97 protein-coding genes, 1 rRNA gene and 1 riboswitch (1 of these 99 only partly in view) are annotated in these 113,964 nt (G+C 67.7%); of the genes, 31 read left to right on the top strand and 67 right to left on the bottom strand.

Annotation, left to right across the window (positions count from 1 at the left end; all coding sequences use genetic code 11):
• Positions 1–356, bottom strand: partial view of an NAD(P)/FAD-dependent oxidoreductase gene (locus AC5P8Y_RS17875; protein ID WP_012481581.1) — the 5' end (the start) only. It extends 550 nt beyond the left edge of the window; 356 of the gene's 906 nt are visible here — the first part of the coding sequence; the start codon lies at positions 354–356; the stop codon falls past the left edge of the window.
• Entirely contained in the window at positions 346–801 is a 456-nt protein-coding gene (locus AC5P8Y_RS17870; protein ID WP_111188135.1) for an Rrf2 family transcriptional regulator, read from the bottom strand. Before AC5P8Y_RS17870 ends, AC5P8Y_RS17875 begins: the two co-directional genes overlap by 11 nt.
• Before the next feature lie 182 nt (positions 802–983).
• Here AC5P8Y_RS17870 and AC5P8Y_RS17865 point away from each other — a divergent pair, with 182 nt between their 5' ends.
• The gene (locus tag AC5P8Y_RS17865) at positions 984–3,104 is read left to right on the top strand and encodes a methyl-accepting chemotaxis protein (protein ID WP_024958519.1); all 2,121 of its coding nucleotides are present in this window, start codon (positions 984–986) and stop codon (positions 3,102–3,104) included.
• 83 nt (positions 3,105–3,187) lie between these two features.
• Here the strand turns inward: AC5P8Y_RS17865 and AC5P8Y_RS17860 are convergent, their stop codons facing one another.
• Positions 3,188–4,090: a LysR family transcriptional regulator gene (locus AC5P8Y_RS17860; RefSeq protein ID WP_111188136.1), complete on the bottom strand. Its 903-nt coding sequence runs from the start codon at positions 4,088–4,090 to the stop codon at positions 3,188–3,190.
• A 105-nt stretch (positions 4,091–4,195) separates the two neighbouring features.
• Between AC5P8Y_RS17860 and AC5P8Y_RS17855 the strand changes: the two genes are divergently transcribed.
• Entirely contained in the window at positions 4,196–5,410 is a 1,215-nt protein-coding gene (locus tag AC5P8Y_RS17855) for an MFS transporter (RefSeq protein WP_005411585.1), read from the top strand.
• A gap of 114 nt (positions 5,411–5,524) precedes the next feature.
• Complete coding sequence (gene dkgB, locus AC5P8Y_RS17850; RefSeq protein ID WP_012481584.1) at positions 5,525–6,334, top strand: 2,5-didehydrogluconate reductase DkgB; 810 nt, start codon at positions 5,525–5,527, stop codon at positions 6,332–6,334.
• Positions 6,335–6,453: 119 nt separating this feature from the next.
• Here dkgB and AC5P8Y_RS17845 read toward each other — a convergent pair whose 3' ends face one another.
• Positions 6,454–7,155 (bottom strand): alpha/beta fold hydrolase, encoded by a 702-nt coding sequence (locus AC5P8Y_RS17845; protein ID WP_033833843.1) that lies wholly within the window; start codon positions 7,153–7,155, stop codon positions 6,454–6,456.
• A 131-nt stretch (positions 7,156–7,286) separates the two neighbouring features.
• On the opposite strand from AC5P8Y_RS17845, the gene AC5P8Y_RS17840 reads away from it, so the two are divergent.
• A complete protein-coding gene (locus tag AC5P8Y_RS17840; RefSeq protein WP_033833807.1) occupies positions 7,287–7,667 on the top strand; it encodes a YbjQ family protein in 381 nt (126 codons plus the stop codon).
• Between the two features lie 62 nt (positions 7,668–7,729).
• Here the strand turns inward: AC5P8Y_RS17840 and AC5P8Y_RS17835 are convergent, their stop codons facing one another.
• Both AC5P8Y_RS17835 and mgtE read right to left on the bottom strand, forming a co-directional pair.
• The gene (locus AC5P8Y_RS17835; protein WP_033833808.1) at positions 7,730–10,450 is read right to left on the bottom strand and encodes a bifunctional acetate--CoA ligase family protein/GNAT family N-acetyltransferase; all 2,721 of its coding nucleotides are present in this window, start codon (positions 10,448–10,450) and stop codon (positions 7,730–7,732) included.
• A gap of 85 nt (positions 10,451–10,535) precedes the next feature.
• A complete protein-coding gene (gene mgtE / locus AC5P8Y_RS17830; protein WP_005411590.1) occupies positions 10,536–11,906 on the bottom strand; it encodes a magnesium transporter in 1,371 nt (456 codons plus the stop codon).
• Between the two features lie 343 nt (positions 11,907–12,249).
• On the opposite strand from mgtE, the gene AC5P8Y_RS17825 reads away from it, so the two are divergent.
• On the top strand, positions 12,250–14,028 hold the full coding sequence (locus tag AC5P8Y_RS17825; RefSeq protein ID WP_005411591.1) for a monovalent cation:proton antiporter-2 (CPA2) family protein: 1,779 nt from the start codon (positions 12,250–12,252) through the stop codon (positions 14,026–14,028).
• 217 nt (positions 14,029–14,245) lie between these two features.
• Here AC5P8Y_RS17825 and AC5P8Y_RS17820 read toward each other — a convergent pair whose 3' ends face one another.
• From AC5P8Y_RS17820 to AC5P8Y_RS17695, 26 genes are all read right to left on the bottom strand, one after another.
• Positions 14,246–17,584, bottom strand: coding sequence for an ankyrin repeat domain-containing protein (locus tag AC5P8Y_RS17820; RefSeq protein WP_495202111.1), 3,339 nt, complete (start codon positions 17,582–17,584; stop codon positions 14,246–14,248).
• Entirely contained in the window at positions 17,577–17,837 is a 261-nt protein-coding gene (locus AC5P8Y_RS17815; protein WP_005411593.1) for a YcgL domain-containing protein, read from the bottom strand. Before AC5P8Y_RS17815 ends, AC5P8Y_RS17820 begins: the two co-directional genes overlap by 8 nt.
• Before the next feature lie 160 nt (positions 17,838–17,997).
• Positions 17,998–18,438: a hypothetical protein gene (locus AC5P8Y_RS17810; protein ID WP_005411594.1), complete on the bottom strand. Its 441-nt coding sequence runs from the start codon at positions 18,436–18,438 to the stop codon at positions 17,998–18,000.
• Positions 18,439–18,500: 62 nt separating this feature from the next.
• Positions 18,501–19,739, bottom strand: a complete 1,239-nt coding sequence (locus AC5P8Y_RS17805) for a beta-ketoacyl-ACP synthase (protein WP_005411595.1) — start codon at positions 19,737–19,739, stop codon at positions 18,501–18,503.
• Positions 19,739–20,470: a 3-ketoacyl-ACP reductase FabG2 gene (locus tag AC5P8Y_RS17800; RefSeq protein WP_005414863.1), complete on the bottom strand. Its 732-nt coding sequence runs from the start codon at positions 20,468–20,470 to the stop codon at positions 19,739–19,741. The genes AC5P8Y_RS17805 and AC5P8Y_RS17800 overlap by 1 nt, the downstream gene beginning before the upstream one ends.
• Positions 20,467–20,922 carry a hotdog family protein gene (locus AC5P8Y_RS17795; protein ID WP_005411597.1) on the bottom strand — a complete coding sequence of 152 codons (456 nt, stop codon included), beginning with the start codon at positions 20,920–20,922 and terminating at the stop codon, positions 20,467–20,469. The genes AC5P8Y_RS17800 and AC5P8Y_RS17795 overlap by 4 nt, the downstream gene beginning before the upstream one ends.
• The gene (locus AC5P8Y_RS17790) at positions 20,919–22,103 is read right to left on the bottom strand and encodes a beta-ketoacyl-ACP synthase (RefSeq protein WP_164133260.1); all 1,185 of its coding nucleotides are present in this window, start codon (positions 22,101–22,103) and stop codon (positions 20,919–20,921) included. The genes AC5P8Y_RS17795 and AC5P8Y_RS17790 overlap by 4 nt, the downstream gene beginning before the upstream one ends.
• Positions 22,100–22,657 carry a DUF3261 domain-containing protein gene (locus AC5P8Y_RS17785; protein ID WP_164133259.1) on the bottom strand — a complete coding sequence of 186 codons (558 nt, stop codon included), beginning with the start codon at positions 22,655–22,657 and terminating at the stop codon, positions 22,100–22,102. The genes AC5P8Y_RS17790 and AC5P8Y_RS17785 overlap by 4 nt, the downstream gene beginning before the upstream one ends.
• Positions 22,645–23,895 (bottom strand): NAD(P)/FAD-dependent oxidoreductase, encoded by a 1,251-nt coding sequence (locus AC5P8Y_RS17780; protein WP_043034447.1) that lies wholly within the window; start codon positions 23,893–23,895, stop codon positions 22,645–22,647. Before AC5P8Y_RS17780 ends, AC5P8Y_RS17785 begins: the two co-directional genes overlap by 13 nt.
• A 52-nt stretch (positions 23,896–23,947) precedes the next feature.
• Positions 23,948–26,323: an MMPL family transporter gene (locus AC5P8Y_RS17775; protein WP_495202110.1), complete on the bottom strand. Its 2,376-nt coding sequence runs from the start codon at positions 26,321–26,323 to the stop codon at positions 23,948–23,950.
• Entirely contained in the window at positions 26,295–26,918 is a 624-nt protein-coding gene (locus AC5P8Y_RS17770) for a LolA family protein (protein ID WP_495202121.1), read from the bottom strand. The genes AC5P8Y_RS17775 and AC5P8Y_RS17770 overlap by 29 nt, the downstream gene beginning before the upstream one ends.
• Positions 26,919–26,920: 2 nt before the next feature.
• Positions 26,921–27,352 (bottom strand): acyl-CoA thioesterase, encoded by a 432-nt coding sequence (locus tag AC5P8Y_RS17765; RefSeq protein WP_495202109.1) that lies wholly within the window; start codon positions 27,350–27,352, stop codon positions 26,921–26,923.
• Positions 27,339–28,889, bottom strand: a complete 1,551-nt coding sequence (locus tag AC5P8Y_RS17760; RefSeq protein ID WP_495202108.1) for an HAL/PAL/TAL family ammonia-lyase — start codon at positions 28,887–28,889, stop codon at positions 27,339–27,341. Before AC5P8Y_RS17760 ends, AC5P8Y_RS17765 begins: the two co-directional genes overlap by 14 nt.
• A complete protein-coding gene (locus AC5P8Y_RS17755; protein ID WP_049403647.1) occupies positions 28,879–29,820 on the bottom strand; it encodes a lysophospholipid acyltransferase family protein in 942 nt (313 codons plus the stop codon). The genes AC5P8Y_RS17760 and AC5P8Y_RS17755 overlap by 11 nt, the downstream gene beginning before the upstream one ends.
• 1 nt (position 29,821) lies before the next feature.
• Positions 29,822–30,592: a glycosyltransferase family 2 protein gene (locus AC5P8Y_RS17750; protein ID WP_049403646.1), complete on the bottom strand. Its 771-nt coding sequence runs from the start codon at positions 30,590–30,592 to the stop codon at positions 29,822–29,824.
• Entirely contained in the window at positions 30,582–32,267 is a 1,686-nt protein-coding gene (locus AC5P8Y_RS17745) for an ApeI family dehydratase (RefSeq protein WP_495202107.1), read from the bottom strand. The genes AC5P8Y_RS17750 and AC5P8Y_RS17745 overlap by 11 nt, the downstream gene beginning before the upstream one ends.
• The gene (locus tag AC5P8Y_RS17740) at positions 32,260–32,811 is read right to left on the bottom strand and encodes a COG4648 family protein (RefSeq protein WP_005414874.1); all 552 of its coding nucleotides are present in this window, start codon (positions 32,809–32,811) and stop codon (positions 32,260–32,262) included. Before AC5P8Y_RS17740 ends, AC5P8Y_RS17745 begins: the two co-directional genes overlap by 8 nt.
• 22 nt (positions 32,812–32,833) lie before the next feature.
• Positions 32,834–33,091, bottom strand: coding sequence for an acyl carrier protein (locus AC5P8Y_RS17735; RefSeq protein ID WP_005411609.1), 258 nt, complete (start codon positions 33,089–33,091; stop codon positions 32,834–32,836).
• 17 nt (positions 33,092–33,108) lie between these two features.
• Positions 33,109–33,366, bottom strand: a complete 258-nt coding sequence (locus AC5P8Y_RS17730; protein WP_005411610.1) for a phosphopantetheine-binding protein — start codon at positions 33,364–33,366, stop codon at positions 33,109–33,111.
• Positions 33,353–34,150, bottom strand: coding sequence for a lysophospholipid acyltransferase family protein (locus AC5P8Y_RS17725; protein ID WP_005414875.1), 798 nt, complete (start codon positions 34,148–34,150; stop codon positions 33,353–33,355). The genes AC5P8Y_RS17730 and AC5P8Y_RS17725 overlap by 14 nt, the downstream gene beginning before the upstream one ends.
• Positions 34,143–34,886: a beta-ketoacyl synthase chain length factor gene (locus AC5P8Y_RS17720; RefSeq protein WP_049403644.1), complete on the bottom strand. Its 744-nt coding sequence runs from the start codon at positions 34,884–34,886 to the stop codon at positions 34,143–34,145. The genes AC5P8Y_RS17725 and AC5P8Y_RS17720 overlap by 8 nt, the downstream gene beginning before the upstream one ends.
• A 217-nt stretch (positions 34,887–35,103) precedes the next feature.
• Positions 35,104–36,117 carry a cytochrome d ubiquinol oxidase subunit II gene (gene cydB, locus AC5P8Y_RS17715; protein WP_005414876.1) on the bottom strand — a complete coding sequence of 338 codons (1,014 nt, stop codon included), beginning with the start codon at positions 36,115–36,117 and terminating at the stop codon, positions 35,104–35,106.
• Position 36,118: 1 nt separating this feature from the next.
• On the bottom strand, positions 36,119–37,516 hold the full coding sequence (locus AC5P8Y_RS17710) for a cytochrome ubiquinol oxidase subunit I (protein WP_288418896.1): 1,398 nt from the start codon (positions 37,514–37,516) through the stop codon (positions 36,119–36,121).
• Positions 37,517–37,729: 213 nt separating this feature from the next.
• The gene (locus tag AC5P8Y_RS17705; RefSeq protein ID WP_049433077.1) at positions 37,730–37,945 is read right to left on the bottom strand and encodes a hypothetical protein; all 216 of its coding nucleotides are present in this window, start codon (positions 37,943–37,945) and stop codon (positions 37,730–37,732) included.
• A complete protein-coding gene (locus tag AC5P8Y_RS17700) occupies positions 37,942–38,595 on the bottom strand; it encodes an RNA polymerase sigma factor (RefSeq protein WP_049403641.1) in 654 nt (217 codons plus the stop codon). The genes AC5P8Y_RS17705 and AC5P8Y_RS17700 overlap by 4 nt, the downstream gene beginning before the upstream one ends.
• Before the next feature lie 36 nt (positions 38,596–38,631).
• Positions 38,632–38,961 carry a hypothetical protein gene (locus AC5P8Y_RS17695; protein ID WP_010482336.1) on the bottom strand — a complete coding sequence of 110 codons (330 nt, stop codon included), beginning with the start codon at positions 38,959–38,961 and terminating at the stop codon, positions 38,632–38,634.
• A gap of 168 nt (positions 38,962–39,129) precedes the next feature.
• On the opposite strand from AC5P8Y_RS17695, the gene AC5P8Y_RS17690 reads away from it, so the two are divergent.
• From AC5P8Y_RS17690 to AC5P8Y_RS17660, 7 genes are all read left to right on the top strand, one after another.
• Entirely contained in the window at positions 39,130–41,502 is a 2,373-nt protein-coding gene (locus AC5P8Y_RS17690) for a S9 family peptidase (protein ID WP_033833827.1), read from the top strand.
• A complete protein-coding gene (locus AC5P8Y_RS17685; RefSeq protein WP_005411620.1) occupies positions 41,499–41,918 on the top strand; it encodes an NUDIX hydrolase in 420 nt (139 codons plus the stop codon). The genes AC5P8Y_RS17690 and AC5P8Y_RS17685 overlap by 4 nt, the downstream gene beginning before the upstream one ends.
• Before the next feature lie 30 nt (positions 41,919–41,948).
• On the top strand, positions 41,949–42,509 hold the full coding sequence (locus AC5P8Y_RS17680; protein WP_049448203.1) for a hypothetical protein: 561 nt from the start codon (positions 41,949–41,951) through the stop codon (positions 42,507–42,509).
• A 35-nt stretch (positions 42,510–42,544) separates the two neighbouring features.
• A complete protein-coding gene (locus tag AC5P8Y_RS17675; protein WP_111109178.1) occupies positions 42,545–43,666 on the top strand; it encodes a hypothetical protein in 1,122 nt (373 codons plus the stop codon).
• Between the two features lie 37 nt (positions 43,667–43,703).
• The gene (locus AC5P8Y_RS17670) at positions 43,704–45,317 is read left to right on the top strand and encodes a hypothetical protein (protein ID WP_111109177.1); all 1,614 of its coding nucleotides are present in this window, start codon (positions 43,704–43,706) and stop codon (positions 45,315–45,317) included.
• A 54-nt stretch (positions 45,318–45,371) separates the two neighbouring features.
• Complete coding sequence (gene hemF / locus AC5P8Y_RS17665) at positions 45,372–46,268, top strand: oxygen-dependent coproporphyrinogen oxidase (RefSeq protein ID WP_049454926.1); 897 nt, start codon at positions 45,372–45,374, stop codon at positions 46,266–46,268.
• Between the two features lie 95 nt (positions 46,269–46,363).
• Positions 46,364–47,527 carry a hypothetical protein gene (locus AC5P8Y_RS17660; protein ID WP_111109176.1) on the top strand — a complete coding sequence of 388 codons (1,164 nt, stop codon included), beginning with the start codon at positions 46,364–46,366 and terminating at the stop codon, positions 47,525–47,527.
• 42 nt (positions 47,528–47,569) lie between these two features.
• On the opposite strand, the gene AC5P8Y_RS17655 is transcribed toward AC5P8Y_RS17660, so the two are convergent.
• Together AC5P8Y_RS17655 and polA are read right to left on the bottom strand one after the other, a co-directional pair.
• Complete coding sequence (locus AC5P8Y_RS17655) at positions 47,570–48,049, bottom strand: DUF421 domain-containing protein (protein ID WP_024957711.1); 480 nt, start codon at positions 48,047–48,049, stop codon at positions 47,570–47,572.
• A 339-nt stretch (positions 48,050–48,388) separates the two neighbouring features.
• Complete coding sequence (gene polA / locus AC5P8Y_RS17650) at positions 48,389–51,163, bottom strand: DNA polymerase I (RefSeq protein ID WP_111109175.1); 2,775 nt, start codon at positions 51,161–51,163, stop codon at positions 48,389–48,391.
• Between the two features lie 98 nt (positions 51,164–51,261).
• On the opposite strand from polA, the gene AC5P8Y_RS17645 reads away from it, so the two are divergent.
• A complete protein-coding gene (locus tag AC5P8Y_RS17645; RefSeq protein WP_049433085.1) occupies positions 51,262–51,546 on the top strand; it encodes a DUF2782 domain-containing protein in 285 nt (94 codons plus the stop codon).
• 121 nt (positions 51,547–51,667) lie between these two features.
• Here the strand turns inward: AC5P8Y_RS17645 and AC5P8Y_RS17640 are convergent, their stop codons facing one another.
• A complete protein-coding gene (locus AC5P8Y_RS17640; protein ID WP_049433086.1) occupies positions 51,668–52,114 on the bottom strand; it encodes a universal stress protein in 447 nt (148 codons plus the stop codon).
• 148 nt (positions 52,115–52,262) lie between these two features.
• On the opposite strand from AC5P8Y_RS17640, the gene AC5P8Y_RS17635 reads away from it, so the two are divergent.
• The gene (locus AC5P8Y_RS17635; RefSeq protein WP_181454341.1) at positions 52,263–52,409 is read left to right on the top strand and encodes a hypothetical protein; all 147 of its coding nucleotides are present in this window, start codon (positions 52,263–52,265) and stop codon (positions 52,407–52,409) included.
• Between the two features lie 46 nt (positions 52,410–52,455).
• Here AC5P8Y_RS17635 and AC5P8Y_RS17630 read toward each other — a convergent pair whose 3' ends face one another.
• From AC5P8Y_RS17630 to rpmB, 6 genes are all read right to left on the bottom strand, one after another.
• Positions 52,456–53,010, bottom strand: a complete 555-nt coding sequence (locus AC5P8Y_RS17630) for a hypothetical protein (RefSeq protein WP_049433087.1) — start codon at positions 53,008–53,010, stop codon at positions 52,456–52,458.
• 116 nt (positions 53,011–53,126) lie between these two features.
• Positions 53,127–55,319: a DNA helicase II gene (gene uvrD, locus AC5P8Y_RS17625; RefSeq protein ID WP_049403634.1), complete on the bottom strand. Its 2,193-nt coding sequence runs from the start codon at positions 55,317–55,319 to the stop codon at positions 53,127–53,129.
• Positions 55,320–55,328: 9 nt separating this feature from the next.
• The gene (locus AC5P8Y_RS17620; protein WP_495202106.1) at positions 55,329–56,750 is read right to left on the bottom strand and encodes an FAD/NAD(P)-binding protein; all 1,422 of its coding nucleotides are present in this window, start codon (positions 56,748–56,750) and stop codon (positions 55,329–55,331) included.
• 45 nt (positions 56,751–56,795) lie between these two features.
• Positions 56,796–58,214, bottom strand: a complete 1,419-nt coding sequence (cls, locus tag AC5P8Y_RS17615) for a cardiolipin synthase (RefSeq protein ID WP_049403632.1) — start codon at positions 58,212–58,214, stop codon at positions 56,796–56,798.
• Between the two features lie 246 nt (positions 58,215–58,460).
• A complete protein-coding gene (rpmG, locus tag AC5P8Y_RS17610) occupies positions 58,461–58,628 on the bottom strand; it encodes a 50S ribosomal protein L33 (RefSeq protein WP_169411268.1) in 168 nt (55 codons plus the stop codon).
• A 10-nt stretch (positions 58,629–58,638) separates the two neighbouring features.
• Complete coding sequence (gene rpmB, locus AC5P8Y_RS17605; protein ID WP_005411638.1) at positions 58,639–58,875, bottom strand: 50S ribosomal protein L28; 237 nt, start codon at positions 58,873–58,875, stop codon at positions 58,639–58,641.
• Between the two features lie 278 nt (positions 58,876–59,153).
• On the opposite strand from rpmB, the gene AC5P8Y_RS17600 reads away from it, so the two are divergent.
• Positions 59,154–60,368 (top strand): glycosyltransferase, encoded by a 1,215-nt coding sequence (locus AC5P8Y_RS17600; RefSeq protein ID WP_111109173.1) that lies wholly within the window; start codon positions 59,154–59,156, stop codon positions 60,366–60,368.
• A gap of 13 nt (positions 60,369–60,381) precedes the next feature.
• Here the strand turns inward: AC5P8Y_RS17600 and dnaQ are convergent, their stop codons facing one another.
• Both dnaQ and AC5P8Y_RS17590 read right to left on the bottom strand, forming a co-directional pair.
• Positions 60,382–60,891 carry a DNA polymerase III subunit epsilon gene (gene dnaQ, locus AC5P8Y_RS17595; protein WP_005411640.1) on the bottom strand — a complete coding sequence of 170 codons (510 nt, stop codon included), beginning with the start codon at positions 60,889–60,891 and terminating at the stop codon, positions 60,382–60,384.
• Positions 60,892–60,946: 55 nt separating this feature from the next.
• The gene (locus AC5P8Y_RS17590) at positions 60,947–61,840 is read right to left on the bottom strand and encodes a LysR family transcriptional regulator (RefSeq protein ID WP_111109172.1); all 894 of its coding nucleotides are present in this window, start codon (positions 61,838–61,840) and stop codon (positions 60,947–60,949) included.
• Positions 61,841–61,948: 108 nt separating this feature from the next.
• On the opposite strand from AC5P8Y_RS17590, the gene AC5P8Y_RS17585 reads away from it, so the two are divergent.
• The 5 genes from AC5P8Y_RS17585 (at position 61,949) to AC5P8Y_RS17565 (ending at position 68,606) form a co-directional block, all read left to right on the top strand.
• Positions 61,949–62,338, top strand: coding sequence for a RidA family protein (locus AC5P8Y_RS17585; protein ID WP_014648873.1), 390 nt, complete (start codon positions 61,949–61,951; stop codon positions 62,336–62,338).
• 203 nt (positions 62,339–62,541) lie between these two features.
• The gene (locus AC5P8Y_RS17580; RefSeq protein ID WP_049403628.1) at positions 62,542–62,874 is read left to right on the top strand and encodes a hypothetical protein; all 333 of its coding nucleotides are present in this window, start codon (positions 62,542–62,544) and stop codon (positions 62,872–62,874) included.
• A gap of 56 nt (positions 62,875–62,930) precedes the next feature.
• Positions 62,931–64,184, top strand: coding sequence for a TolC family protein (locus tag AC5P8Y_RS17575; RefSeq protein WP_049403627.1), 1,254 nt, complete (start codon positions 62,931–62,933; stop codon positions 64,182–64,184).
• Complete coding sequence (locus AC5P8Y_RS17570) at positions 64,181–65,386, top strand: efflux RND transporter periplasmic adaptor subunit (RefSeq protein ID WP_049403626.1); 1,206 nt, start codon at positions 64,181–64,183, stop codon at positions 65,384–65,386. Before AC5P8Y_RS17575 ends, AC5P8Y_RS17570 begins: the two co-directional genes overlap by 4 nt.
• Before the next feature lie 10 nt (positions 65,387–65,396).
• Positions 65,397–68,606, top strand: a complete 3,210-nt coding sequence (locus AC5P8Y_RS17565) for an efflux RND transporter permease subunit (protein ID WP_495202105.1) — start codon at positions 65,397–65,399, stop codon at positions 68,604–68,606.
• A 95-nt stretch (positions 68,607–68,701) separates the two neighbouring features.
• Here AC5P8Y_RS17565 and AC5P8Y_RS17560 read toward each other — a convergent pair whose 3' ends face one another.
• The 9 genes from AC5P8Y_RS17560 to AC5P8Y_RS17520 all read right to left on the bottom strand — a co-directional run bounded on the left by AC5P8Y_RS17560 (position 68,702) and on the right by AC5P8Y_RS17520 (position 76,928).
• Positions 68,702–70,474 (bottom strand): DUF885 domain-containing protein, encoded by a 1,773-nt coding sequence (locus AC5P8Y_RS17560; RefSeq protein WP_495202104.1) that lies wholly within the window; start codon positions 70,472–70,474, stop codon positions 68,702–68,704.
• A gap of 312 nt (positions 70,475–70,786) precedes the next feature.
• The gene (locus AC5P8Y_RS17555; protein WP_005414908.1) at positions 70,787–71,134 is read right to left on the bottom strand and encodes a lipid-A-disaccharide synthase N-terminal domain-containing protein; all 348 of its coding nucleotides are present in this window, start codon (positions 71,132–71,134) and stop codon (positions 70,787–70,789) included.
• Positions 71,134–71,856, bottom strand: coding sequence for a glycosyltransferase family 2 protein (locus AC5P8Y_RS17550; RefSeq protein WP_033835348.1), 723 nt, complete (start codon positions 71,854–71,856; stop codon positions 71,134–71,136). Before AC5P8Y_RS17550 ends, AC5P8Y_RS17555 begins: the two co-directional genes overlap by 1 nt.
• An 89-nt stretch (positions 71,857–71,945) precedes the next feature.
• Entirely contained in the window at positions 71,946–72,911 is a 966-nt protein-coding gene (locus AC5P8Y_RS17545; RefSeq protein ID WP_495202103.1) for an NAD-dependent epimerase/dehydratase family protein, read from the bottom strand.
• A gap of 45 nt (positions 72,912–72,956) precedes the next feature.
• Complete coding sequence (locus AC5P8Y_RS17540; protein WP_024957791.1) at positions 72,957–73,691, bottom strand: suppressor of fused domain protein; 735 nt, start codon at positions 73,689–73,691, stop codon at positions 72,957–72,959.
• 125 nt (positions 73,692–73,816) lie between these two features.
• Entirely contained in the window at positions 73,817–74,740 is a 924-nt protein-coding gene (locus AC5P8Y_RS17535; protein WP_033835350.1) for a ParB/RepB/Spo0J family partition protein, read from the bottom strand.
• Positions 74,740–75,537 carry a ParA family protein gene (locus AC5P8Y_RS17530; RefSeq protein WP_005411653.1) on the bottom strand — a complete coding sequence of 266 codons (798 nt, stop codon included), beginning with the start codon at positions 75,535–75,537 and terminating at the stop codon, positions 74,740–74,742. Before AC5P8Y_RS17530 ends, AC5P8Y_RS17535 begins: the two co-directional genes overlap by 1 nt.
• A 113-nt stretch (positions 75,538–75,650) precedes the next feature.
• Complete coding sequence (rsmG, locus tag AC5P8Y_RS17525) at positions 75,651–76,289, bottom strand: 16S rRNA (guanine(527)-N(7))-methyltransferase RsmG (RefSeq protein ID WP_012481632.1); 639 nt, start codon at positions 76,287–76,289, stop codon at positions 75,651–75,653.
• A 39-nt stretch (positions 76,290–76,328) separates the two neighbouring features.
• Positions 76,329–76,928: a 4'-phosphopantetheinyl transferase family protein gene (locus tag AC5P8Y_RS17520; RefSeq protein ID WP_049403623.1), complete on the bottom strand. Its 600-nt coding sequence runs from the start codon at positions 76,926–76,928 to the stop codon at positions 76,329–76,331.
• An 84-nt stretch (positions 76,929–77,012) separates the two neighbouring features.
• On the opposite strand from AC5P8Y_RS17520, the gene AC5P8Y_RS17515 reads away from it, so the two are divergent.
• Positions 77,013–77,264 (top strand): GlsB/YeaQ/YmgE family stress response membrane protein, encoded by a 252-nt coding sequence (locus AC5P8Y_RS17515; RefSeq protein WP_005411656.1) that lies wholly within the window; start codon positions 77,013–77,015, stop codon positions 77,262–77,264.
• 72 nt (positions 77,265–77,336) lie between these two features.
• Here the strand turns inward: AC5P8Y_RS17515 and xth are convergent, their stop codons facing one another.
• From xth to AC5P8Y_RS17495, 4 genes are all read right to left on the bottom strand, one after another.
• Positions 77,337–78,104: an exodeoxyribonuclease III gene (xth, locus tag AC5P8Y_RS17510; RefSeq protein ID WP_495202102.1), complete on the bottom strand. Its 768-nt coding sequence runs from the start codon at positions 78,102–78,104 to the stop codon at positions 77,337–77,339.
• A gap of 131 nt (positions 78,105–78,235) precedes the next feature.
• Positions 78,236–79,645, bottom strand: a complete 1,410-nt coding sequence (locus tag AC5P8Y_RS17505) for a coniferyl aldehyde dehydrogenase (RefSeq protein WP_495202101.1) — start codon at positions 79,643–79,645, stop codon at positions 78,236–78,238.
• 213 nt (positions 79,646–79,858) lie between these two features.
• Entirely contained in the window at positions 79,859–81,523 is a 1,665-nt protein-coding gene (locus tag AC5P8Y_RS17500; RefSeq protein WP_033835354.1) for an MFS transporter, read from the bottom strand.
• 78 nt (positions 81,524–81,601) lie between these two features.
• Positions 81,602–83,029, bottom strand: a complete 1,428-nt coding sequence (locus tag AC5P8Y_RS17495; protein ID WP_005411660.1) for a DcaP family trimeric outer membrane transporter — start codon at positions 83,027–83,029, stop codon at positions 81,602–81,604.
• A 245-nt stretch (positions 83,030–83,274) separates the two neighbouring features.
• Between AC5P8Y_RS17495 and acs the strand changes: the two genes are divergently transcribed.
• The 3 genes from acs to AC5P8Y_RS17480 all read left to right on the top strand — a co-directional run bounded on the left by acs (position 83,275) and on the right by AC5P8Y_RS17480 (position 86,950).
• Positions 83,275–85,218 carry an acetate--CoA ligase gene (gene acs / locus AC5P8Y_RS17490; protein WP_005411661.1) on the top strand — a complete coding sequence of 648 codons (1,944 nt, stop codon included), beginning with the start codon at positions 83,275–83,277 and terminating at the stop codon, positions 85,216–85,218.
• A 79-nt stretch (positions 85,219–85,297) separates the two neighbouring features.
• Positions 85,298–85,963, top strand: coding sequence for a response regulator transcription factor (locus AC5P8Y_RS17485; protein WP_005411662.1), 666 nt, complete (start codon positions 85,298–85,300; stop codon positions 85,961–85,963).
• Positions 85,964–86,196: 233 nt separating this feature from the next.
• Positions 86,197–86,286: riboswitch (yybP-ykoY riboswitch) on the top strand.
• An 88-nt stretch (positions 86,287–86,374) separates the two neighbouring features.
• Positions 86,375–86,950 carry a manganese efflux pump MntP gene (locus AC5P8Y_RS17480; protein ID WP_033835355.1) on the top strand — a complete coding sequence of 192 codons (576 nt, stop codon included), beginning with the start codon at positions 86,375–86,377 and terminating at the stop codon, positions 86,948–86,950.
• A 156-nt stretch (positions 86,951–87,106) separates the two neighbouring features.
• On the opposite strand, the gene AC5P8Y_RS17475 is transcribed toward AC5P8Y_RS17480, so the two are convergent.
• Both AC5P8Y_RS17475 and AC5P8Y_RS17470 read right to left on the bottom strand, forming a co-directional pair.
• Positions 87,107–90,553, bottom strand: coding sequence for a hybrid sensor histidine kinase/response regulator (locus tag AC5P8Y_RS17475; RefSeq protein WP_043034414.1), 3,447 nt, complete (start codon positions 90,551–90,553; stop codon positions 87,107–87,109).
• Between the two features lie 135 nt (positions 90,554–90,688).
• Positions 90,689–92,836: a S46 family peptidase gene (locus AC5P8Y_RS17470; protein ID WP_033835357.1), complete on the bottom strand. Its 2,148-nt coding sequence runs from the start codon at positions 92,834–92,836 to the stop codon at positions 90,689–90,691.
• A 144-nt stretch (positions 92,837–92,980) separates the two neighbouring features.
• On the opposite strand from AC5P8Y_RS17470, the gene AC5P8Y_RS17465 reads away from it, so the two are divergent.
• Positions 92,981–93,847, top strand: a complete 867-nt coding sequence (locus AC5P8Y_RS17465; RefSeq protein WP_104920860.1) for a GIY-YIG nuclease family protein — start codon at positions 92,981–92,983, stop codon at positions 93,845–93,847.
• A gap of 67 nt (positions 93,848–93,914) precedes the next feature.
• Here AC5P8Y_RS17465 and AC5P8Y_RS17460 read toward each other — a convergent pair whose 3' ends face one another.
• From AC5P8Y_RS17460 to glyQ, 4 genes are all read right to left on the bottom strand, one after another.
• Positions 93,915–97,772 (bottom strand): translocation/assembly module TamB domain-containing protein, encoded by a 3,858-nt coding sequence (locus AC5P8Y_RS17460; RefSeq protein ID WP_111188156.1) that lies wholly within the window; start codon positions 97,770–97,772, stop codon positions 93,915–93,917.
• Positions 97,769–99,565: an autotransporter assembly complex protein TamA gene (locus tag AC5P8Y_RS17455; RefSeq protein ID WP_005414924.1), complete on the bottom strand. Its 1,797-nt coding sequence runs from the start codon at positions 99,563–99,565 to the stop codon at positions 97,769–97,771. Before AC5P8Y_RS17455 ends, AC5P8Y_RS17460 begins: the two co-directional genes overlap by 4 nt.
• A 256-nt stretch (positions 99,566–99,821) precedes the next feature.
• Entirely contained in the window at positions 99,822–101,897 is a 2,076-nt protein-coding gene (gene glyS, locus AC5P8Y_RS17450) for a glycine--tRNA ligase subunit beta (protein WP_111188157.1), read from the bottom strand.
• An 87-nt stretch (positions 101,898–101,984) separates the two neighbouring features.
• Positions 101,985–102,896, bottom strand: a complete 912-nt coding sequence (gene glyQ / locus AC5P8Y_RS17445) for a glycine--tRNA ligase subunit alpha (protein ID WP_033835361.1) — start codon at positions 102,894–102,896, stop codon at positions 101,985–101,987.
• Positions 102,897–102,979: 83 nt separating this feature from the next.
• Here glyQ and AC5P8Y_RS17440 point away from each other — a divergent pair, with 83 nt between their 5' ends.
• The 3 genes from AC5P8Y_RS17440 to AC5P8Y_RS17430 are packed head-to-tail and all read left to right on the top strand — an operon-like array spanning position 102,980 to position 106,495.
• Positions 102,980–104,815, top strand: a complete 1,836-nt coding sequence (locus AC5P8Y_RS17440; protein WP_049433018.1) for a GspE/PulE family protein — start codon at positions 102,980–102,982, stop codon at positions 104,813–104,815.
• Positions 104,787–105,533, top strand: coding sequence for a glutamine amidotransferase (locus AC5P8Y_RS17435; protein ID WP_033835362.1), 747 nt, complete (start codon positions 104,787–104,789; stop codon positions 105,531–105,533). Before AC5P8Y_RS17440 ends, AC5P8Y_RS17435 begins: the two co-directional genes overlap by 29 nt.
• A gap of 50 nt (positions 105,534–105,583) precedes the next feature.
• Positions 105,584–106,495 carry a BPSS1780 family membrane protein gene (locus AC5P8Y_RS17430; protein ID WP_005411674.1) on the top strand — a complete coding sequence of 304 codons (912 nt, stop codon included), beginning with the start codon at positions 105,584–105,586 and terminating at the stop codon, positions 106,493–106,495.
• A 107-nt stretch (positions 106,496–106,602) separates the two neighbouring features.
• Here the strand turns inward: AC5P8Y_RS17430 and tatC are convergent, their stop codons facing one another.
• The 4 genes from tatC to AC5P8Y_RS17410 form a co-directional block, all read right to left on the bottom strand.
• Positions 106,603–107,352, bottom strand: a complete 750-nt coding sequence (gene tatC / locus AC5P8Y_RS17425; RefSeq protein ID WP_049403616.1) for a twin-arginine translocase subunit TatC — start codon at positions 107,350–107,352, stop codon at positions 106,603–106,605.
• Entirely contained in the window at positions 107,349–107,810 is a 462-nt protein-coding gene (gene tatB, locus AC5P8Y_RS17420) for a Sec-independent protein translocase protein TatB (protein ID WP_049403615.1), read from the bottom strand. The genes tatC and tatB overlap by 4 nt, the downstream gene beginning before the upstream one ends.
• 15 nt (positions 107,811–107,825) lie before the next feature.
• Positions 107,826–108,053 carry a Sec-independent protein translocase subunit TatA gene (gene tatA, locus AC5P8Y_RS17415; protein ID WP_005420453.1) on the bottom strand — a complete coding sequence of 76 codons (228 nt, stop codon included), beginning with the start codon at positions 108,051–108,053 and terminating at the stop codon, positions 107,826–107,828.
• A 75-nt stretch (positions 108,054–108,128) separates the two neighbouring features.
• Positions 108,129–109,022, bottom strand: coding sequence for a lipid-binding SYLF domain-containing protein (locus AC5P8Y_RS17410; RefSeq protein ID WP_005411678.1), 894 nt, complete (start codon positions 109,020–109,022; stop codon positions 108,129–108,131).
• 165 nt (positions 109,023–109,187) lie between these two features.
• On the opposite strand from AC5P8Y_RS17410, the gene hemH reads away from it, so the two are divergent.
• From hemH to AC5P8Y_RS17395, 3 genes are all read left to right on the top strand, one after another.
• The gene (gene hemH, locus AC5P8Y_RS17405) at positions 109,188–110,150 is read left to right on the top strand and encodes a ferrochelatase (protein ID WP_111188159.1); all 963 of its coding nucleotides are present in this window, start codon (positions 109,188–109,190) and stop codon (positions 110,148–110,150) included.
• Positions 110,147–111,001 carry an alpha/beta fold hydrolase gene (locus AC5P8Y_RS17400; protein WP_033835365.1) on the top strand — a complete coding sequence of 285 codons (855 nt, stop codon included), beginning with the start codon at positions 110,147–110,149 and terminating at the stop codon, positions 110,999–111,001. The genes hemH and AC5P8Y_RS17400 overlap by 4 nt, the downstream gene beginning before the upstream one ends.
• Before the next feature lie 290 nt (positions 111,002–111,291).
• Positions 111,292–113,397 carry a methyl-accepting chemotaxis protein gene (locus tag AC5P8Y_RS17395; RefSeq protein ID WP_049454206.1) on the top strand — a complete coding sequence of 702 codons (2,106 nt, stop codon included), beginning with the start codon at positions 111,292–111,294 and terminating at the stop codon, positions 113,395–113,397.
• 476 nt (positions 113,398–113,873) lie between these two features.
• Here AC5P8Y_RS17395 and rrf read toward each other — a convergent pair.
• Positions 113,874–113,964 (bottom strand): 5S ribosomal RNA (gene rrf / locus AC5P8Y_RS17390); the annotation flags it as partial.

Raw genomic sequence — 113,964 nt, 5'->3', positions numbered from 1 at the left:
CCCGGCAACGCCGGCAACTGGTCGGCAATACCGCTGGCGAGCAGCAGCTTGCGCGCGGCCAGCACCTGGCCATCGGCGGTACGCACTTCCACGCCTTCGGCGCTGGCGGTGGCCTGCACGGCTTCGGCATGCACCCAACGCACCGTGGGGTAGTCCAGCAGCTGCTGGCGCGCCGTCTTCAGCAGCTCGGCGCCACTGATGCCATCGAGCCCGAGCACCCCGTGCGAATGACTGGCAAAACGGTTGCGCGGCGAACCGGCGTCGATGACGGTGACCGGGCGACGGGCACGGGCAAGGATCAGTCCGGCGGCAATGCCGGCATAGCTGCCGCCGACGATGAGCACATCAGGATTCATGGTGACCTTCCAGGGAACGGTGATGGGCAAGATGGCGGGCGAAGTCGGCGCCGAGCTGGTCCAGCGTGGTCGCCTGCAGCCGCGCTTCGAGCAGGCGCTGCGCTTCGCGCGCCCCTTCGAGCAGGGCGCTGTTGACCAGCCGCTGGATCGGGCAGCCACCGCCGGAGTCGCGTGCGCCGACCTGGACCAGCGGTGGTGCGCCCACCGCCAGGTAGATGTCATGCAGGGTGATCGCCGCGGCATCGCATGCCAGCAGGCTGCCGCCGCCGTGGCCGCGGGTGCTGCGCACCAGACCGGCCTTGTGCAGCTGCGCCAGCAGGCGACGGATCACCACTGGATGCGTCGGCAGGCAGGACGCCAGCTGCTCGGACGTGCGCGGGGCGGCATGGCCGACCAGGTGCGCCATCACATGCAGGGCGTCGGACAGTGGATTCGCGGATTTCATGTAACAACGATAGTTACATTTAAATTCTCTGTCGAGGGTCTTCTTTCGTTCCATATGGACACATTTGTCCTATGAAACATCCCCTTCACATCACTAAACGAAACGGTAATGTGATAAGCGTCGCACTTCAGACGTGTGGGGCCAGGTCGATACCGCATTGCCCCTTCCCGAGAGTCCCTTCCATGAAAGCGTCTGTCCGTGCTCCGCGCCTGCAGTCCAAGCTGCTCGGCGCGGTTTCCGTTGGTCTGGCCGTGGTCCTGCTGTGCGCATTGGCGGGCCTGGCCTCCGCCTGGTTGAAGTTGTCCACCGAGGTTCCACCCGAAGTCGCGCACAGCCGCGACGCCGAACGCCTGCAGCGCGAGTTCCGCGGCCAGGTGCAGGAATGGAAGAACGTGCTGCTGCGCGGCCACGACGACGCGCTGCGCCAGCGCCATCTGGACGCCTTTGACAGCGAGGGCCGCCTGGTCGAGCAGCTGGCCAGGGGCCTCGTAGCCAGCCCGGACATACGCACGCGCGAACTGGCACAGTCCTTCATCGGCCTGCACACGCAGCTGCAGAAGGACTACCACGCCGCCCTGCAGGCGTTTGCGGAAGCCGGCTACGATCCCGCCGCCGGCGACAATCTGGTGCGTGGCAAGGACCGCCCGGTGGCGACCGCACTGGATGCGCTGAGCACGCATGCCACACAGGTGGCCGAAGCAACCGTAGCGGCGCGGTCGCAGCAGGCGCGGCAGACCCTGCTGCTGTGCGCGGCGCTGACCGTGCTGGCCGCCGTGTTGCTGCTGATGGGCCTGGCCTGGTGGCTGCGGCGCGCGGTGGTGCAGCCGGTGCTGGCGGTGGAAGCCGCTGCGCGTGCCGTGGCCGCCGGTGATCTGCAGCACGTGGTGCAGGTGCGCAGCCGCGACGAGATCGGTCGCCTCGCGCAGGCGATGCAGGCGGTGCAGTCCACGCTGCGCGGCGTACTGGACGCACAGGCGACGATGGCGCAGGCGCATGACGCCGGCACCATCAGCCATCGCATGGATGCCAGTGCGTTCCCGGGCGCGTTCGGCACCATGGTGGCCGATTGCAACACGCTGGTTGACGCGCACATCCAGGTGAAGATGCGCGCGATCTCGATCATGGGCCGCTATGCCGTCGGTGACCTCAGCCAGGACATGGAACGCCTGCCCGGCGAAAAGGCCGTGATCACCAACGCGTTGGATACGGCCAAGGCCAATCTCGGCATGATCAACGGCGAGATCCGCCGCCTGGCCGAAGCCGCCGCCGCCGGTGACTTCAGCCAGCGCGGCGACAGCGCACGCTTCGAGCATGATTTCCGCGCAATGGTCGACGGCTTGAACCGATTGATGCAGACCACCGAACTGAACCTCGGCGAGGTCTCCAGCATGCTGCGCGCGATTGCCGATGGCCGCCTCGGCGCGCGCATGCACGGTGATTTCCAGGGCGTGTTCGCGCGTATCGCCGGCGACGCGAACACCACCGCTACGCAGCTGGCAACCATCGTCACCGACATCAAGCACGCCTCCGGCAACATCCACACGGCGGCGGCGGAGATCGCCGCCGGCAACAACGATCTGTCGCGCCGTACCGAACAGCAGGCCGCCAACCTGGAAGAGACGGCGGCATCGATGGAGGAACTGACCTCCACCGTGCGCCAGAACGCCGAGCATGCGCGCCAGGCCAACCAGCTGGCGATCGGCGCGCACACCGTTGCCTCTCACGGCGGCAGCGTGGTCGGCCAGGTGGTGACGACGATGGGCGCGATCGAAACCTCGTCGCGGCAGATCGCCGAGATCATCAGCGTGATCGACGGGATCGCCTTCCAGACCAACATCCTGGCGCTGAACGCCGCGGTGGAAGCGGCACGCGCCGGCGAGCAGGGCCGCGGCTTCGCGGTGGTTGCCAGCGAAGTGCGCACCCTGGCACAGCGTTCGGCGGCAGCCGCGAAGGAGATCAAGGCGTTGATCGAAGCGTCGGTGGAACAGGTCGGCCACGGTGCACGGCGCGTGCGCGAGGCCGGTGACACCATGGCCGAGATCGTGGCGTCGGTGCAGCGCGTCACCGACATCATGGCCGAGATCTCCGCCGCATCGCAGGAGCAGAGCGCGGGCATCGAACAGGTCAGCCAGACCGTGATCCAGATGGACGGCACCACCCAGCAGAATGCCGCGTTGGTGGAGGAAGCCAGCGCCGCCGCGCGCAGCCTGGAGCAGCAGGCGAACCGGTTGATCGACGCGGTGGATGTGTTCGATCTGTCGACCACCGCCGCAGCGAAGGACGCGCTGGCGCGCGCGGCCTGATTGATCCGGTTGCCGGCCAGCGGCCGGCACTACCCCGCGATGAACGGTAGTGCCGGCCGCTGGCCGGCAACCCCACCACGACCTCAGCGCAGGTAATCGCTCCGCGCCATCGCTTCAGCCAGGTAATCCAGGAACGAGCTGATCCGCGCCGACACCGCCGTGTTGCGGTAATACACCGCGTGGATCGGCTGGTACACATCCAGCGTCTGCGTCGCCAGCACCGGCACCAAAGTGCCGGTGGCGCGGTCGCGGTCGGTCACGAGGTCGGACAGGCAGGTGATGCCCACGCCTTCCACCGCCAGTCGGCGTAGTGTTTCGCCGCTGGACACCGCGATATCCGGACGCACCCGCAGCAGGCCATCGGCATCGCCCGGCAGCGGCCAGTGATTCAACGATTCCGGTTCGTTGAAGCTGAGCAGGGTGTGCTGGCCCAGCGCGGCGACGCTGGCCGGTTCGCCGTGTGCCGCCAGGTAGGCCGGACTGGCCACCAGCCGCAGCTGGCAGCGACCCAACGGCCGCGCATGCAGGGTGGAGTCGGCCAGCGGCCCGATCCGGATCGCCAGGTCGGTGCGCCGTTCCAGCAGGTCGATGTAGCGCTCGGAGCTGTTCAACTCCAGCTGCACCTCCGGGTAGCGCGCGCGGTACCCGGCCACCAGCGGCGCGATCACGTGCAGCACGAACGGCATCGCCGCATCCACGCGCAGGCGCCCGGCCGGGCGCTCGCGGCGGGCGGCCATCTGTTCCTCGGCGGACTCCACCGCATCGATGATCGCCCGTGCATGGCGCAGATAGGCCTCGCCCTCTGCGGTCAGGTGCAGGCGGCGGGTGGTACGGGTCAACAGGGTGGTGCCGAGCTTGTCTTCCAGCCGCCCCAGCGCCCGGCTCACGCCCGACGGCGTCTGCCCCAGCTGTTCGGCGGCAGCACTGATCGACCCGCTGTCGATCACCGCGAGGAAGGCCTGCATTTCATCGAGAGTGGTCTTCATGCCGCCATTATTGACTGGACGGCAATAGTGATTGGAGTGAAGGCCGGTTTTTCGGCAAAGGTGCGCCGCGCACACTGCGCGCCTTCCTTCCCTCCGGAGCCGGCCATGATCCGTGGCATTCCCCTCGCCCTGCTGGCGCTGACCCTCGGTGCCTTCGCCATCGGCACCACCGAGTTCGTCATCGTCGGCCTGATTCCCACCATTGCCGCCGACCTTCAGGTCAGCCTGCCCTCGGCCGGCCTGCTGGTCTCGCTGTATGCCCTCGGCGTGGCCATCGGTGCGCCGGTGCTGACCGCGCTCACCGGCCGCGTGCCGCGCAAGTCGCTGCTGGTGGCGCTGATGGTGCTGTTCACCCTCGGCAACGTCATCGCCTTCCTGGCGCCGGGCTACACCTCGCTGATCGTCGCACGAATCCTCACCGGCCTCGCCCACGGTGTGTTCTTCTCGATCGGTTCGATCATCGCCACCGCGGTGGTGCCGAAGGAGAAGGCCGCCAGCGCGATCGCCATCATGTTCACCGGCCTCACCGTGGCGCTGGTGACCGGTGTGCCGCTGGGCACCTTCATCGGCCAGCACCTGGGCTGGCGCGCCACCTTCCTGGCGGTGGCCGCGCTGGGCGTGATCGCCCTGCTCGGCGCGCTGCTGTTCGTGCCGCGCAGCGTGCCGCAGAGTGCGCCGGCCAGCTTCCGCCAGCAGCTGGCCGTACTCGCCCAACCCCGCCTGCTGCTGGTCTATGCGATGACCGCGCTGGGCTACGGCGGCACCTTCCTGGCCTTCACCTATCTGGCGCCGATCCTGCAGGACGTCACTGGTTTCTCGGCAAACGCAGTCAGCCTGGTGCTGCTGGTGTACGGCGTGTCGGTGGCGATCGGCAACCTGTGGGGCGGGCGCATGGCCGACCGCATGGGCCCGGTGCCCGCACTGAAGCGCATCTTCGCCCTGTTGGCCGTCGTGCTGTTCGTGCTCACCTTCACCGCCTACAACACCTGGCTGATGCTGCTGACGGTACTGGCACTGGGTGCGGTGGCGTTCGGCAACGTGCCCGGCCTGCAGGTGTATGTGGTCAAGCAGGCTCAGCGCTATGCGCCGCAGGCCACCGACGTCGCATCGGGGCTGAACATCGCCGCCTTCAACATCGGCATCGCGCTGGGCGCCTCGCTCGGCGGCCTGGTGGTGGAGAACATCGGCCTGATGCACACGCCGTGGCTGGGCGCGCTGGTGGTGGTGGGTGCGTATGCATTGACCGTGCTCAGCGGCCGCCTGGACCGCCGCGACGGCATCGATGACCGCGCCGATGGCATCGCCGTGGCCACGCATTGAGATAGGTCATGCCCTGCCGGTACGGTGGTGCAATGCACCGTTGCCGGCACGCATGCGGCCACTGGCCTACCCTTTGCTGGATATTCGCATCCCTCCCCTCTGCTGGAGCTCCCCATGACTGTCCCCGCCTTCGGTCTCGGCACCTTCCGCCTGAAAGACCAGACCGTGATCGACTCGGTGCGCAATGCGCTGGATGTCGGCTACCGCGCCATCGATACCGCGCAGATCTACGGCAATGAAGCCGAGGTCGGCCAGGCCATCGCCGATTCCGGCGTGCCGCGCGAAGAGATCTACCTGACCACCAAGGTCTGGATCACCGCGTTCAAGCGCGAAGCGCTGCTGGCCAGCCTGCGTACCAGTCTGGAAAAGCTGCGCACCGATCATGTGGACCTGACGCTGATCCACTGGCCGTCGCCGAACGACAAGGTCGACGTGCCGATGGAGGAGTACCTGCCGGCGCTGGCCGAGGCCAAGGCACAGGGCCTGACGAAGGCGATCGGCATCTCCAACTTCACCATCGCCCAGACCCGCAAGGCCATCGAGATCCTTGGCGCCGATGCCATCGCCACCAACCAGATCGAGATCCATCCCTACCTGCAGAACCGCCTGCTGGTGAAGTTCCTGCAGGACAACGGCATCCACGTCACCGCCTACATGAGCCTGGCCTATGGCGAGGTGATCAAGGACCCGGTGATCCAGGCCATTGCCGGCCGCCACCAGGCCACTCCGGCGCAGATCGCGCTGGCCTGGGCGCTGCAGCAGGGCTTCTCGGTGATCCCGTCGTCGACCAAGCGCGAGAACCTGTCGAGCAACCTGGAAGCGGCAGCGATCCGCCTGACCGACGAAGACATGGCGCAGATCGCCAAGCTGGACCGTGGCCATCGCCTGGCGAATCCGGAAGGGATTGCACCCGCCTGGGATTGATCCCGACCGCGGTTGCGGATCGGAATCGGTAGGTGCCGCCCTTGGTCGGCACTGACCTCTGATGGATCATTGAAACACCGTGCGGACCAAGGTCCGCACCCACCAGAAGCGGCTTTGGCCTAGCCCTGCAGCAACCACCCGCGCATCGCCACACTGACCTCGTCCGGCTTCTCCATCGGGGCCAGGTGCCCGCAGTCCGGCACCACCACCAGCTGCGAGTGCGGCACCAGGGCGTGCATTTCCTCGCTGACCGCGAGTGGCGTAATGCGGTCGTTGGCCCCGCAGATGATCAACAGCGGATCGCGGTAGCCAGCCAGCACGTCATGGCCGTCACGGCGTTCCAGCGCACTCTGGCGCAGGAACACGTCCGCGCCCAGGCGGGCGGTCATGTCACGCACACGTTGCACCAGCACGTAATCATCCAGCCGCGAGGCATCGATGTAGCTGCGCATCAGCACATCGCCGAAGCCATGGAACTTGCCGGGCAGGCGCACGCTGGCGCGCTGGCTGCGGCGCTGTTCGGCACGTTCCGGTGAATCGGCGTGGATCGAGGTATCGACCAGCGCCAGCTGCAGCACGCGTTCCGGCGCGATGCGCAGGATCTGCTGGGCGACGAAGCCACCCAGCGAGAAACCGGCGAGGGCGAAGCGTTCCGGCGCCTGCGCCAGCACGTCCTCGGCCACCGCCTGCAGGGTCTCGCCGCGAGTCTGGTCGCCTACCGTGCAATCGGCGATGTCGGCCAGATCGGCCAACTGCGCGCGCCACAGTTCGGCATCGTTGAGCAGGCCAGGCAGCAGCAGCAGGGGGATACGGTCGGTCATGCGGGTATTGTCGCGCCGGTGCGGTGGCAAGGACATGCCGTGGCTGGCCCTGTGCGTTGCAGAACCGGCCCAGCAGCGCGACGACACGCTAGGATGCAGCCCTCGACCCTACCCGTTCCAAGGATGCGGCCATGGCAGACCCCTACAACAGCGGCAACCCGACGACCTCGCTGACACGTTTCGACGATTCACTGGTCACCACCGCCTTCGAGTTGCCCGGCCATCGCGTGGTGCGCAACCTGGGCGTGGTGCGCGGCATCACCGTGCGCTCGCGCTCGATCGTCGGCAATTTCCTCGGCGGCATCCAGACCCTGTTCGGTGGCAACATCACCATCTACACCGAGCTGTGTGAACAGGCCCGCGAGGAAACCTACCGCGACATGGTCAAGCACGCGCGGCAGCTGGGCGCCAACGCGATCATCGGCATGCGCTACGACGCCACCGATGTGATGACCGGGCTGACCGAAGTGCTGTGCTACGGCACGGCAGTGGTGGTGGAACCGATGCGGTAGCCTGGTCGTAGAGTCGAGCTTGCTCGACTGCTTTCGATGGCAACAGTCGAGCGAGCTCGACTCTACAGCGGTGCCGCCGGCACCTCGACCTGCTGCACCGGCAGGGTCACCATCATCACCGTCGGGTCATCCGGGTCCAGCTTCGTCTTGAAGCCCAGGCTCTGGCACATCGCCAGCATGGTGCTGTTCTCGCGCAGTACCTGGCCCTCGACCACGTCCAGGCCCAGCCACTTGGCGTACTCGATCATGATCGCCATCAGCCGCCAGCCGATGCCGTGCCCCTTCAGGTCCGAGCGGATCAGGATGCCGTACTCGCCACGGTGGTAATCGGCATCGGCGTGCAGGCGCACCGCGCCGAGCATTTCGCCACTGCGCGGTTCGATCGCCACCAGTGCGATCGAGCGTGCGTAATCGAGCTGGGTCAGGCGCGCGATGAACTCGTGGCTGAAGTGCTTCACCGACTGGAAGAAGCGCAGGCGCAGATCCTCGTCGCTGACGCGGGCGAAGAACGCACGGAACAACGCGTCATCCTCCGGCCGCACCGGACGCACGAAGGCGCGGCCGCCATCGGACAGTTCGATGGTGCGCTCCCACTCCTTCGGGTACGGGAACACCGAAAAACGCGGATGGCCACGGCCCTTGTGCAGGATGCGCGACGGCGCCACCGCCACGCGTGCGTCGAGGGCGAGGATGCCCTTGCCGTCGACCAGCAACGGATTGATGTCCAGCGTACGCACTTCGGGAATGTCGGCGGCCAGCTGCGCCAGCTTGACCAGCGCCAAGGCCAGTGCGCGCTCGTCGGCGGCAGGCACATCGCCATAGGCCTTGAGGATGCGCGAGGCGCGGGTCTGGCCGATCAGCTCGTGGGCCAGGCGCAGGTCCAGCGGCGGCAGCGCCAACGCCTTGTCATTGATCACTTCAACCGCGGTACCGCCACGGCCGACCACGATCACCGGGCCGAACGTCGCGTCATCGGCAATGCCGACGATCAACTCGCGCGCCTTCGGGCGAACGATGGTCGGCTGCACCAGCAGGCCATCGATGCGCGCATCCGGCCGCAGCTGGCGTGCGCGCGACAGGATCGCGTTGGCCGCGCTCTGCACCGCCGGCAGCGTGGACAGGTTCAGGCGCACGCCGTCCACTTCCGACTTGTGCGGAATGTCCGGGGACAGGATCTTCAGCGCCACGCTGGCGCCACGCTCCAGCAACGGCTGCGCCAGGTCCATTGCCTCGTGCGCATCGCGCGCGTGCATCACCGGCGCGGAGGGAATGCCGTAGGCCTTGAGCAGTTCGTGGGTGGCCAACGGGTCCAGCCATTGCTGGCCGTTGGCCAATGCCGCATCGACCAGCGCGCGTGCGGCCGCAGCGTCGACACTGAAGTCCTGCGGCAGGCTGGGTGGTGTTTCCATCAGGGCGTTCTGTGCTTCGCGGTAACGCACCAGATGCTGGAAGCCGCGCACCGCTTCGGCCTCGGTCGGATAGGTCGGCACCCGTGCCGCGTTGAGCGTGGCGGTGGCCTGGTCATCGTTGCCCAGCCACACCGCGAATACCGGCTTGTCGCGGTGATGGCGCGGGCGCAGTCCGAGCGTGCGGGTAAGCGCCTGTGCGGCGTCTGCGGATGAAGTGAATGCGGTCGGCACGTTGACCACCATCACCGCATCATTCTCGTTGTCAGCCAGCAGCGCCTCGATGGCGGCGGCATAGCGGTCACCATCGGCGTCGACCACGATGTCGACCGGGTTGCTGCGCGACCAGCCCTGCGGCAGCACCGCGTCGAGCTTTTCGACCGTGCTGTCGGACAGGTTGGCCAGCGTGCCACGCAGTGCAATGAGCTGGTCCACGGCCAGGCGGCCGACACCGCCACCATTGCTGAGAATGGCCAGGCGACGACCGGGGAAGGTCCCCAACCGGCCCAGCGATTCGGCGGCCGTGAACAGTTCGTCCAGCGCGCCCACGCGCAGCAGGCCGGCGCGGTTGAACGCGGCGCCATACACGTCGTCGGCGCGGGCCAGGGCCTGCACATGGGTATCGCGGCTGCCCGGCTGCACGCGCTCGGCGCGGCCGGACTTCACCACCACCACCGGCTTGGCGCGGGCGGCGGCACGCGCGGCCGACATGAACTTGCGCGCATCCTTGATCTGCTCGACGTAGAGCAGGATGGCGCGGGTGCGGTAGTCGGTGGCGAAGTAGTCGAGCAGGTCACCGAAGTCGACGTCCATCGTGTCGCCCAGCGAGACCACCGCGGAAAACCCGACCGAGCGGGCCACGCCCCACTCCACCAGCGCGGCGGCAATGGCCGAGGATTCGGAGATCAACGCAAGATCACCGGCCTGCGGGAAGTGCGCGGCGATGCTGGCATTGAGCCGTGCGTGCGGTGCAATCACACCCAGGCAGTGTGGGCCGAGGATGCGCAGGCCATGCTTGCGCGCCACCGCCTCCACCTGCGCCGACAGCGAGCCCGGGCCTTCACCCAGGTGCGCGGTGAGGATGATTGCCGCCTGCACGCCGCGTTCGGCAGCGGTGCGCACCACCTGCGGCACGATCGACGCCGGCGCAGTGATCACCACCAGATCCGGCACCCAGTCCAGGTCCTTCAGCCGCTTCACGGTGCGGATGCCATCGATTTCGGCATGCCGCGGGTTGATCCACGCCACCTTGCCGGGGAAGCCGGTGCCGCGCAGGTTGCGCATCACCGCACGTCCGGCCGAGCGCTGACGTGGGCTGCCGCCGATCACCGCGACCGACTGCGGACGGAACACGGACTGCAGGTGGTAGGTACTCATGCGCCTACGGTACCCAAAAAAGGGGACGGAGGGGATTAAGTCGTTTGTGCCACAAACGACTTAATCCCCTCCGTCCCCTTTTTTGTTACAGCAGCGTTCCGTGCAGGATCATCGCGGCGATGCTGAAATAGATCACCAGTCCGGTCACATCCACCAGGGTGGCCACGAACGGGGCCGAGGCACTGGCCGGGTCGAAGCCGAGCCGCTTCAGGATGAACGGCAGCATCGATCCGGACAGCGAGCCGAACGTGACGATGCCGACCAGCGCCGCACCGATGGTGATCGCCAGCAGGATCCAGTGCTCGCCGTAGTCATGCAGGCCACCCAGCTGCCAGATCACGATTCGCACGATGGCCAGGCAGCCGAGGATCGCGCCCAGCACCATGCCGGTGGGCACTTCGCGCAGGGCCACCTTCCACCAGTCGCGCAGGCGCAGTTCGCGCAGCGCCAGGCTGCGGATCAGCAGCGAGGTGGCCTGCGAACCGGAGTTGCCGCCCGAACTCATGATGAGCGGAATGAACAGGGTCAGCACCACCGCGCGCGCCAGTTCGTCCTCATAGTGCTGCATCGCGCTGGCGGTCAGCATCTCGCCCAGGAACAGCACGCTCAGCCAGCCGGCGCGCTTGCGCAGCATCTCGAAGAAACCGATCTGCATGTACGGCTTGTCCAGCGCTTCCATGCCGCCGAACTTGTGCGCGTCCTCGGTGGATTCCTCGATCAGCGCATCCAGTACGTCATCGACGGTGACGATGCCGAGCATCTGCTGCTGCGCATCGACCACCGGGATCGCCAGCAGGTCGTGGCGACGGATCAGCCGTGCCACTTCTTCCTGGTCCATCAGTGCGTCCACCGTCACCGGTGGATTGACCTGGGCCACGTCCAGGATCGACTCCTCCGGCAGGCCGGTGATCAGCCGGCGCATGGTCACCACCTGCTGCAGCTGCTGGCTGGCCGGGTCCAGCACGTAGATCGCGTACACCGTTTCACGGGTGCGCTCGACCTGGCGGATGTGCTGCAGGGTCTGCGCCACGGTCCAGCTGGCGGGTACCGCCACGTACTCGGTGGTCATCAGCGCGCCGGCGGTGTTCGGCGGGTAGCTGAGCAGCTTCTGGATGGCCTGGCGGGCGTCGGTGCCCAGCAGCGGGATCAACCGGGCGCGTTCTTCCTCATCCAGCTCATGGACGATGTCGGTGGCGCGGTCGTCGGCCATCAAGCCGAGCAGGGCGGCAGCGCGCGCCGGCGGCAGCGCAGCCACCAGTTCGCCGCTGCGGTGCAGTTCCGGCGCTTCCAGCATTTTCACTGCACGCGGCAACGGCAGCGCAGCCAGCGTTTCCGCGGCGCGGGTCAGTTCCAGCGTGTTGAGGAATTCCACCGCATCGGCGGTGTTGAAGTTCGCCAGCGGCGCGGCCAGTGCGGCGGCATCGGCCACCGGGCGCAGCAATTGCTTCTGGTTCATCGGGTTTGCCTTGTGGGGGTGCGACCTCGCGCAACGCCAACGCAGGCAAACCGTCCCGATGTCAGGCGGTGGCCATCGCTGGCGTCGAACGAGGTCGACTTCTACTGTCGCTGGACATGGGTTGGGGACTCCGGGATGCGTGTGCCGACGGACGCGCCGCCAGCGGCGGGCAGTCTGGACCCGTGGACCATGCAGGTCAACCCGGTCCCGCCGCGGCAGCACCCTGCCCGCAGGTTGTTCTCGTGCGTACACAGGCCGGCGCGCATAATGGCGCGGTGGTGTTCGCCACGCTTTTCCCAACCCGAACGGACGCACAGCGGCTCCCCGATGACCAGGTATTCCCATGCATAGCGGTGGTCTGGAACTGGCGCTGGTGCTGCTGCTGGCGGCGGTCATCGCCGTGCCGGTGTTCAAGAAGTTCGGCTTCGGCGCGGTGCTGGGCTACCTGGCGGCGGGCGTGGTGCTCGGCCCGGACGGGCTGGGCTTCGTGCAGGACGCCGACCGCATCCTCGGCGCCGCCGAGATCGGCGTGGTGATGCTGCTGTTCGTGATCGGCCTGGAGCTGTCGCCGGCACGCCTGAAGGTGATGCGGCGCTCGGTGTTCGGTGCCGGTGCGGCGCAGGTGGCGCTGTCCGGGCTGGTGCTGGGCGGCCTGCTGCTGCTCGACCACTTCCAGTGGAAGAGCGCGCTGGTGGTAGGCGTGGCGCTGGCGCTGTCATCCACGGCGGTGGGCCTGCAGCTGCTGTCCGAGCACAAGGCGATCAACAGCGACCACGGCCGGTTGGGCTTTGCCATCCTGCTGTTCCAGGACCTGATCGCGATCCCGCTGCTGGCGGCCATCCCGCTGCTGGGCGGGGTCAAGAACGAGACCCTGCGCTGGGAAGATGCGGCCGTGGCGCTGGGTGCGCTGGCGGTGGTGATCCTGTGCGGACGACCGGTGCTGCGCAAGGTGTTCAGCATCATTGCGCGCACCCGCAGCCCGGAAGTATTCACTGCCACCGCCCTGCTGGTGGTGCTGGGCACCGCCTGGTTCATGCAGGAAGCCGGCCTCAGCCCCAGCCTCGGCGCGTTCCTGGCCGGCGTGCTGCTGTCCGATTCGGAGTTCCGGCATGAGCTGGAAGCGCAGATCGAGCCGTTCAAGGGGCTGCTGCTGGGCCTGTTCTTCATCGCGGTGGGCATGGGCATCGACCTGGACCGCATCGCCGCCGAGCCGTGGCTGATCGCCGCAGGTGTCGGCATCCTGCTGGTGGTCAAGTTCAGCCTGCTCTACGCGGTTGGACGTGTCGCCCGGCTCAGCTCGCGGCAATCGCTGCTGCTGGGCAGCGTCCTGTGGCTGGGCGGTGAGTTCGCCTTCGTGGTGTTCAACGAGGCACAGCGCGCGCACCTGCTGGGCAACGCCAACCACGACCGGCTGGTGGCGATCGTCGGCCTGTCAATGGCGATCACGCCGCTGTTGATGATCGCGCTGCTGAAACTGCTCGGCCAGGAGAAAGCCACTCCGCGCGAGCCGGCCGAGGCCGACAAGGTGGCGCCGGACAACCGGCCCAAGGTGCTGATCGCCGGCATGGGCCGCTTCGGCCAGGTGATCGCGCGCCTGCTGACCGCGCAGAAGGTGCCGTTCGTGGCGCTGGAGGCGAACCCGGATACCGTGGCCGACCTGCGCCGATTCGGCAACCAGCTGTATTACGGCGACCCGACCCGGCCGGAGATGCTGCGCGCGGCCGGGGGCGAGCACATCGATGTGTTCGTGATCACCGTGGATGACCCGGAAACCAACCTGCGCGCGGTGCGCATGGTGCGCCGGCTGTACCCGGACGCGACGGTGCTGGCGCGTGCACGCAACCGCCAGCATGCGTGGCGCCTGATGGACATGTCGGCCGAGCCGTTCCGCGAAGTGTTCGGCACCAGCCTGGAGATGAGCGGCCGCGTGCTGACCGCGCTGGGCGTGGCACCGGACGTGGCCGAGCGCCACGTGCAGCGCTTCCGCGAGCACGATGAGCAGCTGCTGCGCGACCAGTACCTGGTGTACGACGACGAGGCAGCGGTGATCCAGACCTCGCGCGACGCACGCAACGACCTGATGCATCTGTTCGAGGCCGACGCGGAAAGCGACGGCAAGTAGGCGTGCCGACCAACGGTCGGCACCCACCCGATGGCTGATGGACCCGGTAGTGCCGGCCGCTGGCCGGCAGCCTCGTGATCCCGAAGGTTTCAGGAGGTTGCCGGCCAGCGGCCGGCACTACCCACTGCGGATTCCAGCAGTGGATCCACGCCATGCGTGGATGACGCGATGCCGGGGTCAGAGCCCTTTCCGTGGGAAAGGGATCCGACCCCGGTGCTCAACCGTTGTCGCGCAGGAACCGCGCCATCGACGAGACACCCGGCACGCGCGGTTCGAACTCGCCGGCCACGTCGATGAAGCCACGCATCACCGCGATCTCGCGTGGGCTGCGGTTGAGGCTGTCGCGCGCCTCCGGATCGGCACCAGCGCGCAGCAGGCGCTGCACCAGCAGCGGCAGGCCGTGCAGGGCCGCGAGGTGCAGCGGTCCGAAGCCGCGCGGATCACGCACCTCAAGGCTCACGTCTTCGTCCAGCAGACGTTCCACCGCAGCCATCACCACCTGTTCGTCGCAGGCGGTGCCGGGCTCGGCGCGTGCGCCCAGCAGCAGCAGCAGCGGCGTGACCGCACCGGCCGCGGCCTGGTCCGGTTCGGCACCGGCCAGCAGCAGGGTGTCGAGCAGGGCGAGCAGGCGCGAGCGGTCGCGGGCACTGAAGCCATACAGCGCGGCACAGTGCAGAGGGCCCAGCTGCTGGGCGTCACCGGCGTGCACGTCGGCACCGGCGGTGAGCAGGCGCGCAACGATGTCCGGCAGGCCCAGCGCGGACGCCAGCATCAGCACGGTCACGCCGCCCGGCAGGCGGTGTTCCAGCTTGGCGCCAGCGTCGAGCAGGGCCGAGACGATGTCCACCTGGCGCATGCTGACCGCCGCCGACAGCGGCGTGGCACCACTGGCCGCTGCATGCTGCGGATCAGCGCCACGCGCCAGCAACAGGTCGGTCACCGCCAGATGGCCACCGCCGGCGGCGCGCAGCAGCGCGGTGCAGCCCTGCGCATCAACCGCATCGACGGCGAAGCCCAGATCGATCAGGCGGCGTACCGCATCCACGTCACCGGCCATTGCGGCGGCCGGCAGATCGGACTCGCGCAGGGTGCGGCGCGGCAACGGCCACACCCGCCAGTCCAGCCAGTCGGCCAGATCGCGGCGACCAATCGACAGCGCCACGCCCAGCGGCGTCTGGCCATCGGCGGCGCGTGCTTCCGGCGAGGCACCGTGCTGCACCAGCAGCTTCAGCGCGCCTTCGCGGGCCAATGCGGTGGCCAGATGCAATGCGGTCATGCCATGGCTGTCGCGCGCTTCACGATCGACGCCCGCCTTGAGCAGCGCCTGCTGCAGGCGCAGCCAGCCCAGGCGCACCGCCAGTGACAACGGCGGATCACCGGCCGGCGAAGCCGCGAACGGATCGGCGCCACGCTCCAGCAATTCCAGCGCCAGCTGTTCCAGGCCACGGGCGGCCTGGTCGTGCTGCGCACAGGCCGCCAGGAAGCGCGCCAGGCCACCGCGTCCGGCCGGCGACAAGCCACGCTGCAACATCACCTGCAACGCCGGCACCGCATCAATGCCGCGCGACAGCAACGCGAACATGGGGGTATCGGAACAGGCGTCGCGCACGTAGGGATCGGCGCCGTGGCCCAGCAGCCAATCCACCGCGCGCGGCTCCAGCGCCAGCTCGGGGTCGAGCAGCAGGCCGCCCAGTTCTTCCGGCTGGCACAGCTTGGCCAGCGCGGCCATGCCTTCGGTGTTGCCGAAGCCCAGCGCTTCGCGCAGCAGGGTCAGCGGCGGGCGGTCCGGCAGCAGGCCGCTGGCACTGGCGGCTTCGCCACGCTCGGCCAGGCCGTCACTGACCGCGGCCGGCAATGGATAGGACGGATCCAGCAACGCGACAATCGCCCAGCGCCCGGCTTCGGCAGCGTAGTCCACTGCACGGCGACCGACCGGATCGGTCGCGTCGGCGGCGATGCCCAGCTCCACCAGGCGCTTGACCAGCAACGGCGAGACATCCTCTGCCATCACCGCCAGCTGCACTGCGTTGCGCCCTTCGCCGTCGACGGCAACCAGGTCCGGCTTGTGCGGCAGCAAGTGTTCGACCACCGCGGCACGCCCGGCACGGGCGGCTTCCAGCCAGGGCGTACGCCCCAGTGCATCGCGTGCTTCCAGGTTGGCACCGGCGGCCAGCAGCACGCCGATGATTTCAACGTGGCCGGCCAGCGCCGCCTCGTGCAGCGCGCTGCGGCGCTGGCGATCACGCGCGTCGGCACGCGCCTTGTGCTTGAGCAGCAGCTGCACGCCAGCCGGATCGTCGTCTTCGGTGGCGGCGGCGGCCAGCAGCACCGGGGTGCCCTCTGCCGGTTCGCTGCGCGCACCGCGTTCGAGCAGGAAGCGGGCCAGGCGCCAGTTGCCGACCTGGCAGGCCACGGCCAGCGGCGACCAGCCCTCGTTGTTCAGCGCATCGACTTCGGCGGCGGCATCGCGCAGCAGCGCGGCCACGCCTGGGTCGGAACTGCGCGCGGCATGGTGCAGCGGGGTGTTGCCATCGCTGTCGGTGGCACGCGAATCGGCACCGTTGGCGAGCAGGGTCATCACGGCTTCGGGGCGGCCATGCCAGCTGTCGCGGGTGGCGGCCAGCAGCGGGGTCATGCCCCGGTGCGGCGCGTTCACGTCAACGCCGCGGGCAATCAGTTCGCGCAGCAGGCGCAGGTCCGGCAGCACCGCCGCCAGCACCGCCAGGCTGCGCTGGTCGCGCCAGTTCGGGTCGGGCAGCGCATACGGATCGGCGCAGGCCTGCAGCAGCTGCAGGCCGCGGTCGATGCGGCCGTGGCGGGCGGCTTCATACAGGGCCGGGGTCAGCTCCTGCGGTGCCATCGCCTCCAGCGGCGCGGTCTCGGCCGCGGCAGCGAACATCGGTTCGTGTTCTGCGCAGGACGTCGCCATCGGGCTGGGTCGCAACGACACCAGCGGCGCCGGCGCGACCCGCTGCAGCAGCAGGTGCAGCACGGGAGACACCACCACCACGGCCAGCGCAGCGGGCCAGCGCGCGCTCTCCGGCAGCAGTCCCGGCCAGGCCGGCAGCACCACCAGCGCGGCCAGCGCGATCACCAGCGCCGCCACGCCGAGACCGCGCCAGGCGGTCAGGTCGCGACCGGCCAGCGCCTGCCAATGATGGGCCAGGCGGCCATCAAGCCGTTCGACATCGTTCCACAACGGCCAGGTGCGCCAGGCAGCGAGCAGGCCGGCACTGACCAGCACGCTCAGGCCCAGCACCGCCGCGAGGCTGCCGCTGTCACGCAGCGCCGCCAGCGGCCAGGCCAGCAGCAGCGCCAGCAGCAGCGGTGCGGCCGCCCACAGTGCCAGCAGCGCCGGCAGGTCCTGGCGTGCAACCACCCTCAGCGGCAGCAGCGCACGGCTGCGCCGCCACCAGGACACGCCCAGCGCGAACGCCGGTTGCGCCAGGGCGGCGAGGATGGCACCGGCAACGCCGCCCACGGCAGCACCCAGTGCCAGCACGGCGCCCACGGCGAAGGCGATCGACAGGGCGCGCGGACGGGAGACGTCAGTCATAGTGGCGCGGCATCAGGCTGGCCACCGACGGCGGCACCTGCAGGTAGAACCCGCGCTCGCTCATGTCACTGCGAACCTTGTCCGGGTCGGCCTGGGCCAGGCGACGCTGGGCATCCAGGGCCACGTCCAGGACGAAGGTGAGCGCACCCAGCGAGGTGAGCAGCGGCGCAGGCAGCGCGCTGAAATCATCGCGTCGGGGAACGTAGACGTAGGTGTCAGGCTTGAGTTGGCTTTTATAGACGTAGGCGTGCATGTCCGCGGGACGATAACCCGGGAAGAGCCATGATTGTGTCGGAAAGCCGACACCGGGGAAAGCCGTCGGCCGACGATGGCGGCGTGATCGACGGCGTTTCCCCGACGGGGTTCAGCAATGTGGCGGCGGCGTTCAGGCAACGCCGCTGCCCTGCGGTCGCTTACTTGACCTTGGCGTAGGTGCCCTTCAGCGCCACGCCAGCGAGGATCGTACCGGCATAGCATTCGTAGTTGGTGCTGCTCTTGAACTCGTTCTTCTTGTAGTAGCTGACGATGTCGACCACCGCGTTGGCACCGCGCGACTTGGCGCCGTCCTGCAGCGCGCGCAGCGCCGACAGCGCGACCCAGCGGCAGGCCTCGGCATCGCTCTTGTTGGCGGCGTTGGTCTTCTTGTTGGTCACGTCCTCGCCCAGGCGCTGCTGCACGCTGACCGGCTGGCCGGCCAGGTAGAAGCGCACGCTGCCGTCGATGCCGGCGTCCCGGGCGGCCTGCGAGGTGACCAGCTCCTGCAGGGACTGCTCAACGCGGGTGTCGCGGGCGGAGGCGGTGGAGGTCAGGGCCAGCAGTGCAGTGGCCGTGGCGATCATCAGGGTGCGGCGCATCGGAACATCTCCTTGTCGGGGGTGCGGGTGGGTTGAGGAAAAAGGCGGGATGGGACGGTGGATCATTCGCTCCAGCGGCGGAACACCAGCGAGGTGTTGATGCCGCCGAAGGCGAAGTTGTTGCTCATCACGTACTCGGCCTGCAATTCGCGGCCCTGCCCGGTGATGAAGTCGAGCTGGCCGCAGCGCGGGTCAACCTCGGCCAGGTTCAGCGTGGGGGCGAACCAGCCGGCACGCATCATCTCGATGCTCAGCCAGGCCTCGAACGCACCACAGGCACCGAGCATGTGGCCGACGTAGCTCTTCAGCGAGCTGATCGGTACGCGGCTGCCGAACACCTGCGCGGTGGCCTGGGTCTCGGCGATGTCGCCGTGATCGGTGGCGGTGCCGTGGGCGTTGACGTAGTCGATCTGCGCCGCCTCCAGGCCCGCATCCTCCAGCGCCAGGCGCATGGCCTGGGCCATGGTGTCGGCGCTGGGCTGGGTGACGTGCTGGCCGTCGCTGTTGGTGCCGTAGCCGACCACCTCGGCAAGGATGGTGGCACCGCGCGCCTGCGCGTGCTCCAGGTCTTCCAGGATCAGCGTGCAGGCACCCTCGCCCAGCACCAGGCCATCGCGGCCGGCATCGAACGGGCGCGGCGTGGTCTGCGGCGCGTCGTTGCGCACGCTGGTGGCGAACAGGGTGTCGAACACCGCAGCGGCGGTGGCATCGAGCTGCTCGGCACCACCGGCGACCATCACCGTCTGCTTGCCGCTGCGGATCGCTTCATAGGCCGCGCCCACGCCCTGGCTGCCCGAGGTGCAGGCGCTGGAGGTGGTGTAGACACGCCCGGACAGGCCGAAGAACACGCCGATGTTGACCGGCGCGGTATGGCTCATCATCTTCAGGTAGGTGGTGGCGCTGATGCCTTCGGTGGTGAACTCGTTGAGCATGCGCCCGAACTCGCCGGTGGCTTCGTGGCTGCCCGACGAGGAACCATAGGCCACGCCGGTGCGACCGCTGCGCAGCACCGGGTGCTCGTGCAGGCCGGCTTCGCGCAGTGCCACTTCGGTGGCACGCACCGACATGATCGCGACCTTGCCCATCGAGCGGGTCGTCTTGCGGTTGTAGTTCGGCGGCAGCGCGAAGTCCTGCGCCGGCGCAGCCAGCTTGGTGTTCAGCCCGGCATAGACATCCCACTCGGGCATCGCGCGCACCGCGTTGCGGCAGCTGCGCAGGTGCGCCTCGATGGTCGGCCAGTCATGGCCGAGCGGACTGATCGCGGACGCACCGGTCACCACGACGCGACGATCGGTGGCCATCAGAGCATGCCCCCGTTCACCGAGATCACCTGGCGGGTGATGTAGCCGGCCGGTTCGGACAGCAGGAACGCCACCGTGGCCGCCACTTCGTCGGGACGGCCGACGCGGCCGGCGGGAATCAGCTTGAGCGCGTGTTCGATCACTTCATCGTTGAGCATTTCGGTCTCGATCAGGCCCGGGGCCACGCAGTTGACGGTGATCTGGCGGCTGGCCAGTTCCAGCGCCAGGGCCTTGGTGGCACCGATGATGCCGGCCTTGGCGGCACTGTAATTGACCTGCCCGCGGTTGCCGGCCAGTCCGGACACCGACGACAGGGTGACGATGCGGCCCGGCTTGCGCCGCCGCACCATCGGCATGATCAGCGGATGCAGCACGTTGTAGAAGCCATCCAGGTTGGTGTGGATGACCTGGTCCCAATCCTCCGCCGACAGTGCCGGGAAGGCGCCGTCGCGGGCGATGCCGGCATTGCAGACCACGCCGTAGTACGCGCCGTGCGCTTCGACATCGGCCTCCAGCGCGGCGCGTGCGGCCTCGCGGTCGGCCACGTCGAACATCAGTACGCGGGCCTGCTGGCCCAACGCGTGGATCTCGGCCACCACGGCCTGTGCCTCATCCAGGCGGCTGCGGCAATGCACCACCACGTCGAAGCCATCGCGCGCGATGCGCAGCGCGATGGCCCGGCCGATGCCCCGGCTGGCGCCGGTCACCAGCACGCTTCGATTCCCTGTCATGCCTGTCCACTCTCCAGATAGGCCATCGCATCGGCCGGTTCGAATACCGACACGTTGGCTGTCGCCCATTCGTCCTCGCCCGCCAGGATGCGGCAGGCGAACATCCCCAATCCATTGTCACCCAACAGCTCGCAGCGCGCCTGTACACGCAGCCGCGAGCCGCTGGGGAAGCTGCAGCGCGCGCTGTTGTAGCGGCGGCTGCCGAGCAGGAAGCCCAGCTGCGGTGGCTTGCCCGCTGCACGCGCACGGCAGCCGGCCCAGGCCGCGATGGCCTGTGCCATGTATTCGATACCCACCCAGGCCGGCACTTCGTGGTTTTCCACGAACAGGCCGGCCTCGGGCACCACCAGTTCCGCCTCGATGGTGTCCTGGTCCCAGTGCGTGATGCGCTCCAGCAGGCACATGTCCTGGCGGTGCGGTACCACCTCTTCAATTGCATACAGCATGTTCATCGACGCTCCAGCGCCAGCACGGCATTGCTGCCGCCGAAGGCGAACGAATTGCTCAGCACCCGCCGCGGTGCCTGCGCCAGGCGGGTGGCCGGTGCGACCAGCGGCAGTGCCGGCAGCGCGGGGTCTGCCACGCCGTCCCACCAGTGCGGTGGCAGTTGCTGCTGCGGGTTCTCGGCCAGCACGATCCAGCACAATGCAGCTTCGATCGCGCCTGACGCACCCAGCGTATGGCCGGTCAGGGGCTTGGTCGAACTGGCCCGAATGCCGTTGCCCAGCACCTGCGAAACCGCCAGGCTTTCCATCGCATCGTTGTGCCCGGTGGCGGTGCCATGCAGGTTCACGTAGTCCACTTCATCGGCCGCCCAGCCGGCGCGCTGCAGCGCCTGCTGCAGTGCATCGATGGCACCCAGGCCCTGCGGGTCCGGCGCGGACATGTGGTGGGCGTCGGCCGATTCGCCCCACCCGGCCAGGCACACCGGGCCCGGCTCGCGGGTGAGCAGGAACAGCGCGGCGCCCTCGCCGATGTTGATACCGGCGCGGTGCTGCGAGAACGGATTGCAGCGCAGGGCCGAAACCGATTCCAGCGCACTGAAACCGGCCACGGTGAAGCGGCACAGCGAGTCCGCGCCGCCTGCGATCACGGCGTCGACGATACCGGCTCGCAGCATGCGTGCAGCCGACGTCAATGCCTTGGCACTGGACGAGCAGGCGGTGGACAGGGTCCACGCGGGCCCCTGAGCGCCGCTGCGCTGGCGCACGAACTGCGCGGCAGTACCCATTTCCTGCTGGGCGTAATCGAAGCCCTGCGGCCACTGGCCCTGTTCGGCGTGGGTGCGCAGGGCCTGCTCGGACTCACCAATGCCCGAGGTGCTGGTGCCCAGCACCACCGCCACGCGCTCGGCGCCATGGCGGGTGATCGCGGCGGCCACCGCCGGAGCGATCTGCGCCAGTGCCACGTCCAGCAGGGCGTTGTTGCGCCCGCGCAGGGCCACCGGCAGTTCCTCCAGCGCCGGCAGTGGCGTGCGTACTTCTCCCAGCGCCAGGGTGCGCCCCGGCAACAGGCTGTCGTTGTCACTGAGCCCGCCCGGCACGTCGGCGAACATCGCCGACGCGACAGCGGCGCGGCCATCGCCGAGCGCGCAGACCACGCCCAGGTCGTTCAGGTAGATCGGTGCACTCATCGGTCCTGTCCGGCCATGTCGATCGATTCGATGCGCAGCGCATAGCCTTCGGCACGGTTGTCCAGCTGCACGCTGCCATCGTCCAGGCGCTGCAGTTGCAGCCACACCGTGCCATCGCGCGACAGGCTGCGCTGCTGGCCGTCGTCGCTGACCTGCCAGTCGGCCGGCAGCGCGGCGGCGATGGCCGCGGTCGGCCACAGCGCGAACTGCAGGTCATCCAGCACACGCTCGACACGTACCTGCGGCGGCAGCCACGGCGCGCGCTGCTGGGTCAGCTGCTGGCCGTCCCACTGCAGGCGCACGCCGGTCTGGCCCATCGCCTGCACCGCCAGCTGCACCTGCTGCGCGTCGGCCTCCAGCAGCGCGTCGAGGTCGCGCTCATGGCTGCCGAAGCGGAAATGCAGCTGCTGCTGCAGGGCCAGCGGCGCCGGCAGGCTGGCCGGCGACAGCCGCAGCGGCGGCAGCTCCACCTGGGGCTTGGGCATGCGCCCGGCACAGGCGGCCAGCAGCACGCACAGCAGCAGGGCCGCAGTACGGAAGATCAGGCGCTGCACAATTCCTCCAGCACGCGCATGCGGCGACCACTTTCATCGGCCACATACGGATTCTTGGTGTCCCAGGCGTAACCGGCCAGGATGGAGCTGATCATGTCGCGCACTTCGGGTTGCTGCTGCGGGTGGTAGATGATCTTCTGGAAGCCGCCCTGGTACCAGCTTTCCACGAAGCGGCGGAAGGTCTTCACGCCGGCGCGCAGCGGGATCGAGAATTCAGCTTCCCAGTCGACGGTTTGGCCGGCATAACGGCGCTTGAGGCACTCGCTGGCCAGCTGCGCGGACTTGAAGGCAATGGTCACACCGGACGAGAACACCGGGTCGAGGAACTCGCCGGCGTTGCCCAGCAACGCGTAGCCGGGGCCCCACAGCGAGCTGACATTGGCCGAGTAACCGGTGATGCGGCGCACCGGCAGCACCGCCCATTCGGCATTGGCCAGCAGGCGGGTCAGGTTGGGGTCCTCACCGACGATGGCCTGCAGCTTCTGCAGGTCGTCGCCTTCGTAGCGCTCGAAGAACGACGGCTCGGCGACCACGCCCAGCGAGCAGCAACCGTTGGAGAATGGAATCGTCCAGTACCAGACGTCGATGTGTTCGGGATGGGTGGTGATCAGGATCTTGTTGCGGTCGAAGTCGGCTTCGGCCGGAATGTTGTCGCGCACGTGGCAGAAGATCGCGCCGCGCACCGGGAAATTGGATGGCGATTCCAGCTGCAGCAGGCGCGGCAGCAGGCGCGCGAAGCCCGATGCGTCGAGGATGAAATCGGCCTCGATGCGGTATTCGCTGCCATCCGGGCGGCGCACGTTCACCGCAGGCTGTTCACCGGGTTCGACCGACAGCACTTCATCACCGAAACGCAGCGTGGTTCCCATGCGCTCGGCGCCGCGCGCCAACACGTTGTCGAAGTCGGCGCGCTGCACCTGGTAGGTGGTACCCCAGCCCGGCGAGAACTTCTTCCGGAAGTCGAAGGCAGTACGCGCTTCACCGTGCACGAAGGCCGCGCCGTTCTTGTACTGGAAACCGGCCTCGACCACATCCTGCAGCAGCCCGGCTGCTTCGATGTACTCCATGCTCTGTGGCAGCAGGCTTTCGCCGATGGAGAAGCGCGGGAACTGCTGGCGCTCCAGCATCAGCACCTGTCGGCCCTGCTGGCGCAGCATCGCCGCGGCCACGGAGCCGGCCGGGCCTGCGCCGATGATCAGGATTTCAGTGCGTTCGACAGCATCCACAGCAGTACTCATCGGGGCGTCCTTGTTGCTCGATCAGGGGAAAGAAGAGAAGCGGAAGGCGGACTCAGGCCGGCGGCAGGTCATGCGGTGGCGGCCGGAACAGTGGCGAGATCAGCCAGACCAGGCCGATCCCGAACAGCAGGGTCAGGCCGAACGCGCGCAGCGCCGGGGTCTGCGACAGGCCCAGCAGGCCGAACGACAGCCAGGTGCTGGCCGCACCCACGCAGACCGCCAGCCATGCGCTGGCATCGCCACGGTGTTCGATCAGGAAGATGCCGTAGTCGATGCCCATGCCCAGCAGCAGCATCAGCGCCAGCACGTTGAACAGCTGCAGCGGCTGGCCGAACAGGCCCAGCAGGCCCAGGGTCAGTGCGCCGGCAATCAGGGTGGGGGCAAATACGCGCCAGGCCTGGCGGCGGTAGCGCAGCCACAGCGCACCGAACACCAGTGCGATGCCGACCAGCAGCAGCCCGCCCATCAGCTTGCGGTAGTGGCCCAGCAGCTTGGAGAAATCGGAGGTGCGGTCTACCCAGCGCACGCCGGGCAGGCCTTCGGCGGCACCCTCCAGCGTGGCCAGGGCATCGGCGCGCGACAGGTCATCGACCATCACCACGCTGATCATCTGCCCACCGACTTCACCCACCCACAGGTGGCGGAACGGCTGCGAGGCCGGCGAGGCCAGGAAGGCTTCGGCGGTGAGCGGCGCGGCGGCGAACTGCGGTCGCTGCAGCGGCTCGCCCACCGCCTCGGACACGGCCGACAACACGCCGGGTTCCACCTTCGCGGTCAGCGCAGCATCGGCCTGCTGGCGTGCCGGTGATGGCAGCCAATCGCTGATCGCGCGATAGCCGCCAATGCGCTTGTCGGTGGCCAATACACGCAGGCGCTCGGTCAGTGCTTCCTCGCGCTGCAGCAGCTGCGCGGCATCGGCACCCTGCACCAGGTAGAACTGCGCCGGGCTGGGCATGCCCAGCAACTGGCTCAGGCGGATCTGCTGCGCCATCAATGCCGGCGGCGAGGACTGCAGGCTGCGCAGGTCGTCGTTGCTCTGCAGGCGCGCGATGCCGATGGCAGACAGCGCCAGCGTGATCACCACGAACATCGTCACCGCGCGGCGGCCATGCAGGCGCGGGAAGCGCTCCAGCGTATTGCCCAGCCACTGCGAGAAGCGGGTCTGGCGGATCTCGCCACCGTCGAGCCACGGGAACCAGAAGATCACCGTGAGGAAAGCTGCGGCCAGGCCCACCACCGAGAACAGTGCCATCTGGCGCAGGCCGGGGAACGGGGCCAGGCCCAATGCCAGGTAGGCCAGCGCACTGGTCAGCAGGGCCAGCCACAGGCCGGGCAGCAGATGCCGCAGCAGTTTCCAGCGACGATCGGCCGGTTCGGCCTGGCGCGAGGCGAACCAGTGAATGCCGTAATCCTCGGCCACACCCACCAGCGACGCACCAAACACCAGGGTCAGCACGTGCACCTTGCCGAACACCAGCACGGTCACCGCCAGCGCCACGCCACAGCCGATCAGCAGCGAGGCGGCCACCAGCAGGATCGGGCGCAGCGAGCGGAATGCCAGCCACACCAGCAGCAGCACCGCCGCCAGCGACCCCCAACCGATGGTGTTGATCTCCTGGTTGGCCTGCACCGCGGCGGCCTCGGCATGCAGCGGCACGCCGGCATGCAGGATTTCAAGCTCAGGCGCCGCCGCCGTGGCGGCCTGCCCGGCACGTTCCAGCAGGCCATCGAGGTGGCGCTCGCCATCCAGCTGGAACGCCGAGCCGGGCGTATCGAACTGCAGCACGGCCCAATGCCTGCCCTCGGCTTCAAGCAGGCCGTCATCGCCCAACCGCAGGCCCGAACCCTGCGCCTGCTGCTGCCACCACTGCGGCCACAGCGACAACGGATCCTGGCGCCATTCAGTCAATCGCGGCGCACCCATCGGGCCATACAGCGCAGCCAGCGCCTGCTCGGCCAACACGCCCGGTTCGCTGCCCAGCAACTGCTCGCGCTGGGCCGGTGTCAGCAGGCGGTCGCGGTACGGCGCGTAGAACGCGCGCGCCTCGTCAAACCAGCCTTCGATCGAACCGCTGGGTACCAGCAAGGCATGGTCGGCATCCTTGGCCATGGCCGCCGCAAAGGCCGCCTGCGCGCGCTTGGCAGCCGCGCTGTCCTTGCTGCCGAGCAGCACCACGACCTGCCGCGAACTGCCATCGGCAATGCGCCGGGTGACGTCGCTCAACAGGCGGTCGTGCGCATCCTGCGGCAGCAGGGCGAGGATGTCGGTGTCGATCCGCGATTGCTGGCTCCACAGCTGCCACTGCTGTGCGCCCAGCGCCAGCAGCACCAGCAGCCAGGCAATGCCCAGCCAGTGCCACCAGCGCCGCAACCGGTCCGGTGCGTTCGATGCCACGGCCTCACTCAAAGCGGCGGGCCTCGTCGGCATTGAGCGTGGCCGGCGCCTCGCTCAACGCGCTGAACTGGATCTGCGTGCGGTCCTTGTTGGCCTCGACGATCTCGACCTGGCGCACGTAGCGGTCGCCCTGCAGGGTCAGCGATTCGAAGGCCTTGGCCAGCATCGCCGACTTCGGCGTCAGGCGCAGCCGCCAGCCCTGCCCTTCACGGCTGGCTGCCACGTTGAACTGGCTGGACAGTGCCTGCACGTCGCCACTCATCAACGCGAACATGATCGCATTCACCGAACGCATCGCCGGCTGCTGCCGCGCGTCCAGTTCGACGCGGATGCTGCCATCACGCTGCCGGCTGAGGATGCGGTCGGCGGTGACCACTACTTCCGAGGGGAACGGCTTGAGCGTGGTCCAGATCACGCCGTGCTGGCGCGCGACCACGAACCGGCCCTGCGAGCGCAGCGGGTTCCTGAAGCCACTCACCTGCTTTTCCTGGCTGAACTGGCCACGCAGCACATCCGGCCGCGCCACCGCCTGGGTGATGGCATCGATGGCGGGGTCGGCCGCCTGCACGCGTGGTGCGGCAACGAGCATCAGCGCGCACAGCAGCACGCTCGGAAGACGGACAAGCATAGTCACGGCGCAGGCACTCCCAGGCGTTCCCACAGTACCGGCGGGCACTGGTACAGCATTTCCTTGCTGGCCGCGTCCACCGCGACCTGAATGGTCATCGCCCGGGTCAGCACCTGGCCGCTTCCCGCATCGAGGATTTCGTACTCGATCTTCAGCCGGTTCTCCCATTCCACGATGCGCGCGACCACGCGCAGCGCCTGGTTGAACAGCAGCGGGCGCACGTACTTCACCCGCGCATCGACCACCGGCCACAGGTAGCCTGATTCGAGCATCTGCGGGTAGTCGTAGTCGTAGCGGCCGAGCAGCGCGCAGCGCGCGATCTCGAAGTACTTGAAGTAGTTGCCATGCCAGACCACGTTCATCGGATCGCAGTCATGGAAGGCGGGGGTCAACGCAATCTCGCCAACCCGTTCAATGGCCTCATTCACCGGCATACAGCTCCCAACGTTGCGCGCGGATCTCCACCAGCAGTTCCCGCAGTTCGCGATCCAGCGCGCGGTCTTCCTCGACCAGGGCGATGCGTTGCCCCAGGTCGGCGTACATGTCGGCCAGACTGCCATGCAGCTGCGCATTCAGGCCAACCCGTTCACGCAGGGCCAGGCCCTGGCGCGCGGCGATCAGCATTGCCGCCACCACCTGTTCGGTCAGCTCGATCACGCGCAGGCAGTCGCGCGCGGCGATGGTGCCCATGCTGACCTTGTCCTGGTTGTGGCACTCGGTGGAGCGCGAGAACACGCTGGCCGGCATGGTCTGCTTCAGCGCTTCGGCAGTCCAGGCCGACACGCTGATCTGCAGTGCCTTCAGCCCATGGTTGATGGCCGCGCGCGGACCGGTGGCCGCCGACAGGTTGGCCGGCAGGCCATGGTTGTAACGGGCGTCCACCAACAGCGCCAGCTGCCGGTCGAGCAGATCGGCAACGTTGGCCACGGTGTTCTTCAGGGTGTCCATCGCCAGCGCGATGTGGCCCCCGTAGAAGTGGCCACCATGCAGGATGCGCTCGCCGTCGGCGTCGATCAGCGGGTTGTCGTTGGCGCTGTTCAGTTCGGTCTCGATCAGCTGGCGCAGGAACGGCAGGCTGTCCTCCAGCACGCCGATCACATGCGGTGCGCAGCGCAGCGAGTAGCGATCCTGCAGGCGCTGTTCATTGCGCGGCGGGCGCTCGCTGTGCAGGTCGCTGCGCAGGCGCGCGGCGATGCGGCCCTGGCCCGGGTGCGGCTTGGCGGCGAACAGGGTTTCGTCGAAGTGGTGCGCGTTGCCGTCGCTGGCCAGCACGTTGAACGCGGTCAGGCGCGTAGCCATGCGTGCCAGGTAGTCGGCGCGCTGCCAGGCCAGGCAGGCCAGGCCGGTCATCACCGCGGTGCCGTTCATGATCGCCAGGCCTTCCTTCGGCCGCAGCTTCAGCGGGGTCATGCCGATCTTCGCCAGCACGTCCGCCGCCGGCTGCACGCGGCCGTCGTGCAGCACCTCGCGCTCGCCGCACAGCACCGCCGCCACGTAGGACAGCGGCGTCAGGTCGCCACTGGCACCGACCGAGCCTTCGGCCGGAATCATCGGCAGCACGTTGTGCTGCAGCAGCGTGGCCAGGCCTTCCAGCAGCGGCAGGCTTACACCGGACATGCCGCGCACCAGAGAGGCCAGGCGCGCCGCCAGCACCGCACGGGTCTCGACCGGGTCCAGGTAACGGCCCAGGCCGCAGCCATGGTAGGTGTACAGGTGGTGCGGCAGTTCAGCCACCAGTGCCGGTGGGATGTTCACCGTGCACGAATCGCCATAGCCGGTGGTCACACCGTAGATCACGCCATCCTCGCGCAGCAGGCGGTCGAGGAAGTCGGCACCACGCTGGATGTGGGCGCGGAATGCCGGCGCGTCGCTCAGTGCGGCCTCGCACTGGCGCTGGGCCAGGGAAACCACGTCTTCGATGGTCAACGGTGCATCGCCAAAGCGGCACACGGGTACGGCGTCAGTCGTCATGCGGAGCCTGATCCCAGAAGGGGAAGAAATTGAACCAGTCCAACGGGGACTGGATGACCTGGAGTTCCAGCCAGCGCGCGAAGCGCTGTGCCTGTTCGGCCAGTGCCGCATCGCGTGAGCCGCGCGGCAGCACGATGCGTTCGGCGAACTGTTCGAATGCCACGCGGTAGCCCTCGCCCTGGTGCAGGCAGGCCATGGTGTAGACCGGGCAGCCCAGTGCGGCGGCGAGCACATAGGCACCGATCGGGAACGGGGCGCGGTGGCCAAGGAAATCGGCGGTGACGCTGCGTCCGCCCTGCACCGGCGTGCGGTCGCCGACGATGGCGACGAAGCCCCCCGCCGCGACGCGCTCGGCCAGCATCACTGCCGTGGCCGGGCCCATTTCGGTTACCTGCACCAGTTCCACCGCCGCCAGCGGGTCCAGCCGTTGCAGCAGGCGGTTGAAGCGCTGCGCATGCGCGGTGTGCACCAGCACGGTGATGCGGAACCCCGGCACCTGTTCGGCCAGCACCTGGCACAGTTCCAGGCAGCCGATGTGCGCGGTCAGGATCAGCCCGCCTTCGCGGCGCGCGATCTTCTCCAGCACCAGGTCGCGATGCAGGTGGATGCGTTCGGCGGGGTAGCGCCCGCCGAGGCCGAGGATCTTGTCCAGCATCGTGTCGGCGAAGGCGAAGAAATGGCGCAGGCTGTCGCGCCGGGTCGGCGCACGGCCGAGCACGCCGCTGTGTGCCTGCAGGCGCTGCAGGTACTGCATCGAGGCCTGGCGGCCGACACGGTTGCCCAACCAATGGCAGGCCACCACCGGCCACACGCACAGGCGGAATGGCCAGCGCCCGAACCAGCGGTGCACCCAGCACAGGAACAGCACGCCGGCAACCGACGTGGATTCGCCGATGTCGGCCCAGTGCGGAGCGTGCGGTCCGGTCGCCATCTCAACCCTGCCCGCGCAGGCGGCGCCACAGCAGGCGCGGCGCGCGCCAGAGCATGCCGAAGAACAGGCGGGTGTGCATGCGGCTGATGCGCACGTTGTCGCGCCACACATCGAAGTGCGACACGCCATCGGCAGGGTAGGTCACGCGCGTGGCCAGGTGCTCGACCGGCAGCTGCCGCCAGTACAGGCGCACCATCACTTCAGTATCGAAATCCATGCGCCGGCCGATGGTCTCTTCACCGATCAGGCGCAGCACCGGCGGCAATGGATACACGCGGAAGCCGCACATGGTGTCGCGCAGGTGCAGCGACAGCGTGTTGATCCAGACCCAGATATGGGTCGCGTAGCGGCCATACAGGCGTGCCTTGGGAACACTGGCATCGTAGGCCGGAATGCCGCAGATCACCGCACCCGGGTGCGCGCGCGCCGCCTCGATGAAACGCGGCAGGTCGGCGGTATCGTGCTGGCCGTCGGCATCGATCTGCAGCACGTGGCTGTAGCCACGCGCAGCGGCCTCGGCAAAGCCGGCCAGCATCGCCCCACCCTTGCCCTGGTTGATGTTCAGGCGCAGCAGGTCGACGCCCTGGCGCTGTGCCAGCGAACGCAGCACCGTCGCGCACGCTTCATGCGAGCCATCGTCGACCAGCAGGCACGGCAGCCCGGCGGCCTGCACGCCTTCGACCACCGCCGCGATGGCGTGCTCGTGGTCATAGACGGGAATCACCACCAGTGGCGCGAACGCGGCACCGGCAACGGCCGGGTCAGTCCGCATCGGCGAAAACCACCTTGCCGCTGGCATGCACGCCGTGGCTGGAGGTGTAGCGGAAGGCCAGCACATTGCGCGTGGCATCCCAGTCCAGCTGCAGGGTCAGCTCATCGCCCGGGCGGGCCACGTGCTGGAACTTCACCGCATCCATGCGCAGGAATCCGGCCGGCATGCTGAACGCCTGGCGGCCAAAACGCACGGCCCAGTCCAGCTGCGCCACGCCGGGCAGGATCGCCGCCTGCGGGAAGTGGCCCTGGAACGGCCGCAGCGCCGGGTCGAGGGTCATGCGCAACGTAGCGCTGGCAGCATCGCGGTGATCCCAGACCGGCACCGGCATGAGCGGCTGGAACAGCGCCGCCAGTGCCGCCTGGGTGACCTTGCTCTGTGCATTGATCGGCAGCGCCTTCACCAGGCGCCAGCGGCGCGGCCGGGTGACCGCGTCATGCGCCTGTGCCAGGCGCGCGCCAAGGCGCTGGCCCAGCGCGCGGCGCGCGGCGTCACCGCCCTCCAGCAGCGCCAGGTTGGCCGGTACCACCACCGCTGCCAGCTGCTCACGCTGTCCCGGCAGGACCAGTACTCTCACATCGTCCACTTCGGTGTCTTCGCGCAGCGCGCGTTCCAGCGCATCCAGCGAAACGCGGCGCTCCTCGATCTTGACGATGCGGTCGGCGCGGCCCAGAAGGCGGAAGCGGCCATCGGCCAGGGCTTCGACACGGTCCTGGGTGCGCCACCAGTCGAGGGTTTCCAGATGCGCCGAGGCGACGGCCAGGCAGCCATCCTCGATGCGCCACTGCACGCCCGGCAACGGCTGCCACGGTGGCAGGTCGGTATCCCAGCGGCGCCAGGCGATACCCCCGGTTTCGCTGCTGCCGTAAACCTCGGTCGGTGCCACGCCCAGCCATTGCCGTACCTGGCGTGCGGCTTCTTCGGGCAGCGGGCCACCGGAGGAGAACACCGCGCGCAGGCGGCCGTGCAGGCCGGCCCAGTCGAGCTGCTCGGGCAGGCGCTTGAGGTGGGCTGGCGTCGCCACCAGCACCGTGTCGGTACCGGCCAGCGCGCCCACCAGGTCTTCGTGGAAGAACCGGCGCGGATGGATCAGGCGGCCGGCGGCCAGCGGCCACAGCACCCGGAACAGCAGGCCGTAGATGTGCTGGTGGGACACCGTGCCATGCACCTGCACGCCTTCCAGCTGCGCGCCGAACGCAGCCTGCAGCGCATCCACCTCGCGCGCCAGCTGGTCCATGCGCTTGTTGATCGCACTGGGCTGGCCCGTGCTGCCGGAGGTGAACACGCACAGCTCGCAGACGCGCTCGTCCAGCACCTGCAGTTCGCCGTCCACGCCAACGGTGGGGGCAACCAGCGCTCGGTAGTCGGCGGAAACATCGCCGGCGAAACCGCTCACCTGTGGCTGCAGCGCCTGCAGCGTGGCCGGCAGGTTGTCGGCAGCCAGAAACACCCGCTTGCCGGCATGCCAGGCGCCGAACAGCGCAGCAGCGAAGGCCACCGCATCATCGAAGTACAGGGCCCAGTCACGGCCATCGGCAGCAGCAAAGGCCGCACGCCAGGCCAGCACCCGCTGGCGGAAGCGGGCATGGTCGATTACCTCGCCATCGCACACGCCGATGCTGCGCTGCGGCTGCGGGTCCACCAGCAGCCGGTCCAGGGCAATCCACTCAGCCATGCGCGTGCGCTGCCTTGACCCGACGCCGCACCAGCCACTCACCTGCAAACAACACGCCCATCATCACGTACGCCAACAATCCGTTGTAGAGCATCCAGACCCGGTCCGACGCGTAAAGCGCGGTCAGCAGGGCCAGGCTGCCGTTGAGAACGAAGAAGCCACACCACACCTGGGTGACGCGGCGGGTATAGGCCACCGCGAACGCCGGCAGGTCCGGCTCCTGCAACCGCGCCAGGCGTTCCACCAGCGGCGGGCCGAAGCGCAGGCTGGTGCCGAACACCGCCAGCATCACCATGTTGACCAGCGCCGGATACAGCTTCAGCGGCAGGGCCTGGTTCAGCACGGTGGCCAACACGGCCAGCAGGCCGGTTCCCGCAGCGGCGGCCCACCACAGCGGCTGGCGCGTACTCAGCGCACGCAGCAGGGCCAGGGTGAACAGCAGCAGCGACAGCCAGCGTGGCTCGAAACGGCCCATCGCCAGGTACACCAGCACCGGGTAGGCCAGCGAGATCGCGGCCACCACGACCGTGCGTGCGCGTGCCATGGCGGAGCCGCCGGCGCTGCGGTCAGGCGGCTGCCTGGTCCGGCAGCAACCCATGCACGACATCGACGATGTCCTGCACGGTGCGCACGGCCTTGAACGCTTCCGGCTGCAGGTTGCGGCCCAGCAGCGGCTTGAGCTGCACGATCAGGTCGACCGCATCGATGCTGTCGATATCCAGGTCGTCGTACAGGCGTGCCTCGGGGGTGATCCGGGCGGTTTCGATCTCGAAGCTGTCGGTCAGGATGCTGACGATGCGTTCGAACAGTTCATTCTTGGTCATGGCAATTCCTGGCGCCGTTACGACTGGCGGGCGGCGACGAACTCGCCGAGCGCGCGCACGCTGGAGAAATGGCGACGGGTTTCTTCCGAATCGGCCGAGAGGCTGACACCGTACTTCTTCTGCAGCGCCAGGCCCAACTCCAGCGCGTCGATCGAATCCAGGCCGAGGCCCTCGACGAACAGCGGCGCGGTCGGATCGATGTCCTCCGGCGTGATGTCCTCCAGCGAAAGGGAGGAAATGATCAATTCCTTGATCTCGTGCTCAAGTGCTTGCACGGGGCGGCTCTCCAGACAGGTCGAAATAACGAGAAAGGTGCTCGGTAACGCGGCGTGCCGCCAAGGCATCCCCCCTTGGCGAGTCGTCTTCGGCCAAGAAAGGCGCGATCGGGATATCTTCGCCGATCTGCAGCCGAACGTGAAAGCGACGTGAGGGGACACGATACCACTTCTGTCCCTTGGTCAGGGTTGGCGGGCTGCAGGTGATCCGCACCGGGGTGACGTCGATGCGGCCCCGTACGGCGATGTTGGCGGCCCCGCGCTGCAGGCGCGGCGGCTGCCCGGGCACGCTGCGGGTGCCCTCCGGGAAGATGACCAGGGTGCCGCCGGCATGCACCGCGGCCACGCAGTCATCGACCAGGCCGGCGCCATCGTCATTGGAAATGTAGCCGGCGGCCCGTACCGGACCGCGCATGAACGGGTTGCAGGCCACGGCCCGCTTGACCACGCAGTCGGCGTTGGGAAGCAGCGAGATCAGGCAGACCACGTCGATCAGGGTCGGGTGGTTGGCCAGCACCAGCAGGCCGTCACGCTGCAGGCGTTCACCACCCTCGATCTCGTAGGTCATCACCCCAAGCCCGCGCATCAGCCGCAGATGGCTGGCGAACGCGACCTGGACCACGCGCCGGGCGCGCCGGCGACGGGCCACCGGGTCCCGCATCAGCAGCAGTACCGGCATCACCAGGACGCCGAGCAGCAGCCCGCCCAGGCCAAACGCAACAAAGCTCAGGCCGGTGCCAAACACCCGCCAGGCGTGGTCGAGGCGGCGCGGCAGCTCACTCACGGCGGCCCCAGCGCCAGCGCTGGCCATGGGCCACGTGCTCCAGCGCTGGCGCGCCGGACAACAGGAAGCGATGCAGGTCCAGCGCGTGCGGCAGCAGGCCGGGCACAGTGCTGGCCTGGCCGTCGGCCGGCTGCCACTGCAGCGCCAGCGTCGGCCGGTCCTCTGCTGGCGCGGTCAAACGCCAGCACCAAGCGAAGAACGGGTCGGGTTCGTCGGCGAACGTCGCGTAAACCTCCGGGAGCGGCGACTCGTAGACCACCACCCGCACCTCGCGGGCGCCATCGGCCAGCAGGGCGACGGCCTCCAGGCACGCGGCTTCGACCGTTGCCTGGCCAGCCGCCAATGCCAGGTAGTTGCCGCGATGGCCGCGGGCGATTGAATACAGCGCGGCGATCGCGTTGTGCACCGACAGGCCAAATCCGGTGGGCGACAACGGCTGGTCGCCGACCAGCGCCCCCAGCAGGTCCATCGAACGTGCGACGTCGCCATGGCGGCTGGCGAACACCAGCGGCACGTCGCTGTCGGCCCCCTGCCCGTCCTCGCACCAGCACGCGGTCTGGATCGCCATGCGGCCCAACCGCTCGATGCGACGGCGTTGCATTGCCGGAACCTCTGCCAGTGCCGGCGTATCCCCGCCGTGCGGCAGGTACGGCGCTTCGGCCCAGCCCAGCCACTGGCTACGCTCGCTCAGGCCGGGCGCCCACGCGGCCCAGTCGACGATGGAGAATTCAATCATTTAGCGTTGGTGCTTCAACGGGAGAACGATAGGCACGAGCCATTACGGCGACGCGCGGCGGCCCCCCATTCCTGCAGCCGTGCGTCCGTCCAGGACGTCGCCGGCTGCCCCCCTGGCTGCCGGAAAGGAGCGCACGCTAGCACGTCCCGCCCGGGGTGTGCAGGTTTCACATTCCCCAACACGGGGCCCGGCACCTGCGGGCCCCGCCTTCAACCCATCAGTGGTAACCGGTGTCGGCGTGCACCTTGCCGCGGAACACCCGGTACGACCACGCCGTATAGCCGAGGATGACCGGCAGCAGAATGACCAGCCCGACCAGGGTGAAGCCCAGCGAGGAGGCCGGCGCGGCGGCCTGCCACAGGGTCATCGACGGCGGCAGCAGGTACGGCCACATGCCCAGCACCAGGCCAAGGAAACCAAGCACGAACAGCGCCAGGCTGAGCAGGAACGGCGGCAGGTCGCGGCGCGGATGGGTCGCACTGCGCCACAGCGCGGCGGCCACCGCCAGGGTCAACAGCGGCACCGGCGACAGCCACCAGAAGTTGCCGTCGCTGAACCAGCGCGCCATCAGCCGCGAATCGAGGAACGGCAGCCAGCTGCTGACCAGGCCCATCGCTGCGATCACCGCCACCACCAGCGGCCGGGTCATCTGCCGTGCCAGCGCCTGCACGCGGCCTTCGGTCTTCAGGATCAGCCAGGTGCTGCCCAGCAGCGCATAGCCGGCTACCAGCGCGGCACCGGTCAGCATCGCGAACGGGCTGAACCAGGCGAACGGCCCGCCCTGATAGACACCGTCCACCAGCGGGATGCCCTGCACCAGGGTGCCGAGGATCACGCCCTGGGCAAACGTGGCCAGCAGCGAACCGAGTCCGAACGCCACGCTCCACAGCCGGCGCGACCGGTGTGCCTTGAAGCGGAACTCGAACGCCACGCCGCGGAACACCAGCGCCACCACCAGCAGCAGCACCGGCAGGTACAGCGCCGACAGCAGCACCGCATAGGCCTTCGGGAACGCCGCCAGCAGGCCGGCGCCACCCAGCACCAGCCAGGTCTCGTTGCCGTCCCAGATCGGCGCGGCGGTGTTCATCATCAGGTCCAGCTGTTCCTCGTCCTCGGCGAACGGGGCGAGGATGCCGATGCCGAGCACGAAACCGTCCAGCACCACGTACATCAGCACGCCGAAGCCGATCACCGCGAACCACGCCACCGGCAGCCAGGTCATCAGGTCCATGTCAGCGCTCCTCCAGCGGTTCGTCGGCCGCCGACAGCGGGCGTGCCGGGGTGTGGCTGCCGTGGTCCAGCGATGGCCCATCATCGTGCGGACGCGGTCCGTGGCGCAGGATCTTCACCAGGTACCAGATGCCCCAGCCGAACACGAAGGCGTAGCCAACGACGTAGACCGCCAGCGACAGCGCGGTCATCCACGCGCTCTGCGGGCCGACCGCATCAGCAGTGCGCAGCACGCCATACACCACCCACGGCTGGCGGCCCATCTCGGTGACGAACCACCCGGACAGCAGCGCGATGAAGCCGCTGGGCAGCAGCCAGTTCCAGCCGCGCAGCAGCCACGGCGAATCGAGCAGCTTCTTCCGCCACAGCTGGAACGCCGACACCCAGGCCAGCAGCAGCATCAGCGTGCCCAGCCCGACCATGATCCGGAAGGCGAAGAACACCGGCGTCACCGGCGGCCGCTCGCTGGAGGGTACCGAGGTCAGCGGGTCGAAGGTACCGTCCAGGCTGTGGGTGAGGATCACGCTGCCCAGCTTCGGAATGGCAACTTCGAAATCATTCCGCTCTTCCTTCTCGTTCGGCAGCGCGAACACCACCAGCGGTACGCCCTCGCCCTCCTTGGTTTCATGCCAGTGCGCTTCCATCGCCGCGATCTTCATCGGCTGGTGCTTGAGCGTGTTCAGGCCATGCATGTCGCCGACGAAAATCTGCACCGGCACGGTCAGTGCCGCGAACGCCACCGCTGCCACCAGCATGCGCCGGCCCGCTTCCACATGCGTGCCCTTGCGCAGGTACCACGCACCGACGCCACCGATCACGAAACAGGTGGTGATGAACGAACCCAGCGCCATGTGCGCCAGGCGATAGGGGAACGAGGGGTTGAACACCACCTGCCACCAGTCCACCGGATGCACCACGCCGTTGACCATCTCGTAGCCGGCCGGCGTATGCAGCCAGCTGTTGGACGACAGGATCCAGAACGTGGAGAACAGCGTGCCCAGCGCCACCATGCAGGTGGACAGGAAATGCAGGCGCGGCGAGACGCGGCCCCAGCCGAACATCATCACGCCGAGGAAGCTGGCTTCCAGGAAGAACGCGGTCAGCACTTCGTAGGTCAGCAACGGGCCGATGACCGTGCCGGCCACCTCGCTCAGCCGTGGCCAGTTGGTTCCGAACTGGAAGGCCATGACGATGCCGCTGACCACGCCCATGCCGAACGACACCGCGAAGATCTTCTGCCAGAAGAAATACAGCTCGCGCCACACGGGCAACTTCGTGCGCAGCCAGCGCCATTCGATGAAGGCCAGCCAGCTGGCCGTGCCAATGGTGAAGGCGGGGAACAGCACATGGAAACTGATGACGAATCCGAACTGGATCCGGGACAACAACAACGCGTCCAAGGGACGCCTCCTGCCTGTGACCGGTGGGATACCGGACCACTTTAGGAGGATTTCGTTAAGACGGGATGCGACCGGGTGACGCGCTGCTTCACTTTGTCGCAGGGGTCAACCGTTCTGGTAGCTGCCAACCTTGGTTGGCACACACGCCCAAACGCCGACCCAGGTCGGCATCTACCAACGGCGACTGGAACGGCCCACCGCCCGGAGGGCGCCTCAGTGCCAGAAATACCAGGCCGCTGCAGCCAGCAGCGCGCCAAACAACAGCACCTGCACCAGCACATAGACCACACCACTATCGCGCGACTCAGCGGCAATGCGCTTCTGCAGCGCCTCGCTCACATCCGGCGCGTCTTCCTGCTGCGCCTGCTCACGCAACGCCTGGGCCAGCGCGCGCTCTTCCGCATCGCGGGGGTCGGTGGGTAGGTTCACAGCAGTTCTCCAGCGGAGGCGCGCCGCGTCAGTTCCTGCTTCAGGACCTGGCGCGCGCGGTGCAGGTGGCTCTTGATGGTACCGCGCGCCAGCCCGGTCACCTGCTCGATCTCGGCCAGATCGAAATCCTCCAGGTAGTGCAACCCGACGATCAGCCGCTGCGGCGCACTCAGCCGTTCCAGTGCTGCGCCCAGCTGGCGCCCGGCCTGCAGCACCTCGCTCAGTTCCGCCGGGCCCGGGCCTTCATCACCGATGCCAAGTTCTTCCGGCACCTCCACCGCTACCATCCATTGCGCTTCCAGGCGTCGCCGTCGCAGGTGCTGCAGCGCAGTGGTGTAGGCCACCCGCGAAACCCAGGTACGCAACGAAGATTCAAAGCGGAACCGGTGCAGCTGGCGGAACACGGCCAGGAAGGTTTCCTGCAGCAGGTCGGCCACCTGATCGCGGTCGCCCACCATGCGTCCGATCACATGCGCGCAGGTGCGCTGGTGGGCTTCAACCAGTTGCGCGAAGGCCGCCTGCGAGCCATCGATGATGGCCCGCACCAGGGCCTGGTCCGCATCCAGCGGTGCAGCGGGTGCCGCCGTCGCCGCTGTATCGTGGCGGCGACGGCCCCGCAGTGCCGACAGTGCTTCGCCGAGCAGGCTCATCTACGGGGCGCCCCCTGTGCCCGTGGCACGCCTGCCTCAGCCCTTGCGTGCAGCAGGGCGGGTGAAGTGCCAGGCCAGCAGCTGGCCGAGGCCGGCACTGCCGACCATCGCGGCGGCGGCGCCGAAGGTCAGTTCGCGTGCACCGATCGCCTCCAGCAGGCCCATTGCCACGGCCAGGCTGACCAGGCTGATGCCCCAGCGCAGCGCGCCCTGGCGGCGGCGCTCTTCTTCCAGCACCGCCAGCGAGCGGATCACTTCCTCCGGCACGTGCGGGGCCACCAGCTTGCTGCGCGCGCGCGCATCGGCAATGGCATGGATCGCGTAGGCGATGCAGATGAAGAGGGTGATCGGGATGAGTTCCTGCATGGTCGGGCTCCTGTTCGATGGATGATGCGGGTTCAGGAGAATGGATGCGCGAGGCCGGCCAGCGGTTGCACTACTTTGCCAATCCCGCTGCCATGACCTGTGGCCCCTGCCCCCGGCCCGTGCGGCTGCTACGCTTGGCCGGTTTTCCTCTACTGGTGCCGTCCGCCCATGTCCCGAGTGCTGCCCCTGTCCCTCCTGCTGTCGGCCGTGCTGGCCGCACCGGCTGCGCATGCCGCGCCGACGCCGATCACCATCGAACAGGCCATGGCCGACCCGGACTGGATCGGTCCGCCGGTCGAGAAGGCCTGGTGGTCGTGGAACAGCCAGCAGGTGGAGTACCAGCTCAAGCGCAACGGCAGCCCGGTGCGCGATACCTTCCGCCAGCCGGTGGCCGGTGGCGTGGCCGCGCAGGTGGCCGATGACCAGCGCGGCACCCTGGACGTGGCCGAGCCGGTCTACGACCGCAGCCGCAGCCGCAGCGCCTTCGTCCGCAACGGCGATGTGTTCGTGCGCGACCTGCGCAGCGGCGCGCTGACCCAGCTCACCCGCAGCAACGAGCGCGCGGGCAACGTGAACTTCGCCGCCGACAATGGCGTGATCTGGCGCGTCGGCCAGAACTGGTTCCACTGGACCGCCGCCAGCGGCGTGCAGCAGGTGGCCAGCCTGAAGGCCGAAAAGGACCCGCGTACGCCGCCGAAGGCCGACGTGCTGCGCGACCAGCAGCTGCGCACGCTGGAAACCCTTCGCCGCGACCGTGACCAGCGCGAAGCACTGAAGGACCAGGACCAGCGCTGGCGCCAGGCCGACCCGACCCGCGCGCCGGGCCCGGTGTACCTGGGCGCCGACGTGGAGATCGCCGACAGCGTGCTGTCGCCTGACCTGACCCACCTGATCGTCGTGACCAAGCCGAAGGACTTCGATGACGGCCGTGGCGGCAAGATGCCGCTGTACGTAACCGAGTCGGGCTACGAGGAAACCGAGGACACCCGCACCCGCGTCGGCCGTAACGGCTTCGAGCCGCACACGCTGTGGTACGTGGACGTGCGCACCGGCAAGGCCGAGAAAGTCTCGCTGGCCGGCCTGCCGGGCATCAGCACCGATCCGCTGGCCGAGCTGCGCCGCAAGGCCGGCAAGGACGCGCTGAAGGGCGAGCGCAGCCTGCAGGTGATGAGCGACTTCATGGGCGGTGGCATCCGCTGGAGCCCCGATGGCCAGCAGGCCGCGGTGATGCTGCGTGCCAACGACAACAAGGACCGCTGGATCATCAGTGTCAACGCCGCCGACGGCCGCGTGCAGAACCGCCATCGCCTGACCGACAATGCCTGGATCAACTGGGGCTTCAATGATTTCGGCTGGATGGCCGATGGCCGCACGCTGTGGCTGCTGTCGGAGGAATCAGGCTTCTCGCACCTGTACACCCAGGCCGGCACGGCCAAGCCGCAGGCGCTGACCAGCGGCAAGTGGGAAACCTCGGCGCCGGTGCTGTCGGCCGACGGCAAGGGTTTCTACTTCCTGTGCAACCAGCAGGCGCCGCATGACTACGAAGTCTGCGCGGTCGACACCGGCAGCCGCCAGGTGCGCGAGCTGACCAGCCTCAACGGCGTGGAAGACTTCTCGCTGTCCCCAGACGGCCAGCAGCTGCTGGTGCGCTACTCCGGCGCCTACCTGCCGGCGCAGCTGGCCGTGGTACCGAGCACCGGCGCAGGCCAGGCCCGCGTGCTGACCGACACCCGCACTGCCGAGTTCAAGGCGCGCCAGTGGATCCAGCCGAAGCTGGTGGCGGTGCCGTCCAAGCATGGCGCCGGCGTGGTCTGGGCCAAGTACTACGAGCCCGAAAACAAGGAACCGGGGAAGAAGTACCCGATCGTGATGTTCGTGCACGGCGCCGGCTACCTGCAGAACGTGCACCAGCGCTACCCGGCCTACTTCCGCGAGCAGATGTTCCACAACCTGCTGGTGCAGAAGGGCTACATCGTGCTGGACATGGATTACCGCGGCAGCGAGGGCTACGGCCGCGACTGGCGTACGGCGATCTATCGCAACATGGGCCACCCGGAACTGGAAGACTACAAGGACGGCCTGGACTGGCTGGTCGACACCCAGCAGGGTGACCGCGACCATGCCGGCATCTACGGTGGTTCCTACGGCGGCTTCATGACCTTCATGGCCCTGTTCCGCTCGCCGGGCACGTTCAAGGCCGGCGCCGCGCTGCGCCCGGTGGTGGATTGGCACCAGTACAACCACGGCTATACCAGCAACATCCTCAATACCCCGGACATCGATCCGGAGGCGTACCGCGTGTCCTCGCCGATCGAATACGCGCAGAACCTGCAGGACAACCTGCTGATCGCCCACGGCATGATGGATGACAACGTGTTCTTCCAGGACTCGGTGAACCTCACCCAGCGCCTGATCGAACTGCACAAGGACAACTGGTCGATCGCACCGTACCCGCTGGAGCGCCACGGCTATGTGCGCGCCGATTCCTGGCTGGACCAGTACAAGCGCATCCTCAAGCTGTTCGAGCAGAACCTGAAGTGAGCAACGCCGCGGCCACGATCCACATCGTGGCCGCGGTCATCCTGGATGACCGCGGCCGGGCGCTGGTGGTGCGCAAGCACGGCGCCAGCCGCTTCATCCAGCCGGGCGGCAAGCCCGAACCCGGCGAAGCGCCGCTGCAGGCGCTGGCCCGCGAACTGGACGAAGAACTCGGTGTGCAGCTGTGCGCCGAAACCGCCATCGCGCTGGGCACCTTCGAGGATTGGGCGGTGAACGAACCCGGCCATCGGGTGCAGGCACAGGCCTGGTGGGTGCGGGTGGACGGCACGCCACAGGCATGTGCCGAGATCGCCGAACTGGCCTGGGTGCCACTGCAGCCGCCGCATGGCCAGCCCTTGGCACCGTTGAGCGAACACCATATCCTGCCGGCCGTCGCCACCCGGGTGACGGCCCGCTGATCGCGCGGGCACCGATTGCAAGGACACCGGATGTCAATGTCGATCCCGCCGATTCCCTCGCTGGTCCAGCCGACCTATCACGCCTGGGTGCGCCCGATCGCACACGCTTCGTTCTGGCTGTCGCTGCTGCTCACGGTGTACTTCGTGATGCAGGGGCTGCTGCTGTGGCCGCTGCACAACCTTCCGATCTGGCATCTGGTTGAGAGGGAAGTACAAGACCAGCACCTGCACAGCCTGATCTGGCTTCTGGCGCATCCGGTGGCCGCGTCGATGATTGCCGCGCTGCTGTGCCTGGCCTCGACGCTGGCCAGCTGGGGCCTGCTGCGCGAGCGCAGCTGGGGCCTGTGGAGTTTTGTGGTGATCCTGCTGCTGAGCGCATTGGCCAACTTTGCGATCGCCGGCTGGTTGGACGTGTTCATGCGTGATGTCATCCCGTTTCTCTCCGACGACGCCGTCCTGCAGCAGGAACTCCATCTGAAACGCTGGTTGATCACGCTGACCGTAGTGGCCATGTCATTGGTGCTCCTCGGCCTTCAGGGCTGGCTGGCCTGGCGCCTGTTGCGGCCGGACATCCGCTCGCGCTTCCACTGAGCCACACCCCTTTCCCGCATGACAAGGACCGTCGCTTGCGCTTGCTGCCCCTTCTCCCCGCATTGCTGCTGTTGACTGCGCTGCCTGCCGGCGCCGATGCGCTGCAATGTGGCGAGTACCGCAGCGCCGATGGCGGCATGGCGCTGGTGTTCACCACTCCCGGCAGCGGCTACCACCACGATGATGGCAGCGAGCCGCAGCCGCTGTGGGTTGATCGCGGTGCGGCACAGACGCGGTTGGTCATGCTCGACGATGGCGTGGCGCAGCCGATCCGGATCAGCGCCGATGGGCAGCGCATCGAGCACGACCGGGTGGTGCTCTACACCCTGCGCCAGCCCCGCGCCTGCGCCAGCGAGCCCAGCGCGATGGATGGCAGCTGCCGCGCCGCTGGCAGCCACTGCGTTGCACGGCTGCCCACGGCCTCACCCGGCCAGGCCCAGCGTGCGTGCAGCGAAGGCGTTGGCGCGGGCTGCTCGGCGCTGCTGCGCCAGCTTCGCGATGGAACAACTGTAGCCGGCAGCGATGACACCAGCCCCGCGCGCTTCGAACGCCCGCCCATCTGCCGCGAACACACGCCCGGCCATGACCCGCAGGCCTGCGAGACGCTGACCGGCGATGCGCTGGCCGCCGCCATGCAGAAGGTCGGTGAACGCCTGCAACAGGAAGACGAAGACATGCCGGATTCACCGCTTCCGGCCGCTGCACGCGATCGCCTGCAGCAGTTGTGCCTGCAGCACCGCAGTGGCCGCTTCTGCGTCGAAGTAGCCGCACAGCAACTGATCGCGCTGGAGCCCGCATTGGCGGTGCAGGCGCTGCAGGTGGTCTGCGATGCCGGCCGCACCAGCGGCTGCGAACGCATCGCACCGCTGCGCGGTCCCGGCACCGACCTGCGCCTCGTCCCGGCCCAGCAGGTGCCCTGCGGCCGCTACCAGGCCGATGGAGGCGTGATCGACAGGCTCGACTTCGGCGATGGCACCCGGGCCCGCCTGCAGAACGGCGCCATCCACCTGCAGCAGAACGGCGAAACCCTTGTGCTGCGCCAGCTCGGCAACGGGGATCTGCTCGGCATGGATGCACAGACCGCCTACCAGCGTTACCAGCCCGTGCCCGGCACGGCAGAATGTACGCCCCCGCGCGAGGGCCGTGGTTCGCCGTAGCGCCTGGAGTTTCCCGTTCGATCGTCAAGGAGACGACATGCATTCACCCGCACCGCGCCAGCGCTGGCTGGCCTGGGCGTTGCTGCTGGCCGCACCGATGGCCGCCGCACAGTCACCGCAATGCGGCCTGTTCAAGGCTGACGAAGGCAGCAGCACGCTGCGCATCAGCTCACCCAACCGTGGCGAACAGAAGCACTTCGGCAGTGCGCCGTCTCCGGTCGCATTCCAGCAGATCGACGGAAAGCTGCAACTGGTGAATCTGGAACATGGCCTGCCCAGCGCGCTGCAGGTGCGCGACCGTGGTCGCACGGTCGAGGTGGATGGCACGACCTACATCCTGCTGACCCCCGAACAGTGCGCCGCCGCAGCCACGCCGGCTGAAGGCAGCTGCCTGGCCAATGCCGTGGCCTGCCTGGACAACCGTCACGAAGCCACTCCGGCCGCGCTGGAAGCAGGGTGTCGGGAAGGCGTGCCCGGCATGTGCCTGCAACTGGCTGATCGCTGGCGTGATGAAGCCAAGCCTAAGGTGAAGGCCGATCCTGTCCAGCAGAAGGCGGCCCTCGACGCCGCCCTGTCCGGCATCAAGCTCCCCGCTGCTTGTGACAACGGGGGCTTCGAACAGGAAACCCCGGCATGTGCCGCCGCGCTCGAGGCCGACCCCGCAGTGCAGGCGCAGCTGGTCAAGGCCGCGATGACGGCAGCCATGACCGAAGCCATGGTGACGATGACGGCGCCGACCGTGCCGGTGATCATTCCGGCTGAGCGGCGGCAACAGTTGCTGCGGCTGTGCCGCGAGGTAGCGCATGGCGGCTTCTGCGAGCGGGTGGCCGAACTGTCCTGGGACGCGGGAGATCCCCTGCTGGCGGTGCAGGCGCTGGCTGCGGCCTGTACACCGGGCAACGACACCGCCACCTGCGAGCGTCTGCCGGCGTTGCAGGCGCTGGGCGCATCATTGCAACCGCAACCGGCAACGGCCCTGCCCTGCGGCAACTACCGGGCCGATGGCGGTCTGATGGACACGCTGGACTTCGGTGACAACGGCCTGGTCGGCGTTGGCTGGAACAGCCATCTCCGCGCCCGCGTCGAAGAGGGCGACATCCGCATCCGCCACGACAGGGGCGGCGACTTCGTGCTGCGTCCGCTGCCTGGCGGCCAACTGCTGGGCCTGGATACCTGGACCCGCTTCCAGGTGTTCACCCCCACTGGCGATGGCCCGGGCCGCTGCAGTGCACCGAAGCAGTACACCGTGCTGCCGCTACCCCAGGATTGCCCGCAGGCGCTCGCTGCCGGCGGGGCGGAAGCCTGCTGCGCGCAGGGCAAGCTGCAGGGCTGCAACGTACTCGGCAACCGCCTTGCGCTGTCCGGGCACTGGCTGCAGGCCGCCGAGCACTACACCACGGTCTGCCGCGCCGGCGTCCGCGAGGGCTGCGAGAACCTGGTCACGGCCCAGGGCAACGATGCCGAGGTGGATGCACATGCACTGCTGGACCGGCTGTGCAAGGCCGACCGCAGTGGCCTGCACGTGGCCTGCGACGTGCTCGGCACCCAGAACTGGGAACTGATCGATCTGGGCCGCGCGCTGCAGAAGGCGGCCGATGACGCGGCATCAGACGACACCCCGCCGCCACGCCATTCCAACCGCAAGCGCTGAGCCAGCCAGGGCCTGTCCGCAGCTTCGGGCGGGCCCTGCGGTAAAGTACGCGCCATGAACGAATTCGAGCGCGTGCGCGCCTACCTCACCGACCTGCAGGACCGCATCTGTGCGGCGATCGAGGCCGTCGATGGCCGGGCCCGCTTCCAGGAAGACCTGTGGCAGCGTGCCGAGGGCGGCGGTGGGCGCACCCGCGTGCTGCGCGACGGCGCGGTGTTCGAGCAGGCCGGTATCGGCTTTTCCGATGTGTCCGGCAGCCGCCTGCCGCCGTCGGCCTCGGCCAACCGCCCGGAACTGGCCGGCGCCTCCTGGCGCGCCACCGGCGTGTCGCTGGTGTTCCACCCGCTCAACCCCTACGTGCCGACCACCCATGCCAACGTGCGCTTCTTCCAGGCACAGCGCGACGGTGAAGTGGTGGCCAGCTGGTTCGGCGGCGGCTTCGACCTGACCCCGTTCTATCCGTTCGACGAGGACGTGCAGCATTGGCACGAGGTGGCACGCGACCTGTGTGCTCCGTTCGGCGACGAACGCTATGCCGCGCACAAGCGCTGGTGTGATGAGTACTTCTTCCTGCGCCACCGCAATGAAACGCGCGGCGTCGGCGGGCTGTTCTTCGACGACCTGCACGGCGACTTCGAGCGCGACTTCGCTTATCTGCGTGCGGTCGGCGATGGTTTCCTCGACGCCTACCTGCCGATCGTGCAGCAGCGCAAGGACACCGCGCATGGCGAGCGCGAGCGCGAATTCCAGCTGTACCGCCGCGGCCGCTACGTGGAGTTCAACCTGGTCTACGACCGCGGCACGCTGTTCGGCCTGCAGAGCGGCGGCCGCAGCGAGAGCATCCTGATGAGCCTGCCGCCCCGGGTGCGCTGGGAGTACGGCTTCGCCCCGGAAGCGGGCAGCGCCGAGGCGCGCCTGGCCGACTATCTGGTGCCGCGCGACTGGCTGTGATCTTCCGGCGCCACGCCTGACCCGTGGCGCCCTCTCCTGCCTGTGGTGCGCCCCGCACCGGACAGGCCCTGCTCACTTCCTTCAAGGATGACCCCATGCCCGCTGCTGTTTCCCCCCGCCCTCGCGCTGCGGGCTGGCGCTCCCTGCTGTTGCTTGCATTGGCCTCGGCCAGCCTGCCGGCCGCCGCTCAGTCGATGGCCTGCGGCACCTACAAGGACAGCAGCGGCAACACCACGCTGACCCTGGAGAGCGAAGGCCACGGCTTCCTGTCCGGCCCCTACCAGGCCACCGAGGAGCTGCGCATCGCCCGCCAGGAAGACGTGCTCGGTACCGGCAACCTGTCCACGGGCCAGCTGGAAAACTGGTACTTCTCGGACAACGACCGCACGATCAGCACGCCCTATCGCGAGTTCACCCGTGAGCACGCCGCCGCCTGCAAGACAATGCCGCAGCCCGTCGAGGGCGGTTGCGTGATGAACACCTCCGAGTGCCTGGAGGCGCTGCCAGAGGCCGCACCCGTGAAACTGCACGCCTGGTGCGCCGAGGGCGTGGGCGCAGCCTGCATGCGCCTGCTGGAGACCTACCAGCAGCAGGCCAAGGACGCAGCACCCAGAAAGGAAGAGCCGCCGATTCCCGAGATCTGCAGGGAGGAGCTGCCCTCGTTCGACGCCGAGGGTTGCATGACGGCAGCCAAAGAGATTGCCTCGGAAATGATGGGCAAGGCCCTGCTCGGCCTGCAGCATTCCGTGGATGCGCCTCTGCCACCTGCACAGCTTGATGAACTGATCGACCTTTGCCGCGTGCAACAGGGCGAAACGTTCTGCGCCGACACCGCCGAAACCTTGTGGAGCAGTGGCCGCCTGCAGGAGGCCTGCGATGCGCTGCAGCGATCCTGTGCACAGCGCGCGGATGCCCCGGCCTGCGGTCCGGCCAACGACCTTGCCGTTCTCGCCAGCGCCCCCGCGGCAGCGCTCACGCCGGTGCCGGCCGCCGCACTGCCCTGTGGCAGCTTTGAAGCCGAGCGCAGCGTGCTGTCGCAGCTGCGTTTCCTCGAGGGTGGTGTGGTTGAGGCCGGTGGCCGCGAACAGCCACTGCGGGCAAGCCTGAGCGACGGCCGCATCCTCATCCACCGCGATATCGGCAGCGACTTCGTGCTGCAGCTGCTGCAGAACGGCAACCTGGTCGGTATCGACAGCGGCAATCAATTCGCCTATTACGAGCGCAAACCGGCGGCCGGCAATACCCGCTGCACACCGTGAATGATGCCCTGTAGCGCCGAGCCCATGCTCGGTGCTGCACGATCAGGTGCCCTTCCGCGGAAGGATGGTGATGTGCCCGGTCGTCTCCAGCAGGGCGATCTGCACATCCTCGATCCGCAGGCCACCCTGCTGGCGCAACGCAGCATCGAAATCGGCCCGGCTGATCAGTTCGCGGCGGAGAACACCCTCCAAAAGCCGGCCATCGCGCGCGATTACGGTAGGTTCTCCTTCGATCATCCGCTCCATGCGTCGATTCCGGGTGGTCAGCCAGCCCACCCCATAGTTGAGCAGGATGAGGGTCGCGGCCAGCAGCAGGCCGCCGCCCAGCGAGGTATCGGTGCCCAGCAGCGCGTTCTGCACCGCATTGCCCAGCAGCACGATCAACAGCACGTCGAAGGGCGTGATCTGCCCTAGAGCCCGCTTGCCGCCAAGCCGGACCATGCCCAGCACCACGACATAGACCACCACCGCGCGCAGGATGAACTCCCACCAGGGCATTGCCAGTGCAAACAGATCGGGCATGGTCTTCCCCTGTGGAACGGTAGCCCAGCCTAGCACCAAGGATCTGACCCCATCCCTGGTGCTGCGGCGGCACAAATAAAAAGCCCCGCTGACCAGGGGGAGGTCAACGGGGCCGGGGAACGGGCACTTGGGGAGGAGTCCCCGTTCCGAGATCTGCTCCAGGGGATGGGAGAGATCCACAACAGGCGTTGCGCCTGTCGAGAGTTATAGAAGCACTCCGAACACTAACGGTTCGTGAAGGGGCCCAATTTAATGAACCTCGATCAGGACAACATTCATGATCGAGTCAGAAACCTCTGACGAATGAACGAATTCACGTCGTTTTCGGCCTAAATGCCCTCAGTGCGCTTCGTCCCAGTTGTTGCCGACGCCGGTATCGACCACCAGCGGCACCCGCAGTTTGGCCGCTTGCGACATGCGCTCCACCACCTGCAAACGCAAGTCTTCAACGAAACTGCTTTCGGTTTCGAACACCAGTTCATCGTGCACCTGCAGGATCATCCGTGCCGGTGCGCCGCTGTCACGCAGCCACTGGTCCACGTCCACCATCGCGCGTTTGATGATGTCGGCGGCGGTGCCCTGCATCGGCGCGTTGATCGCCGCGCGTTCGGCACCGGCGCGCAGGCCCTGGTTGCGGGCGTGGATGTCGTTCAGGTACAGGCGGCGGCCGAACAGGGTTTCCACGTAGCCCTGGTCACGGGCCTGCTGGCGCATCCGCTCCATGAAGTCGCGCACGCCCGGATAGCGGCTGAAGTACAGCGCCACGTAGTCCTGTGCCTGGCCACGGTCGATGCCCAGATTGCGGGCCAGGCCGAAGGCGCTCATGCCGTACATCAGGCCGAAGTTGATCGCCTTGGCGGCGCGGCGCTCGTTCGGGGTCACCTCCTCCAGCGTGCGCCCGAACACCTCGGCGGCGGTGGCACGGTGCACGTCGGCGCCCTGCTCGAAGGCGCGCACCAGGCCCGGATCCTCGGACAGGTGGGCCATGATCCGCAGCTCGATCTGCGAATAGTCGGCGGCCAGCAGCTGGAAGCCCTCCGGCGCCACGAACGCGCGGCGGATGCGGCGGCCGTCCTCGGTGCGGATCGGGATGTTCTGCAGGTTCGGGTCCGATGAGGACAGGCGGCCGGTGGCAGCACCGGACTGGTGGTAGCTGGTATGCACGCGGCCGGTGTCCGGGTTGACCATCTCCGGCAGCTTGTCGGTGTAGGTGCTGCGCAGCTTGGCCAACCCGCGGTAGTCGAGGATCACCCGTGGCAGCTCGTGCTGGTCGGCAATTGCCTCCAGTGCCTCTTCATTGGTGCTGGGCTGGCCCTTCGGGGTCTTCACCACCGCCGGCAGCTTCAGCTCGTCGAACAGCACCGCCTGCAGCTGCTTGGGCGAATCCAGGTTGAAGCTGCGGCCGGCCAGCTCGGTGGCCTTCTGCTGCGCGGCCAGCATGCGCGAAGACAGGTCCTGGCTCTGCCGGCGCAGTTCGTCGGTGTCGACCCGCACGCCGTTGGCTTCGATGCTGGCCAGCACCGGCACCAGCGGCATCTCGATGCCGCGGTAAACGCTGTCCAGCGCCGGCTCGGCCAGCAGCTGCGGCTGCAGCGCGTGGTGCAGGCGCAGGGTGATGTCGGCGTCCTCGGCCGCATAGCGGCTGGCTTCGTCGATGCCCACCTGCGAGAACGGAATCTGCTTGGCGCCCTTGCCGGCCACGTCCTCGAACTTGATGGTGCTGTAGCCCAGATAGCGCAGCGCCAGCGAATCCATGTCGTGGCGGGTGGCGGTGGAATTGAGCACGAAGCTCTCGAGCATGGTGTCGTCGTGGTAGCCCTGCACCTGCACGCCGTGGCGGCGCAGCACGTGCAGGTCGTACTTGCCGTGCTGGCCCAGCTTCTTCTTCGCCGGGTCCTGCAGCACCGGGCGCAGTGCGTCCAGCACCTGCTGCATCGACAGCTGGGCCGGCGCACCCGGGTAATCGTGGCCGACCGGAATGTAGGCCGCCCTGCCCGGCTCGACGGCCAGGCTGACGCCGACCAGGCGCGCGCGCATCGCGTCCAGCGCATCGGTTTCAGTATCGAAGCTGATCAGCTCGGCCTGCTGCAGGCGCTCGACCCAGGCCTGCAGCTGCCCGCTGGTCAGCACGGTCTCGTATTCACCCGGCGCGGACAGTGCCGGATCCAGCGTGCCGGCGGCGGGCGCCTCGACGCTGCCACGCGCGAAGCCGGCCGCAGTGCCGCGCAGGCTCGGGGTCGCCTCGCTGGCGGCCACCGGTGCCGGCACCGGCGCACCCAGCTCCTTCAGCGCCTGGGTGAAGCCGTAGCGCGCATACAGCTCGGTCAGCTCCGGCACGTCCTGCTCGCGCAGGGCCAGCGTGGTCGGGCTGGCGTCCAGCGCCAGGTCGGTGCGGATGGTCACCAGCTCGCGGTTCAGCGGCAGGCGCTCCAGCGCCGCGCGCAGGTTTTCGCCGATCTTGCCCTTCATGGTGGGCGCGGCCGCCATCACCCCATCCAGGTGCTGGTACTCGGCCAGCCACTTGGCAGCGGTCTTCGGCCCGCACTTCTCTACGCCAGGCACGTTGTCGACCGCGTCGCCCATCAGCGCCAGCAGGTCGATGATCTGGTCGGCGCGCACGCCGAACTTCTCCATCACCGCCGCGTCCGAATCCATGCGGCTGCCGGTCATGGTGTTGACCAGCTCGATGCCCGGGCGCACCAGCTGGGCGAAGTCCTTGTCGCCGGTGGAAATGGTCACCTTCAGGTCCTGCGCCAGGCCCTGCAGGGCCAGCGTGCCGATCACATCGTCGGCCTCCACGCCGGGGATGCGCAGGATGCTGATGCCGAGCGCCTCGACGATGCGGCACATCGGCTCGACCTGGCTGCGCAGCTCATCGGGCATCGGCGGGCGGTTGGCCTTGTACTGGTCGTACAGGTCGTCACGGAAGGTCTTGCCCGGCGCGTCGACCACGAACGCCACGTAGGCCGGGCGTTCCTTCAGCGTCGAACGCAGCATGTTGACCACGCCGAACAGTGCGCCAGTGGGTTCACCCTGTGCATTGGACAGGGGCGGCAGCGCGTGGAACGCGCGGTACAGGTAACTGGACCCGTCGATCAGGACTAATCTGCTCATGGGCCGATTCTACGCGCCCGTGCCTGCACCGCGACGACACGGCACGCACCTGGCGATGGGGCATAATCAGGGCTCTCTCCAGGCAAAGGCCCCCGCCGATGAAGACCCTGATGCTGGCTTCCCTGCTCCTGCTCGCTGGCTGCGCCAGCATGGGTGGCGCAGGTGCTCCCCCGGTGGACGTCAAGGGCGCCGATGTCTCCAAGCGCACCATGGACAACGGCGATGTCATCGAGGAATACCGTGTGTCCGGCCAGCTGCGCATGGTCAAGGTGACGCCATCGCGCGGTGCTCCGTTCTACATGTACGACAAGAACGGCGATGGCCGCATGGACACCGACAAGGACGGCGTCTCGCCGGTGTACTGGAAGCTCTACAGCTGGTGATGTGACAGGGGGCGGATCCCTTTCCGCAGGGTCCGACCCCAGCGAGCCCGGCTGCATAAAAGATGACGCCGGCGCGCATCCTGCGGCCGGCGTCGGTGTCCCCTCCCCGGGAACACGTGCCTCAGCGGATGACCAGCACCGGAAGCGTGCTGCGTGCCAGCACCTCGGCGGTCTGGCTGCCCAGCAGTACGCGGGTCACGCCACGACGGCCATGCGAGGTCATCACGATCAGGTCGCTGTTGCGCTCGGCAGCGGTCTCGATGATGCCGTCGGCCGCGTAGCGGTCCAGCACATGCACCGGGTTGGCCTGGATGCCCTGCTCAGCGGCTTTGGCCAGCGCAGGCTGCAGTACCTTCTGCGCGCCTTCCTCGCGATCGGCCTTGTACTCGGGGCTGTTCATGTAGCCCACGCTCCAGCCCATGGCGTCGTACATGCCGACAGCCCACGGCTCGGAAACGGTGACGATGTCGACCTCTGCATTGAGGTCCTTGGCCAGCTCAAGGCCCTTGGCCAGGCCCTTGTCGGCCAGCTCGGAACCGTCGGTGGCGATCAGGATGCGCGTGTACATGGTGGGGCTCCGTAGCAATCCGCCAGATGGGAACGCCACCATTGCACACCCGATGTGCACGTGGCGCTTTGAGCAGGATCAATTGCGTCCGCCGACGGCAGACGGCAAGCTGCACCTGCCACCCCGGCGCGTCGACGGAAGACACCCCATGCAGGATCGCAAGCCCGCTCGCTGGACCGCCCTCAGAATCATCCTGTGGAGCCTCATTGCCGCCTTCGTGCTGTTCTTCGGCGGCTATCACCTGGGCAAGGATCTGGCCCTGCGTGACAACGCCCGCCAGGCAGCGGGCGGGTAATACGCTGCTGCAGCGCCGGCCCATGCCGGCGCCACATGGCCTGTCCTCAGGCGATCTGCACCACGCGTGCGTTCTGGCACAGCGGGTAGCTGGCCACGAACCCGGCGATCGCATCACGCATCGCCTCGAACGACTGGCCGTACATGTACAGCGCGGTCTCGGTCGGGCCCTGCCACCAGCTGCAGATCTCACCCAGGCCATCGATGCGTTCGGACAGCTGTTCGAACACATGGTTGGAATCGCATTGTTCGTAGACCTCGTCCGGCAGGTTCTGGCCATCCAGATAGATGCCCAGGCCTTCGGTGACGCCGAAACCGCGGTCGCCGTCCCCGGCGCCCTGCACCTTCGATCCCTTCGGCGCGCCCAGCTGCTCCAGCAGATCGATCAACTTCGGCACACCTGCCGCGTCATGAAGCGCCACCTCGATGTCGCCGTACTCGACCTCGCCGTCATCGGAGAGGGCGGTCCCGCCGCCGGTGATTTCGCCCACTTCGGCGGCCTGCAGCAGCGCGTCGAGCGGATCCTCGAACAGCTCGTGGCGATGCTCAGGCTGCAGCCTGGCGTTCAAGGTCACGGTGACATGCAGCGTGGGCTCGGTCATGGGGGCATTCCTGGAAGAGATGCCGCCTATTGTAGAGCCGAGCCCATGCCCGGCTGGGTGTTCCCGCGAGGGGTGGGAGCCCTCCCTGCGGGAAGGCTCCGACCCCTCGACGGGAATCAGATCACCGTCAGGTTGGCGTAGGCCATCACCAGCCACTTGCTGCCGGCGTCGGCGAACTCGACCTGCACGCGGGCGTGGGCGCCGCTGCCTTCGTAGTCGGTCACCATGCCTTCGCCGAACTTGGGATGGGTGACCAGCGCACCGAGCTTGATCGGCGGTGCCTCGATCGAGGCATGGCCCATCACCCGGCTGGCGCCCATCGAGGCCGGTCGCGAGACCTGCACCTTGGGGCGCACTTCGTGCAGCAGCTCGCGCGGAATCTCGCGCAGGAAGCGCGACGGCAGGCTGTAGTTGTCCTGGCCATGGATGCGGCGCGATTCGGCATAGCTCAGCACCAGCTTCTGGCGCGCGCGGGTGATGCCGACGTAGGCCAGGCGGCGCTCTTCTTCCAGCCGCCCGCTTTCCTCCAGCGAACGTGCACTCGGGAACAGGCCGTCTTCCATGCCTGCCAGGAACACCAGCGGGAATTCCAGGCCCTTGGCCGAATGCAGGGTCATCAGCTGCACGCCGTCCTCGCCGGCCTGCGCCTGGCCTTCACCGGCCTCCAGCGCGGCGTAGGCCAGGAACGCGACCAGCTCGTCCATGTCCTCGCCCACTTCCTCGATGTCGTCGGCGCGGCGCACGAAGCGCGAAGCGACCGAGACCAGTTCGTCGAGGTTGTCGGTGCGCGATTCCGAATCCAGCGAATTGCGGCTTTCTTTGCTCCAGTGCTCGCGCAGCTGCGAGCGGGCCAACACGTGGTCCACGCGCTCGGCCAGGGTCATGTGCACGGTCTGCGCCTGCAGCTCGTTGACCAGCCCCAGGAAGCCGGCCAGTGCATTGCGCGCGCGTGCGGCCAGCGCGTTGCCCTGGGTGACCAGCATCGTTGCTTCCCACAGCGAGATGCCCTGCGCGCGCGCCTCGCGGCGCACTTCGTCCAGCGTGCGGTCGCCGATGCCCCGGGTAGGCGTGTTGACCGCGCGCTCGAAGGCGGCGTCATCGTTGCGGTTGGACAGCAGGCGCAGGTAAGCCAGCGCGTCCTTGATTTCGGCACGTTCGAAGAAGCGCATGCCGCCGTACACGCGATAGGGCACCTGTTCGCTCAGCAGCGCCTCTTCAAGCGCGCGCGACTGTGCGTTGCTGCGGTAGAGCACGGCCACTTCGGTATAGCTGCCACCATCGCGTACCCACTGGCGGGCACGCTCGACGATGTAGCGCGCCTCGTCCATCTCGTTGTACGCCGCGTACAGGTCGATCGGTTCTCCGTCGCCACTGTCGGTCCACAGCTGCTTGCCGATGCGATCCGGGTTGTGCGCGATCACCGCATTGGCAGCGCCGAGGATGTTGGCAGTGGAGCGATAGTTCTGTTCCAGGCGGATGGTCTGCGCACCTGGGAAATCACGCAGGAAGCCCTGCACGTTCTCGACCTTGGCGCCGCGCCAGCCGTAGATGGCCTGGTCATCGTCACCAACAACGAACACGTGGCCGGAATCACCGGCCAGCACGCGCACGAAGGCGTACTGGATGGCGTTGGTGTCCTGGAACTCGTCCACCAGGATCTCGCGGAAGCGGGCCCGGTAGTGCGCCAGCAGCGCCGGGTTGTCGCGCAGCAGTTCATGGGCGCGCAGCAGCAGCTCGGCGAAGTCGACCAGGCCGGCGCGGTCGCAGCGTGCCTGGTATTCGATATAGGCCTGGCGCATGGTTTCCAGCCACGCATCATGCGGCTCGGGCTGGATGTGCTGCGGGCGGCGACCCTCATCCTTCTGTTCGTTGATCCACCAGGCGATCTGCTTGGCCGGGTACTTGCCGTCGTCCAGTTCCAGCGCCTGCACCACGCGCTTGACCAGCCGCAGCTGATCATCTGAATCCATCACCTGGAAGCCTTCGGGCAGCTTGGCGTCCTGCCAGTGCAGGCGCAGCAGGCGGTTGGCCAGGCCGTGGAAGGTGCCGATCCACATGCCGCGGCTGCCATTGGGCAGCTGCGCGTCGATGCGGTGGCGCATTTCACCGGCCGCCTTGTTGGTGAAGGTCACTGCGAAAATGCCGTGGGTCGGCACGCCGTCGACTTCATGCAGCCAGGCGATGCGGTGGGTGAGTACGCGGGTCTTGCCGGAACCGGCACCGGCCAGCACCAGGTGGTGGCCGGGGGGAGCGGAGACGGCTTCGCGCTGGGCCGGGTTCAGGCCATCAAGCAGGTGGGAGACATCCATGCCCCCATTTTACGGCATCGCCGTCGCGGCTCCTGCGACCACCTGGGTGGCCAGTGCCTGCGCCTGCTGACGCAGTTCAGGCACCGCCAGGCTTTCCCACAGGCTGCCGATGCGCAGGCTGCCGAGCACGCCCAGCCGTGCCTGCGGCTGGCCCCCGGCAGCACACAGGCGGTCGCCCGGCACCGTGCTGTCCAGGCCCAACCCATGCGGGCCGGGGCGGGCCAGCCCATCGGCCTGCAGCTGCTGCAGCAGCGGGTTGCGCAGCGCACTGGCGCGGGTTTCCACGCCGGTAGCGTTGATCACGCCGCTGATCGTCCACTGCTGTTCATTGCCGGTGGCATCGTGACCCGACAGCCGCAGGGCACCGCCTTCGCGGCCGACGCGTTGCAGGCGGGACCGGTGAACACGCAGTTGGCCGCTTTCGATCAGCGCCTGCAGCTGTGCGTCGACCTCTTCGGCGATGCGGTGGCGATGCACGTCCCAGTAGCGCACCACATGGCGCAGGAAGCGGCGCTGGTCGGCCGCGTCGAGGCTGCACCACAGCGCCTGCCCGTGCGGACGGATACGGTCCATCACGCCCTGCCACGGCAGGCCGTCGGCCTGTGCCTGGCGTGCGAACCCACGCAACGCGCGCAGGCGCTGGCGCAGGTTCATCGGCAACAGCGTGGCCGGGTCGAACGTGGGCAGGCCGCCGTGCGCATGCGGCAACGGCAGCAGGCCGTGGCGCGAGATCACGTGCAGCGGGCCGGTGTGGCCGGCAGCGACCAATGCCAGCACGGTGTCGGCCATGCTCAGGCCGGAGCCGACGATGGCCACGGCCTGCTCGCCGGCCAGGGTGCGCACGCCGTCGTAGTCCCAGGCCTCGATCACGTCATCGGCGGGCAGCGCCTCGGCACCGGCTACCGGCAGCGGTCGCATGCTGTTGCCGGTGGCCAGCACCGCCTGCGCGGCGTGCAGCGTGCTGCCATCGCCGAGTGTCAGCTGGTAGCCATGGTCATCCGGCTGCAGGCCCAGCACCGGCTGCGCGAGCACCTGCAGCTGTGCCGGGCTGGTCGCAGCGGCCTCCTGCAGGCGCTGCTGCAGGTAGGCAGCAAAGTAGTGGCGGCACACATAGCGCTCGCCCAGCACCTCGCGCGCCTCGCCCGGGTAGGCATTGGCGGCCATCAGGTAGTCGAGGAAATCGCCGGGCTGGTCGGCAAACGCACTCATCTTCGCCGCCGGCACGTTCAGCAGGTGCTCCGGCCACGGCGTGGCATAGGCGATACCCTGGGCCAGCTGCGAGGCGGGTTCGAAGATGGCCAGCGCCAGCGGCGCATTCGCCTGGCGCAATACCTGGATCGCCACCAGCACCCCGGCCGCACCACCACCGATGATCGCCAGGTCCAGTTCGCCATTACGCGGTGAATCAGTCATGTGCCGATTGTAGGCCATCGGCGATGACGGGCCGGATTGCCGGAATGGGCGGCCGGCATTGCTTCACATCAACGCATCGGCCAGCCGTGCAATACCTTCGCGGCTGCGCCGCCACGCAGGGCGGCTGCGCCACTGCTGCAGGTCCAGCTGCCGCGACTCGCGCAGGTAGCCATCCTCGATCGCGCACAGCTGCTGCACCAGCGCGCGGTCGTAGCAGATCAGGCCGATCTCGGCATTCAGCGCGAACGAGCGGATATCCATGTTGATGGAGCCGAGCACGGCGATGTCCTCATCCACGCTCATGTGCTTGGCGTGCAGGAACTGCGGCTCGTACAGCGCGATGCGCACGCCACAGCGCAGCAGTTCATCGTAGTAGGCCTCCTGCGCCCACGACGTCAACCGCTGGTTGTTGCTGGCAGACAGGATCAGCTGCACCTGCACGCCGGACAATGCGGCGATACGCAGCGCACTCAGTGTGGCTTCGTCAGGTACGAAGTACGGGGTGACCATCACCAGCCGGCGTCGCGCCAGGTGGATCAGCGCGGCTACCGCGTCGCGCGCGTTGCTGTACGGGTAGGCCGGGCCGCTGGGCAGCAGCTGGGTGGCGATGTCGTCGCCGCATTCGGGCACATCGGTGATCACATCCAGGCGCTGGCCGGTCTCCATGTACCAGTCGCTGGCGAATACGGCTTCCAGGTGCGCCACCGCCGGGCCGCGCACGCGCGCCACCAGTTCGCGGTTCGGGTGGCCCGGCACGAACTGCGGGCCCGCCAGGTTCTGCGAACCGACATAGGCCACTTCGTTGTCGATCACCGCGATCTTGCGGTGGTTGCGCAGGTCCATGCGTCCGCTGCGACGCCAGCGCAGGCCACCGGGCAGCATCGCGCGCACTTCGATGTCGCGCGCCTGCAGGCGCTTGCGATAGGCGCGCAGGCCACGCTTGGCGCCCACCGCATCGAGCAGCACGCGGCACTGCACGCCACGCGCGGCGGCACGCTGCAAGGCCTCGACAATGGCCTCGCCGACCGCGTCGTCGAACATCAGGTAGTACAGCAGGTGCACGCGGTCTTCGGCCTGGTCGATGTCGGCGATCAGCGTGTGCAGCGACTCGTCGTAGTCGGTCAGCAGATCGACGGCGTTGCCGTGTACCGGCATGAAATCGCCTTGGCGCTGCACCAACGGCACGATCTCGGCGCTGGCGGTGTCGGGCTGTGGGGTCCAGCGCAGGCGATGCTGCAGCGCCTGCTCCTCACGGATCACCTGCGAGGCCTCCGCCTGGCGGCGGATGCGCTCGCGCGACAGCCACGGATGGCCGAACAGCAGGTACAGCGGCAGGCCCAGCAGCGGTACGAAGCCGACCAGCAGCAGCCAGCTGCGCGCCGCGCCGGGCGTGGTGCGGGTGGGAATCCAGCACAGCGCGACCAGCCGGATCAGCCAGTCGATCAGCAGCAGGTAGGAACCCAGCAACCACTCGAACAGCATCGTGTCGCCCGTCGGGAGGTGATGGGCCATTCTGCCCACCGGCCCTTGTAGAGTCGAGCCGCGCTCGACTGCGTTGAAGCAGCGTGCCAACCAAGGTTGGCACCTACCGGGCGGACAGCGTGCCGACCAACGGTCGGCACCCACCACGGCAATGGCGGAGCAGCCGGCAGCCGCCCTGGAATGCCGGGCATGAAAAAACCCGCCACAAGGGCGGGTTTCTTCGCGGGGACCAGCAATCCTTGCGGATTACTTGATCTTGCCTTCCTTGTACAGGACGTGCTTGCGCACGACCGGATCGTACTTCAGGAATTCCATCTTCCCCGGGGTGTTCTTCTTGTTCTTGTCGGTCGTGTAGAAGTGGCCGGTACCGGCCGAGGAAATCATACGGACCTTATCGCGCTTGCCTGCCATGATGCTTTACTCCTCAGACCTTTTCGCCGCGCGCACGCAGCTCAGCCAGAACGGAATCAATGCCGTTCTTGTCGATGGTGCGCAGTGCATGCGCGGAAACACGAAGCTTGACCCAGCGGTTCTCGCTGGCCACCCAGAAACGGCGCTCGTGCAGATTCGGCAGGAAACGACGACGGGTCTTGTTGTTGGCGTGCGAGACGTTGTTACCCGTCTGCACTCGCTTGCCGGAAACCTGGCATACGCGGGACATTGCGCACCTCGATAGTAGTAGTTGTCAGCCCGTAGCCCGGGAGACGGCGGCCTCGATGGTTGCCCACCACACGTCAAGAGAATCAAAGGGTTACGCTGGCGTTGGGCGGCCGGGGACGTGCTCCCGGGGGCGCCGCCCGGTAGAAAACCGGACACAGCGAGCCGCGCATTATGCACGGGTTCAAGCACTTGCGCAAGTTACCCACAGGCTGCGGCTGAACCGGCAGGGCAGGGAGCCCGCCAACCGGCATACTGCTCCGGTTCACTGCGGAGCTTTCCATGCGGCTGCTGGCCCTGACCTACGGAACCGAAGGCGATACGCGTCCCCTGGCCATGCTCTGCCATGGGCTGATCGGCGCAGGCCACGAGGTGACACTGCTTGCCGATGGCGGCACCCTGGGCAGCGCGCAGGCACTGGATGTGCCCCATGCAGCTCTTGAAGGTGACATCCATGACGAAGTGATCGCGCTGGTCTCGCGTGGCAACGGTGTTGCCGCCGCCAGTAGCGGGCTGGCACGGATGGCGCTGCAGCATGTCAGGGGCTGGATGCGCCAGGCCGATGCCGCTGCCGAAGGCTGCGATGCGATTCTGACCGGTGGCCTGGCGGCCTTTGTCGGCATGAGCGTGGGCGAACGCCGCGGACTGCCGGTCATCGGCACCGGCATGATCCCGCTGACCCCGACGCGGGCCTTCCGCTCTCCGTTCCTGCCACCGGGACGCTCGCCGGGCTGGTTGAACCGCGCCAGCTATGGGCTGGTCAACGGCCTGATCTGGCGCCAGTTCCGTCGGCCGATCAACGCAGCCCGCAAGCAGCTGGGGCAATCGCCGCGCCGCTCGCTGTGGCCCGGCCTGCCGATGCTCTATGGCATCTCGCCGCAGCTGCTGCCGCCACCGGCGGATTGGCCGGCCGACCACATCGTCTGTGGCCAATGGCGCCTTCCTGATGCGCCCTGGATACCCCCGGCCGATCTGCAGGCCTTCCTCGATGCCGGCCCGGCGCCGGTGTATCTGGGCTTCGGCAGCATGACCGGCTTTGATCGCGAGCGCGTGTTGCCGGCCCTGCTGCAGGCGCTGGCGCCACGCCGGGTGCTGCTGTTTCCTGGCTGGGTGGGACTGCCTGCGATGCGCTTGCCCGATTCGGTCTTCGTACTGGGGCCGACTCCACACGAAGCGCTGTTCCCGCGTTGCGCATTCGCCATCCATCACGGTGGCAGCGGCACCACGCATTCGGCCTGCCGCGCCGGTGTTCCTTCGCTGGTGATGCCGTTCGCCGCCGATCAGTTCTTCTGGGCTGATCGTCTGTATCGGTTGGGCGTGGCACCGGCACCGTTGTCACCGAAGCGGCTGGACGCAGCAACGCTGGCGGCAGCCATCACCTTCGTTGAAACCGACGCAACACGCGCACGCGCGGCGGCCCTGGGCGTGGCGATGCGCCATGAGGACGGGGTGGCCTGTGGCGTTGCAATGATCGAGCGATGGTTGCGGCCGGTGTGACAGCGGCCAGGCCTCAGCGCAGGTGCGGAATCACCTGCGCCAGCAGGTGCGCATCCTTCAACGCGCCATGCAGGCCGCGCTGGCTGGGAATGCGCAGGCGCTGCAGCACATCATCCAGCTTGTTGCCCTGACCCGGCCAGCGTCCCCGCGCAAGCTTCAGGCTGCAGGTGATGCGGCAGTGCTGGGCCAGCGTGCCGGGGATGCCGGACAGGCGCAGCTCGTTGTCCAGGAAACCCACATCGAAGGTAGCGTTGTGCGCGACCATCTCGCTGCCGCGCAGGAACTCCAGCAGTTCGGCCGCCTTGCTGGAGAACAGCGGCTTGCCCACCAGCATCGCATCGCTGATGCCGTGCACGCGCTGTGCGCCCCAATCCACCTTGCGCTGCGGCTGCAGGTAGGTGTGAAACTGGCGGCCGGTGAGCTGGCCATCGATCAGTTCGACGGCACCGATTTCGATCACCCGGTGCCCCAGGCGGTGGGAGATGCCGGTGGTTTCGGTATCCAGTGCGACGATGCGGCTCATGCGTGAGGCTGTTTCCTGTTGCGTGCTGTGGTGATTTTCGCACGCCCGGTGTGTGTCACCCCTGCGCCTCCACCACCCAATCGATGAACACCCGCAGCCGCTGGCTCATGTGCCGGTTCGGCGGGAACATCACATGCATCGGCATCGGCGGCAGCTGCCAGTCCTGCAGCACCGGCAGCAGCTCGCCGCGCGCCACGTGCGGCTCGGCCATGTAGCTGGGCAGCGCCACCACGCCCAGCCCCGCCAACGCAGCGGCCAGATAGGCGTTTCCATCATCGAAGCCGACCGTATAGCGGCCCTGCACCTCAACGCGCTCATCGCCGCGCTGTGCAACGAACACGCGTGCGCGGCCACTGCGCGGGCTGAGGAAGCCGACCATGTGGTGGTCGCGTCCTTCCAGCGCGCGCGGATCGGTCGGCAGGCCGAAACGCTGCACATAGCCGGGGCTGGCGTGGAAACCGATCGGCAGGGCGCCGAGCGGTCGCGCCACCAGTGCCGGGTCGGTCGGGGTGCCACCCCGGATCACGCAATCGACGTTGTCGGCGATGACGTCGACCTCGCGGTCGCTGACGCCGATGTCCAGCTGGATCTCCGGGTAGCGCGCCTGGAAATCCGGCAACGCCGGCACCAGCCGCAACCGCGCGTACGGCCCGGGCACATCCACGCGCAGCCGCCCGCGTGGGTGGGTGGCCGCGTCGCCCAGCCCGCCCTCCACTTCTTCCAGCTCGGCCAGCAGGCGGGCGATGCGCGGGTAGTAGGCCGCGCCGTCGGCGGTGACGCTGACCCGGCGCGTGGTGCGGTTGAGCAGGCGCAGCCGCAGGTGTGCCTCCAGCTGCTGCACCAGCTGGGTGACCGTGGTGCGGCTGATCTGCAGCGTGTGCGCGGCGCGGGTGAAGCTGCCGGTTTCCACAACCCGGGCAAACGCCCGCATCGCCTCGAAACGGTCCATGGCGGGCCATGATTGTTTGGAATTGGCAATCAATCTAGGCTGATCATCGCGGTTTATCCAGACAGCACTGGCGCGGAGGATGGCGTTCTCTCCCACGGGATCTTCCCCATGTCACAGCGTGATGTCGTTTTCCCCGCCGGCCGCCAGGCCCTGTACGAGCGCAACCGCTACTCGCCGGCGATCCGATCCAATGGCTTCCTGTTCGTCTCCGGCCAGGTCGGCAGCCGCGAGGACGGCTCGCCCGAGCCGGATTTCGAAACCCAAGTGCGCCGCGCGTTCGAGAATCTCAATGCGGTGCTAGCCGCCGCCGGCTGCACGTTCGATGACGTGATCGACGTGACCGTGTTCCTGGTCGATCCAGAGAAGAACTTTGAGAAGGCCTGGGCGATCGTGCCCGAGTACTGGGGCGAGGCGCCGCACCCGACCCTGACCGGCATCGGCGTGACCTGGCTGTATGGATTCCAGTTCGAGATCAAGGTGATCGCGAAGCTGCCGTGATACGGGTAGTGCCGGCCGCTGGCCGGCAACGCGGTGGGGTCGAAAAGCGTGTCGACCAAGGTCGACACCCACCAAGGCAGGAAGTCCGCACCCACCAGGGCAGGATGCCCCCAGGCCGTCCACCTGAACGGGAGATTCCGACGTATTCCCGAAGCGGCCATTGATATTGTATCCGGCGAAAACCGCTTGCTAGCCTCCCCTCCATGCGCCGGATCTCCCGCCACCTTCGCTCGTACCTGCTGATGCTGCTGATGGCGGCATTCGTGGTCGTGCCGGTGGCCGATGCCCTGGCGTGCACGGTGGAACCGCATGCCAGCACGGTGCATGTGGAGTCCGCACCGGATGCCGATGGCGATACCGACGGCAAGCATGTTGGTGCCTGTGGCCACAACCACTGCCACCACTCCAACCTGAGCCTGCCGGCGCACACGATCGCCGCCTTCGGGGCGCCCCTGCCGGCGCGCTGGATGAGTGCGGGCGATGCGGCGACCTATGCAGTCGCCCAGGATGAATTGACGCGTCCACCCCGGGCGTGAGTTGAGCGCGTCCCGCGATTGCGGGCTCCCGTTTCACTCACAACCGGAATCCCCCTATGTCGACCCTGACACGTCGGCCGCTGCATGCGGCCGGGCTGGTCGTCGCCGTGTTGCTGGGCCTGGCCCCGGCAATGCAGGCGTCGGCGCAAGCCGCCCCCTCCTACGACACCCTGCTTGAACGCCTGGACCAGCTGCCCGGTACCCGCGTCGGTACGGCGCTGGCCGAGGCCGCCGACGCGCGCGCCGACCAGGCCCGTGCGTTGCCCAACCCTTCCCTCTCCTACTCCGCCGAGAACGCCTGGGGCACCGGCTCCTATGGCGGCATGGGCAAGGCCGACACCGTGCTCACCCTGTCCCAGCCGCTGGAGGTCTGGGGCCAGCGTGGCGCGCGCGTGCGCGCCGCCCGTGCCGAGGCACAGGCCGCCAACCTGCGTGGCGCCCAAAGCCGCAGCGACGTGGCCAGCCAGCTGGCGGCGGTCTATGCGCAGGCGGAAAGTGCACTGCGCCGTTACACCCTGGCCGAAGAAGCACTGTCACTGATCCGCGATGACGCCAACGCCGTCAACGCCATGGTCAAGCAGGGCCGCGAACCACAGCTGCGCGCGGTGCAGGCACAGAGCGAAGTGGCCAACGCCAGCGCCGCGCTGGATGAAGCGCAGGCCTTCCGCGATGCCGCGCTGGCCCGCCTGGCCGGTGCTGCACTGCTGGATGCACCGGTGCAGTCGATCAACGACAGCCTGCTCGACCGTGCGCCGCCGCTGCCGCGCGGTGCCACCGACGTGGCGCTGGCGGTGCGCATTGCCGAAGCCGAAGCCGATGCGGCGGGCAAGCTGGTTGAGGTGGAACGCAAGCGCGCCCTGCCCGACCTCAGTGTCACCGCCGCGCAGACCCGCTTCCGCGAAGGCGGCGAGCGCGCCTACAACCTCGGGGTCAGCCTCAGCATCCCGCTGTTCGACCGCAACCGCGGTGGCATCCGCGCCGCCAATGCCGACCAGCGCGCGGCCGAAGCACGCCTGGACCAGCAGCGCCGCGACAGCGAGGCCGAGCGCCTCTCTGCGGTGGCCGGGTTGAAGGCCGCCAGTAGCCGTACCCGCGCCGCCGATGAAAGCGTGGTCGCCGCCGAAGAGGCGTATCGCTTGGCCCGCATTGGCTTCGACGCCGGACGCATCTCGCAGCTGGAACTGCGCAGCACGCGCAGCGCCCTCATCGCCGCCCGCGGCACCGCCGTGGATGCGCGCCTGTCGCGCGTCGCCGCGGAAATCGATCTTGCCCGCCTGGAAGGGCGCGCACCCTTTGTGGAGGCTCCATGACTCTCTCCCGTACTTTCCCGCTGATCGGCGGCGTGCTGCTGACCGTCCTGCTGGCTGGCTGCGCCGGCAACGCGCAGACGCCTGCCAATGAAAACCCCGCTGCGGCCAAGGCCGGCACCGACGATGGCCACGGCCATGCCGCCGGCAGCAAGGATGCCAAGGCAGAAACCGCGAAGGCGCCTGCTGACGCCGACGAAGGCGTGGTGCAGCTGACCCCGGAGCAGATCAAGGCCTCCGGTATTGAAGTGGTCGCGATCGGTCGCGGTGGCGGTGGTTCCACGCGCCTGTCCGGCCGGGTCGAACCGTCGGTCGGCGCACGCGCGTCGGTGGCCTCCACGGTGACCGGCCGCGTCGAGCGCGTGCTGGTCGCGCCGGGCACCGCGGTGAAGCAGAACCAGGCGCTGGCGATCGTGGTCAGCGGCGAAGCGGCGGTGTTCCGCGCCAATGCGCTGGCCGCAGCGGCCGAAGCCGAGGCCGCGCGTCTGGCCTATGGCCGCGACAAGGCGCTGGTCGACCAGGGCGTGGTCGCCCGCCAGGAGATGGAAGCCTCTCGCGCACGTTCGCTGGCAGCACAGGCCCAAGCTGCTGCCGCGCAGGCCCAGGCCGCCGCCAACGGTGCGCCCGATGCCAGCGGTCGCGTGCGCATCACCAGCCCGGTGGCCGGCATCGTCGGCAACGTGCAGGTCACGCCGGGCGGCGTGGTCGCCGCCGGCAGTGCAGTCGCCGATGTCGCCGACCCGACGATGAACGAGCTGGTGTTCACCGCACCGCCCGCGCTGGCCGCGCAGGTCACGCCCGGCATGAAGCTGGAAGTCAGCGTGCCGGGTGGCAGCTTCACCGCCACCGTCACCGGTTCGGCCGCCGATGTGCGCCAGCAGGGCGGCGTCGCGGTCATCCGTGCCACGCCGGTGGATGCGTCGCTGCCGCCGGCCGGTTCGCCGGTATCGGCCGTAGTGGTCACCGAAGGCCAGGACGGCTCGCTCAGCGTCCCGGCCGATGCGGTGCAGAACGTCGATGGCAGCAGCGCGGTGTTCGTTGCCGTCGAAGGTGGCTTCAAGGCGCAGCCGGTCCTGGCTGGCCGTCGTGCCGGTGACCGCATCGAGATCCTCGGTGGCCTGACCGGCAGCGAGCGCATCGTTGGCAGCAACGCCTTCCTGCTCAAGGCCGAACTGGCCAAGGGCGAAGCCGAGCACGGCCACTGAGGAGGCGACCATGTTCAAGCTGATCATTGAAACAGCGGTGCGCCACCGCTGGCTGGTGGTGTTCATGGCGGCGCTGATTGCTGCGGTGGGCCTGTTCCAGCTGGGCAAGCTGCCGATCGACGCGGTGCCGGACATCACCAACCGACAGGTGCAGATCAACACGGTGGCACCGGCGCTGACCCCGGAGCAGATCGAGCGGCAGGTGACCTATCCGCTGGAAACCGCGCTGGCCGGCATTCCCGGCCTGACCACCACGCGTTCACTGTCGCGCAATGGCTTCTCGCAGGTCACCGCGATCTTCACCGATGCGACCGACATCTACTTCGCGCGCCAGCAGGTGGCCGAACGCATGCGCGAGGCATCGGAAGACTTGCCCGATGGCGCGTCGCCGATGCTGTCGCCGGTTACCACCGGCCTCGGCGAAGTGCTGATGTGGACCGTGGACTTCACCACGTTCGATCCGGCCAGGCTGGCCAAGCCGGGTGAAGCCGGCTGGCAGGCTGGCGAGGTCTACCGCACGCCGGAAGGCAACCTGCTGCGTACACCCGAAGAACGTGCGACCTACCTGCGCACCGTGCAGGACTGGATCATCGCGCCGCAGATGCGTTCCAGCCCGGGGCTGGCCGGTGTCGATACGGTCGGCGGCTACGTCAAGGAATACGGCGTGCATCCGGACAGCGCCAGGCTGGCCGCGCATGGCCTCGGCCTGGCCGACCTGGTCACTGCCCTGCAGCGTTCCAACGTGCAGGCCGGTGCCGGTTTCGTGCAGCGTGCCGGCGAAGGCCTGGTGGTACGTGCTGACGGACTGGCGCTGACCACCGACGACCTGGCACAGGCGCCGGTGGCGACCCGCAATGGCGTGGTGGTGCGCGTGGCCGATGTGGCCACGGTGGAACTGAGCCGCGCGCCGCGCCTGGGTGCAGCCAGCCGCAACGGCCATGAAGCCGTGCTCGGCACCGCGCTGATGATTGCCGGTGGCAACAGCCGCACCGTGGCGCAGGCTGCTGCGGCGCGCCTTGAACAGGTGAACAAGTCGCTGCCGGCCGACATCGTGGCGGCACCGGTGCTGGACCGCAGCGTACTGGTCAATTCCACCATCAAGACCGTGGCCAGGAACCTCACCGAGGGCGCGCTGCTGGTGGTGGTGGTGCTGTTCCTGCTGCTGGGCAACCTGCGCGCAGCGACGATAACCGCGCTGGTGATTCCGCTGTCGTTCCTGTTCGCAGTGATCGGCATGAACCGCTTCGGGATCAGCGGCAACCTGATGAGCCTGGGTGCGCTGGACTTCGGCATCCTGGTGGACGGTGCGGTGATCGTGGTTGAGTCGACGCTGCTGATGCTGGGCCAGCGCCGCGCCGAACTGGGCCGTGCGCTGACCGCGATGGAACGCCTGCGTGTAGCCGCCGATTCGGCGCTGAAGATGGCGAGGCCGGCGGCGTTCGGCCAGCTGATCATCCTGCTGGTGTTCGCGCCGATCCTCACCCTGGAAGGCGTGGAGGGCAAGACGTTCCACCCGATGGCGGCCACCTTCATGCTGGCCCTGGTCGGTGCCTTCATCTTCTCCTTCACCTTCGTGCCGGCGATGGCCGCGCTGCTGGTGCGCGAGCCCAAGGTGAAGGACGGCGATACGCATGCCGAAGATGGCGAGCACGAGACGAAGCTGATCCGCGTGCTGCGTGCACGCATCGAACCGGTGGTGCGCAAGGCCGTGGCGCATCCGCGCACGGTGCTGGCAGCTGCGGTGATGATGGTGGTGGTGGGCATCGGCGCGTTCTCGCTGCCGGGCCGCGAGTTCATGCCGACGCTGGACGAAGGCAACGTGGCGATGCAGGCCCTGCGCGTGCCGTCGACCTCACTGGAGCAGTCGCTGGCGATGCAGCTCGCGCTGGAGAAAGCGATCGCCACGCAGCCGGAAGTGGAAACCGTATTCTCGCGCACCGGTACCGCCGAGGCGGCCATCGACCCGATGCCGACCAACATCTCCGACAGCGTGATCGTGCTGAAGCCGCGCAAGGACTGGCCTGATCCGAAGCTGGACAAGGAGGCACTGGTGGCGCGCTTCGAGAAACTGGCCGGGCAGCAGCTGGGCAACAGCTTCGAGTTCAGCCAGCCGATCGAGCTGCGCTTCAACGAGCTGATTTCCGGCGTGCGTACCGACCTGGCGGTGATGATCTTCGGCGATGACTTCAGCCAGCTGCAGAAGGTGGCCGACCAGGTGGCGCTGAAGCTGCGTGCGGTGAACGGCGCGGCCGACGTGCGGGTGGAACAGATCTCCGGCCTGCCCACGCTGAACGTGGCGATCGACCACGTGGCGGCAGCGCAGTACGGGCTGACCGCCGCGGACGTGAGTGATGCACTGTCCACCGGCATCGGCGGTACCGCGGCGGGCAAGATCTTCGAAGGTGATCGACGCTTCAACGTGGTGGTGCGGCTGGACGATGCCTCGCGCAACGATCCGGACCAGCTGGCCTCGCTGCCGATCGCCACGCCATCGGGGCTGGTGATTCCGTTGTCGTCGGTGGCCCGCATCACGGTAAGCGAAGGGCCGAACCAGATCAGCCGCAACAACGGCAGCCGCCGCGTGGTGGTGCAGGCCAACGTGCGCGGTCGCGACCTGGGCGGCTTCGTCGGCGAGGCGCAGGCCGCGGTGGCCGACGTGGCGCTGCCGCCGGGTGCCTACCTGACCTGGGGTGGCCAGTTCGAGAACCTGCAGCGCGCGGAGAAGCGGCTGGCGACGGTGGTGCCGGTGGTGTTCCTGCTGATCGGCAGCCTGCTGTTCATGGCCCTGCGCAGCGGCAAGGAAGCCATTCTGGTGTTCAGCTGCGTGCCGTTGGCGCTCGTCGGCGGCATCCTCGCACTGCTGCTGCGGGGCATGCCGTTCTCGGTGTCGGCGGCGGTCGGCTTCATCGCCGTCTCCGGCGTGGCCACGTTGAACGGCCTGGTGCTGATGCAGGCGATCCGCGAGCGCCTGGATGCCGGTGACCTGCCGCTGCAGGCAGCGATCAACGGTGCCTCCAGCCGCATCCGCGCGGTGCTGACCACCGCGCTGGTGGCGATCGTCGGCTTCATTCCGATGGCGATTGCCAGCGGTTCCGGTGCGGAAGTGCAGAAGCCGCTGGCGACGGTGGTGATCGGTGGCCTGATCACCGCCACCGTGCTGACCCTGCTGGTGCTGCCGACCTTTGCTGCACGGGTGGCCAAGCCGCGGGCGGTGGGGTGAGCTGAGAGGGGGTCGGAGCCCTTTCCGTGGGAAAGGGACCCGACCCCGTGACCGGGTCGGATTGCCGGCCAGCGGCCGGCACTACCCGTTAACGGTCAGGCCTTCTTGCGCTCGGCGATGTAGGCCTGGATCTGCTGCTCCAGTACCGGCAGCGGCACCGAGCCCTGCTTGAGCAGGGTGTCGTGGAAGCCCTTGATGTCGAACTTGTCGCCCAGTTCCTTCTCGGCCTGCGCGCGCAGGCGCACGATGGCGATCTCGCCCAGCTTGTAGCTCAGTGCCTGGCCCGGCCAGGAAATGTAGCGGTCCACTTCGGTGGTCACTTCATGCTCGCTCAGCGCGGTGTGGTCACGCAGGTAGGCCAGCGCCTGCTCGCGGGTCCAGCCCTTGCTGTGCACGCCGGTGTCGATCACCAGGCGCGCGGCGCGCCACATCTCATAGGTCAGGCGGCCGAAATCCTCGTACGGGGTTTCGTAGATGCCCATTTCCACGCCCAGCTTCTCGCAGTACAGCGCCCAGCCTTCGCCATAGGCGGAGATGTAGGCATTGCGGCGGAACTCGGGCAGGTTCTTCTGCTCGGCGGCAATGGCGCCCTGCAGCGCGTGGCCCGGATCGGACTCATGCAGCGTCAGTGCCGGCAGGTTGTACAGCGGGCGCGACGGCAGGTTGTAGGTATTGAGCCAGTAGGTGCCCATGCCACCACGGCCGGCGGTCCAGAACGGCGCGATATCCGGCGGCACCGGCACGATGGTGAAGCGCGCGCGCGGCAGCGTCATGTACTTGCCGAGCTGGCCGTCCGCCCGCTTGGAGATCCACGCGGCACGCGACAGCAGCTCTTCCGGCGTCCTGGCATAGAACTGCGGATCGGTACGCAGGAAGGTCAGGAACTCGGCGAAGCTGCCCTTGAACTTCACCTGCTTGATGATGTCGTTCATTTCCTTCTGGATGCGTGCGACTTCATCCAGGCCGATGCGATGGATCTCGTCCGGCGACAGGTCCAGCGTGGTGTATTCGTGGATCTGCTGCTTGTAGTACGCCTTGCCATCAGGCATCGCTTCGGCGGCCAGGGTGATGCGCGCCTGCGGCACGTACTCGTTGACGAAGAAGGTGCGCAGCTGCTGGAACGCCGGCACCACCTTGCCGCTGATCGCTTCACGCGCCTGCGCCTGCAGCCTGGCCTGCTCGGCGGCCGGAATGCTGTTGGGCAGTTTCTTGAACGGCGCGTACAGCGGCGACTCGGTGGGATCCATCAGCTCGGCGACGGTGGCGATGGAGACCTCGCGGCCATCGAGCACGGCACGCGGCACGCTGAAGCCACGCTTCAGGCCGGCACGCATGTTCTCGGTCTGCTGGCCGAAGTATCGCGGCACATCGTTCAGCCGTGCGATGTAGTTCTGGTAGTCCTGCACGGTCTTCATCTCGCGCCGGGCCATGAAGGACAGGTTGGACCAGAACGAGGAGTCGGCGTTGAACGGCATCTCGTAGCCGCGCAGGCGCGTCTCTTCGGCCAGGTTGAACACCTGGTCGTGGTAGATCGCGTAGTTGACCTGGTTGTCGGGCGACAGGGTCTTCGGGTCGATCTTCTTCAGCGCGGCGAGGGTCTCGTCCCACACCTTCAGGCGCGCCTGCTGCGCGGCCGGGCCGACATCGGGCATGCGGGTGGCATTGGCCGGCGCGTCTTCGTCTTCGCTGGCCTCGCCGCCGCCCTGCTGGCGCCACTTCCATTCCTTCTCGTACAGCGCGCGGAAGGCGGCATCGGCGGGCGATTCGGTGGCCACGCTGGCCGGTGCGGCGGTGGCAGGCGGCACGGCAAGGGCCACGGCGGGCGCGGACAGGGCAATCAGCAGGGCAACGGCAAGACGGGTTTTCACGAGCACAGGTTCCCGGGAAGGCAGACCCCGATGATGGCACCGCCCACGGCCCGTGGCATGGGACGAAGGTCCTGCCTGCGCAGCAGGCAGGACCGGGAACCGACCGCAGGCCGGGGCCCCAGCGCCGAAGGCGCGTGGTAGAGCCGACTGTCAGTCGGCTGCTCTTCCGCCAGACGTGGCAAAGTCCGCGCTCCGCGCGAAAGTCGACTGACAGTCGACTCTACCCACGGCAGGCAGGGCCGGGAACCGGCCGCCGAACATGCAGTAGATCCACGCCATGCGTGGATGCGTCGGGGATCCGAACCCGGGGCCTCAGTGACTGGCCTTGTCCCGCTTCCAGCCCCGGTGCTTGATGTCCAGCTGCAGGCTGTACAGCGCGGTGAACGCCGGGAACAGGTTCTGCAGCACGCCCACCGAGTCCTGCTTGGCCGAGAACAGGAAGTAGCTCAGCGTCATCAGGCTGCCGACCACGCTCATGTACCAGAACAGGCGCGGGATCACCGGCTTGCCCGCACGCTTGGACGCGATGAACTGGACCAGCCAGCGGCCGCCAAACATCAGCGCGCCGGTATAGCCGATCAGCTTCCAGCCGGTCACATGCAGGCCGGTCCAGTACAACCAGGTCAGCGGCTGGTCGAGCCAGTGCAGCTCCAGATCCATCAACGCTCCTCCACTGCGGTGCGCTTGCTGCGGGTGATCAGCCACGCCACGCCGCGCAGGTCACGGATGCCGACCAGTGCACGGCCCAGGTTGTTGTACTTGGACACGCCGGCGGTACGGTGGCGGTGGTTGACCGGCACGCTGGTGGTCTTCCAGCCGGCACGCTGCATCAGCGCGGGCAGGTAGCGGTGCATGTGGTCGAAGTACGGCAGGTCGAGGAACGCGCTGCGCTCGAACAGCTTGATGCCGCAGCCGGTATCGGGCGTATCGTCGCGCAGCATGCGTGCGCGGATGGCGTTGGCCCACTTGCTGGCCCAGCGCTTGCTGCCGCTGTCCTGGCGGTTGACCCGCCAGCCGGCGAACAGCTTCACCTGCGCCTCGGCGGCATCGCGCGCGGCCAGCAGCTTGGGAATGTCGGCCGGATCGTTCTGGCCATCGCCATCCAGGGTCGCGATCCACGGCGCACGTGCGTGCTTGACGCCGGTGCGCACGGCGGTGCTCTGCCCGCTCTGGTTCACATGGTGCAGCACCCGCAGTTCCGGCGTGGTCGCCTTCAGCCCCTGCAGCACCGCCAGGGTGTCATCGCGCGAGTGATCGTCGATGTAGATGATCTCGAACGGCAGCCGGCCACGCAGTGCAGCGGTGATTTCGGCAACCAGCGGGGCGACGTTGTCGCGTTCGTTGAACACCGGGACGACAACGGAAAGCTCGGGTTGGCTCATAAGGCACTCGGCCAAAGGGGGACAAAGACCGCGCATTCTCCGAAGCCGAGGTTATCCGAAGATGAATCCGGCTGTGTGAGGATCCGACCTCAGGCGCGGTCGCCAAAATACTCGCGGCACCACTGCACGACGGGGGGCAACCCTTCTTCGATCGGGGTCACCGCGTCGAAGCCGAATGCGTCATGAGCGCGCCGGGTATCGGCCATCGTGCGCACCATGTCGCCCGGCTGCATCGGCTTGTAGACCTTCTGCGCGGGGCGACCGGCGGCCTGCTCGATCACGCTGATGAAGCGCTCCAGCTCGACCGGCGTATGGTTGCCGAGGTTGAACACCCGGTGCGGTACCGGACCATCGGCCGGATGCGCGAGCGCGCCGAGGATACCCGACACGATGTCGGAGACATGTGTGAAATCACGCTGCAAGCGGCCCTCGTTGAACACGTCGATCGGCCGCCCGGCCAGCACCGCACGCGAGAACAGCAGCGGTGCCATGTCCGGCCGGCCCCACGGGCCATACACGGTGAAGAAGCGCAGGCCGGTGGCATGCAGGCCGTACAGCTGCGCGTAGGTGTAGGCCATCAGCTCGTTGGCCGCCTTGGTCGCCGCGTACAGCGAGCGCGGCTGGTCCACGCGCTGGTCCTCGGAGAACGGCGGCGTGGCCGAATCACCGTAGACCGAGCTGCTGGAGGCATACACCAGGTGCTGCACGCCACGGTGACGGCACAGTTCGAGCATGTTGACGAAGCCGACCAGGTTGCTGTCGACGTAGGCGTGCGGGTTTTCCAGCGAATAGCGCACGCCGGCCTGCGCGGCCAGGTGGATCACCGCAGTCGGCTTCACCTCGTCGAACAGTGCCGCCAGGCCCTGCTGGTCGGTCAGGTCCAGGGTGCGCAGGTCCAGCGCCGGGCACAGCGCAGCCACGCGGTCGCGCTTGATCTGCGGGTCATAGTAGTCGTTGAAGTTGTCCAGGCCGACCACGGGCTGGCCGGCCTCCAGCAGCGCGCGGGCGGTGTAGGCACCGATGAAGCCGGCAGCGCCGGTGAGCAGGATGGTCATGACAGGGGCCTGGAAACGAAGTTCAGGCCCCTGATGTTACCGGTCTCAGAACAAACCGAAACGCTTCTTCGCCACGTTGGTGCGGCCGGGTTCGATCACGTCCTGGATGTTCTTCGCATCGAAGCGGTCGAGCAGCACCTCGGCGCCCTTCCTCAGCTTCAGGTCCATCTCTTCCGGGTACAGCGGAACCAGGCTCATGAAGCTGATGGTCCTGCCGTCCTCCAGCGCCAGCGTGGCGAAGTCCTCCGGGGCGGTCACCGGCGACAGCACGATGGCACCGTCGAAACCCACGCCCGGCGCGTAGGGCTCGCTGGGATGGCCGTTGGGAATGGTGTGGCCGAAGCCCAGCCAGGTGTCGTACTCGTGCGGCAACCGCGCCATGCCCTTCAGCAGGCGCACCGGCCAGTAATTGCGCTCGTCCTCGAAGGCGTCCTGGGAGATCGGCCAGTCGGCCGGCAGGGTCACCATCAGTTCCATGTAGCGCGGCACGTCCGCGTCCACCTCGGCGGGCACGGTCATCGGCAGGTCGCTCATGCCGGAGGTGACCAGGCGCAGGTACGGGCAGTGGTCATTGGCCGGCACCACGTGCACGTCGATGTGCACCAGGTCGGAGATGATCTCGTGGAAGACACCGGACACCGGGCCCAGATGGCGTTCGAGGTGGGCGCTGATCGCCTCGATGTGCTGTTCTTCGCCGATGGCGGGCACGAAGTCCTTTTCGCGGCGATGTACCAGTATCTGGGTGCCGTCCGGGCTGACGTCCTCGTATTCGTTGCTCATGTCCTGTTCCCTGGATGAGGCCACGGACCGGAGAGCAGTGCATCCCCGGCACGCGCGGCGGTGCGTTCCCTGTCATCTGCAGGACGCGGCGGGAACAGGCCGCACCCCCTGGCGCTGCGCCGGGCTCAGCCCTGGCGCGTACGCAGCTTTTCCAGCACGCCGTCCAGGGTATCCAGATCGGTGTAGTGGATGATCAGCTTGCCCTTGCCGCCCCGGCCGTGGTTGATCGCCACCTTGGCACCCAGTGCTTCGGACAGTTCGGTTTCCAGCGAGGCGATGTCGGCCTGCTGCACCTTCGGCGTCGCCACCGGGCGGTTGCTCGGCACCTTGCCGGCGGCGAAGGCCTGCGCACGGCGCTCGACCTCGCGCACCGACCAGCCTTCATCGGCCGCTTCCTGCGCCAGCTTGCCAGCCAGCTCGGGAGCCAGGGTCAGCAGCGCGCGGGCGTGGCCCATTTCCAGGCGGCGGGTTTCCAGCAGCAGCCGGATCGCCACCGGCAGCTCCAGCAGGCGCAGCAGGTTGGACACCGCCGCGCGCGAGCGGCCGACGGCCTCGGCGGCCTCGGCATGGGTCAGGGTGAACTCGCTGATCAGGCGCTGCAGCGCCTCGGCTTCTTCCAGCGGATTGAGGTCTTCGCGCTGGATGTTCTCGATCAGCGCCATCGCGATGACGGTGCGGTCTTCCAGCTCGCGCACCACCACCGGCACTTCGTCCAGGCCGGCCAGCTGCGATGCGCGCCAGCGGCGCTCACCGGCGACGATTTCGTAGTTGCCTGCCGGCAGCTGGCGCACCAGGATCGGCTGGATCACGCCCTGCGACTTGATCGAGTCGGCCAGCTCGGAAAGCTTGCCCTCGTCCATCTCGCGGCGCGGCTGGTACTTGCCCGGCTGCAGCTGGCCGACCGGCAACTTGCGCAGCACTTCACCCGGCAGCGGTTCGATCACCGCAGCGGTGGCCTGCACCTGGCTGACCGCGCCTTTCGGGCCCAGCAGCGCGTCCAGGCCACGGCCGAGGCCTCGCTTCTTGGCTGCCGGCTTGCTGCTGGTCATCAGACGGTCTCCACGGCCTTGGCGGCCTTGTTGCGTTCGTTGTTGCGGCGGATGATCTCGCCGGCCAGGCCCAGGTAGGCCACGCCACCGCGCGAGGCGCGGTCGTAGCCGACGATGCTCTGGCCATGGCTGGGCGCCTCGGCCAGGCGCACGTTGCGCGGCACGATGGTGCGGAACACGCGGTCGCCGAAGTGCTCGGTGAGCTCGGCCGACACTGCGTTGGCCAGGTTGTTGCGCACGTCGAACATGGTGCGCAGCACGCCTTCGATCTCCAGCGCCGGGTTCAGGCTGGTGCGCAGCGCTTCGATGGTTTCCACCAGCGCACTCAGGCCTTCCAGTGCGTAGTACTCGCACTGCATCGGCACGATCACCGAATCGGCGGCGGCCAGCGCGTTGAGCGTCAGCAGCGACAACGCCGGCGGGCAATCGATCAGGATGTAGTCGTACTCGTCGCGGATCGGCGCCAATGCGCGCTTCAGGCGCTGCTCGCGCTCGCTCTGGCCCATCAGCTGGATCTCGGCGGCGGTCAGGTCGATGTTGCCCGGCAGCAGGTCGTAGCCTTCGGCGGTCTGCACGCGCACATCGGCGGCGCTGTTCTCGCCCAGCAGCAGATCGCAGGTGGAGGCCGCCAGCTCACGCTTGTCCACGCCGCTGCCCATGGTCGCGTTGCCCTGCGAGTCCAGGTCGACCAACAGCACGCGCTTGGGTGCGTTGGCCAGGGAAGCGGCCAGGTTGACGGCGGTCGTGGTCTTGCCGACGCCACCCTTCTGGTTGGCGATGGCGATGATGCGGGCCATGCGGGTGTGCCTCGTCGACGGATGGTTGGGACCGGTCATTATGCGTACAACCGGCCCCTTGCGGAAATCGTGGATCGCCAACCCGTTGTTCCACAAAGGGCTGGCGGCGGGAATCAGGGACCTGTAACGGTGACCAGGTGGCGTTCGCCGGCCAGGCCGGGCACGCTCAGCGGGGTCACCTCACGCACCTGCCAGCCAGCCGGCAGTTCCGCGATCTCCTCATGCGGGTAGACACCCTTCATGGCCAGCAGCACGCCACCGGGGCGCAGCAGATGGCCACCGACACGGACGATGCCGGCCAGGGTATCCATTGCGCGCGCGGTCAGCTGGTCGTAACGACCGGCCTCGTCCAGCGCTTCGGCCCGCGATTCGGCCACGCGGGCGTTGCCCAGGCCGAGCTGGCGCACGGCCTCGCGCATGAAGCGCGCCTTCTTGCCGTTGCTCTCCACCAGGGTGACCTGCAGGCCCGGGCAGGCGATCGCCAGCGGGATGCCGGGCAACCCGGGGCCGGTACCGAGGTCGGCCAGGCTGCCATCAGCCACGAACGGCTGCATCGCCAGCGAATCGAGCAGGTGGCGGGTAACCATCTCCTGCGGGTCGCGGATGGCGGTGAGGTTGTAGGTGCCGTTCCAGCGGTGCAGCAGGGCCAGGTAGCGCAGCAGCGGCGGCGCCAGCGCGGCGTCCAGGCCCATGCTGGCCAGGCCCTGTTCCAGCGTGGCAGCCACGCTGGCGGGAAGTGGGTGTTCGCTCATGCCGCCATTATCGCCGGTTTTGCGCGCTGATTCCCCGCTTCAGTGCGGGTACCAGGCCAACGCCGCACGGAACTGGCCGGTGGCCTGCCATTCGTGCAGGTGCCAGCGCGCGGCCTCGCCCAGTTCCGGGTCGCACCAGCGCAGGTGCAGGGCGCCATCGGCCCCCGGCGCCAGCTGCAGGCGGTGCAGCCCGAACGAGATGCCCTGCCCGTGCGACTTCAGGATCGCCTCCTTGACGCACCATACGCGGAAGAACCAGTGCTCGCGGTCGGCCTCGTCCAGGCGTTCCAGCCAGGCCACCTCCTGCGGGTGGAAGAAGCGCCGCACGATTTCCAGAAGACGCGGCCGCGGCCGCAGCAGTTCCAGGTCCACGCCCAGCCGCACGCCTTCGCCCAGCGCCACCAGCAGCACCTCACCGCTGTGGCTCCAGCCGGTCCCGTAGTGGGCCAACGGGCCGCTCAGCTCCGGCCGGCCCTTGTCATCGCGGACCAGTGGCAGCGTCTGGGGATCGGTGCCCAGCGCCTGCGCCAGTACCTGCCGGGCCTGAGGTTCACCGCGCTGGCCCGGCACGTGCGGACGCCGCCAGACCGTTACCGGACCGAAGCGCCACGGACCGTCGAGGGTGGCTGGCAGGCTCATCCGCACGCGCCCATCACGCAATTGCACGACGGGTTCACAGCCCTGCGCGTCAACTGGTCACAGTTCCCCACCGGAGGTTCGATCATGGGCATCATCATCTGGCTGATCGTCGGCGGCATCGTAGGCTGGCTGGCCAGCATCATCATGAAGCGCGATGCCCAGCAGGGCATCATCCTCAACATCGTGGTCGGCATCGTCGGCGCGCTGATTTCCGGCTGGCTGTTCGGCGGCGGCATCAACGAAGCGATCACCATCCGCACCTTCCTGTTCTCGCTGATCGGCGCGGTGATCCTGCTGGCGATCGTCAACCTGTTCACCCGCAAGAGCATACGGTGATCTGAGGGTAGTGCCGGCCACTGGCCGGCAGATGTTCCAGAACGGGCCCGGCAATCGTCGGGCCCTGTTCGTTCAACCGATCTGCACCCAGGCCGGCGCATGGTCGCTCGGGCGTTCCCAGGTGCGCGGCTCGCGGTCGATGCCCGAGGCCACCGCGCTGCCCTTCAGCGCGTCGGAGACCAGGGTCAGGTCGATGCGCAGGCCCAGGTTGCGGCGGAAGCCGGCGGCACGGTAATCCCACCAGCTGAAGGTGCCCGCCTCGTCGTTGTGCAGGCGGAAGCCATCGTGCAGGCCCAGCTGCAGCAGCTTGTTGAGCGCGCCGCGCTCGGCGGTGGAGGTCAGGATGTGGTTGTCGTTCCACACCTCCGGATCGTGCACATCGCGCGCGTCCGGGGCGATGTTGAAGTCACCCATCACGATCAGCTTCGGATGCCGCTGCAGTTCTTCGGCGATCCAGGCATGCACCGCTTCCAGCCAGCGCAGCTTGTAGTCGTACTTGTCGGTGCCGATGTCCTGGCCATTGACCACGTACAGGTTGATCACCCGCAGGTCGCCGAAGGTACCGGCAATGACGCGCTTCTGTTCGTCCTCGAAGCCGGGAATGCCGATCTGCACGTCCTGCGCCGGCTCACGCGACAGCAGCGCCACGCCGTTGTAGGTCTTCTGGCCGGCGAACACGCTGCGGTAGCCGGCGGCGATCAGCGCAGAATCAGGGAACTTGTGGTCCTCCAGCTTGGTTTCCTGGATACCGACGATGTCCGGGCCGAACTCCGTGAGCCACTGCTCCAGGTGCGGCAGGCGGACATTGAGCGAATTGACGTTCCACGAGGCGATCTTCATGCGGGCATTCTACCCGGGTGCGCTTGGCACGCGTGCCACCCCAGGTGGGCACCCGCCGGTAGTGCCGGCCGCTGGCCGGCAACCCCATGAACCGCCGGCAAGACCCCGCAGTTGCCGGCCAGCGGCCGGCACTACCGAAGCAGCAGCTTCAACAACCCCGCAATCTTTGAGTACGGCGGGCGCAGCCGGTCGCTGGCGGCCCAGCGCGACTGCCACAGCACCGGCAGCCGCTTGCTCATCGCATCGAACCCGGCCCGGCCATGGTACGCGCCCATGCCGCTGGCCCCGACCCCGCCAAACGGCAATCCATCGGCGGCGAAGTGCAGCAGCGTGTCATTCACCGTCACCCCGCCGGCCACCACCTGACCGAGGATGCGTTTCACCGTCGCCGTGTCGTGGCTGAAGGGATACAGCGCCAGCGGCCGGTCGCGGGACAGCACGTCGGCCAGCGCCGCCTCCAGGTCCGGATAGGCCCGCACCGGCAGGATCGGCCCGAAGATCTCCTCGCGCATCAGGTCCAGGTCGTCCGGCGGGTCCAGCACCACGGTCGGCACCAGCAGGCGCTCGCGGTCGGCGCGCGCGTCGTCCACCTGCGCCAGCGGAATCACCGGCACCCCGCGCTGCCGCGCCTGTGCCAGGTAGCCCTGCAGGCGCCGGTACTGGCCTTCATTGATGATGCGGGTGTAGTCGTCGGCATCGCTGAAGTCGCCATAGCGCTCGCGCACCTGCTGCTGCAGCGCCTGTACGAACTCGCGCTGGCGCGCGGTATCGATCAGCACGTAATCCGGCGCGATGCAGGTCTGGCCGGCGTTGAACCATTTCCCGGTGGCGAGCCGCGCGGCGGCTTTATCCAGCGGGAAATCGCGGCAGACAATCGCCGGCGACTTGCCGCCCAGCTCCAGCGTGACCGGCACCAGATGCTCGGCAGCGGCCGCCATCACCTTGCGACCGACGGCGGTCGAGCCGGTGAACAGCAGATGGTCCAGCGGCAGCGAGGACACCGCGGAGGCCACGTCCGCCCCGCCCTGCACCACCGCCACCCGATCGGGCGGGAACACGCTGGCCAGCAGATCGGCCAAGAACGCGCTGGTGCGCGGCGTGTGTTCCGAAGGCTTCAGCAGTACGTGGTTGCCCGCAGCGATGGCGGTGGCCAAAGGCACCAATGCCAGCGTGACCGGGTAGTTCCAGGGCGAGATCACCCCGACCACGCCCAGCGGCGTCGGCCGCAGCTGCGCGCGCGCCGGCCACAGCTTCCATCCCGCCGATGCCCGCTGCGGCTTCGACCAGCGCCGCAGGTGGCGGCGCAGGTGGTCGATGGCCGACAGCACGCTCATGCCATCGGCCAGTTTCGATTCAACGTGGGCGCGATGGCCGAAATCCTCGGCGATGGCCTGCGCCATTTCGTCCAGGCGTGGCTTCAGCGCCTCGCGCAGGCGGCGCAGGTCAGCTTCGCGCTGGTCCAGCGACGGGCGCTGCGACTGCCAGGCGCTGCGCAGGGTGTGCAGGAGGGCGGGGAGGTCTTCCGGCGTAGTGGCGGTCATGGGCCGACTATACGGGGTGCTGCGCGACGCAAAGGTAGTGTCGGCCGCTGGCCGGCAAGGGCTTCATGTCCGCGGAGATTCATGAGGTTGCCGGCCAGCGGCCGGCATTACCGGATTGCGAGCCGAGTGGGCACGCCCCACAAACAGAAAGGCCGCGGTCTGCACCGCGGCCCTTGAAACCCGGTGGGTGCCGACCGTTGGTCGGCACACCGGTTACTTGGTGATATCCACGTCCTTGGTCTCACGCAGGAACAGGCCGCCGATCACCACCGACATCAGCGCGATGATGATGGGGTACCACAGGCCGTAGTAGAGGTTGCCGGTACCGGCCACCAGCGCGAACGAGATCGCCGGCAGGAAGCCACCGAACCAGCCGTTGCCGATGTGGTACGGCAGCGACATCGAGGTGTAGCGGATGCGGGTCGGGAACAGTTCGACCAGGTAGGCGGCGATCGGGCCGTAGACCATGGTCACGTACAGCACCAGCAGCCACAGCATGAAGATGGTGCCGGCGATGTTGATGCGGGCGCCATCGGCCTTGGCCGGGTAGCCGGCAGTGGTCAGGGCGGTCTTCAGTTCCGCACCGAACGCGTCAGCCTTGGCCTTGCCTTCTTCCTTGGTCAGGCCGGCGGCCTCATACGAGGTGACGCTGGCGCTGCCCACGTTCACCATCGCCAGCGAACCGGCGGCGGCTGGCTGCACGTCGTACGGCACACCAGCCTTGGTCAGTGCGGCGGTGGCCACGTCGCAGGAGCTGGTGAACTTGCGCAGGCCAACCGGATCGAACTGGAACGAGCAGGTAGCCGGATCGGCCACGACCAGGGCCGGCGAGCTGCTGCGGGCTTCTTCGATGGCCGGGTTGGCGAAGTGGGTCAGGCCCTTGAAGATCGGGATGTAGGTGATGGCCGCCAGCAGGCAGCCGGCCAGGATGATCTTCTTGCGGCCGATGCGGTCGGACAGCCAGCCGAAGAAGATGAAGAATGGCGTGCCCAGCGCCAGCGCTGCGGCGATCAGCAGGTAGGAGGTGGTGGCATCGACCTTCAGCATGCTGCTGAGGAAGAACAGCGCGTAGAACTGTCCGCCGTACCAGACCACGGCCTGGCCAGCCGCTGCACCGAGCAGGACCAGCAGCATCAGCTTCAGGTTGCCGCCCTTCAGGCTGTCGCGGAACGGGGTCTTGGAGCCCTTGCCTTCAGCCTTCATCTGCTGGAACAGCGGCGATTCGCTCAGCTGCAGGCGGATCCATACCGAAATGCCCAGCAGCAGGATCGAGACCAGGAACGGAATGCGCCAGCCCCAGGCTTCGAAGGCCTCGTTGCCCAGCGTCATGCGGCAGGCCAGGATGATCAGAAGCGACAGGAACAGGCCGAGCGTGGCGGTGCACTGGATGAAGCTGGTGTACAGGCCACGCTTGTCGTCCGGCGCGTGCTCGGCCACGTAGGTGGCGGCACCGCCGTACTCGCCGCCCATCGCCAGGCCCTGGGCCAGGCGCAGGATGATCAGGATCACCGGTGCGGCGAAACCGATCGAGGCGTAGTTGGGCAGCACGCCGACCAGGAAGGTCGAGATGCCCATGATCAGGATGGTGACCAGGAAGGTGTACTTGCGGCCGATGCGGTCGCCGAGGCTGCCGAAGAAGGCCGCGCCGAACGGACGCACGAAGAAGCCGGCGGCAAACGCCAGCAGGGCGAAGATCATGCCCGTGGTTTCATTGACGCCACTGAAGAACTGCTTGGCGATGATGGCCGCGAGCGAGCCGTACAGGAAGAAGTCATACCACTCGAACACCGTGCCGAGGCTCGATGCGAAGATGACCTTCTTGTGGCCCTTGGTCAGGGTGCCCGCCGCATTGTGCGGGCTGGATGCAGTGCTGGACATGGGACGTTTTCCCTCTGTAGATGCCGACCTTGGTCGGCATTCAATCTCGGTAGGTGCCGGCCGCTGGCCGGCACGCTCTTAGAAGCTGTACTTCGTAGTGAACTGCAATCGGGTGATGTCACCCTTGTTGCCGTTCTCCACTTCGCGACGGCCGTACATCAGCTCGGCGCCGATATCGACCTTGGGCAGCGGCGAGTAGAAGATGTTGCCGCGGATGCTCTGCACGCTCTTGGTCACCAGCGGGCCCAGGATGCTGTCGTTGTCGTAGTCGCTGCGCGCATAGATCAGGTTGGTGCGCAGCTTCGGCGAGAACGCATGCCGCCAGCCCACGTAGCCGGCCAGCACGCCGGTCGGGTTGAGCTCGTCGCGGGCCACGTCATAGGCGCTGTCGGCGGTGATGCCCAGACCGATGTAGCGGGCGATGCCTTCGCCGCCGGTCAGCTGGTAGTGCAGCGAATCGCTGTCGCCCATCACCCATTTGCCGCCCAGGGTCAGGCCGCCAGCCACCTTGTCGGCCTTGGCGCCGGTGGCCTGGTTGTCGACCTTCAGCTGACGGACGATGCCGCCGACACCGAAGGTGCCCCAGTCACCCTTCCAGCCATAGCGCAGGGTCAGGTCAGGCAGGCTGCCACGGTCGGAGTTGGCGCTGGTGTTGGTCCAGGCGCCGGTGACCGGGTTGCGGGTACCGGTAAGGGTGGTGGTTTCCGGGTTTTCCAGCGCGACGCTGAAGCCACCCTGGGTGTAGCGCACCTGGGCCTGGCGCACGAAGATCACGCCGTCGGTGGGGCCGACGAAGTCGACCGCTTCCGGCAGTGCGGCGGCGTCCATGAAGTTGGACCAGGTCTGGCCGGCCATCCAGTTGTTCCAGTACATGTAGGCGTGGCGCAGGGTCACACCATAGGTATTGGTGGCGGTCTGGTTGCCCAGCGAGTTGCCGAAGAAGTCCATCTCGAAGAACGCACCGGCCTTGTTGCCCGATTCGCTCACGTTGTCGATGCCCAGGTTGAAGCGCGAGAACTTGGCATGGGCGTTGAAGTCGGTGCCCGAACGCTTGCCGCTGCCGCCGGCGCCTTCCACCGGGGTCTGGCCCGGCAGGTACAGCGAGCGGCCGGTGGCGTCGTCGGCCAGCTGGCCATCGCTGGTCTGGGTGGCCAGGAAGTCGGCCTTGATGAAGCCGCCGATCTTGACCGTGGTGCCCGGCGCCGCGCCCGGGGTGATGGTGGTGACCTGGATCGGCTGCTTGCCGGCCGGCACCGAGGCGACCGGCTTCTGCCCGGCCTGCACCGTGCGGACTTCGGTCACCGCCTGCTGGGTCTGGCTGATCTGGGTCTGTTGTTGTTGCTGCGAAGACAGCAGCAGCTGGACCTGGCGTTCCAGTTCGGCAACGCGTGCTTCCAGCGCCTTCTCTTTGGCGGTCTCGGCGAACGCCATGCCCGGTGCGACCAGGGCGACCAACAGGCAGGCCGCCAAAGGTGTGCGCACGGCTTTCAACGTACGGTGGCTCATGTTGCCCTCTCTCCCAAGTGGCAAGGTGATGCCGCGCGTGGGGCACGGTCGAGCCGAGACTGCGGGGCGATTATGTACAGCGGCTATTCGCCATTGGTCGAACCCGGCCCTGCTGGGCGCTCACTTTCGACCATGGTCTAACCAGAGTGGTGACGCGGCCGGGGGTGGATGGGGCAAACTGAAGGGGATCGGTCGCTGCGATGCTGCGACCGCACATACAAAGTCAACGTGCAAGTGAGGGTGCCATGGCTGATATCTACCCCGTCGATCCGCAGTTCGCCGCCAAGGCACGCATCGACAAGACGTCGTACGAACAGCAGTACCAGGCGTCGGTGACCGACCCGGATGGTTTCTGGGGCAAGGCCGCCGAGCGCCTGCAATGGATGCGCAAGCCGACCAGGATCAAGAACGTCAGCTACGACCTGTCCGACTTCCACATCAAGTGGTTCGAAGATGGCGAGCTCAATGCCAGCGTGAACTGCCTGGATCGCCAGCTGGAAACGCGCGGCGACAAGACCGCCCTGCTGTTCGAGCCGGACGGCCCGGATGCACCGGCCCAGCACGTGACCTACCGCGAGCTGTACGAGCGCACCTGCCGCCTCGGCAATGCACTGCGCAATCTCGGCGTCAAGAAGGGCGACCGCGTCACCATCTACCTGCCGATGATCGTCGACGCCGCCGTGGCCATGCTGGCCTGCGCGCGCATCGGTGCGATCCACTCGGTGGTGTTCGGTGGCTTCGCGCCGAACTCGATCGCCGACCGCGTCAGCGACTGCCAGAGCAAGCTGATCATCACCGCCGACGAGGGCCTGCGCGGTGGCCGCAGGATTCCGCTGAAGGCCAACGTTGATGCCGCGCTGAAGCTGCCGGGCACCAATACCGTGGAAACCGTGCTGGTGGTGCGGCACACCGGCGGTGCGGTGGACATGCAGGCCCCGCGCGACCGCTGGTTCCACGATGTGGTGGACAGCCAGCCGGCCACCTGCGAACCGGAACGCATGAACGCGGAAGACCCGCTGTTCATCCTCTACACCTCCGGTTCCACTGGCAAGCCGAAGGGCGTGCTGCACACCACCGGCGGTTACCTGCTGTACGCGGCCTACACCCATGAAGCGGTGTTCGACCTGCGCGAGGACGACATCTACTGGTGCACCGCCGACGTCGGCTGGGTCACCGGCCACAGCTACATCGTGTACGGGCCGCTGGCCAACGGCGCGACCTCGCTGATGTTCGAAGGCGTGCCGAACTACCCGGACACCTCGCGTTTCTGGAACGTCATCGACAAGCACAAGGTGACCATCTTCTACACCGCCCCGACCGCCATCCGCGCGCTGATGCGCGAAGGCGAGGAGCCGGTGAAGAAGACCTCGCGCGCCTCGCTGCGCCTGCTCGGCAGCGTCGGCGAGCCGATCAATCCGGAAGCCTGGCGCTGGTACTACGAGGTGGTTGGCGACAGCCGCTGCCCGATCGTCGATACCTGGTGGCAGACCGAAACCGGCGGCATCCTGATCTCGCCGCTGGCCGGCGCGATGGATCTCAAGCCGGGGTCGGCCACCCTGCCCTTCTTCGGCGTGCAGCCGGCGCTGGTCAATGCCGATGGCGAGATCCAGGACGGCCCGACCGAGGGCAACCTGATCATCCGCGATTCCTGGCCGGGCCAGATGCGCACGGTGTACGGCGACCACCAGCGTTTCATCGATACGTATTTCCGTACCTACCCGGGCAGCTACTTCACCGGCGACGGTTGCCGACGCGACGAGGACGGCTACTACTGGATCACCGGCCGCGTCGACGATGTGATCAACGTGTCCGGCCACCGCATCGGCACCGCCGAAGTGGAAAGCGCGCTGGTTTCGCACCCGAAGGTGGCCGAGGCGGCCGTGGTCGGCTTCCCGCACGACGTCAAGGGCCAGGGCATCTACGCCTACGTCACCCTGGTGGCCGAAGAGGCACCGAGCGATGAGCTGCACAAGGAGCTGATTGCCTGGGTGCGCAAGGAGATCGGCCCGATCGCCACGCCCGACCACCTGCAGTGGGCACCGGGCCTGCCGAAGACCCGCTCTGGCAAGATCATGCGCCGCATCCTGCGCAAGATCGCCGAGAACGCGCCCGACCAGCTTGGCGACACCTCGACCCTGGCCGATCCGTCGGTGGTGGCGTCGCTGGTGGACGAACGCAAGGTGCGCTGACGTACGACCAGGGTCGGATCCCTTTCCGCAAGGAAAGGGCTCTGACCCCATCTGCTTTCCCTCACGGTTCCCCCCGACCATGACCACCCTCCTGATTGCCGATGACCACCCGCTGTTCCGCGAAGCCCTGCGCGGCGCCGTGCAGCGGGTCATCCCCGGCGTGCAGCTGTTCGAGGCAGACAGCGTGGAAGCGCTGTACGCGCTGGCCGACCAGCACAACGACGCCGACCTGGTCCTGATGGATCTCAACATGCCCGGTGCGCAGGGTTTCAATGCACTGGTGCACATGCGCTCGCTGCATCCGCACCTGCCGGTGGTAGTGGTGTCCGCGCGCGAAGAGGCGACGGTGATGCGCCGCGCGCTCGACCACGGCGCGCTGGGCTTCATTCCGAAGTCTGCGGATTCGGACACCATCGGCCACGCACTGGGCACCATCCTCGATGGCGAGACCTGGGCGCCGCCGGAAGCGCACAACGTGCCGCCCACCGAGCGCGAGGAACGCGAAGTCGGCCAGCGACTGCGCGAGCTGACCCCGCAACAGTTCCGTGTGTTGCAGATGCTGGGCGCAGGCCGCTTGAACAAGCAGATCGCTTACGACCTCAACGTCTCCGAAGCGACGATCAAGGCCCACGTCACCGCCATCCTGCGCAAGCTGGGCGTGACCAACCGCACCCAGGCCGTGCTGATGGCCGGCAAGCTGGCGATCGACGACGACGCCATCGTGCTGCCGCCGGAAGAAGACTGACGGTAGTGCCGGCCGCTGGCCGGCAATCGCCTTCAGCCCCTGAAATCACCCGAAACCGCTTCGGTAGGTGCCAAGCTTGCGTGGCACGCTCTCGCCGTTGCGCATGCCGGCCAGCGGCCGGCACTACCAGGCACCGCTGCGCCCACGATATAGCCTTCGCTATACAAACCAGCCGTGCCTGCGCGTTTCGCTGGAAATGCGCCACGCGCGAATCGCGATGCTAAGCTTCGCGTCCCCTTGGGGAGTAGCCGGATTCCTTTGCAGGAATCGTCCACGTCAACATACTCGGCCGGTGCGCCGTGGCGTGGACAACCATGATGGTTGGCGAGACCAGCGGCCCGCGCGCGCAACGTCAGGTTGGGCGCGAGCGCAGGCCGTGCGTCCGTCCTAGCCCGACCTCAGCAGCTGCCCATGTCCCCCATTTCGATCCTCCTGATCGGCTTTGCCATGTCCACCGATGCCTTCGCTGCGGCGATCGGCAAGGGTGCGGCCATGCGCAAGCCGGTGTTCCGCGATGCACTGCGGGCCGGCATCATCTTCGGCGTCATCGAGGCGATCACGCCCATCATCGGCTGGCTGCTCGGCCGCGCCGCGCTGCAGTACGTCGAAGCCTTCGACCACTGGATCGCCTTCGGCCTGCTCGGCGCACTGGGCATCCACATGATCTACAACGGCCTGCGCCCGGAAAGTGCCGACGAGGACGAAGACCCCTCCCAGCACCATGGCTTCTGGAAGCTGGCGTTGACCGGTTTCGCCACCAGCATCGACGCGATGGCGGTGGGCATCGGCCTGGCCTTCATGGACGTGCATATCGGCGTGATGGCCGCGGTCATCGGCCTGTGCACGCTGACCATGGTCACCGTCGGCATCATGCTCGGCCGCGTGCTGGGCAGCATGGTCGGCAAGCGTGCCGAGATCATCGGTGGCGTGATCCTGGTGATCATCGGTGCGACGATCCTGTACGAGCACCTGCACGGCGTGGGGTAACGCTTCCGCGATTACGTGGTTGCCGGCCAGCGGCCGGCACTACCTGACGTCACATCCACGCATGGCGTGGATCTACTGCCAGGCCGATGAAGCTTTGGTAGATGCCAGGCTTGCCTGGCATGGTTTCACGTCGTGGTTGCCGGCCAGCGGCCGGCACTACTGCGCGTCGCGCAGCGCGCCGAGGAAGGCGCGCAGCGAGGCCGGCTTGATCGGCTTGGTCAGCACGCGATAGCCACGCTCGCGCGCCATCCGCTTCAGCTCGTCGCGACCATCGGCGGTCAGCAGCGCACCCGGCAGCGGGTAACCGGCGGCTTCACGCAGCGCCACCAACGCATCCAGGCCGTCCATGCGGTCGTGCAGGTGGTAGTCCACCAGCATCACCTGCGGCCGCTCGGCCACCTTCTCCAACGCCTGATCCACCGTCGATGCCGTGATCACCTGCACCTGCCAACGGCCGAGCAGTGCGCGCATGCCGTCGAGGATCTCCTCGTCGTTGTCCACGCACAGCACGCGCAGGCCCGCCAGCGAATCGCTGCGTACCGGTGCGGCCACCGCCTGTACCGGCGTGGCCAGTTCGGTGTAACCCGGCAATGGTGCCACCCGCGGCAGGATGATCGAGAACATCGATCCCTTGCCAACCCGGCTGCGCGCATTGAGGCGATGGTCAAGCAGACGCGAGATGCGCTGGCAGATCGACAGGCCCAGACCCAGGCCCTGCTCGCCCCAGTCGAACGGCTGCTGGTAGCGGTGGAACTCGTCGAAGATCTGCCGCATGTGGTGCTCGGGAATGCCGGGCCCGGTATCCCAGACCTGCAGCTCCACTTCGTCGCCGCGCTGGCGCACGGCCAGCACGATGCGTCCCTGGCGGGTGTAACGCAGCGCATTGGCCAGGAAGTTCTGCAGCACGCGGCGCAGCAGGCGGCGATCACTGCGCACCCATGCCGGTCGCGCGAACAGGTCCAGGCGCAGGCCACGGCCGGCGGCGACCGGGGTGTACTGCGCGGCCAGCTCACGCATCAACGCACTCACGTCGAACTCGCCGATCACCGGGTGCAGGCCACCGGCATCCAGCCGCGACACATCCAGCAGGCCATCGAGCAGCTCTTCGGCCGCACGCAACGACGCATCCACACGTTCGGCCAGGTGCTTCTGCTCATCGCTCACGTGATCGCTGTCGCGCAGCGCGGAAGCGAACAGGCGTGCGGCGTTCAGTGGCTGCAGCACGTCATGGCTGATCGCCGCCAGGAAGCGGGTCTTCGACTGCTGCGCGACCTCGGCCTCATGCGAACGCTCGGCCACGCGCTGTTCCAGCGTTTCGTTGGCTTCCAGCAGGGCCTTTTCCGCGTGCTTGTAGTCGGTGATGTCGTTGTAGCTGGTCACGTAACCGCCGCCGGGCAACGCCTGCCCGCGCATCTCGATCACCTTGCCGTCGCTGCGGGTGCGCTCGAACACGTGCGGCGAACCAGCGCGCATGTAGCCGATGCGTCGATTGATCTGGACTTCGATATCACCCTCGCCCAGCTCGCCGCGCTCGGCGTTGTAGCGGATCAGGTCGGCCACCGGGCGACCTACGTAGAGCATGCCGTCGGGGTAGCCGAACATGTCCTGGTAACGACGATTCCATGCGGTCAGGCGCATGTCCGGATCGACCACGCTGACCCCGGCGCTGATGTTCTCCAGCGTGGTCGACAGGATCTCGCGGTTGAAGCGCAGTTCCTGCCCGGCTTCGTCCAGCACCGCCACCACTTCGCCCAGGTCCATGCCCGAGCCGCGCAGCAGGCTGGTCAGCAGCAGGCGCGCCGAGGCCGCACCAATCGACGCGGCCAGCAGGCGTTCGGTGAACTGCACCCACGGCCGGTCGGCCGGCGCCGAGGATTGCAGCTCGCGGCCCAGCGACTGTGCCTGCTCGAAGAACGAACGCCGCGCATGGCGCTCGCCGACCACGCGCGAGGCGAGTGCCAGCAGGTCGCCCACGTGCACATGACCGGGCCAGCCACCGGCCACCGACGGGCGCTCGGCATACGGGTCGAGGAACGGCGCGGCGCGCAGCCGCTCGTCCACACCGGGCCGCCAGCGTGCGGACACCAGCATCATCGTCGCCGCATTGACCAGCAGCGACCAGAACGTGCCATGGGTGAGCGGGTCCCAGCCGGTCATGCCGAACAGCTGCTGCGGGCGCAGCCACTCGATGCCGAACGGGCCGTGCTGCACCCAGCCAGCATCGACCCAGCCGGCCATGGTCATCGCCGGCAGCAGCAGGGTGTACAGCCAGGTGGCGAAGCCCAGCAGCATGCCCACCTCGACACCACGCCGGCTCGCGCCGCGCCAGTACAGGCCGCCGATCAGCCCGGGCGCGAACTGCGCCACTGCCGCGAACGCCATCAGGCCGTACGAGGCCAGCGTGCTGTCGTTGCTGCTGGTGCGGTAGTAGCTGTACGCCATCAGCGCCAGCAGCAGGATCGCCAGGCGGCGGATCCACAGCACGCGCGAGGCAACGTCGGCGGCTTCCTGATGGTCGCCACTGCGGCGCAGCAGCACCGGCATCACCAGGTCGTTGCTGACCATGGTGGCCAGCGCAATGGACGACACGATGACCATGCCGGTGGCGGCGGAGAAGCCGCCCACATAGGCGATCAGCGCCAGCGCGTTGCGGCCTTCGGCCAGCGGCAGGGCCAGCACCATCGAGTCGTCGGCGACGCTGCCGCCGGTGCCGAACAGGGTCACGCCGGCGGTGGCGATCGGCAGCACCATGCCCGAGATCAGTACCAGGTAGCCACCGAACATCCAGCGCGCGCGGCGTACGTCGCGCACGTCACCGCACTCGACCACGGCCACGTGGAACTGGCGTGGCAGGCAGATGATGGCCAGGAAGCTGAGCAGGGTCTGCGAGATGAAGCCCACCGGCGGCAGGCCGGTGAACAGCGTATGCACCGACTCGACCACCGCATCGGTGCGGTTGCTCAGCCACAGGTAGGCGAACACGCCCACGGCCAGCATCGCCAGCAGCTTGATCACCGATTCGAAGGCGATCGCCAGCATCATGCCGTGGTGGTGCTCGGTGGCGTCGACCTGGCGGGTGCCGAACAGGGTGGCGAACAGCGCCATCAGCAGCGCCACGTACAGCGCCGGATCGGTGAAGAAGCCGGTCGGGCCGCTGTTGCCGGTCAGCACCTGCAGGCTCATCGCCACCGCTTTGTACTGCAGGGCCAGGTACGGAATGATGCCGATCAGGGCGATGATCGCCACCAGTGCGGCCAACCGCCGCGAGCGGCCGAAGCGCGAGGAGATGAAATCGGCGATGGAGACCACGTTCTGGCTGCGGGCGATCAGCGCCAGGCGTTCGATGATGCGCCAGCCGAACAACAGCAGCAGCAACGGACCGATATAGATCGGCAGGTAGCCGATGCCGTTGCGCACGGCCGTACCCACCGCGCCGTAGAAGGTCCACGACGAGCAGTACACGGCCAGCGCCAGGCTGTACACCACCGGCCGCAGCCACGGCCGGTCGGGATACATCGGCCGGCGGTCACCCCACCACGCCACGCCGAACAGCAGCGCTGCATAGGCAACCGAGACGAGCAGCAAGATCCAGCTGGAGACCACGCGTGCGTTTCCGTCGGAAGAACCCGCAGTGTAGGCCAGGCATGGCCGGGGGTGCGGGCTCGTTGGGAGCAACCACCCCCACCAAGGTGGGGGCCTACGCGGTGCGGGCCACGACCGTTGGTCGTGGCCGGCTTCTTATTGGGCCGGCACGCCCATTTCCTTCAGCAGCTCGGGCGCCGGGTAGACCTTGGCCAGCAGCCAGCGCAGGTAGCGCATGTCCACGTGCACAGCGCGCTTGTAGCGCGGATCGAACCACCAGCTGGCGCTGACCGATTCCCAGTTGCTGTCGAAGTTCAGGCCGATCAGTTCACCCTTGGCGTTGAGCACTGGCGAGCCGGAGTTGCCGCCGGTGGTATCCAGGTTGGTCAGGAAGTTGACCGTCTGGGTCTTCAGCGCCGGGTCGGCGGTGCTGCCGAAGTCACCCTTGGCAATCGCCGCCAGCAGCGGCTTGGGCGCATCGAACGGATAGGCGTTGGTGTTCTTCTCGACGATGCCGGCCACGGTGGTCACCGGCGAGTAGGTCACGCCATCGCGCGGGTGCAGCGCCTCGACCTTGCCGTAGCTGATGCGCAGGGTGCGGTTGGCATCCGGGTACACGGCGCGGCCCTGCTTGGCACGCCAGGCGAACAGCGCCTGCATGTAGGCCGGGCGCAGGCGCAGCTGCTCGCCTTCGCGGGTCTTGCTCTCGTTCTCGATGCGCAGCTGCGCGGCCACCAGCGGGCCGGCCACGGCGATCAGCGGATCGGCGGCCAGCGCCTTGCCTTCGCGTGCGGCAGCGAAACGCGACAGGCGCTGCGCCTCGTCACCCAGCTGGGTGCCCGCATACAGGGTGTCCAGCGCCTTGGCCAGCTGCTGCGGGGTACGGCCGAAGGCCGCGTCGAACTCGGCCACGCGCTGCGCGTCCGGCAGCTGCTGGTAGCGGGTCAGCAGGGTGGTCAGCAGCGCCTTCTCGACCTCCGGTGCGTAACGGCGCTGGACCTGCTTGAGCACGCCTTCGATCATCGCCTGGTCGCGCTGCTGGTAGCCGCTTTCGCGCTGCGCGTCCGGCTTGGCCGATTCGATGCGCAGGCGCTCCAGCAGCAACGCCGAACGCAGCAGCTGGCTCTGCGCGGCCATCTGCTCCAGCAGCAGGTCGCGCTCGCCCACCGCCGCGCCCTGCGACAGGTTGGCCAGCAACGCCTTGATGTCGCCCTGGTACTTGCGGTCGGTGGCAGCGAGCATCGCCGTCTCGTCGGCGGCACGCTGGGCCTTGGCGTCGCTGCGCAGCAGGCCTTCCAGCTCACCGGCAGCGCGCTTGCGGTTGTTCTTCAACGACTGCAGCTGCGAGGCGTAGCGGGTGCGCGCCTGTGCATCCTTGGCGCTGGCGGCCTCGATGGTGTCGATCATCTGCTGGAACACCGATACGCGGCGCGGCAGCACGGTATCGATCTGGCCAGCGAATTCGGCCGCGGTACGATGGCGGTAGGTGATGCCCGGGTAACCGGCCAGCATCGCGTAGTCGCCTTCCTTCGGGCCTTCCACCGACATCTGCAGGTGTGCCGGGGCCTGGTAGGGCACGTTGTCCTTGCTGTAGGCGGCCGGCTTGCCGTCCTTGCCCACGTAGGCGCGCAGCAGAGTGAAGTCGCCGGTGTGGCGCGGCCACATGAAGTTGTCGATCTCGTCGCCGTAGTTGCCGATCGCACGCGGCGGCGCGTACACCAGGCGCACGTCGCTCAGTTCCAGCTGGGCGATCCGGTAGAAGTCGGTGCCGTAGTACATGTTGGCCACCGAGCAGCGCACGCTGCCGTCCTTCTCGCACTCGGCCACGATCTGCTTGCTGACCGCATCGACAGCATCGAAGTAGGCACGGCCGGTCTTGCCACGCGCCTGCGCCAGCACCTGGTCGGTCACCTTGTCGAAGCCGACGGTAACCAGCACGCGGAAGTCCGGGTTGGCCGGGCGCTCGTCGGCACGGCCGTTGGCGATGAAGCCACCAGTGATCAGGTCGTGCTCGGGCGAGCTGTTGTACTGGATCACGCCCATCGCCACGTGGTGGTTGGTCAGCAGCAGGCCGTCGGCGGACACGAACGAACCGGTACCACCACCGGCGCGCACCACGGCGCTCAGCGGCGGCGCGGTGACATTGGCCAGGTCGGCCGGATTGCCCTTGAAACCTGCGGCCTGCAGCGGCTTGGCCAGCTCCGGCAGCTGCGTCGGCATCCACATGCCTTCATCGGCGTGGGCACCGGCGGCGAGGGTCAGGCCCAGGGCCAGGGCGGTGGGAAGGGCTTTGCGTGATGACATGAGGCAATCCGGTACGACAGAACAGCCCGGGACCATAGCCGCTGGGGCCGGATGGGGCAACGGCCGATGGTTGGGGGTACTGCCTTTTCGCGTCGCACGCCGCCGGATACGCTATTGAATCCGGAATCACGCAGGGCGTGCTCTTTGAATTCCCGACCCCAAACAATCCAGATCTTTCTCCCACATGGCGATCCAACTGGCATCCGGATTGCCGAGATCACCACGCGAACAGTGCGAGCCGTGGAGATTCCTAGAAAGTTGCTGTCCCGATTTCTGGAAATGCCGGAGTCAACGCAAGTGGGACTTTACTTCCTGTTTGGAAGTGAGGATGACGAAAGTTCGCCTTCAATGTACATCGGCCAAACTGGGGCACTCAAAGATCGCCTGTACACGCATCAAGGTACTCGTGATTCCTGGAATCGGGCTGTTGCCGTACTTTCCCTAACCAATGCTTTCACCAGTACCCATGTCGGCTATCTGGAATGGCATTCCATTCAGGAGGCACGGAAAGCCGCACGTTTCCGGCTAGAGAACGTCAATGGAGGATCTCGGCCCCATACGCCGCCTCCGCTGGAAGCCGATTGCCAAGAGATACACGAGACAGCTTCCGTCTTGCTGGCTACATTGGGCTACACACCATTCAAACCACTCGCAGATAGAAGCCAAGCAACAGAACTTCTCTGCAAAGGCCCTGATACGGAAGCGAAGGGACTTTACGGCAGCGAAGGAATGGTTGTCCTCAAAGGATCTGTGGGGCGTCGGGAGGTCGTCGCGTCCTTCGGCGCCGCTTCCAGAGCGGTTCGAGAGCAGCTGCTCGCCGAGAAAGTAATCATCGAAGACGGCCGAAACATCCGATTCACTCAGGATCATCAGTTCCGATCTCCCAGCGCCGCCTCTGGTTGTCTGCTTGGACGACCATCCAACGGATGGGACGACTGGAAATCGGCTGACGGGCGATCATTGGACGAACTTGAGCGCCGCGCTTCTTTACAGCTGGCCAAAGACAACTGACCAACACGAATCTCTCGCATGAATCGGGCGCGGCAGGGTCCGGCGCTACCGGAGAAAAGGCGGCGGGTTACTTCTCCCGCCGCCAGTTGATCGACCCCCGGTTTTCCACCGTGCTCGACTCCACTTCCACGTCGAAGCCGCGGCGCAGCAGGTACTTCAGCGTGATCACCGAACCGGCACCAACCAGCGACACGCCGTAGCCGACGTACAGCTTGGGCGAGATGTACTTGCCAACACCGATCACCGAGCCGCCCAGCGCGCGCGACTGGCTCACGCCGGCATCGTCCAGGCCCAGCTTGGCGCCCAGCTGCGACGCCAGCAGGCCGCTGCCAGCCGAGAGCGCCGCCGAGGCCGCGTTGACCTGCTGGGCCTGGTCGCTGCTGGCACCGGTCAGGCTGCGCCCCAGCACCAGGTAGGCCAGTGCCTCGGACTGCGACATCGCCGGCTCGGACCACACGTCCGCGCGCGGCTGCTGTGCACGCCCGGTCACGTCGATGCCGGCGGTGACATCACCGATCCGGCGCTCGGCACGGATGTTGATGCGCGGGTCGGACACCGCGTTGTAGTTCCAGGTGAGGTTGCCACGGGTGATGGTCAGGTCCTGCCCGTATGCCTTGTAGCGACCACTCACTTCCAGGCCACCATTGGCGGTCATTTCGCGGCCAGGCTTGGCCCAGACCTGCATCTTGCCGGTCAGCGCGCCCTTCAGGCCGAAGCCGGTCATCTTGACCTTGTCGCCAAGGCTGACGGTCAGCTCCATGTCCAGCGGCGAGGTGCGCGACTCTTCCGGGTCGGCCGGGTCCAGCACCACCACGTCCTCGGACACCGAGGTGCCACGATCCAGGCGTTCGAGATCGATGTCGGCCTCGGGCACGTGCACGGTGCCGCGCAGCTCCATCGCCGCCTTGGCCAGGGTGAAGTCGAGGTTGGGGTTGGCGACGATGCGCAGCTCGCTGGTGTTGGACACCAGCACGTTCTCGCCGTGGATCTTCAGCTGCAGCGGCTGTGCATCACCAAACCACGACAGGCCACCATCCACGTACAGCGTGCCCTGGCCCGAGTTGGCCTGCGCGGTGATCTTTGCCGAACCGTCGGGCTGGGCCACGAAGCTGCCCTTGCCCTGGTCGAAGGTCAGGCCCAGCGCGGGGAATTCGCCCTTGAAGTTGCTCAGCTGCGCGTCGCCGCCCAGCGACGGCTGCCCGCGCGTACCGCGCAGGCTGACGTGGCCCTCGATCAGGCCGGTCGGGCGCACGATGTCCGGCGAGAACAGCTCCAGCCAGTACAGCCGCGACATGTTGAGGTAGAGCTCGCCGTTCAGCGGCGCACTGGCCTCCCAGCCGGTCTGCATCCTGGCATCGACGAAGCCGTTGCCCTGGAAGCCCATGCCCAGGTAGCCCTTGATGCTGGCCGGGGTCATGTCGAGCTTGAGCGAGAACTGGTCATAACGCACCAGCTCGCCGCGGGTGGTATCCCCCACGGTGTTGCGGTTCTCGCCCAGGCGCACGCCGCCTTCCTTCGAGCGCACCTCTACATGGCCTTCCCAGGCATTGCCGCGCGGGCGGATCTGCGCGTCCAGGCTGACATCGCCACGCAGGTAGATGCGGCGGCCGGACTGCGGCGGCAGCCACGGCTGCACCAGCGCCAGCGGCAGCGCATCACTGCGCACCACCAGGCCCTCACGCGGCCAGTTGGCCTGTGCGCACAGCGCGCCGCTGCTGGCCGCGGCCAGGCAGGCTTCGGACAGGGTGTAGGTGCTGCCGTTGATCGCGAACGCCGCCGGTGCACGCAACGACCAGGCATCGCCCTTCACCGGTGCGATACGCAGCGACGCCAGCTCGCCGCGCCACTGCGCGCCCTGTTGGCGGACGCTGCCCTGCAGCTCGATCGCACCCATCTCGTTGCGGGTCTGCGCCGCCAGGCGCAGGTTGGAGACACTGCCCTGCGCATCCACGTTCAAGCGTTCCAGCAGCATGCCGGCGTTGACCTGCTGGCCCTGCACCGCCAGCGTGCCGCTGTCGCCGCGCCATGGCAGGTGGCCCTTGATGCTCACGCTCTCGGCGCCGTAGCCGTCCCAGTTGAGGTTGTTGCCGACCAGGTCGGCAGTGATGTCCGGCGCATCGCGCGGGCCCTTCACCTGTACCTGTCCACGCAGGCCGCCATCGGCGCCGGGCAGCAGATCGCTCAGCTGCAGCGGTTCGAAACGCGCGTCGATGTCGAGGCGGTCGCCGACCTTGCCCGACGCGGTCACCCGGCTGCTGCCCAGCGACAGCTTCAGGTCGCCCTGGCCCTGCGCGCCCTGCAGCGCGAACTTGCCCTGTGCGTCGAGATTGCGCTGGCGCAGGATGCCCTTCAGCGAGGGCAGGTCGACGGTGGCTTCCAGCGTGCCGGCGGTGCCCGGCGGCGCGTTTGCCGGCGGCGGCAGCTGGCGGCCCTTGGAGGCCAGGTTGCCGGACAGGCGGCCGTTCCAGCCCGGCACGAAATAGCCGGGGTCGAAGTCCTTCAGCGTGGCCTTGGCATCCCAGTCCAGCTGCGGTGCCCACGCCACCTGGCCTTCCACCTGCAGCTGCCCACCCGGCGTCTGCGCCTGCAGCTGGTGGATCGACGCGGCCTGGTCATTGCCGCGTACGTCGAACTGCAGCTGTGCCTTCTGCTTTTCGCGTTCGACATCGGCACGGCCGATCGCGGCCCACGCCTTCAAGGTACCGGCCAGGCCGAAGCGCGCTTCCTTCAGGGTGACCGGCACCGGTGCGCTGCCGGCCGTGTTCGGATCGGGCGCCGGCACGTAGGTCAGGTCATGGGCGACCACCGAGAAATTGAGTTTCTGCTGGTCTTCCTGGCTGAAGTCGGCGGTGCCTTCCAGCCGTGCCTCACCGCCAAGCCCTTTCACCAGCAGGGGCGACACCTTCAGCACCTGGTCCTGCAGCGACACCACCGACGGTGCCAGCTCCAGCTCCTGATCACCCTGCTTCACCTTGCCACGCAGGTTGGCGTTGCCGCCCTTGCCAGCCGCGGTGAAGTCCAGTGCGAGTGGTGCGATCGCCGAGCTGGCCAGTGCCGGCGACAGCAGCGCCAGATCGAGTTCGTCGCTGCGGATGCTGGCGCTCCAGCTCGGATCGGTGCGGCCATCGAACACCAGCATCGCGTGCAGCGGCTTCGGCGCGCGCCCGGCTACGGCCACTTCCATGTGCGCCAGGTCACCGCGTGCCACCAGCCCCACCGTCGCTGCGGTACGCCCACGCGGGGCCGGCAACACTGCGGTGACGGTCACGTCGGTGTCGTAGTCCTTGGCCGGGATGTAGCGGCCCTGGGCGGTGAAATTGCCCATGTCGCTGTCCACGACCAGTTTGTGCGCCTGGAACTCGCCGTTGGCGATCTCGATGCCACCCCGCACACGGCTGATGTCGATCACCGGCTCGTTGGCCTGGCTGATGCGGAAGCCGTCGATGGCAATGGCATCGGCCTGGATCGCCAGCGGCATTTCGATCTGCGGCAGCGAATCGGGCCACGACGGCAGCTTGAACGGCTCGTCACTCTTGGCCAGGTTCAGCGTCGCGTTGGTCAGCTCCAGCTTGTCCAGCAGCAGCTTGCGGCCCAGCAGCGGGCGCAGGTCCGGCTCCAGGTGCGCGCGCTCGGCGTGGAAATGGATGTCGTCGTAGCGGAAGTCGACGTTGTACAGGGTCAGCGGACCGGCCACCGGGCCGTCCACCTTGTCCCAGGTGAAGCTGGCGCCCACCGGCAGCCGCGCCACCACCTGTGCCAGCAGCACATCGCGGCCGGCCACGGTCTGCAGCAGCCAGTACACCGCCAGCAACGCCAGCAGCACCAGGCCGATCACGCCCACGCCGGACCACGCCCAGAAGCGGCGGCGGCGGTAGAAACGCACGCGCGGCGGCGGCGTGTTCGGGGTGGGTGCGGGCGGGCTCACAGGTCCGCTCCGATGTTGAGGTAAAGCTGGAACTGCGAATCCGGGTTGTTCAGGCCATGCGCGATATCCACGCGCACCGGGCCCACCGGCGATTTCCAGCGCACGCCGAAGCCGACGCCGGTGTGCAGATCAATGGTGTTGTCGAATGCGCTGCCGGTATCGACGAACACCGCCGCGCCCCACGGGCCGCCATTGAAGTAGTGCTCGTACTCGGCCGAGCCGATCACCAGGTTCTTGGCGCCCAGCGCGTACTTGTCGGGTTTGGGTGTGCGCGGGCCGACTTCGCGGTAGGCGTAACCGCGGATGCTGCGGTCACCGCCCGCGAAGTAGCGCAGGCTCGGCGGCATCGCCACCAGATCGCTGGTCCAGGTGGTACCCCCCTCGCCGCGCAGGATCAGGCGGTTGCTTTCACCCACCGGGATGTACCAGCGCAGCACGGCGTTGGCCTGTACAAAGCTGGTGTCCGAACCCGCGCCCTCCACACCGGCGCGCATCGTCGCAGTACCGCTGATGCCCTTGCGCGGGAACATCTCGTCGTCGACGTTGACGTAGTCGGCAACCATCTGCGGGTACACCAGCGTCGAGGTGTTGTAGACGGCATCGGTGAATTCAGTGCCGGAGGCATAGCGCCAACGCTCGCGCAGTGCGTTGATCGAGGCGATCGCGGTCCAGTGCTCGTTGATCTCGCCGCTGCGGCTGGCGATCAGCTTGAAGTTGCGCAGGTCGATGTAATCGGTCTGCTCGTCATACGCACTGGCGGCGAAGGTGTACCAGCCGTCAAGCCAGTTGAAGGCGGGGATGCGGTAGCTGGTCACCAGGCTCTTGCGCTTCTGCGCATAGTCCAGCTGCGTGTTCATCTTGTGCCCGCGGTTGTTCAGGAACCGCCGCTCGATGCCGCCGCGCACACCCGGGCCACTCTCGCTGCCATAGCTCAGACCCGCGGTATAGATGGTGCGCTTGGCGCGGGTCAGCTTCACATCCACCGGCACTTCGCCGTTGGCATCGGCCTGGTCGGGCCGTGGCTGGATGTCGATCACGCTGAAGTAGTCCAGCTTGGTCAGCGACTCGCGCAGCCGGTCCAGCTTGCCCTCGTGGAAGTAGCTGCCCTGTTCCCAGTACACCAGCGGGTCGAACAGCTTGTCGACGAAGTAATCCTGCTCGAAACGCACCGGCCCCATGTTGTAGCGGCGGCCGCTGTCCCAGGTCAGGTCGATGTCGGCTGCGTTGTCGGCGCGGGTGATCTGCACCTGGCGCTGGGTGTAGTCGGCATCGAAGTAGCCACGCTCGGCCAGGCGACGGGTGATGGTGATCTTGCTGGCTTCGTACTGCGTGTGCTCGAAGCGCTGGCCCTTGCGGGGCTTGAACGCGGCCAGGTCATCCTGCAGGTACTGGTCATACATCGCCGGCCCGGTGATGTCGATGTGCTCACGGCGAACGGTCACCGGGGTGCCCTTGTCGACATGGATCAGCACCCGCACATGCTCGTCCTCACGCGGCGCCTCGACCTTGATCACCGGGTTGTAGTACCCGAAGGGTTCCAGTGCCTGGCGGGTCTGCCGCTCGGCCTGTGACAGCAGGTACTCCAGGCGCGATTCGCCCTGTTCCTTGCCGATCGTGTCGTACAGCGACAGCGATTCCTGGATGTTCTCGATGATTGCGGCGTCGTCGCCCTTGTCCAATCCCTTGATGTCCACCTTGTCGATGGTGCCGCGCGCGTGGGCCACGGAGGTGGCGGCCAGCGACAGGACCATCAGCGGCAGGGCGTATTTCTTTGGCTGCATGCGGCACAGCATACCGACCGAAGGTGACGATGCGAAATGCATCACGTCATTCGGGATCGGTTGTTAAGTGGCGGTCAAAATACGCGCCTTTGGGGCGATCCTCGTGATCGCAGGCGAGGATGCCGGCATCCTGCGCGATGCCGGCAATGATCCCGATGGACATCCGCCGACAGTGTTCCGGTAGTGCCGGCCGCTGGCCGGCAATCCACAGGTCGATGCGATGCGCGGTGGCAATGCCGGCCAGCGGCCGGCACTACCGATACGGGCATCAGCTCGACAGATGCTCGATCGCTGCCACCTTGCCCAGGCGCTCGCCCAGCATCGTCAGCAGCGCCAGGCGGTTGCCACGCAGCGCCGGATCTTCCGCATTGACCATCACTCCGTCGAAGAACGCATCGACCTGCGGACGCAGGCGGGCCAGGCGCGCCAGCACCGCCACGTAATCCTTCTGATGCAGGCTGGCGCCGGTGTCGTCGATGGCCGCAGTGACCGCTTCAGCCAGCGCGCGCTCGGCGTCTTCCTGCAGCAGCGCCGGGTCGATCTGGGCCGGAATGTCGCCTTCAGCCTTGCGGAGGATGTTGCGGATGCGCTTGTTGGCCGCAGCCAGCGCCCCGGCTTCCGGCAGCGCGGCGAAGGTGCCGATCGCGTCCAGGCGGCGGTCGAAGTCATACAGCGAGACAGGCTTCAGTTCGGCCACCGCATTGAAGTGCGTGGCTGGCACGTTCTTGTCGCCGTAGTAACCCTTCAGGCGGTCGAGGATAAAGTCGTACAGCTCGCCAACGTCGGCCTGCACGTTGCGTGCGGCCAGGCCGGCGTTGGCGCTGGCCAGCAGCGCGCGCAGGTCCAGCTCGAAGCCGCTTTCGATGATCGTGCGGGCCAGGCCCAGCGCGTTGCGGCGCAGGGCGAAAGGGTCCTTGTTGCCGGTCGGCTTCAGGCCTGCGGCGAAGCCACCGGCCAGCGTGTCGACGCGCTCGGCAATCGCCAGCACCTTGCCCAGCGGCGACAGCGCGATGTCATCACCACCGAAGCGCGGCTGGTAGGCCTCGTCGATGGCCAGCGCCACCTCGGCCGATTCGCCACCGGCCACGGCGTAGTGGCGGCCGGCGATGCCCTGCAGCTCCGGGAACTCGTTGACCATCCGCGACTGCAGGTCGTTCTTGGCCAGTTCGGCAGCCCGCCTGGCCTGCGCGGCATCGGCGCCAACCTGGGGTGCGATCACTTCGGCCAATGCAGCCACGCGCGCCACCTTGTCGGCCACGCTGCCCAGCTTGGCCTGGTAGGTCACCGTCTTCAGCCCCTCACCCATCGACACCAGGCCCTGCTTCAGGTCCTCGTCGAAGAAGAACTTGGCATCGGCGAAACGCGGACGGATCACCCGCTCGTAGCCCTTGGCCACTTCGGCCACGTTCTTCGATTCGATGTTGGCGATGCCGATGAACTTCTCGGTCAGCGTGCCTGCGGCATCCAGCACCGGGAAGAACTTCTGGTTGATCTCCATCGTCTCGATCAGCGCTTCCTGCGGCACCGCCAGGAACGCGGGCTCGAAGCTGCACAGCACCGCCGACGGCCATTCGACCAGGTTCACCACCTGCTCCAGGTTGTCGTCGGTGATGCGGGCGCTGCCACCGGCCTTGGCCGCAGCGGCCTCGACCTCGGCGACGATGCGCGCGCGGCGCTCGCTCGGGTCGACCAGCACGAACGCGGCGCGCAGCGCTTCAACGTAGTCCTGCGGCTGCGCCAGCGACACCGCCTGGTCATGGTGGAAGCGATGGCCACGGCTGACGCGGCCGGCCTGCAGGCCGAACAGTTCGGCCTCGACCACGTTGGCGCCGTGCAGCAGCACCAGCCAGTGCACCGGGCGCGCGAAGCCCCAGGCGTGGTCGCCCCAGCGCATCGGCTTGGGAATCGGCATCGCCGCGATCGCCTCGCGCAGGATCTCCGGCAGCAGGCTGGCGGTGCTCGCGCCCGGGGTCACCGCGCGGTGCACGAAGCGCTCACCCTTGTTGTCGGTGGTCTTCTCCAGCGCGGTCCAGTCGATCCCGGCCTTGGCGGCGAAGCCCTGCAACGCCTTGGTCGGCTGGCCTTCGGCGTCCAGCGCGATGTTCAGGTACGGGCCCAGCACTTCGCTGTGCTGCTCCGGCTGTTCCAGGCCGACGCCCGGCAGCAGCACGGCCAGTCGGCGCGGGGTCGACAGCGGGCGCGCATCGTCCAGTTCCAGCGCGACGCCGCGCTTGCGCAGGCCTTCGACGACACCGTCGAAGAACGCCTGGGCCAGGCCCGGCAGCGCCTTGACCGGCAGTTCCTCGGTGCCCAGTTCGATCAGCAGGGGGGACAGTTGGCTCATCGGTTCGATCCTGTGGTGGGGGCGCAGCGCGCAACGCGTCCGGCGCCCCGGGTAGTTGATGAAAAGCGGGTCGGTGCGGGAGGACCGTCAGGCCTTCTTCGCGCCCGGGAAGCCCAGCTTCTCGCGCTGCTCGTAGTACGCCCTGGCCACCGCCTGGGCCAGCGCGCGCACGCGCAGGATGTAGCGCTGGCGCTCGGTCACGCTGATCGCACGGCGCGCATCCAGCAGGTTGAAGGTGTGGCTGGCCTTCATCACCTGCTCGTAGGCCGGCAGCGGCAGGTTCACTTCCACCAGCTTCTGCGCCTCACGCTCGCAGGCGTCGAAACGGTGGAACATTTCTTCCACGTCGGCGTATTCGAAGTTGTAGGTGCTCTGCTCCACCTCGTTCTGGTGGTAGACGTCACCGTAGGTCACCGGCTGGCCGTCCGGGCCGTAGGTCCAGACCAGGTCGTAGACGTTGTCGCAGTTCTGCAGGTACATGCACAGGCGTTCGAGACCGTAGGTGATCTCGCCCAGCACCGGGCGGCATTCCAGGCCACCGGCCTGCTGGAAGTAGGTGAACTGGGTCACTTCCATGCCGTTGAGCCAGACTTCCCAGCCCAGGCCCCACGCGCCCAGCGTCGGCGATTCCCAGTTGTCCTCGACGAAGCGCAGGTCGTGCACCAGCGGATCGATGCCCAGTGCCTTCAGCGAATCCAGGTACAGCTGCTGGATGTTGTCCGGCGCCGGCTTCATCGCCACCTGGTACTGGTAGTAGCGCTGCAGGCGGTTCGGGTTCTCACCGTAACGGCCATCGGTCGGGCGCCGCGACGGCTGCACGTAGGCCGCATTCCAGCCTTCCGGACCGATCGCACGCAGGAAGGTGGCCGGGTGGAAGGTACCGGCGCCCACCTCCAGGTCGAGCGGCTGGATGAGCACGCAGCCCTGCTGGGCCCAGAACTGGTTCAGGGTCTGGATCAGGCCCTGGAAGGTGATCGGAACGGTCGGGGTCGCGGACATGCGTACGAGTCTTGGCCGGCAAGGGGGTGCGCTAGTATAACGGCCGACCTGCGGGGCATTCCGTACCCGGGAGGAGCAGGCAGATGGAACATCGGCTGCCGGCAGGCACGCCCGGCGAGGCGGACGGCGTCCCGCTGCCCTGGGGACGGCTGCATTTCGAGCAGATTGCCGCGGCCCTGACCGCCGATGGCCTGGTGGCCGAGCAGGACCGCGAGCGCATGCGGTTTTCCGCACAGGGCGCGCGCAACGCCAGTGAAGTGCATCCGCTGGTACTGCTGTCCAACCTCAAGCTGGCCGCCACCGGCGGCGGCGAACTGACCCTGGAACGCCTGACCGAGTGGCTGGCGCAGCGCACCGGCAGCCGTTACCTGCGCATCGACCCGACCCGGGTGGACGTCGCTGCGGTGACCGCGCTGGTGTCGCATGCCTACGCCCGCCGCCATCGCTTCCTGCCACTGGCGGTGGATGCCGAGCGCGTGCTGGTAGCCACCAGCGAGCCGCTGGTGCAGGAATGGCGTCGTGACCTGCAGCACCTGACCCGCCGCCGCATCGAGCTGGCGGTGGTCAACCCGCTGGACCTGCACCGCTACACCATGGAGTTCTACGGGGTGACCCGCTCGGTGCGCGGCGCCCGTGGCGATGTGCGCGGCGAGGCCAGCACCACCCTGCCCAGCTTCGAGCAGCTGGTGGAGCTGGGCCGCACCGGCGACGTCAATGCCGACGACCAGCACATCGTGCACATCGTCGACTGGCTGCTGCAGTACGCCTATGAGCAGCGCGCCTCGGACATCCACCTGGAGCCGCGCCGCGAGATGGGACGCATGCGCTTCCGCATCGACGGCGTGCTGCACAAGGTGTTCGAAGTACCGCCGGCGGTGATGACCGCCGTGGTCAGCCGCATCAAGGTGCTGGGCCGCATGGACCTGGCCGAGCGCCGGCGCCCGCAGGATGGCCGCATCAAGACCCGCTCGCCGGGTGGCCGCGAGGTCGAGATGCGCCTGTCGACCATGCCCACCGCCTTCGGCGAGAAGTGCGTAATGCGCATCTTCGACCCGGATGCCGCGTTCAAGAGCATCGACCAGCTCGGTTTCAGCCCGCATGAGGCCGCCGGCTGGAATGCGCTGGTCGAGCGCCCGCACGGCATCGTGCTGGTCACCGGCCCGACCGGCTCGGGCAAGACCACCACCCTGTATTCCACGCTGAAGCGGCTGGCCACGCCGGACGTGAACGTGTGCACGGTGGAGGACCCGATCGAGATGATCGCGCCCGAGTTCAACCAGATGCAGGTGCAGGCCAACATCGACCTGGACTTCGCCAGCGGCGTGCGCACCCTGCTGCGGCAGGACCCGGACATCATCATGATCGGCGAAATCCGCGACCTGGAGACCGCACAGATGGCGGTGCAGGCCTCGCTGACCGGCCACCTGGTGCTGTCTACCCTGCATACCAACGACGCGCCCTCGGCGGTCACCCGCCTGCTCGACCTGGGCGTGCCGCATTACCTGCTGGCCAGCACCCTCAACGGCATCCTCGCCCAGCGCCTGGTGCGCACGCTGTGCCCGCACTGCAAGCAGCCGCACAGCCTCGGCGCGGCCGATTGGGCGGTGCTGGCTGATAGCCATGCTGCATATCCAGATGCCGCCACGCCCTGTCGGCCGGTCGGTTGCCTGGAATGCCGGCGCACCGGATTCCTCGGCCGCATCGGGCTGTATGAGTTGCTGCCATTGGGTTCGCGGCTGCGCGGGCAGATCCGCGCCGACATGGACCTGGCCGGTTTCACCCGTGCCGCGCGGGCTGAAGGGCTGCGAACCCTGCGCCAGGCCGGGCTTGAAAAGGTGGCGCAGGGGCTGACTACAATCGAGGAAGTCCTGTCAGTGCTGCCGCCCCCGGATGAACCCAGCCCCGTTCCTGATCCTTGAAACCGGCCGACCGGTGCCGTCATTGCGCCGCTACGGGCGCTTTCCGCACTGGATCCGCGTCGCCGCCGGGCTGGAAGAACACGAGACGGTGGTGGTCGATGTCGAGCACGGTGGCGCTCTGCCCGACCCTCATGCCTTCGCCGGCGTGCTGGTGACCGGCTCGGCCGCCTTCGTCACCGACCATGCCGACTGGAGCGAGCGCAGCGCCGCGTGGCTGCGCCAGACCGCCCACGACGACCTGCCGGTGTTCGGCATCTGCTACGGCCATCAGCTGCTGGCACATGCGCTGGGTGGCGAAGTGGCCTACAACCCGGCCGGCCGCGAGTCCGGCACGATCGAACTGGAACTGCAGCCGCAGGCGGCGCAGGACCCGCTGTTCCAGGGCCTGCCGCAGCACTTTGCCGCCCATGCCACCCATCTGCAGACCGTGCTGCGCGCGCCCGATGGTGCCGAGGTGCTGGCCCGTTCACCGCTGGATGGCTGCCATGCCTTCCGCTGGGGCCGCCAGGCCTGGGGCGTGCAGTTCCATCCGGAGTTCGCCACCCACCACATGCGTGGCTACGTGCGTGCCCGCGCCGACTGCATCGGCCGCCATGGCGGCTGCGCCCGCAGCATCGAGCGCGCGGTCAGTGCCGCGCCGCTGGCCCGCCAGCTGTTGCGCCGCTTCGTCCGCCAGGCGCGGCTGTCTTCAGCCCAGCCGGCGGCAAAACAGGGATAATCGGCGGCACGGGCAGCCGCCCGGCCCCCTCCTGTCCTTCCCGGATGTCCATGAAAGAGATTCGCAAGCTGCCGGCTTCGGCGGGCGCCCAGTGGTTGCTGGATACGTTCTCGCTGTACCGGCGTGCGCCGCTGCAGCTGGCCCGGATCGGCCTGACCTGGCTGCTGGTGAGCTGGGTGGTCACGCTGTTGTCGACGCTGATTCCCGGCGCTGCCGGCATGGCCGTGCAGCTTATGACGCTGGCCATTTCGCCGATCATGTTCGGCGGCATGCTGTATGCCGTGGGCGAGATCGATGAAGGCCGCCCGGGCCTGGCCTCGCACCTGCTGCAGCCGATCCGCGACCACCGCGTCAGCCACCTGCTGGTGCCGCTGGCGATCCAGGTGCTGGCGGTGCTGCTGCTGGGCGCGCTGCTGTTCCTGATGATCGGCCGCGAGGGCTTCACCGCCTTCAGCGAGGTCATGACCAAGATGGAAGAGATCAGCCGCAGTGGCCAGCAGATCAAGCCGGACGATGCCGCCGCGCTGGTTGCTAACCTGCCGGCCAAGCGCATCGCGCTGTGGATGCTGCTGGTGTTCCTGAGTGCGGTCGCGCTGTCGCTGGCGATGTTCACCCAGCCGGCGCTGGTGGTGTTCGACAAGCAGAGCGGCATGCACGCGTTGCGCCTGAGCCTGCAGGGCTGCATCGAGAACATCGGTGCGATGATCGTGTTCGCCGCGCTCGGCCTGATCGCCGCGTTCTGCATGTACATCCTGTTCGTGATCGTGATCCAGATCGCGATGCTGATCGGCGGCCCGCTGGCCGCCGCCTTCATCGCCCAGCTGGTACTGACCACGGTGCTGATGCCACTGTATGTCGGCGCGGTCTACGCCGCGTGGAAGCAGATGTTCGTGCACCGCGGCAGCCGCGCGGCGCCGCCGATCCCGACCACGCCGACCTCCAGCGACGTGTTCCACGCCTGACCAGAACGCAGGTAGGTCCACGCCATGCGTGGATAGAAAAGGGGACGGAGGGGATTAAGTCGTTTTTGCCTTTAACGACTTAATCCCCTCCGTCCCCTTTTTGTCTTTCAGGCGGCGGGCTTCTTCACTACCGACGACGGCACCAGCCAGCGTGCGGCGTGGATGCCCAGCTCGTACAGCAGACACATCGGAATCGCCAGCATCAGCTGCGACACCACGTCCGGCGGGGTCAGCACCGCCGCCAGCACGAAGATGCCGACGATCGCGTAGCCGCGGCCTTCCTTGAACTGCTGCGGCGTCACCCAGCCCAGCAACACCAGGATCACCATCGCCACCGGCAGTTCGAAACTGCCACCAAAGGCGAAGAAGATCGCCAGCACGAAGTCCAGATAGGCATTCGCATCCGGTGTGATTGCGATCACGTCCGGGCTGAAGGTGGTGAGGAAGTGGAACACCGCCGGCAGCACCAGGAAATACGCAAAGGCGCAACCGATGTAGAACAGCAGCACCGATGACACCAGCAGCGGCACCGCCAGGCGCTTCTCGCGTGCATACAGACCGGGCGCGACGAACGCCCACAGCTGGTACAGCAGCCACGGTACCGCCACGAACAACGCGACGAAGAAGGTCAGCTTCAGCGGTGCGAAGAAGGCACCGGCCGGGTTGGTGGCGATCATCGTCTGCCCGTTCGGCAGCTGCGAAACCAGCGGTTCGGCCAGCGCGTTGTAGAGCTTCTGGGTGAACGGCAGCAGCGCCAGCAGCACCACGCCCAGGCCCAGCAATGCGCGCACCAGCCGGCCGCGCAGTTCCACCAGGTGTTCTACCAGCGAGCTCTCGCCGAAATCCTGTTCACTCATGGCTGGCGCTCCGGGCTCTGCGCCGGCGGCGGCGTACCAGCTTCAGCGGGCGCGGCCGAAACCGGCTCGGCGGCACCACCGTCCTGCGCTGGTTCAACGGCATCGGGCGCGGCGCTCATGTGCGGCGGCAGATCCGCGGGCGCCGGTGCACGGACTTGCTGCACCAGGTCATCGCCCTGCTGCTGCGCCTGCTGGGCTTCGCGACGGATCGCTTCACCGCTGGCGCGCAGCTGGTTCTCGGCGTCCTGCATGCCCTGGCGCACGTCCTGCATCTGCCGCTTGATGTCCTCGGCCTGCAGTTCGCGCTCCAGTTCCTGTTTCACCGAATCCCATTGATTGCGGGCGCGACGCACCCACAGGCCGGCGAAGCGGGCCGCCTTGGGCAGGCGCTCGGGACCGAGCACCACCAGGGCGACCACTGCAATCACCAGCAGTTCGCTGAAGCCGATATCGAACACCGCAACCGCTCCGGATCAGCGAGCGTTACGGTCGTGCTCGTCCTGCGCGGTGCGCGACGCGTCCTGGCTGCGCGACTCATCGCCCAGCTGCGCGTTCGGCTTGTCCTCGTCGCGCATGCCCTTCTTGAATTCCTTGACCGCCGAACCGAGGTCCTTGGCGCCGCTGGTCAGGCGCTTGGTGCCGAACACCAGCAGGACGATGGCCAGCACGACCAACCAATGCCAGATGCTGAAACTGCCCATAAAGACGCTCGTTACGTTAGTGATCAGGCTGTCGAGCATAGCGCACCGGCTGTCAGCCGGCGCGCGTGACGAAAGTCAGTTTCCGCCCAGCGTTTCCGTACGGATCTCGCCGTCATTCACCGGCTGGAAGCCCTGCTGCTGCGGCGGCGGGGTCTGCGGCACGTTCTGCAGCGGCGCGGTGGTGGCCTCAGCCGGCGCAGCCGGTGCTGCCTGAACAGGCGCCGGGGCAGCTGCCGGGGCGGCAGCCGGGCGCGGCGCGCTGCCGCCGTTGCCGCTGCGGTTGTTGCGCGCCGCGTAGGTGGCCTCTTCCAGGCGATCGCGGAAGGCGACCACATCCATCGACGGCGAACCGGCGGCGCGGCCTTCGAAGATCATCCGCGGCGTGGTGTTGCTGCCGTAGGCGTCCAGATTGGCGGCATCGTCGATCTGCAGCACCGCGCCATCCAGCGCGACGCCGGCAAACAGGCCGCGGGCGCGCGACCAGGACCAGATCTCGGCCTTCAGCTGGCCGTCGGTGGCCGCGGCGGCGTTGCGGCCCACCGGACCGGCGGCGACGCCAGCGTCGGCACCCAGCGTGAACTTGCCGTTGACCAGGTTGTCCAAGCTGCGGTCGTTGCGGAACACCAGCACCACATCGGAGGACTGCACGCCGGCCTGGAAGCCGATGCTGCCGCCGGTGAGCTTCACGAACACCGGGTTGGACCAGGCGCCGTTGGGCATGCGCACCGACATCAGGCCGTGGCCACGACGGCCGCCAATGACCAGACCGGCCTTGATCGTGTCGGGAATCACGATGACCGCGCGGCCTTCGTCCAGCAATTTATCCGGAATGCCCTGTTCAGGGATTTCCTGGATTTCAGCCAGCACGCGCACGGCATTGCGCGCACGCTGGTCTTCCTGCGGCCCGGCCATGGCCTGGCTGGACAGCAGGCTGGCGGCGATCAGCAGGGCTTGGATCGGGCGACGCATGGCAGGCTCCAGAAGTCAGTCCATAGGAAGATATAGCAAGTGACTGAAATTAGTAGCGTTGTCATGAATCCCCAATGAGCGTTCCCTGCTCACATTGATGCGCGCTATGCCTGCAATCCGAACCCTGCATCCCGGCGCGACACCGGATCGGCGACAATACCGCCCATGCTCGACGCACCCGATACCGCCGTGCTGGCGGTCAACCTAGGCACGCCCGAGACGCCGACGGCCCCCGCCGTACGCCGTTACCTGGCTGAATTCCTGTCCGACCGCCGCGTGGTCGCGATCCCGCCACTGCTGTGGCAGCCGCTGCTGCGCGGACTGATCCTGCCCCTGCGCAGCAGTCGTTCGGCGGCCAAGTACGCCCAGGTCTGGCTGCCCGACGGCTCACCGCTGATGGTGCATACGCGCCAGCTGGCGCAGGCCATGCAGGCCCTGTTGCCGACCCTGACAGTGCGCCATGCGATGCGTTACGGCGAACCGGCGCTGGCCAGCGAGCTCGACCGCCTGGCAGCCGACGGTGCGCGCCGCATCGTGGTGCTGCCGCTGTATCCGCAGTACTCCACCACCACCACTGCCTCGGTTGAAGACCGCGTCGATGCCTGGCGGCGCCGCAATCCTGGCGTGACCGTCAGCCTGGTGCGCGACTATTCGGTCGATCCGGGCTGGGTCGAGGCCGTGGCCGGCTCGATCCGCCGCTACTGGGAACAGCACGGTCGCGGCCAGACACTGATGTTCTCCTTCCATGGCATCCCGCAGCGCCTGGCCGATGCCGGCGATCCGTATCCGCAGCGCTGCGAGGCCAGCGCACAGGCCATCGCCAAGGCGCTGGAACTGGGCAGGGACGAGTGGCAGATGGGTTACCAGTCGCGTTTCGGCCGCGAGCGCTGGCTGCAGCCATATGCCGAGCCCAGCCTGTGGGCGCTGGCCGAATCCGGCGTGAAGCAGATCGACGTGGTGTGCCCCGGCTTCGCCACCGATTGCCTGGAGACGCTGGAAGAGGTCGCCATGGGCTTCACCGAAACACTGGCCGAGCGCGGCGCGACGATGCGCTACATCCCCTGCCTCAACGCCGAACCGGAGCACGCACGCGCGCTTGCGCGGCTGGCCGTGGCCTCGCTGGCATGAGTCTGCAACCGTTTGAACTGGAGGTCGGTGGCGCGCGCGTCGCCGGCCTGCGCAACCACGGCGATGGCCCGCGCGTGCTGGCCCTGCACGGCTGGCTCGACAACGCGGCCAGCTTCGTGCCGCTGGCGCCGCACCTGTCGTCGCTGCAGCTGGTTGCCATCGACCTGCCCGGTCATGGCCACAGTGCACATCTGCCGGCCGGTGCCAGCTACACCACGGCCGCCGCGATCTGCCACGTGCTCGACGTCGCCGATGCACTGGGCTGGGACCGCTTCAACCTGCTCGGCCATTCGATGGGCGCCGGCATCGCCAGCCTCACCGCCTCGGTCAGTGACCGCGTCGAGCGCCTGGTGGCGATCGAAGCACTCGGTGGCCTGCGTGGCCCCGAAGAGGACACCGCGCATCGCCTGCGCGAACACGTGAACGCGACGCGGGCGCTGGCACGCAAGCAGCTGCGCGTGTTCCCCGACCTCGCCGCGCCGATCCGCGCACGGATGATGACCAACCAGCTCAGCGAGCACTGTGCACGGCTGCTGGTCGAGCGCGGCGTGGAACCGGTCGAGGGTGGCTACCGCTGGTGCAGCGATCCGCGCCTGATGCTGCCCACTGCGATCCGTCTCAGCGAAGGCCAGATCGACAACCTGCTGCAGGCCATCGCCTGCCCGACGCAGGTGATCTATGCCACGCCAGCGCAGTCCTACTACCCCGAGCCGATGCGCAGCGATCGCCTGCAGCACCTGCGCGATGGGCGGTTGGCGGTGTTTCCCGGCAACCATCACCTGCACATGGAAGATCCAAAACAGATCGCAGGCGTGATCCTGCGCTTCTTCAGCAACGACAACGCGGGCTGAGCAAAGGTATCCGCGCGCTTCACTCTGCGCGTCTGCGGCCGATACATCAGTTGCGGGCCCCTGCGTCCGCAGCACGCAGGTCCGGTCGGGCCTGCGGCGTGTGTCTGGTTCTGCAAGGAAGTCCGCATGCCTGCTCCATTGCACCGTCACCCACAGGATGTGGCCGCGGTGTCCCGTCTCCGCGTCGCTGATCGCGTCGCATTCCCCGAATTCCCGGCTCGCGCCCTGGTCACGCACTCCTGCGTGCGCCGCGGCGTGGCCGTTGTCGTCTGCTGATCCAGGAGTCGCCGATGTCCGTTGCATCCTCCCGTCCCCCCGATACCGCCCGCCTGCCGCACCTGCAGCAGCTCGCGCACCGCGCTGACCGCCGCCTGCTGATCGGCAGCGCGGTACTGGCCTTGGCTGGCCTGGCGCTGGCCCTGCGCGGCCCGCAGGTGCAGGCTGCCGCGTTGGCGGCCGTCGCCGTGCTGCCAGCCGCGTGGTTGGGCGGGGCCCAGGCGGGCCGGGCCGTCGCCCGCAACGGTCTGGCGTTGCTGTTGTCGCTGCAGCTGGCTGTGTTGTGCGCGATCATCAGCCTGTCACCGGCATTGCCGATTGCCCTGCTGCTGGGCGTGCTGCTGGGCCATCGCGATCGCCTTCCGGTGTGGCTGGCCGGTGGCGTCGGTACCCTCGCCCTGCTGGCACCGCTACAGGGCGGTGCCGCGCTGTGGCCGACGCTGCTGCAGGCCGGCATGCTCGCGGGCCTGACCCTGTTCCTCGGCCAGGTCGCACTGCGCCTTCGGCAGCAGACCGAGGCCCTCGGCCACGGCCCGCGTCGGCTTGCCGCGCTCGCACGCGATATCGCCACCGGTGCCGATCTTGGCGCGCATGCCGATACCGGCGCCTATGCGCCGGGTTCACTGGCCCATGCCCTGGCCGACACTGCACGCCACGTGCAGGCCCAGCGTGGGCGCGAAGCCGCGTCACATGCCGAGAACGCGCAGATCCGCCAGGCCCTCGATGCCTCGCGCACCGCGATGATGATCGCCGACAACGACCATGTGATCCGCTACGTGAACCGCTCGGTGGTGGCACTGCTGCGCAACCAGCAGGCGACGTTGCGACAGGCCTTCCCCGATTTCGACGCCGAGCGCCTGGTCGGCAGCAGCATCCATCGTTTCCACGCCAACCCGGACCGCATCCGCGCGATCCTCAACGGCCTGCAGGTAGCCCACAACGGCAAGGTGCAGATCGGCCCGGTGCACTTCGCGCAGGTGGTCACACCGGTGTTCGACGCGCAGGGCGTGCGCCTGGGCTTCGCCGTGGAATGGCATGACCGCACCCATGAGCTCGCGCTGGAGAATGCCGTGGCCGGCATCGTCGCAGCGGCAGCGGCCGGTGACCTCGACCAGCGCCTGCAGGCCACTGAAGGCGCCAGCTTCCTCGATGGCCTGACCGGTGGCATCAACCAGCTGCTCGATACGCTCGGCAGCACCGTCAACGAGGTGCGGCAGATGCTCTCGGCACTGGCCAACGGCGATCTGGATCGGCGCATGCACGGCGAGTATCACGGCGCCTTCGCTGCCATCCAGCGCGATGCCAACGCCACGGCCGGGCAGTTGGCACGCATGGTCGGTCGCATCCAGGAATGTGCCGCGTCGATCAGTACCGCCGCCAGCGAGATTGCCGCTGGCAACGGCGCGTTGTCCGAGCGCAGCGAGCGCCAGGCCGCGCACCTGCAGGAGACCGCAGCATCGATGGAGGAACTGACCGCCACCGTGCGCCAGAACGCCGCCCATGCGCGTGAGGCCAGTGCGTTGGCCGCCTCCACGCAGAGCGCTGCCAGTGACGGCAACACGGCCATGCAGCGGGTGGTCGATACCATGCAGGCCATCGAAGGTGCCTCGAAGCGGATCGGCGACATCACCGGCGTCATCGACGGCATCGCCTTCCAGACCAATATCCTGGCGTTGAACGCAGCGGTGGAGGCGGCACGCGCCGGCGAGCAGGGCCGAGGCTTTGCCGTGGTGGCCAGCGAGGTGCGCGTGCTGGCACAGCGTTCGGCGGCGGCCGCACAGGAGATCAAGAAGCTGATCGACGAAGCGGGCCGGCAGGTGGGCGAAGGTGCCCAGCTGGTGGCCGATGCCGGCCAGCGCATGCAGGGAATCGTCGGCGGCGTGGAGGATGTCAGCCACCTGATGCGCGAGATATCCGCGGCGTCGCAGGAGCAGTCGATCGGTATCGAGCAGATCAACCAGACCGTGGTGCAGATGGATCAGGCCACGCAGCACAATGCGGCTCTGGTGGAAGAAGCCACCGCTGCCGCACGCGAGCTGCAGAACCAGGCCGGCACATTGACCGAAGCAGTCTCGGTATTCCGCCAGCAGGAACCGCTCGAGGTCTCCCAGGCCGCCTGACCCGGGCCTTCCATTCGATCCTGATCAGGACGGCGCCCGCAGGGCGCCGTCTTTTTATGCGTGACCTGCCCCTGGTAGTGCCGGCCGCTGGCCGGCAACCGATTGCTGTGTGGGCCTGCTGTTGGTAGCGGCCAACCTTGGTTGGCACCGCTGTTCCTCGCAGGGGGATCCACGGATGGCGTGGATCTACCGGGCGATGTAACACCGTCGGGTTGCCGGCCAGCGGCCGGCACTACCCGGTGTTTACCGCGCACAAAGTTGCCGGCCGCTGGCCGGCAATCGATTGCTGTACGCGCTTTCTGTGGGTAGCGGCCAACCTTGGTTGGCGCCGTGGCTCCTCGCAGGGAGCATCCACGCATGGCGTGGATCTGCCGGGCGATGTAATGCCATCGGGTTGCCGGCCAGCGGCCGGCACCGGCATTTCGGGCGCACAAAGAAAAACCCCGCTGCGTGAGCAGCGGGGTTTTGGGTGTAAACCCTGGCGATGACCTACTCTCGCATGGCTTGAGCCACACTACCATCGGCGCAGCTGCGTTTCACTTCCGAGTTCGGGATGGGATCGGGTGG

Source organism: Stenotrophomonas sp. YJH_SMC_12-1 (assembly GCF_059370935.1).
The sequence above is the reverse complement of the archived record's forward strand: the minus strand, read 5'-3'. Positions and strand labels throughout refer to the sequence as shown.

What these genes read in the sequence shown, in the direction of transcription:
- AC5P8Y_RS17570 (WP_049403626.1), top strand. Translation starts at nt 64,181, where the DNA reads ATGACTCTCTCCCGTACTTTCCCGCTGATCGGCGGCGTGCTGCTGACC.
- AC5P8Y_RS17655 (WP_024957711.1), bottom strand. Translation starts at nt 48,049, where the DNA reads ATGCCCGATCTGTTTGCACTGGCAATGCCCTGGTGGGAGTTCATCCTG.
- cls (WP_049403632.1), bottom strand. Translation starts at nt 58,214, where the DNA reads ATGCTGTTCGAGTGGTTGCTGGGTTCCTACCTGCTGCTGATCGACTGG.
- glyQ (WP_033835361.1), bottom strand. Translation starts at nt 102,896, where the DNA reads ATGTCCGCGACCCCGACCGTTCCGATCACCTTCCAGGGCCTGATCCAG.
- AC5P8Y_RS17435 (WP_033835362.1), top strand. Translation starts at nt 104,787, where the DNA reads ATGAACCCAGCCCCGTTCCTGATCCTTGAAACCGGCCGACCGGTGCCG.
- AC5P8Y_RS17770 (WP_495202121.1), bottom strand. Translation starts at nt 26,918, where the DNA reads ATGCTTGTCCGTCTTCCGAGCGTGCTGCTGTGCGCGCTGATGCTCGTT.
- AC5P8Y_RS17480 (WP_033835355.1), top strand. Translation starts at nt 86,375, where the DNA reads ATGTCCCCCATTTCGATCCTCCTGATCGGCTTTGCCATGTCCACCGAT.
- AC5P8Y_RS17440 (WP_049433018.1), top strand. Translation starts at nt 102,980, where the DNA reads ATGGAACATCGGCTGCCGGCAGGCACGCCCGGCGAGGCGGACGGCGTC.
- AC5P8Y_RS17795 (WP_005411597.1), bottom strand. Translation starts at nt 20,922, where the DNA reads ATGAACATGCTGTATGCAATTGAAGAGGTGGTACCGCACCGCCAGGAC.
- tatA (WP_005420453.1), bottom strand. Translation starts at nt 108,053, where the DNA reads ATGGGCAGTTTCAGCATCTGGCATTGGTTGGTCGTGCTGGCCATCGTC.
- AC5P8Y_RS17820 (WP_495202111.1), bottom strand. Translation starts at nt 17,584, where the DNA reads ATGACTGACGTCTCCCGTCCGCGCGCCCTGTCGATCGCCTTCGCCGTG.
- polA (WP_111109175.1), bottom strand. Translation starts at nt 51,163, where the DNA reads ATGAGCAGATTAGTCCTGATCGACGGGTCCAGTTACCTGTACCGCGCG.
- dnaQ (WP_005411640.1), bottom strand. Translation starts at nt 60,891, where the DNA reads ATGAGCCGCATCGTCGCACTGGATACCGAAACCACCGGCATCTCCCAC.
- AC5P8Y_RS17630 (WP_049433087.1), bottom strand. Translation starts at nt 53,010, where the DNA reads ATGACCGAGCCCACGCTGCATGTCACCGTGACCTTGAACGCCAGGCTG.
- rpmB (WP_005411638.1), bottom strand. Translation starts at nt 58,875, where the DNA reads ATGTCCCGCGTATGCCAGGTTTCCGGCAAGCGAGTGCAGACGGGTAAC.
- AC5P8Y_RS17550 (WP_033835348.1), bottom strand. Translation starts at nt 71,856, where the DNA reads ATGAGCCAACCCGAGCTTTCCGTTGTCGTCCCGGTGTTCAACGAACGC.
- AC5P8Y_RS17775 (WP_495202110.1), bottom strand. Translation starts at nt 26,323, where the DNA reads ATGCCGACGAGGCCCGCCGCTTTGAGTGAGGCCGTGGCATCGAACGCA.
- uvrD (WP_049403634.1), bottom strand. Translation starts at nt 55,319, where the DNA reads ATGGATGTCTCCCACCTGCTTGATGGCCTGAACCCGGCCCAGCGCGAA.
- AC5P8Y_RS17790 (WP_164133260.1), bottom strand. Translation starts at nt 22,103, where the DNA reads ATGAGTGCACCGATCTACCTGAACGACCTGGGCGTGGTCTGCGCGCTC.
- AC5P8Y_RS17565 (WP_495202105.1), top strand. Translation starts at nt 65,397, where the DNA reads ATGTTCAAGCTGATCATTGAAACAGCGGTGCGCCACCGCTGGCTGGTG.
- AC5P8Y_RS17695 (WP_010482336.1), bottom strand. Translation starts at nt 38,961, where the DNA reads ATGCAGGAACTCATCCCGATCACCCTCTTCATCTGCATCGCCTACGCG.
- AC5P8Y_RS17640 (WP_049433086.1), bottom strand. Translation starts at nt 52,114, where the DNA reads ATGTACACGCGCATCCTGATCGCCACCGACGGTTCCGAGCTGGCCGAC.
- AC5P8Y_RS17520 (WP_049403623.1), bottom strand. Translation starts at nt 76,928, where the DNA reads ATGAGCCTGCCAGCCACCCTCGACGGTCCGTGGCGCTTCGGTCCGGTA.
- AC5P8Y_RS17500 (WP_033835354.1), bottom strand. Translation starts at nt 81,523, where the DNA reads ATGTCCAGCACTGCATCCAGCCCGCACAATGCGGCGGGCACCCTGACC.
- AC5P8Y_RS17580 (WP_049403628.1), top strand. Translation starts at nt 62,542, where the DNA reads ATGCGCCGGATCTCCCGCCACCTTCGCTCGTACCTGCTGATGCTGCTG.
- rsmG (WP_012481632.1), bottom strand. Translation starts at nt 76,289, where the DNA reads ATGAGCGAACACCCACTTCCCGCCAGCGTGGCTGCCACGCTGGAACAG.
- AC5P8Y_RS17645 (WP_049433085.1), top strand. Translation starts at nt 51,262, where the DNA reads ATGAAGACCCTGATGCTGGCTTCCCTGCTCCTGCTCGCTGGCTGCGCC.
- AC5P8Y_RS17670 (WP_111109177.1), top strand. Translation starts at nt 43,704, where the DNA reads ATGCATTCACCCGCACCGCGCCAGCGCTGGCTGGCCTGGGCGTTGCTG.
- AC5P8Y_RS17855 (WP_005411585.1), top strand. Translation starts at nt 4,196, where the DNA reads ATGATCCGTGGCATTCCCCTCGCCCTGCTGGCGCTGACCCTCGGTGCC.
- AC5P8Y_RS17575 (WP_049403627.1), top strand. Translation starts at nt 62,931, where the DNA reads ATGTCGACCCTGACACGTCGGCCGCTGCATGCGGCCGGGCTGGTCGTC.
- AC5P8Y_RS17835 (WP_033833808.1), bottom strand. Translation starts at nt 10,450, where the DNA reads ATGAGTACCTACCACCTGCAGTCCGTGTTCCGTCCGCAGTCGGTCGCG.
- AC5P8Y_RS17600 (WP_111109173.1), top strand. Translation starts at nt 59,154, where the DNA reads ATGCGGCTGCTGGCCCTGACCTACGGAACCGAAGGCGATACGCGTCCC.
- AC5P8Y_RS17455 (WP_005414924.1), bottom strand. Translation starts at nt 99,565, where the DNA reads ATGCTGTGCCGCATGCAGCCAAAGAAATACGCCCTGCCGCTGATGGTC.
- AC5P8Y_RS17800 (WP_005414863.1), bottom strand. Translation starts at nt 20,470, where the DNA reads ATGACAGGGAATCGAAGCGTGCTGGTGACCGGCGCCAGCCGGGGCATC.
- xth (WP_495202102.1), bottom strand. Translation starts at nt 78,104, where the DNA reads ATGAAGATCGCCTCGTGGAACGTCAATTCGCTCAATGTCCGCCTGCCG.
- AC5P8Y_RS17690 (WP_033833827.1), top strand. Translation starts at nt 39,130, where the DNA reads ATGTCCCGAGTGCTGCCCCTGTCCCTCCTGCTGTCGGCCGTGCTGGCC.
- AC5P8Y_RS17860 (WP_111188136.1), bottom strand. Translation starts at nt 4,090, where the DNA reads ATGAAGACCACTCTCGATGAAATGCAGGCCTTCCTCGCGGTGATCGAC.
- AC5P8Y_RS17755 (WP_049403647.1), bottom strand. Translation starts at nt 29,820, where the DNA reads ATGGCGACCGGACCGCACGCTCCGCACTGGGCCGACATCGGCGAATCC.
- AC5P8Y_RS17780 (WP_043034447.1), bottom strand. Translation starts at nt 23,895, where the DNA reads ATGAGTACTGCTGTGGATGCTGTCGAACGCACTGAAATCCTGATCATC.
- AC5P8Y_RS17750 (WP_049403646.1), bottom strand. Translation starts at nt 30,592, where the DNA reads ATGCGGACTGACCCGGCCGTTGCCGGTGCCGCGTTCGCGCCACTGGTG.
- AC5P8Y_RS17815 (WP_005411593.1), bottom strand. Translation starts at nt 17,837, where the DNA reads ATGCACGCCTACGTCTATAAAAGCCAACTCAAGCCTGACACCTACGTC.
- AC5P8Y_RS17700 (WP_049403641.1), bottom strand. Translation starts at nt 38,595, where the DNA reads ATGAGCCTGCTCGGCGAAGCACTGTCGGCACTGCGGGGCCGTCGCCGC.
- AC5P8Y_RS17590 (WP_111109172.1), bottom strand. Translation starts at nt 61,840, where the DNA reads ATGGACCGTTTCGAGGCGATGCGGGCGTTTGCCCGGGTTGTGGAAACC.
- AC5P8Y_RS17840 (WP_033833807.1), top strand. Translation starts at nt 7,287, where the DNA reads ATGGCAGACCCCTACAACAGCGGCAACCCGACGACCTCGCTGACACGT.
- acs (WP_005411661.1), top strand. Translation starts at nt 83,275, where the DNA reads ATGGCTGATATCTACCCCGTCGATCCGCAGTTCGCCGCCAAGGCACGC.
- AC5P8Y_RS17735 (WP_005411609.1), bottom strand. Translation starts at nt 33,091, where the DNA reads ATGACCAAGAATGAACTGTTCGAACGCATCGTCAGCATCCTGACCGAC.
- AC5P8Y_RS17410 (WP_005411678.1), bottom strand. Translation starts at nt 109,022, where the DNA reads ATGCGTCGCCCGATCCAAGCCCTGCTGATCGCCGCCAGCCTGCTGTCC.
- AC5P8Y_RS17865 (WP_024958519.1), top strand. Translation starts at nt 984, where the DNA reads ATGAAAGCGTCTGTCCGTGCTCCGCGCCTGCAGTCCAAGCTGCTCGGC.
- glyS (WP_111188157.1), bottom strand. Translation starts at nt 101,897, where the DNA reads ATGAGCCAACTGTCCCCCCTGCTGATCGAACTGGGCACCGAGGAACTG.
- AC5P8Y_RS17400 (WP_033835365.1), top strand. Translation starts at nt 110,147, where the DNA reads ATGAGTCTGCAACCGTTTGAACTGGAGGTCGGTGGCGCGCGCGTCGCC.
- AC5P8Y_RS17545 (WP_495202103.1), bottom strand. Translation starts at nt 72,911, where the DNA reads ATGACCATCCTGCTCACCGGCGCTGCCGGCTTCATCGGTGCCTACACC.
- AC5P8Y_RS17585 (WP_014648873.1), top strand. Translation starts at nt 61,949, where the DNA reads ATGTCACAGCGTGATGTCGTTTTCCCCGCCGGCCGCCAGGCCCTGTAC.
- AC5P8Y_RS17760 (WP_495202108.1), bottom strand. Translation starts at nt 28,889, where the DNA reads ATGACGACTGACGCCGTACCCGTGTGCCGCTTTGGCGATGCACCGTTG.
- AC5P8Y_RS17555 (WP_005414908.1), bottom strand. Translation starts at nt 71,134, where the DNA reads ATGGATCTGGAGCTGCACTGGCTCGACCAGCCGCTGACCTGGTTGTAC.
- AC5P8Y_RS17530 (WP_005411653.1), bottom strand. Translation starts at nt 75,537, where the DNA reads ATGGCCCGCATCATCGCCATCGCCAACCAGAAGGGTGGCGTCGGCAAG.
- AC5P8Y_RS17745 (WP_495202107.1), bottom strand. Translation starts at nt 32,267, where the DNA reads ATGGCTGAGTGGATTGCCCTGGACCGGCTGCTGGTGGACCCGCAGCCG.
- AC5P8Y_RS17720 (WP_049403644.1), bottom strand. Translation starts at nt 34,886, where the DNA reads ATGATTGAATTCTCCATCGTCGACTGGGCCGCGTGGGCGCCCGGCCTG.
- AC5P8Y_RS17765 (WP_495202109.1), bottom strand. Translation starts at nt 27,352, where the DNA reads ATGCCGGTGAATGAGGCCATTGAACGGGTTGGCGAGATTGCGTTGACC.
- cydB (WP_005414876.1), bottom strand. Translation starts at nt 36,117, where the DNA reads ATGGACCTGATGACCTGGCTGCCGGTGGCGTGGTTCGCGGTGATCGGC.
- hemH (WP_111188159.1), top strand. Translation starts at nt 109,188, where the DNA reads ATGCTCGACGCACCCGATACCGCCGTGCTGGCGGTCAACCTAGGCACG.
- AC5P8Y_RS17505 (WP_495202101.1), bottom strand. Translation starts at nt 79,645, where the DNA reads ATGACCGCCACTACGCCGGAAGACCTCCCCGCCCTCCTGCACACCCTG.
- AC5P8Y_RS17740 (WP_005414874.1), bottom strand. Translation starts at nt 32,811, where the DNA reads ATGGCACGCGCACGCACGGTCGTGGTGGCCGCGATCTCGCTGGCCTAC.
- AC5P8Y_RS17680 (WP_049448203.1), top strand. Translation starts at nt 41,949, where the DNA reads ATGTCAATGTCGATCCCGCCGATTCCCTCGCTGGTCCAGCCGACCTAT.
- AC5P8Y_RS17660 (WP_111109176.1), top strand. Translation starts at nt 46,364, where the DNA reads ATGCCCGCTGCTGTTTCCCCCCGCCCTCGCGCTGCGGGCTGGCGCTCC.
- hemF (WP_049454926.1), top strand. Translation starts at nt 45,372, where the DNA reads ATGAACGAATTCGAGCGCGTGCGCGCCTACCTCACCGACCTGCAGGAC.
- AC5P8Y_RS17395 (WP_049454206.1), top strand. Translation starts at nt 111,292, where the DNA reads ATGTCCGTTGCATCCTCCCGTCCCCCCGATACCGCCCGCCTGCCGCAC.
- AC5P8Y_RS17540 (WP_024957791.1), bottom strand. Translation starts at nt 73,691, where the DNA reads ATGAGCAACGAATACGAGGACGTCAGCCCGGACGGCACCCAGATACTG.
- AC5P8Y_RS17430 (WP_005411674.1), top strand. Translation starts at nt 105,584, where the DNA reads ATGAAAGAGATTCGCAAGCTGCCGGCTTCGGCGGGCGCCCAGTGGTTG.
- mgtE (WP_005411590.1), bottom strand. Translation starts at nt 11,906, where the DNA reads ATGAACCAGAAGCAATTGCTGCGCCCGGTGGCCGATGCCGCCGCACTG.
- AC5P8Y_RS17535 (WP_033835350.1), bottom strand. Translation starts at nt 74,740, where the DNA reads ATGACCAGCAGCAAGCCGGCAGCCAAGAAGCGAGGCCTCGGCCGTGGC.
- AC5P8Y_RS17485 (WP_005411662.1), top strand. Translation starts at nt 85,298, where the DNA reads ATGACCACCCTCCTGATTGCCGATGACCACCCGCTGTTCCGCGAAGCC.
- dkgB (WP_012481584.1), top strand. Translation starts at nt 5,525, where the DNA reads ATGACTGTCCCCGCCTTCGGTCTCGGCACCTTCCGCCTGAAAGACCAG.
- tatC (WP_049403616.1), bottom strand. Translation starts at nt 107,352, where the DNA reads ATGAGTGAACAGGATTTCGGCGAGAGCTCGCTGGTAGAACACCTGGTG.
- AC5P8Y_RS17470 (WP_033835357.1), bottom strand. Translation starts at nt 92,836, where the DNA reads ATGTCATCACGCAAAGCCCTTCCCACCGCCCTGGCCCTGGGCCTGACC.
- AC5P8Y_RS17635 (WP_181454341.1), top strand. Translation starts at nt 52,263, where the DNA reads ATGCAGGATCGCAAGCCCGCTCGCTGGACCGCCCTCAGAATCATCCTG.
- AC5P8Y_RS17805 (WP_005411595.1), bottom strand. Translation starts at nt 19,739, where the DNA reads ATGGCCACCGATCGTCGCGTCGTGGTGACCGGTGCGTCCGCGATCAGT.
- AC5P8Y_RS17870 (WP_111188135.1), bottom strand. Translation starts at nt 801, where the DNA reads ATGAAATCCGCGAATCCACTGTCCGACGCCCTGCATGTGATGGCGCAC.
- AC5P8Y_RS17825 (WP_005411591.1), top strand. Translation starts at nt 12,250, where the DNA reads ATGCATAGCGGTGGTCTGGAACTGGCGCTGGTGCTGCTGCTGGCGGCG.
- AC5P8Y_RS17495 (WP_005411660.1), bottom strand. Translation starts at nt 83,029, where the DNA reads ATGAGCCACCGTACGTTGAAAGCCGTGCGCACACCTTTGGCGGCCTGC.
- AC5P8Y_RS17845 (WP_033833843.1), bottom strand. Translation starts at nt 7,155, where the DNA reads ATGACCGACCGTATCCCCCTGCTGCTGCTGCCTGGCCTGCTCAACGAT.
- AC5P8Y_RS17810 (WP_005411594.1), bottom strand. Translation starts at nt 18,438, where the DNA reads ATGCGCCGCACCCTGATGATCGCCACGGCCACTGCACTGCTGGCCCTG.
- AC5P8Y_RS17515 (WP_005411656.1), top strand. Translation starts at nt 77,013, where the DNA reads ATGGGCATCATCATCTGGCTGATCGTCGGCGGCATCGTAGGCTGGCTG.
- AC5P8Y_RS17620 (WP_495202106.1), bottom strand. Translation starts at nt 56,750, where the DNA reads ATGGCCTACAATCGGCACATGACTGATTCACCGCGTAATGGCGAACTG.